The organism is Flavobacterium sp. FG19, assembly GCF_057809475.1.
In genome coordinates this window covers 57,672-173,014 of the sequence record NZ_JBMDKA010000012.1, presented here as the reverse complement: position 1 = coordinate 173,014, position 115,343 = coordinate 57,672, and the positions used below count along the sequence as shown (strand labels likewise).

Annotated in this window: 101 protein-coding genes and 1 pseudogene (2 of these 102 cut by a window edge); 68 read left to right on the top strand and 34 right to left on the bottom strand. The window is 36.6% G+C overall.

What is annotated here, in order from left to right:
* From ACODST_RS13745 to ACODST_RS13705, 9 genes are all read left to right on the top strand, one after another.
* Positions 1-1,149, top strand: partial view of a glutamate-5-semialdehyde dehydrogenase gene (locus ACODST_RS13745; protein ID WP_488932684.1) — the 3' portion only. The gene continues 45 nt to the left of window position 1, outside the view; only the last 1,149 of its 1,194 coding nucleotides appear in the window; its start codon lies off the left edge, out of view; it ends in the stop codon at positions 1,147-1,149.
* 100 nt (positions 1,150-1,249) lie between these two features.
* Positions 1,250-2,011, top strand: a complete 762-nt coding sequence (gene proB / locus ACODST_RS13740) for a glutamate 5-kinase (RefSeq protein ID WP_488932683.1) — start codon at positions 1,250-1,252, stop codon at positions 2,009-2,011.
* 107 nt (positions 2,012-2,118) lie between these two features.
* Positions 2,119-2,508 carry a GxxExxY protein gene (locus tag ACODST_RS13735; RefSeq protein WP_488932682.1) on the top strand — a complete coding sequence of 130 codons (390 nt, stop codon included), beginning with the start codon at positions 2,119-2,121 and terminating at the stop codon, positions 2,506-2,508.
* 90 nt (positions 2,509-2,598) lie between these two features.
* Positions 2,599-3,552, top strand: a complete 954-nt coding sequence (locus tag ACODST_RS13730) for an N-acetylornithine carbamoyltransferase (protein ID WP_488932681.1) — start codon at positions 2,599-2,601, stop codon at positions 3,550-3,552.
* Between the two features lie 101 nt (positions 3,553-3,653).
* On the top strand, positions 3,654-4,427 hold the full coding sequence (gene argB / locus ACODST_RS13725; protein ID WP_488932680.1) for an acetylglutamate kinase: 774 nt from the start codon (positions 3,654-3,656) through the stop codon (positions 4,425-4,427).
* 276 nt (positions 4,428-4,703) lie between these two features.
* Entirely contained in the window at positions 4,704-5,774 is a 1,071-nt protein-coding gene (locus tag ACODST_RS13720) for a M20 family metallo-hydrolase (RefSeq protein ID WP_488932679.1), read from the top strand.
* Positions 5,775-5,913: 139 nt separating this feature from the next.
* A complete protein-coding gene (gene argH, locus ACODST_RS13715; protein ID WP_488932678.1) occupies positions 5,914-7,194 on the top strand; it encodes an argininosuccinate lyase in 1,281 nt (426 codons plus the stop codon).
* Positions 7,195-7,338: 144 nt separating this feature from the next.
* Positions 7,339-8,337 (top strand): DUF2157 domain-containing protein, encoded by a 999-nt coding sequence (locus ACODST_RS13710; RefSeq protein ID WP_488932677.1) that lies wholly within the window; start codon positions 7,339-7,341, stop codon positions 8,335-8,337.
* A complete protein-coding gene (locus ACODST_RS13705; protein ID WP_488932676.1) occupies positions 8,334-9,509 on the top strand; it encodes a hypothetical protein in 1,176 nt (391 codons plus the stop codon). The genes ACODST_RS13710 and ACODST_RS13705 overlap by 4 nt, the downstream gene beginning before the upstream one ends.
* 157 nt (positions 9,510-9,666) lie before the next feature.
* Here ACODST_RS13705 and ytxJ read toward each other — a convergent pair whose 3' ends face one another.
* The gene (gene ytxJ, locus ACODST_RS13700) at positions 9,667-10,056 is read right to left on the bottom strand and encodes a bacillithiol system redox-active protein YtxJ (protein ID WP_488932675.1); all 390 of its coding nucleotides are present in this window, start codon (positions 10,054-10,056) and stop codon (positions 9,667-9,669) included.
* Between the two features lie 205 nt (positions 10,057-10,261).
* Here ytxJ and clpB point away from each other — a divergent pair, with 205 nt between their 5' ends.
* The 6 genes from clpB to ACODST_RS13670 all read left to right on the top strand — a co-directional run bounded on the left by clpB (position 10,262) and on the right by ACODST_RS13670 (position 16,541).
* On the top strand, positions 10,262-12,865 hold the full coding sequence (gene clpB, locus ACODST_RS13695; protein WP_488932674.1) for an ATP-dependent chaperone ClpB: 2,604 nt from the start codon (positions 10,262-10,264) through the stop codon (positions 12,863-12,865).
* A gap of 355 nt (positions 12,866-13,220) precedes the next feature.
* Positions 13,221-14,105: a DUF808 domain-containing protein gene (locus ACODST_RS13690; protein ID WP_488932673.1), complete on the top strand. Its 885-nt coding sequence runs from the start codon at positions 13,221-13,223 to the stop codon at positions 14,103-14,105.
* Between the two features lie 353 nt (positions 14,106-14,458).
* Positions 14,459-14,875, top strand: coding sequence for a hypothetical protein (locus tag ACODST_RS13685; protein WP_488932672.1), 417 nt, complete (start codon positions 14,459-14,461; stop codon positions 14,873-14,875).
* Between the two features lie 138 nt (positions 14,876-15,013).
* Positions 15,014-15,259 carry a hypothetical protein gene (locus ACODST_RS13680; RefSeq protein WP_488932671.1) on the top strand — a complete coding sequence of 82 codons (246 nt, stop codon included), beginning with the start codon at positions 15,014-15,016 and terminating at the stop codon, positions 15,257-15,259.
* Positions 15,259-15,549: a type II toxin-antitoxin system RelE/ParE family toxin gene (locus ACODST_RS13675; protein ID WP_488932670.1), complete on the top strand. Its 291-nt coding sequence runs from the start codon at positions 15,259-15,261 to the stop codon at positions 15,547-15,549. The genes ACODST_RS13680 and ACODST_RS13675 overlap by 1 nt, the downstream gene beginning before the upstream one ends.
* Positions 15,550-15,650: 101 nt before the next feature.
* The gene (locus ACODST_RS13670) at positions 15,651-16,541 is read left to right on the top strand and encodes a carbon-nitrogen hydrolase (protein ID WP_026729496.1); all 891 of its coding nucleotides are present in this window, start codon (positions 15,651-15,653) and stop codon (positions 16,539-16,541) included.
* A gap of 246 nt (positions 16,542-16,787) precedes the next feature.
* Here the strand turns inward: ACODST_RS13670 and ACODST_RS13665 are convergent, their stop codons facing one another.
* Positions 16,788-18,047 (bottom strand): OmpA family protein, encoded by a 1,260-nt coding sequence (locus tag ACODST_RS13665; RefSeq protein ID WP_488932669.1) that lies wholly within the window; start codon positions 18,045-18,047, stop codon positions 16,788-16,790.
* Between the two features lie 200 nt (positions 18,048-18,247).
* Positions 18,248-19,768 (bottom strand): choice-of-anchor I family protein, encoded by a 1,521-nt coding sequence (locus ACODST_RS13660; RefSeq protein WP_488932668.1) that lies wholly within the window; start codon positions 19,766-19,768, stop codon positions 18,248-18,250.
* Between the two features lie 189 nt (positions 19,769-19,957).
* Between ACODST_RS13660 and ACODST_RS13655 the strand changes: the two genes are divergently transcribed.
* A complete protein-coding gene (locus ACODST_RS13655; protein WP_488932667.1) occupies positions 19,958-20,998 on the top strand; it encodes an agmatine deiminase family protein in 1,041 nt (346 codons plus the stop codon).
* Positions 20,999-21,400: 402 nt separating this feature from the next.
* Here ACODST_RS13655 and fahA read toward each other — a convergent pair whose 3' ends face one another.
* Complete coding sequence (gene fahA / locus ACODST_RS13650; protein WP_488932666.1) at positions 21,401-22,684, bottom strand: fumarylacetoacetase; 1,284 nt, start codon at positions 22,682-22,684, stop codon at positions 21,401-21,403.
* A gap of 109 nt (positions 22,685-22,793) precedes the next feature.
* On the opposite strand from fahA, the gene glyA reads away from it, so the two are divergent.
* The 4 genes from glyA to ACODST_RS13630 all read left to right on the top strand — a co-directional run bounded on the left by glyA (position 22,794) and on the right by ACODST_RS13630 (position 26,565).
* On the top strand, positions 22,794-24,068 hold the full coding sequence (gene glyA / locus ACODST_RS13645; protein ID WP_109192916.1) for a serine hydroxymethyltransferase: 1,275 nt from the start codon (positions 22,794-22,796) through the stop codon (positions 24,066-24,068).
* A gap of 137 nt (positions 24,069-24,205) precedes the next feature.
* Positions 24,206-24,799, top strand: coding sequence for a MiaE family protein (locus ACODST_RS13640; protein ID WP_488932665.1), 594 nt, complete (start codon positions 24,206-24,208; stop codon positions 24,797-24,799).
* A 225-nt stretch (positions 24,800-25,024) separates the two neighbouring features.
* The gene (locus ACODST_RS13635) at positions 25,025-26,065 is read left to right on the top strand and encodes a GMP reductase (protein WP_488932664.1); all 1,041 of its coding nucleotides are present in this window, start codon (positions 25,025-25,027) and stop codon (positions 26,063-26,065) included.
* Between the two features lie 2 nt (positions 26,066-26,067).
* On the top strand, positions 26,068-26,565 hold the full coding sequence (locus ACODST_RS13630) for a GNAT family N-acetyltransferase (protein ID WP_488932663.1): 498 nt from the start codon (positions 26,068-26,070) through the stop codon (positions 26,563-26,565).
* Between the two features lies 1 nt (position 26,566).
* Here ACODST_RS13630 and ACODST_RS13625 read toward each other — a convergent pair whose 3' ends face one another.
* Positions 26,567-27,040, bottom strand: coding sequence for a hypothetical protein (locus ACODST_RS13625; RefSeq protein WP_488932662.1), 474 nt, complete (start codon positions 27,038-27,040; stop codon positions 26,567-26,569).
* Positions 27,041-27,077: 37 nt separating this feature from the next.
* Positions 27,078-27,656, bottom strand: coding sequence for a pentapeptide repeat-containing protein (locus ACODST_RS13620; protein ID WP_488932707.1), 579 nt, complete (start codon positions 27,654-27,656; stop codon positions 27,078-27,080).
* Positions 27,657-27,811: 155 nt separating this feature from the next.
* On the opposite strand from ACODST_RS13620, the gene aspA reads away from it, so the two are divergent.
* The 7 genes from aspA (at position 27,812) to ACODST_RS13585 (ending at position 35,686) form a co-directional block, all read left to right on the top strand.
* Positions 27,812-29,221, top strand: coding sequence for an aspartate ammonia-lyase (aspA, locus tag ACODST_RS13615; protein ID WP_488932661.1), 1,410 nt, complete (start codon positions 27,812-27,814; stop codon positions 29,219-29,221).
* A gap of 152 nt (positions 29,222-29,373) precedes the next feature.
* Positions 29,374-30,642, top strand: a complete 1,269-nt coding sequence (locus tag ACODST_RS13610) for a BamA/TamA family outer membrane protein (RefSeq protein ID WP_488932660.1) — start codon at positions 29,374-29,376, stop codon at positions 30,640-30,642.
* A gap of 115 nt (positions 30,643-30,757) precedes the next feature.
* Entirely contained in the window at positions 30,758-31,375 is a 618-nt protein-coding gene (locus ACODST_RS13605) for an outer membrane beta-barrel protein (protein ID WP_488932659.1), read from the top strand.
* Between the two features lie 152 nt (positions 31,376-31,527).
* Entirely contained in the window at positions 31,528-32,202 is a 675-nt protein-coding gene (locus ACODST_RS13600) for a response regulator transcription factor (protein WP_488932658.1), read from the top strand.
* A 1-nt stretch (position 32,203) separates the two neighbouring features.
* Positions 32,204-33,607 (top strand): ATP-binding protein, encoded by a 1,404-nt coding sequence (locus ACODST_RS13595; protein WP_488932657.1) that lies wholly within the window; start codon positions 32,204-32,206, stop codon positions 33,605-33,607.
* A gap of 77 nt (positions 33,608-33,684) precedes the next feature.
* The gene (locus ACODST_RS13590) at positions 33,685-34,407 is read left to right on the top strand and encodes an adenine nucleotide alpha hydrolase family protein (RefSeq protein ID WP_488932656.1); all 723 of its coding nucleotides are present in this window, start codon (positions 33,685-33,687) and stop codon (positions 34,405-34,407) included.
* A 331-nt stretch (positions 34,408-34,738) separates the two neighbouring features.
* Positions 34,739-35,686 carry a bestrophin family protein gene (locus ACODST_RS13585; protein WP_488932655.1) on the top strand — a complete coding sequence of 316 codons (948 nt, stop codon included), beginning with the start codon at positions 34,739-34,741 and terminating at the stop codon, positions 35,684-35,686.
* Between the two features lie 264 nt (positions 35,687-35,950).
* On the opposite strand, the gene ACODST_RS13580 is transcribed toward ACODST_RS13585, so the two are convergent.
* On the bottom strand, positions 35,951-37,372 hold the full coding sequence (locus tag ACODST_RS13580; protein WP_488932654.1) for an aminotransferase-like domain-containing protein: 1,422 nt from the start codon (positions 37,370-37,372) through the stop codon (positions 35,951-35,953).
* Positions 37,373-37,475: 103 nt separating this feature from the next.
* Between ACODST_RS13580 and ACODST_RS13575 the strand changes: the two genes are divergently transcribed.
* The 6 genes from ACODST_RS13575 (at position 37,476) to ACODST_RS13550 (ending at position 47,360) form a co-directional block, all read left to right on the top strand.
* Positions 37,476-38,393, top strand: a complete 918-nt coding sequence (locus tag ACODST_RS13575; protein ID WP_488932653.1) for an EamA family transporter — start codon at positions 37,476-37,478, stop codon at positions 38,391-38,393.
* 247 nt (positions 38,394-38,640) lie between these two features.
* Complete coding sequence (locus ACODST_RS13570; RefSeq protein WP_488932652.1) at positions 38,641-40,899, top strand: acyl-CoA dehydrogenase family protein; 2,259 nt, start codon at positions 38,641-38,643, stop codon at positions 40,897-40,899.
* A gap of 345 nt (positions 40,900-41,244) precedes the next feature.
* Complete coding sequence (gene susR, locus ACODST_RS13565; protein ID WP_488932651.1) at positions 41,245-42,873, top strand: SusR family glycan utilization regulator; 1,629 nt, start codon at positions 41,245-41,247, stop codon at positions 42,871-42,873.
* Positions 42,874-43,078: 205 nt separating this feature from the next.
* The gene (locus tag ACODST_RS13560; protein ID WP_488932650.1) at positions 43,079-45,295 is read left to right on the top strand and encodes a glycoside hydrolase family 3 C-terminal domain-containing protein; all 2,217 of its coding nucleotides are present in this window, start codon (positions 43,079-43,081) and stop codon (positions 45,293-45,295) included.
* A gap of 135 nt (positions 45,296-45,430) precedes the next feature.
* Entirely contained in the window at positions 45,431-46,078 is a 648-nt protein-coding gene (locus tag ACODST_RS13555) for a DUF1349 domain-containing protein (protein ID WP_488932649.1), read from the top strand.
* A gap of 139 nt (positions 46,079-46,217) precedes the next feature.
* Positions 46,218-47,360: an acyltransferase family protein gene (locus tag ACODST_RS13550; protein WP_488932648.1), complete on the top strand. Its 1,143-nt coding sequence runs from the start codon at positions 46,218-46,220 to the stop codon at positions 47,358-47,360.
* 238 nt (positions 47,361-47,598) lie between these two features.
* Here ACODST_RS13550 and ACODST_RS13545 read toward each other — a convergent pair whose 3' ends face one another.
* The gene (locus tag ACODST_RS13545) at positions 47,599-48,705 is read right to left on the bottom strand and encodes an NADH:flavin oxidoreductase (protein ID WP_488932647.1); all 1,107 of its coding nucleotides are present in this window, start codon (positions 48,703-48,705) and stop codon (positions 47,599-47,601) included.
* A gap of 6 nt (positions 48,706-48,711) precedes the next feature.
* A complete protein-coding gene (locus tag ACODST_RS13540; protein ID WP_012025367.1) occupies positions 48,712-49,014 on the bottom strand; it encodes an ArsR/SmtB family transcription factor in 303 nt (100 codons plus the stop codon).
* A gap of 301 nt (positions 49,015-49,315) precedes the next feature.
* Here ACODST_RS13540 and ACODST_RS13535 point away from each other — a divergent pair, with 301 nt between their 5' ends.
* Genes ACODST_RS13535 through ACODST_RS13525 form a run of 3 tightly spaced genes read left to right on the top strand, consistent with a single transcriptional unit; the run spans position 49,316 to position 50,717 of the window.
* A complete protein-coding gene (locus ACODST_RS13535; protein ID WP_488932646.1) occupies positions 49,316-49,810 on the top strand; it encodes a TlpA family protein disulfide reductase in 495 nt (164 codons plus the stop codon).
* A gap of 25 nt (positions 49,811-49,835) precedes the next feature.
* A complete protein-coding gene (locus tag ACODST_RS13530; protein WP_488932645.1) occupies positions 49,836-50,240 on the top strand; it encodes a lysozyme inhibitor LprI family protein in 405 nt (134 codons plus the stop codon).
* 6 nt (positions 50,241-50,246) lie between these two features.
* Positions 50,247-50,717: a hypothetical protein gene (locus tag ACODST_RS13525; RefSeq protein WP_488932644.1), complete on the top strand. Its 471-nt coding sequence runs from the start codon at positions 50,247-50,249 to the stop codon at positions 50,715-50,717.
* Positions 50,718-50,760: 43 nt separating this feature from the next.
* Here ACODST_RS13525 and ACODST_RS13520 read toward each other — a convergent pair whose 3' ends face one another.
* Positions 50,761-51,144 (bottom strand): hypothetical protein, encoded by a 384-nt coding sequence (locus ACODST_RS13520; RefSeq protein ID WP_488932643.1) that lies wholly within the window; start codon positions 51,142-51,144, stop codon positions 50,761-50,763.
* Between the two features lie 222 nt (positions 51,145-51,366).
* On the opposite strand from ACODST_RS13520, the gene galA reads away from it, so the two are divergent.
* Positions 51,367-54,186, top strand: a complete 2,820-nt coding sequence (gene galA / locus ACODST_RS13515) for a beta-galactosidase GalA (RefSeq protein ID WP_488932642.1) — start codon at positions 51,367-51,369, stop codon at positions 54,184-54,186.
* Positions 54,187-54,310: 124 nt separating this feature from the next.
* Here the strand turns inward: galA and ACODST_RS13510 are convergent, their stop codons facing one another.
* Genes ACODST_RS13510 through ACODST_RS13500 form a run of 3 tightly spaced genes read right to left on the bottom strand, consistent with a single transcriptional unit; the run spans position 54,311 to position 57,012 of the window.
* Positions 54,311-55,861, bottom strand: coding sequence for a DHA2 family efflux MFS transporter permease subunit (locus ACODST_RS13510; protein ID WP_488932641.1), 1,551 nt, complete (start codon positions 55,859-55,861; stop codon positions 54,311-54,313).
* Between the two features lie 50 nt (positions 55,862-55,911).
* Positions 55,912-56,364: a PaaI family thioesterase gene (locus ACODST_RS13505; RefSeq protein WP_488932640.1), complete on the bottom strand. Its 453-nt coding sequence runs from the start codon at positions 56,362-56,364 to the stop codon at positions 55,912-55,914.
* Between the two features lie 57 nt (positions 56,365-56,421).
* Positions 56,422-57,012 carry a TetR/AcrR family transcriptional regulator gene (locus tag ACODST_RS13500; RefSeq protein ID WP_488932639.1) on the bottom strand — a complete coding sequence of 197 codons (591 nt, stop codon included), beginning with the start codon at positions 57,010-57,012 and terminating at the stop codon, positions 56,422-56,424.
* A 249-nt stretch (positions 57,013-57,261) separates the two neighbouring features.
* Here ACODST_RS13500 and ACODST_RS13495 point away from each other — a divergent pair, with 249 nt between their 5' ends.
* The 4 genes from ACODST_RS13495 (at position 57,262) to ACODST_RS13480 (ending at position 60,405) form a co-directional block, all read left to right on the top strand.
* A complete protein-coding gene (locus ACODST_RS13495) occupies positions 57,262-58,134 on the top strand; it encodes a helix-turn-helix domain-containing protein (protein WP_488932638.1) in 873 nt (290 codons plus the stop codon).
* 189 nt (positions 58,135-58,323) lie between these two features.
* Positions 58,324-58,740: a (R)-mandelonitrile lyase gene (locus ACODST_RS13490; protein WP_488932637.1), complete on the top strand. Its 417-nt coding sequence runs from the start codon at positions 58,324-58,326 to the stop codon at positions 58,738-58,740.
* 26 nt (positions 58,741-58,766) lie between these two features.
* The gene (locus ACODST_RS13485; RefSeq protein WP_488932636.1) at positions 58,767-59,171 is read left to right on the top strand and encodes a cupin domain-containing protein; all 405 of its coding nucleotides are present in this window, start codon (positions 58,767-58,769) and stop codon (positions 59,169-59,171) included.
* 181 nt (positions 59,172-59,352) lie between these two features.
* Positions 59,353-60,405, top strand: coding sequence for an NAD(P)-dependent alcohol dehydrogenase (locus ACODST_RS13480; RefSeq protein ID WP_488932635.1), 1,053 nt, complete (start codon positions 59,353-59,355; stop codon positions 60,403-60,405).
* Between the two features lie 173 nt (positions 60,406-60,578).
* Here ACODST_RS13480 and ACODST_RS13475 read toward each other — a convergent pair whose 3' ends face one another.
* Entirely contained in the window at positions 60,579-61,166 is a 588-nt protein-coding gene (locus ACODST_RS13475; RefSeq protein WP_488932634.1) for a DUF4142 domain-containing protein, read from the bottom strand.
* A 153-nt stretch (positions 61,167-61,319) separates the two neighbouring features.
* Here ACODST_RS13475 and ACODST_RS13470 point away from each other — a divergent pair, with 153 nt between their 5' ends.
* From ACODST_RS13470 to ACODST_RS13420, 11 genes are all read left to right on the top strand, one after another.
* On the top strand, positions 61,320-61,982 hold the full coding sequence (locus ACODST_RS13470; RefSeq protein ID WP_488932633.1) for a hypothetical protein: 663 nt from the start codon (positions 61,320-61,322) through the stop codon (positions 61,980-61,982).
* A gap of 40 nt (positions 61,983-62,022) precedes the next feature.
* Positions 62,023-62,895, top strand: a complete 873-nt coding sequence (locus ACODST_RS13465) for an XAC2610-related protein (protein WP_488932632.1) — start codon at positions 62,023-62,025, stop codon at positions 62,893-62,895.
* A gap of 7 nt (positions 62,896-62,902) precedes the next feature.
* Positions 62,903-63,295, top strand: a complete 393-nt coding sequence (locus ACODST_RS13460; RefSeq protein WP_488932631.1) for a hypothetical protein — start codon at positions 62,903-62,905, stop codon at positions 63,293-63,295.
* Between the two features lie 63 nt (positions 63,296-63,358).
* On the top strand, positions 63,359-63,517 hold the full coding sequence (locus tag ACODST_RS13455) for a hypothetical protein (RefSeq protein ID WP_488932630.1): 159 nt from the start codon (positions 63,359-63,361) through the stop codon (positions 63,515-63,517).
* Positions 63,518-63,539: 22 nt separating this feature from the next.
* Positions 63,540-65,009 (top strand): FAD-binding oxidoreductase, encoded by a 1,470-nt coding sequence (locus ACODST_RS13450; protein WP_488932629.1) that lies wholly within the window; start codon positions 63,540-63,542, stop codon positions 65,007-65,009.
* On the top strand, positions 64,993-65,418 hold the full coding sequence (locus tag ACODST_RS13445; RefSeq protein WP_488932628.1) for a hypothetical protein: 426 nt from the start codon (positions 64,993-64,995) through the stop codon (positions 65,416-65,418). Before ACODST_RS13450 ends, ACODST_RS13445 begins: the two co-directional genes overlap by 17 nt.
* Entirely contained in the window at positions 65,415-66,095 is a 681-nt protein-coding gene (locus ACODST_RS13440) for a hypothetical protein (protein WP_488932627.1), read from the top strand. Before ACODST_RS13445 ends, ACODST_RS13440 begins: the two co-directional genes overlap by 4 nt.
* A 264-nt stretch (positions 66,096-66,359) precedes the next feature.
* Positions 66,360-66,599: a DUF7218 family protein gene (locus ACODST_RS13435; protein WP_488932626.1), complete on the top strand. Its 240-nt coding sequence runs from the start codon at positions 66,360-66,362 to the stop codon at positions 66,597-66,599.
* Positions 66,600-66,707: 108 nt separating this feature from the next.
* Complete coding sequence (locus ACODST_RS13430; RefSeq protein ID WP_488932625.1) at positions 66,708-67,790, top strand: DNA topoisomerase IB; 1,083 nt, start codon at positions 66,708-66,710, stop codon at positions 67,788-67,790.
* Between the two features lie 83 nt (positions 67,791-67,873).
* Positions 67,874-68,035, top strand: a complete 162-nt coding sequence (locus ACODST_RS13425) for a DUF1328 family protein (RefSeq protein ID WP_488932624.1) — start codon at positions 67,874-67,876, stop codon at positions 68,033-68,035.
* 97 nt (positions 68,036-68,132) lie between these two features.
* On the top strand, positions 68,133-68,780 hold the full coding sequence (locus tag ACODST_RS13420) for a DUF5661 family protein (RefSeq protein ID WP_488932623.1): 648 nt from the start codon (positions 68,133-68,135) through the stop codon (positions 68,778-68,780).
* Positions 68,781-69,091: 311 nt separating this feature from the next.
* On the opposite strand, the gene ACODST_RS13415 is transcribed toward ACODST_RS13420, so the two are convergent.
* From ACODST_RS13415 to ACODST_RS13405, 3 genes are all read right to left on the bottom strand, one after another.
* Complete coding sequence (locus tag ACODST_RS13415; RefSeq protein ID WP_488932622.1) at positions 69,092-69,337, bottom strand: hypothetical protein; 246 nt, start codon at positions 69,335-69,337, stop codon at positions 69,092-69,094.
* Between the two features lie 5 nt (positions 69,338-69,342).
* Complete coding sequence (locus ACODST_RS13410) at positions 69,343-69,792, bottom strand: hypothetical protein (RefSeq protein WP_488932621.1); 450 nt, start codon at positions 69,790-69,792, stop codon at positions 69,343-69,345.
* A 147-nt stretch (positions 69,793-69,939) separates the two neighbouring features.
* Positions 69,940-70,440, bottom strand: coding sequence for a hypothetical protein (locus tag ACODST_RS13405; RefSeq protein ID WP_488932620.1), 501 nt, complete (start codon positions 70,438-70,440; stop codon positions 69,940-69,942).
* 191 nt (positions 70,441-70,631) lie between these two features.
* On the opposite strand from ACODST_RS13405, the gene ACODST_RS13400 reads away from it, so the two are divergent.
* Positions 70,632-71,363, top strand: coding sequence for a DNA-formamidopyrimidine glycosylase family protein (locus ACODST_RS13400; protein WP_488932619.1), 732 nt, complete (start codon positions 70,632-70,634; stop codon positions 71,361-71,363).
* A gap of 738 nt (positions 71,364-72,101) precedes the next feature.
* Here the strand turns inward: ACODST_RS13400 and ACODST_RS13395 are convergent.
* A complete protein-coding gene (locus ACODST_RS13395; RefSeq protein ID WP_488932618.1) occupies positions 72,102-72,602 on the bottom strand; it encodes a pyridoxamine 5'-phosphate oxidase family protein in 501 nt (166 codons plus the stop codon).
* Positions 72,603-72,822: 220 nt separating this feature from the next.
* On the opposite strand from ACODST_RS13395, the gene ACODST_RS13390 reads away from it, so the two are divergent.
* Positions 72,823-73,254: a response regulator gene (locus ACODST_RS13390; RefSeq protein WP_488932617.1), complete on the top strand. Its 432-nt coding sequence runs from the start codon at positions 72,823-72,825 to the stop codon at positions 73,252-73,254.
* Between the two features lie 58 nt (positions 73,255-73,312).
* Here the strand turns inward: ACODST_RS13390 and ACODST_RS13385 are convergent, their stop codons facing one another.
* Positions 73,313-76,519: a PAS domain S-box protein gene (locus ACODST_RS13385; RefSeq protein WP_488932616.1), complete on the bottom strand. Its 3,207-nt coding sequence runs from the start codon at positions 76,517-76,519 to the stop codon at positions 73,313-73,315.
* Positions 76,520-76,747: 228 nt separating this feature from the next.
* On the opposite strand from ACODST_RS13385, the gene ACODST_RS13380 reads away from it, so the two are divergent.
* Positions 76,748-77,086, top strand: coding sequence for a hypothetical protein (locus tag ACODST_RS13380; protein WP_488932615.1), 339 nt, complete (start codon positions 76,748-76,750; stop codon positions 77,084-77,086).
* Positions 77,087-77,572: 486 nt separating this feature from the next.
* The gene (locus tag ACODST_RS13375; protein ID WP_488932614.1) at positions 77,573-78,394 is read left to right on the top strand and encodes a hypothetical protein; all 822 of its coding nucleotides are present in this window, start codon (positions 77,573-77,575) and stop codon (positions 78,392-78,394) included.
* 163 nt (positions 78,395-78,557) lie between these two features.
* Here ACODST_RS13375 and ACODST_RS13370 read toward each other — a convergent pair whose 3' ends face one another.
* Both ACODST_RS13370 and ACODST_RS13365 read right to left on the bottom strand, forming a co-directional pair.
* On the bottom strand, positions 78,558-78,818 hold the full coding sequence (locus tag ACODST_RS13370; RefSeq protein WP_488932613.1) for a SemiSWEET family sugar transporter: 261 nt from the start codon (positions 78,816-78,818) through the stop codon (positions 78,558-78,560).
* Between the two features lie 242 nt (positions 78,819-79,060).
* Positions 79,061-79,909, bottom strand: coding sequence for an SDR family oxidoreductase (locus ACODST_RS13365; RefSeq protein WP_488932612.1), 849 nt, complete (start codon positions 79,907-79,909; stop codon positions 79,061-79,063).
* 369 nt (positions 79,910-80,278) lie between these two features.
* On the opposite strand from ACODST_RS13365, the gene ACODST_RS13360 reads away from it, so the two are divergent.
* From ACODST_RS13360 to ACODST_RS13340, 5 genes are all read left to right on the top strand, one after another.
* Positions 80,279-81,499, top strand: a complete 1,221-nt coding sequence (locus tag ACODST_RS13360; RefSeq protein ID WP_488932611.1) for a hybrid sensor histidine kinase/response regulator — start codon at positions 80,279-80,281, stop codon at positions 81,497-81,499.
* An 11-nt stretch (positions 81,500-81,510) separates the two neighbouring features.
* Positions 81,511-85,080 (top strand): response regulator, encoded by a 3,570-nt coding sequence (locus ACODST_RS13355; protein ID WP_488932610.1) that lies wholly within the window; start codon positions 81,511-81,513, stop codon positions 85,078-85,080.
* 65 nt (positions 85,081-85,145) lie between these two features.
* Positions 85,146-85,511, top strand: a complete 366-nt coding sequence (locus ACODST_RS13350; RefSeq protein ID WP_488932609.1) for a response regulator — start codon at positions 85,146-85,148, stop codon at positions 85,509-85,511.
* 7 nt (positions 85,512-85,518) lie between these two features.
* Positions 85,519-86,328, top strand: a complete 810-nt coding sequence (locus ACODST_RS13345) for a CheR family methyltransferase (RefSeq protein WP_488932608.1) — start codon at positions 85,519-85,521, stop codon at positions 86,326-86,328.
* Entirely contained in the window at positions 86,310-86,894 is a 585-nt protein-coding gene (locus ACODST_RS13340; protein WP_488932607.1) for a chemotaxis protein CheB, read from the top strand. Before ACODST_RS13345 ends, ACODST_RS13340 begins: the two co-directional genes overlap by 19 nt.
* Here the strand turns inward: ACODST_RS13340 and ACODST_RS13335 are convergent.
* On the bottom strand, positions 86,880-87,668 hold the full coding sequence (locus tag ACODST_RS13335) for a porin family protein (RefSeq protein ID WP_488932606.1): 789 nt from the start codon (positions 87,666-87,668) through the stop codon (positions 86,880-86,882). The genes ACODST_RS13340 and ACODST_RS13335 overlap by 15 nt on opposite strands.
* A gap of 10 nt (positions 87,669-87,678) precedes the next feature.
* Positions 87,679-88,800, bottom strand: coding sequence for a hypothetical protein (locus ACODST_RS13330; protein ID WP_488932605.1), 1,122 nt, complete (start codon positions 88,798-88,800; stop codon positions 87,679-87,681).
* Between the two features lie 263 nt (positions 88,801-89,063).
* Here ACODST_RS13330 and ACODST_RS13325 point away from each other — a divergent pair, with 263 nt between their 5' ends.
* From ACODST_RS13325 to ACODST_RS13305, 5 genes and pseudogenes are all read left to right on the top strand, one after another.
* Entirely contained in the window at positions 89,064-89,387 is a 324-nt protein-coding gene (locus tag ACODST_RS13325) for a DUF6660 family protein (RefSeq protein ID WP_488932604.1), read from the top strand.
* 116 nt (positions 89,388-89,503) lie between these two features.
* Positions 89,504-92,623 (top strand): annotated as a pseudogene (locus tag ACODST_RS13320) (efflux RND transporter permease subunit); the annotation flags it as partial.
* Between the two features lie 42 nt (positions 92,624-92,665).
* A complete protein-coding gene (locus tag ACODST_RS13315; RefSeq protein WP_488932603.1) occupies positions 92,666-93,913 on the top strand; it encodes a TolC family protein in 1,248 nt (415 codons plus the stop codon).
* 2 nt (positions 93,914-93,915) lie between these two features.
* On the top strand, positions 93,916-95,178 hold the full coding sequence (locus ACODST_RS13310) for an efflux RND transporter periplasmic adaptor subunit (protein WP_488932602.1): 1,263 nt from the start codon (positions 93,916-93,918) through the stop codon (positions 95,176-95,178).
* A 298-nt stretch (positions 95,179-95,476) separates the two neighbouring features.
* Positions 95,477-97,474: a heavy metal translocating P-type ATPase gene (locus tag ACODST_RS13305; protein ID WP_488932601.1), complete on the top strand. Its 1,998-nt coding sequence runs from the start codon at positions 95,477-95,479 to the stop codon at positions 97,472-97,474.
* Between the two features lie 27 nt (positions 97,475-97,501).
* On the opposite strand, the gene ACODST_RS13300 is transcribed toward ACODST_RS13305, so the two are convergent.
* The 11 genes from ACODST_RS13300 to ACODST_RS13250 all read right to left on the bottom strand — a co-directional run bounded on the left by ACODST_RS13300 (position 97,502) and on the right by ACODST_RS13250 (position 111,478).
* Positions 97,502-99,100, bottom strand: a complete 1,599-nt coding sequence (locus ACODST_RS13300; RefSeq protein ID WP_488932600.1) for a hypothetical protein — start codon at positions 99,098-99,100, stop codon at positions 97,502-97,504.
* Between the two features lie 81 nt (positions 99,101-99,181).
* Positions 99,182-100,453: a DUF6624 domain-containing protein gene (locus ACODST_RS13295; RefSeq protein ID WP_488932599.1), complete on the bottom strand. Its 1,272-nt coding sequence runs from the start codon at positions 100,451-100,453 to the stop codon at positions 99,182-99,184.
* Positions 100,454-100,550: 97 nt separating this feature from the next.
* The gene (locus ACODST_RS13290; protein WP_488932598.1) at positions 100,551-101,201 is read right to left on the bottom strand and encodes a VOC family protein; all 651 of its coding nucleotides are present in this window, start codon (positions 101,199-101,201) and stop codon (positions 100,551-100,553) included.
* Between the two features lie 249 nt (positions 101,202-101,450).
* Positions 101,451-102,053 (bottom strand): hypothetical protein, encoded by a 603-nt coding sequence (locus tag ACODST_RS13285; protein WP_488932597.1) that lies wholly within the window; start codon positions 102,051-102,053, stop codon positions 101,451-101,453.
* 20 nt (positions 102,054-102,073) lie between these two features.
* Positions 102,074-103,216: a cytochrome-c peroxidase gene (locus ACODST_RS13280; protein ID WP_488932596.1), complete on the bottom strand. Its 1,143-nt coding sequence runs from the start codon at positions 103,214-103,216 to the stop codon at positions 102,074-102,076.
* Positions 103,217-103,401: 185 nt separating this feature from the next.
* Entirely contained in the window at positions 103,402-104,868 is a 1,467-nt protein-coding gene (locus ACODST_RS13275) for a hypothetical protein (protein WP_488932595.1), read from the bottom strand.
* On the bottom strand, positions 104,855-106,333 hold the full coding sequence (locus ACODST_RS13270) for a RagB/SusD family nutrient uptake outer membrane protein (protein WP_488932594.1): 1,479 nt from the start codon (positions 106,331-106,333) through the stop codon (positions 104,855-104,857). Before ACODST_RS13270 ends, ACODST_RS13275 begins: the two co-directional genes overlap by 14 nt.
* Positions 106,334-106,337: 4 nt before the next feature.
* The gene (locus tag ACODST_RS13265) at positions 106,338-109,697 is read right to left on the bottom strand and encodes a SusC/RagA family TonB-linked outer membrane protein (protein WP_488932593.1); all 3,360 of its coding nucleotides are present in this window, start codon (positions 109,695-109,697) and stop codon (positions 106,338-106,340) included.
* Between the two features lie 11 nt (positions 109,698-109,708).
* Positions 109,709-110,626, bottom strand: a complete 918-nt coding sequence (locus ACODST_RS13260) for a FecR family protein (RefSeq protein ID WP_488932592.1) — start codon at positions 110,624-110,626, stop codon at positions 109,709-109,711.
* Positions 110,627-110,631: 5 nt separating this feature from the next.
* Entirely contained in the window at positions 110,632-110,811 is a 180-nt protein-coding gene (locus tag ACODST_RS13255) for a hypothetical protein (protein ID WP_488932591.1), read from the bottom strand.
* Positions 110,812-110,878: 67 nt separating this feature from the next.
* Positions 110,879-111,478 (bottom strand): RNA polymerase sigma-70 factor, encoded by a 600-nt coding sequence (locus ACODST_RS13250; protein ID WP_488932590.1) that lies wholly within the window; start codon positions 111,476-111,478, stop codon positions 110,879-110,881.
* A gap of 422 nt (positions 111,479-111,900) precedes the next feature.
* Between ACODST_RS13250 and ACODST_RS13245 the strand changes: the two genes are divergently transcribed.
* Complete coding sequence (locus tag ACODST_RS13245) at positions 111,901-113,856, top strand: alpha-galactosidase (RefSeq protein ID WP_488932589.1); 1,956 nt, start codon at positions 111,901-111,903, stop codon at positions 113,854-113,856.
* Positions 113,857-113,861: 5 nt separating this feature from the next.
* Positions 113,862-115,343, top strand: the 5' portion of a protein-coding gene (locus tag ACODST_RS13240; protein ID WP_488932588.1) for a sialate O-acetylesterase. It continues 489 nt past the right edge of the window; the window shows 1,482 of its 1,971 coding nt (coding positions 1-1,482); it begins with the start codon at positions 113,862-113,864; its stop codon lies beyond the right edge, outside the window.

The following is a 115,343-nucleotide window of genomic DNA, read 5'->3' as shown; positions in this document are numbered from 1 at the left end:
ATGGCAAAGCTGGTCGAACAGGAGCGGAATCAGATTATCTTAACCAATCAGGAAGATCTTGCTGATTACGATGGCTCAGATTTAGCGATGGAAGAACGCTTAAAAGTCGATGATAAAAAAGTCGACGAAATGATTTTATCATTAAACCAGTTAGCATCTCAGGAAGATCCCGTTGGCGTTGAGCGTTTTCATTTTACTCATGATAATGGAATAAAAGTGGTGAATAAAACAGCCGCTTTTGGAACGATTTTAATTATTTATGAATCTCGTCCTGATGTTACCATCGAAGCGGGCGGAATTGCTTTTAAATCCGGAAATAAGATTTTATTAAAAGGTGGAAAAGAGTCTTTAAAATCAAATTTGAAAATCGTAAGTCTTTGGCACAAAGCTTTAGAAGAAAACGGAGTTTCAAAAGACTGGGTAGAGTATTTGAATTATAACAGAACAGAAACTCAGGCTTTTTTAGAAAAACCAACTCAAAAAGTCGATTTAATAGTTCCGAGAGGCGGAGAAAAACTAATTGAATTTGTAAAAGCGCATGCGACTTGTCCCGTTATTGTAAGCGGACGAGGGAATAATTTTGTTTACGTTCATGAAAAAGCAGATACTGATTTGGCTTTGAAAGTGATTCTAAACGCTAAAACAGCAAAAATATCGGCTTGTAATTCTTTGGATAAAGTGCTAATCGATTCTAAACTGCCTAATTTTGAAGGTTTCACAGCCATGCTGATAGAAGCTTTAATTGAAGCTAAAGTTGAAGTTATTGTCGATAAATCATTGGAGAATTTCGAAAATACCAAAACAATCGAGAACGATGATATTTGGTATGAAGAGTTCCTGGATTATAAAATCGTAATCGGAACAATCGATTCTCAGCAAAATGCTATCGAAAAAATCAACAAATATTGCGGTGGTCATTCAGCAGCAATTATTTCAAGAGATAATGAAAATGCACAGCAGTTTATGGAAGCAATAGATGCAGCGGCGGTTTACCAAAATGCATCAACCCGTTTCACAGACGGCGGACAATTTGGGCTAGGTGGAGAATTAGCCATAAGCACTGATAAATTGCATCAAAGAGGTCCAATTGGTTTACAGCATTTAGTAACCAATAAATGGTACGTGTACGGAGAAGGACAAATTAGGTAATTGAGATAATGTGAAAATTGAGGTAATTAGATAATTAGAAAATTCTAAGAAGAAAAACTTAGAATCTCAGCATCTTAGAACCTTAGCACCTTTTAAAGAAATGGGTAAGAAACGGATTTTATTAAAAATAGGAAGTAATACTTTAACCAAAGAAACCAATCATATTTCGCGGGGAAAGATTGAAGATCTTGGAATACAGATTGCAGCTTTAAACGACGAATATGAGTTTATCATCGTAAGCTCAGGAGCAATTGCGGCAGCAAAACAATTTGTAAAGCTGGACAATCAGGATAAAGATGTTTTTGTAAAACAGGCTTTAGCTTCAATCGGACAGCCACATTTAATGCGAATTTACAATGAAAACTTTAAGGATTTAGGATTAAATACGTCACAGTGTTTACTTTCTTATTCTGATTTTGAAAAAGAACAGACCAAAAAGAACATCGTAAATACCATTAATGTATTAGTTAAAAACAATTACATTCCGATTATCAATGAAAATGATACCGTTGCGACAGATGAGATTCGGTTTGGAGATAATGACAAATTAGCGGCTTTAACAGCAGTTTTGCTAAATGTTGACATTCTGATAATTGCAACCAATACAAACGGAATTTACACGAAAGAATCCATTTACGATGAAGTTCCGGAAACGATCAAATTAGTAAATGATTTAAAAACGCTCGAAAAAGAAATCGGCGATTCAAAATCATCACATGGAACAGGAGGGATGCAGTCTAAAATAGAAGCAGCGGCAATTTCAAAAGCAGCAAATATAGAAACCTGGATTGTCAACGGACTGAATGATAATTTTATTCTGCGGGCATTGAAAGATGAAATCCCATTTACTAAGATTGTGTGATATAGAACGCAGATGAAACGGATTCGCTATTGCGAAAACGCGGATTTAAACTGATTTTTTATATTTATTTTAATTTTATGTAGTATATTTCATTCAAATTTGTTTTTATGAAATTATTACATCAAGAGCTGACTGACATTATTATAAAAACTTTTTATGAAGTTTATAATGAATTAGGATATGGATTTTTAGAGCGAGTTTATCAGAACTCTTTATATTTAGAATTAAAGAATAAAGGTCTTCATGTTGAAGCTCAGAAGAAAATTAATGTTTACTATAAAGGATTCAAAGTTGGTGAGTATTATGCAGATTTGATAGTAGAAGATTTAATTATTTTAGAATTAAAAGCAGCTGATTGTATAGTAGTAGAATTTGAAAATCAAATTTTAAACTATTTGAGAGGCACAGATTGTGAAGTAGGTTTGCTTCTAAATTTTGGAACAAAACCAGAATTTCGAAGAAAAATTTTTGAGAATAGTAAAAAAGTAAGAATATAAAAATCCGTCTAAATCCGCGTCTTTGCGATAGCAAATCAGTAAAATCCGCGTCTAATTTTAGGCATTATAAATAAAAAACAAAAAAAACAAATGAACTATATTTCAATAAAAGATATTGACTCATTATCAAAATGGGTGAAAAGTGCGATCAAAATCAAAAAGAATCCTCTTAAAAATAAAAAGTTAGGGAAAAACAAAACCTTAGGAATGTTATTCTTCAATCCAAGTTTAAGAACCCGTTTGAGTACTCAAAAAGCGGCTTTAAACTTAGGAATGAACGTAATGGTAATGAATTTTACCAACGAGGGATGGACGTTAGAATTCGAAGACGGAGCAATTATGAATTCTGGCGCATCAGAACATATCAAAGAAGCGGCTGAAGTAGTTTCGCAATATTGTGATATTATCGCCATTCGTGCTTTTGCAGGTTTGGTTGACAAAGAAAAAGATTATCAGGAAACTGTAATTTCAGGATTTTTGAAATACGCTACAGTGCCAATCGTAAATATGGAAAGTGCTATCCGTCACCCATTACAGTCGTTGGCAGATGCAATTACAATGGAAGAATTCAAACCTAGACACAAAAACAAACCAAAAGTAGTGCTTTCATGGGCGCCACACCCAAAAGCGTTGCCGCAGGCTGTAGCCAATTCATTTGTAGAAATGATGCAGATGCAGAAAGATATGGATTTCGTAATTACACATCCAGAAGGATATGAATTGAGTCCAGAAATTACAAAAGACTGCAAAATCGAATACGATCAAGATAAAGCTTTCGAAAATGCTGATTTCGTTTACGTAAAAAACTGGAGCAACTTCAACGATTACGGAAAAGTAACCAACAGCGATCCAAATTGGACCGTTACTGCTGAAAAAATGGCTTTAACCAACAACGGAAAATTCATGCACTGTCTTCCAGTTCGTAGAAATGTTATTGTAAGCGATGAAGTTTTAGACGGAGAAAATTCAATCGTAATCGAACAGGCAAACAACAGAACGTATTCAGCACAATTAGTTTTACAAAAGATTCTTAAAAAAATATAACTTACAGGTACAAAGGTTCAAAGTTGCAAAGGTTCAGAGGTTTTACTAACTGAATTTAAACTTTGTCCCTTTGTCCCTCTGAGCCTCTGAACCTTAAACAAATGAACGTATCAGTAATCAAAATAGGTGGAAACATCATCGATAATCCAGCAGAATTAGAACAATTTTTAACTGATTTTTCTAAAATTGAAGGCTATAAAGTTTTAGTTCACGGCGGTGGAAAATCGGCTACCAAAATGGCGCAGAGTATTGGTTTGGTTCCGCAAATGATTGACGGGCGCCGGATTACAGATGCTCCAATGCTTGACGTTGTCGTGATGATTTATGCAGGACAAATCAACAAACATATTGTAGCGCAATTGCAGGCAAAAGACAATAATGCTATTGGTTTTTCCGGAGCAGATGGAAATTTAATCCAGTCCACAAAAAGAAACCACCCAACAATCGATTACGGATTTGTAGGCGATGTTAAACAAGTCAACACAAAATTACTGGCAACTTTACTGGAAGCTGGAGTTGTTCCTGTTTTCTGTGCCATCACACACGATAAAAACGGACAATTGTTAAACACCAACGCCGATACAATCGCAAGTGAATTATCAATTGCATTATCTGAAGTTTTTGATGTTACGCTGACGTATTGTTTTGAAAAACAAGGTGTTTTACAAGATTCAGAAGACGATTCGTCTGTAATAACCCAAATCAACGAAGCCTTATACCATAAACTAAAAGAAGAAAAAGTAATCCATTCCGGAATGATTCCGAAACTGGATAACTGTTTCAACAGTTTATCAAGAGGCGTTCAGAAAATCAAAATTGGTCATCACAGAATGCTTCAAAATTCAGATATTCCGCATACGACGATTACGCTATAAAAAATGCTGCCGTAAATTGACACTAATTTTTGCTGTTCAAAGAGAAAATAATTTTAAACATACACTAAAAAGTGCATTTTGATTTTAAATCTTTTACAAAAAAATAATTTGCGAAAATTCGTGTAATTAGTGGCAAAAAAACAGAGCTGCGCAGTACTTTTAAATATTAATTTTAGAAATTTGCGCCAATAAAATTTAGGTTAAGATTTAGCATAGTAATTTAAGTTAAGAAAAACTTAGACCCTTAGAATCTTAGCATCTCAGTACCTAACAAAAATGAAAAATATAGATACGCTTACCCAGGAAGCAATTAGTTTATTAAAAGGCCTAATCGAAACCCCTTCATTTTCAAGTGAAGAAGATCAGACGGCTCTTTTAATCGAAAATTGGTTCAATCAGAATGAAATTCCATTCAAGAGAGAAAACAACAATGTGTGGGCTTTCAACAAATATTTCGACGAAAACAAACCAACACTTTTACTAAACTCACATCACGATACCGTACGCCCAAATCAGGCATATACCAACGATCCGTTCAAAGCAATTGAAAAAGACGGAAAACTATTTGGTTTAGGAAGTAATGATGCAGGTGGTTGTTTAGTTTCTTTACTGGCAACTTTTGTACATTTCTACGAAAACCAAAACCTTTCTCACAATATTGTAATGGTAGCTTCTGCTGAAGAAGAAAGCAGTGGGAAAAACGGTTTAAACAGTGTTTTAAAGCATTTGCCAGAATTAGATTGTGCCATTGTTGGAGAACCAACTTTAATGCAATTGGCAGTTGCAGAAAAAGGATTGTTAGTTTTAGATGTAAAAGTAAAAGGAACAGCCAGCCACGCCGCGCACCAAAACGATGATAATGCTTTATATAAATCAATTCCGGTAATGGAATGGTTTAAAAACTATAAATTCGACAAAATCTCAGATGTTTTAGGTCCCGTAAAAATGACCGTAACCCAGATTAACGCCGGGAAACAGCATAATGTAGTGCCATCAGAATGTGATTTAGTTGTTGACATTCGTGTAACAGATCGTTATACAAACGCTGAAATCCTGGAAGTGGTTAAAGCAAACGTAAATGCCGAAGTAACACCAAGATCAATGCACTTAAACGCTTCGTCTATTCCAATCGCACACGGTTTGGTTCAGGCAGGAATTGCATTAGGAAGAACAACTTATGGTTCGCCGACACTTTCAGATCAGTCGGTTTTAAGCTGTCAGTCTTTGAAGTTAGGGCCAGGAGAAACATTGCGTTCGCATTCAGCAGACGAATTTATTTTTGTAAATGAAATTGTAGAAGGAGTCGATTTGTATATCAAAATACTAACCGATTTCTTTAAATTATAAGAAAAGAAAAACCGCCACGAATTCACGAATTAATTTTTTACTATCTAAATCAGATATTAATTCGAATTAATTCAAAAAAAATAATCGCAAAGATTTGAAAAAATAATTCGTGAATTCGTGGCGAAAAAAAACATGACCTATGAAACTTTGGGAAAAAGGAATACCAACAGATAAACAAATCGAACAATTCACAGTAGGAAACGACCGTGAACTGGATTTGGTTTTAGCAAAATACGATGCTTTAGGTTCAATTGCTCACGCTAAAATGTTAGGGCAGATTGGTTTATTAACTTCAGAAGAAACAACTTCTTTGGTTGATGCTTTAAACGAAATTATCGCCGATATTGTAGTAGGTAATTTCGAAATCGAAGACAGTTTCGAAGACGTACATTCTAAAATTGAATATCTGTTAACGGTAAAACTGGGCGATGCTGGAAAGAAAATCCACACCGCGCGTTCTCGTAACGATCAGGTTTTAGTAGATGTTCATTTGTATTTAAAAGACGAATTAAAAACAATAAAAGAACAGGTAAAAATATTGTTTGATTTGCTGATGGAATCGGCAGAAAAACATCAAAATGTATTATTGCCAGGTTATACGCATTTGCAAATCGCTATGCCATCGTCATTTGGAATGTGGTTTTCAGCTTACGCCGAAAGTTTGATTGATGATATTACAATGCTGAACGCCGCTTCAAAAATTGTAGATCAGAATCCATTAGGATCTGCTGCAGGTTACGGAAGTTCTTTCCCAATCAACAGGACTTTTACAACACAGGAATTAGGTTTCGAAACCTTAAAATACAATGCCGTTGCAGCACAAATGAGCCGCGGAAAAGCAGAAAAAACAGTTGCTTTTGCGATGACCAGCGTTGCAGGAACATTGTCAAAATTTGCGATGGATGTTTGTCTGTATATGAGCCAGAATTTCGATTTTATTGGTCTTCCGGCACATCTTACAACAGGTTCAAGCATTATGCCTCATAAAAAGAATCCGGATGTTTTTGAGTTAATCAGAGGAAAATGCAACAAGATTCAGGCGCTTCCTTATGAAATCACTTTAATCACTAATAACTTACCAAGCGGTTATCACAGAGATTTACAGCTTTTAAAAGAAGGTTTGTTTCCTGCGATTCAGACTTTAAAATCTTGTTTGGATATTGCGATATTTTCGATAAAAGACATTACGGTTAAAGATCATATTTTAGAAGATAAAAAATACGATTATTTGTTTACTGTAGATACTTTAAACGAAATGGTAGTGGCTGGAATGCCGTTTAGAGATGCATACAAAGCTGTTGCTGAGCAATTAGAAGCAGGAACGTACCAATCTCCTAAAGAAACTAAACATACGCACGAAGGAAGTATCAACAATTTATGCCTTGATGCAATTAAAGATAAAATGAAAGCTGCTTTTTAAATTTTTACGCTTTTAAATAAAGTAAACCGGTTTGTAAATAATACAGGCCGGTTTTTTTATACTTAAAAATATGTTACTGAAAGGTTAAGAAATTTCGACCTAATTTACTTAAATTTGAGAATCGTTTATTTTTAAACTATCAGTATGACGCAATTTGACGAACAGGCAGCTCAGGAACTTTTTGAGAAAAATCTAATTACTGAAAATCAGTTTCGGGAGATTATAAACTATCGGAGTCTGAATATTTTTTCACTTAATGTAGAATTAAAACTACTCCTTTCTATTGCTGTTTTAATGTTTACATCAGGAATTGGAATCCTGATTTATGATAATATTGACAGTATAGGCCATATTGCTTTATTAGCTATACTATTTGCGGCTATTTGTGGTTGTTTTTACTATTGTTTTAAAAATTCGGTTGGTTTTCAAAAAACAGAAACCAAATCTGAAAGCCCGTTTTTAGAATATTTGGTTTTAACAGCCAATGTACTGACCTGTATTTTTATAGGATATCTTCAGGTACAGTACGAAGCTTTCGGGACCCATTATGGTCTTGCGACTTTAGTACCTACTATTGTTAGTTTTACCTGTGCCTATTATTTTGATAATAAAAGCGTTTTAACTATTGCGGTTACAGGTCTGGCGGCTTATGTGGGACTTTCGGTAACACCTCAGGATCTTTTTAATGGTACCAATGATTTTTATGCAAATCAGAGTTTGTGTTATTCGGCAGTGGCACTTGGGGTTTTGTTAATTCTCTGGACGGTGTACAGTTTTAAAATAAATCTAAAAACGAATTTTACCCTGGTTTATCTCACTTTTGCTCTGCATATAATAAGTGCAGCTTCTGTAAGCAGTATGATTAAAGATGACATTACCTGGATTTTATTTGCTTTAATTCTGGCTGGTTCCTCTTTTTATTTCTACAAGACAAGTTATAATTTAAAAGCAGTTTCCCTTTATGTTTTTATGATCGTTTACGCTTTTATTGGGTTTAACATTTTTCTTTTCAGGGTTTTTGATAATCTTGATTTAAGGGATATCTGGGAGATTATCATTTTGGGGCTTCCAGTTTATTTTATCGGCTCCATTGTATTGTTTATAAAACTGATTAAAAACTTTAATAAAGAAATTGCAAAATGATCATACATGATAAAAAATTGCTGAACAACTTATTTTTGAGTCAGGAAGCAGATACTTTAGAAAGTGCCGGATTTATAAGTAAAGAACAGAAAAAAATAATCAGGAAAGAATTGTCTTCCTTTAAAGTTCAAAATAATATTTTAGTTCGTGTAGCCTTCTTTTTGCTGGGAGCATTTTTGTATTTGTCAATTTGCGGTGTTGTTTCACTGATTGGATTGTCCGGCGGTTCAGACAATTCGTTTTTTAAAATCTGCTGTTTTCTTTTTGCCGGAATAGGAATTGCGGGGGCGGAATTCCTGACAGGGAATAAGTACTACCGACATGGACTCGATGACGCTTTTATTTTGGGAATACTACTGAATGCTGGCTGTGCAGCTGCGATTCTTACGGAAGATTATAATACAGGGCTTCCAACGGCTATTGTAGTCGCCATAGTTTCTTTTCTGGCTTACAGAAGGTATTTACATCTGCTTTCCGTACTTGTTTTCTGTCTTGCTGTTTCTGCTGTTTTGTTTCTTACGATGCTTGAAACAGGAGATATTGGAAAAGCTGTTTTACCATTTACGGTTATGTTAATTGCTGCCGGATTTTATTTTTTTACAAGAAAACAAGTAAAGAAGCTCAAAGAGGTTTACTATTATAACGGACTCGTATTAGTGAATAGTTTCTGTCTGATTCTGTTTTACCTTTCGTGTAATTATCTGGTGGTAAGAGAACTTTCGGCTGAGCTTTTGGGTATAGATGTTAAGCCGGGAGAAGATATTCCTTTCTCGTATTTCTTTTATGCTTTTACTTTTATAGTACCCGTTTTATATCTTGTCCAGTCTTTAAAAACAAAAGACAGGATTATGCTTTGGATCAGCTTTTTGGCAATTGCATTTTCAATCTATACTATTCGATTTTATTACGCAGTTCTGCCAATAGAAGTAGCATTAACTTTAGGCGGACTTATTTTATTCGCAATAGCGTATTTCTCAATCCGAAAACTAAAAGAAAAAGAAAGCGGTTTAACATTCAGACCAGACAGAATTAGTCATTCAGATGCAATTTTAAGTGCAGAAACTTTAATAGCTGCTTCAGCTCTGGGATTAAAACCGGAAGTTAAAACAGATTCTCCTATGGAATTTGGAGGCGGTGGATTTAGCGGCGGCGGGTCTGGAGAAAGTTTTTAAAAATATTTCGCTACAGATTATATAAGATTAAAAGGATTTTATAATCTTGTTCAAGTCGCCACGAATTTCACGAATTTCCACGAATTGATTGGTGTAAATTTGAGAAATTCGTGGCGAAAAAATCTTTTTAATCTTATATAATCTGTGGCAAAAAAAATTACACTTTACTTTTCAATGCCTCAGCATCGATATCGCTGTGCGAAACATCATAAACTGCTTTTCCATTTTTGATTAAGATCAATTGTGGTGATTCGTGATAAACCCCAAATCGGCTGGCAATTTCATTAGAAATATCACGATGGGCGATCAAATCCAGAAAGTAAGCATCCACTATTCCTTCGAGATCAAATTCTTTTTCAAATTGTTTCAGCGCCATACGACTGATACTGCATCTTGTACTGTGTTTAAAAATGACAACCGGTTTTTCATTAGAGATCGCTTCGATTTCCATTAACTGCAGCATATCGGTTAATTCGGTCCATTTTACTTTGCTTTTAGAAGCTTCTGAATTATCTGAACTTCCGAAGATTGAATTAAAAAAACTCATATTTGGCTTGTTTTGTGACTTTTTGACATTTGAAAATGATAAAAATCAGCTTTTTGATGTCATTTTGTCTTTATTTTTACTATGGAATATAATTTGAATATTCGAGAACAAAGTTAAATCTTTTGAGTTAAGAATGTGTCTCAATAAAGGTTAACTTTAATCTTAATGAATATTTAAAACAACAAATCAATCAAAACATAAAAATATGAACATAAATAAATTTACTATTAAATCGCAGGAAGCCATTCAGTTGTCGCAGCAGTTAGCACAGCGAAATGGCCAGCAGCAAATTGAAAATGAACACATTTTCAAAGCCATTTTTGAAGTGGACGAAAACGTAGCACCATTTATTCTGAAAAAATTAAATGTAAATGTTCCGTTATTTCTTCAAATTTTAGACAGTACGATTCAGAGTTTTCCAAAGGTATCCGGAGGAGATGTAATGCTTTCCAGAGATGCCAATAAAGCTTTGAACGAAGCTGAAATTATTGCACAAAAAATGAACGACGAATACGTTTCGATCGAACATTTGATTTTAGCCATTTTTGACTCAAAAAGTAAAGTTTCTCAAATCTTAAAAGATCAGGGAGTTACCGGAAAAGGTCTTAAAGCTGCAATCGAAGAATTACGTAAAGGAGAAAGAGTAACATCGGCTTCAGCTGAAGAAACGTATAATTCGCTAAACAAATTCGCTAAAAACCTAAACGAATTAGCACGTACAGGAAAACTAGATCCTGTAATTGGTCGTGACGAAGAAATTCGTCGTGTATTGCAGATTCTGACTCGTAGAACAAAAAACAATCCAATGCTTATTGGAGAACCCGGAGTTGGTAAAACGGCAATTGCAGAAGGTCTGGCGCATAGAATTGTGGATGGAGACGTTCCCGAAAACTTAAAAGATAAAATAGTTTTCTCTTTAGATATGGGAGCTTTGATTGCCGGAGCGAAATACAAAGGAGAATTTGAAGAACGTTTGAAATCGGTTGTAAAAGAAGTTACGGCTGCAGACGGAGATATTGTTTTGTTTATTGACGAGATTCACACGCTTGTTGGAGCGGGTGGAGGAGAAGGCGCAATGGATGCGGCAAATATCTTAAAACCAGCTTTGGCTCGTGGAGAATTGAGAGCAATTGGTGCCACGACTTTAGATGAATACCAAAAATATTTCGAAAAAGATAAAGCGCTTGAAAGACGTTTCCAAAAAGTATTAATTGATGAACCGGACACCGAAAGTGCGATTTCGATTTTACGTGGAATCAAAGAGAAATATGAAACACACCATAAAGTTCAGATTAAAGACGAAGCAATTATTGCAGCGGTAGAACTTTCACAAAGATATATTACGAATCGTTTCCTGCCAGATAAAGCAATCGACTTGATGGACGAAGCGGCTTCTAAACTGCGTATGGAAATCAATTCAAAACCAGAAGAATTAGACGTTTTGGATCGTAAAATCATGCAGTTGGAAATCGAAATCGAAGCCATCAAACGTGAAAAAGAAGAAAGCAAGCTGAAAATTTTAGGTATGGAATTGGCCAACCTGAAAGAAGAACGAAACGAAATCTATGCAAAATGGAAACAGGAAAAAGATATCGTTGACGGAATTCAGGCTGTAAAACACGAAATAGAAGACTTTAAATACGAAGCAGAACGTGCAGAACGTGAAGGCGATTACGGAAAAGTAGCTGAAATTCGTTACGGAAAAATAAAAGAAGCACAGGAACGTCAGGAAACTTTACAAAAACAATTGTTAGAATTCCAATCTGGAAATTCTTTAATAAAAGAAGAAGTTACCAGAGAAGATATTGCAGAAGTTGTAGCAAAATGGACAGGAATTCCGGTTACCAAAATGCTTCAGACAGAAAGAGAAAAACTATTGCATCTGGAAGATGAATTGCACAAACGTGTAGTGGGGCAGGAAGAAGCGATAGAAGCGGTGAGTGATGCTGTTCGCAGAAGCCGTGCCGGTTTACAGGATATGAAAAAACCTGTTGGATCCTTCTTATTCTTAGGAACAACCGGAGTAGGTAAAACAGAGCTGGCAAAAGCTTTAGCAGAATATCTTTTTGATGACGAGAATGCGATGACACGTATTGATATGAGTGAATACCAGGAGCGTCACAGTGTGAGCCGTTTGGTTGGAGCGCCTCCGGGATATGTAGGTTATGATGAAGGAGGTCAGTTGACGGAAGCCGTTCGTAGAAAACCTTATTCTGTTGTATTGTTAGACGAAATCGAAAAAGCGCATCCTGACACTTTCAATATTCTGCTGCAGGTTCTGGACGAAGGTCGTTTAACAGACAACAAAGGTCGTCTGGCTGATTTCCGAAATACGATTATTATTATGACCTCAAATATGGGAAGTAATATAATTCAGGAGAAATTTGAAAATCTAAAAGGAAGCGTTGAGGCTGCTACAGAAGCTGCTAAAAATGAAGTTTTAGGATTGTTGAAACAAACTGTTCGTCCTGAGTTTATTAACCGTATTGATGAAATTGTAATGTTTACACCGCTTACGGTAGAGAATATCTCAAGAATTGTAAATTTACAGTTAAAGAGCGTGACCAAAATGCTGGCCTTACAGGGTATTACAATGGATGCCACTCCGGAAGCTGTCGCTTATCTGGCAGAAAAAGGTTATGATCCGCATTTTGGAGCAAGACCAGTTAAACGTGTGGTTCAAAGAGAAGTATTGAATCAGTTGTCAAAAGAAATTTTAGCTGGCAATATCACTACCGACAGTATCATTTTATTGGATGCTTTTGATGGTAATCTGGTCTTTAGAAACCAGACCCAGGCTGTAGAATAAAATACAAAGTTTTTTTCATGTTTCTTAAAGCGCCGGCAGTATTGCCGGCGTTTTTTGTTTTAAGCCGTAAATAATGCAATTTATTTTAAAAGTCCTGTAAATAAAATATTGGTTTTAATTCTCAACTTTGAGATATAAAACTATAAAATCATGAACAATATATTTAGAGGATTAATAGCAGGTTACGGCGCCAAAAAATTAGGAGGAGGCTGTTTTGGAACAATATTGGTTTTCATAATTATCTGGCTTTTGTTAGGTCAGTGCAGTTAAAAATTAAATCCGATTTTGTTCAATAGATTACGTTAAAAAGTAGTAGATTCGCACCCATCTAAACATTAACAAATACCAAAAAATAATGGCATCAGGTTTCTTCGTACTATTAGACGATATAGCAGCAATTATGGACGATGTTGCAGTAATGAGTAAAGTGGCAGCAAAAAAAACAGCAGGAATTTTAGGCGATGATTTAGCCGTAAACGCTGAGAAAGCCTCTGGCTTTGCATCTTCAAGAGAACTTCCGGTTTTATGGGCAATAAGCAAAGGATCATTACTTAACAAAATTATTATTCTTCCTATAGCTTTTGTATTAAGTGCCTTTCTGCCGGTGGCCATTATTGTAATTCTGGTGCTTGGAGGATTATTTCTGGCTTATGAAGGAGCAGAAAAAATATATGAGTTTATTTTTCCGCACGATCATGAAGAATCTGAAGGTATAACAGATGAGGTTCTGACAGAAGAAGAAATTTTAGTAATAGAAAAAGCAAAAGTAAAGTCTGCTATTGTAACTGATTTTATCCTTTCGGTCGAAATCGTAATTATAGCTTTGGGAACCGTAATTGGAAAACCATTATTGTCCCAGATTATTACAGTATCTATTATTGCTGTTATTGCGACAGTAGGGGTTTATGGAATCGTGGCGCTGATTGTGCGTATGGATGAAGTAGGTTTTAAAATGATTCAGCACAGCAAAAAAGAAAAGAGCGCATTGAAGTTTGTTGGAAATATTTTAGTTCAGGCACTTCCAAAAGTTATCAAAGCTTTAACCGTAATTGGAACTATTGCTTTGATTCTGGTTGCCGGAGGATTGTTCGTACATTATATTCCGTTTATTCATCATATCGCTGAAGAGATTAAAATCCCCTCAATTATTAAAGAATTTGTGGTTGGGCTTGTATTAGGTTTCATTGTATTAGCAGTAGTAAACCTGTTTAAAAAGATATTTAAAAAGAAAACAGCATAGTAAAATCTCAAATATATACTAGAAAAACATCAGTCAGCGCTGGTGTTTTTTTGTTTTTAGGAGCATCAGGTCAGTTTATTTTCAAAAGAATGTTCTGTCTTTTCTATAGCAATCGGGACTATATCTTTTTCCTGTTAGAGGGCTGGAAAGGAATGTTGCTGCTATTGGGACTAACTCTGTGTTTTTTTTATTTTCGTAGGAAATAACGGTGTTTTTTCACTATTTTTTCCTGCAATAAGATTTTGATTTGCAATTGATTAATAAGAAAGTGAAAACTTTTAACATTTTCAGATAAGCAACCTTTGTAATTCGACAGCGTCTTCATAGTAATTAACAATTAATTATTATTTTATATGAAAAGTTTTAAATTAAAATCAGTTTTGGTAGTATTATTTTTATCAATTTCTTTTGTTTCGTGCAGCAGCGACGATGATGAAAAAACGGATACTGATACACTGACTTCAAAAACAGCTTTGGTAACAGAAATTAAAGGACCGGCCGCAGGAAAAGTAAACGATGAACTGAGTTATGAAGTGACTTATGTTGTAGATAATGCCTGCGGGGAATTTGATAAAATTTCAGAAGCAGCAATAGGAACAGTAAAAGGATTACAGGTTATCGCAAAATACCCGACAGGAGTTTGTACACAGCAAGTTCCAGATCCAAAAAAGACAGTTTACAAATTTAAATCTGCAGCAAAAGGAACTTTTGAAATAAAGTTTAAAAAATCAGAAACAGAATTCCTGACTCAGAAAGTGGTTATTGAATAAGGGGTTCTTAGTTTATTATTCTTAGGTGAAAAGCCATTTTGCAGAGATTTAGTTTTTAAATCGATGTAAGATGGTTTTTTTCAAATACAAATATTGAATCAAAATACTTATCTTTGAAAGATTAAAAAAGGAATAATTATGGGAGCTTTAGAGTTAAGAGATAGCGTTTTAGAATATATTAATGCTGCAGATGAACGTCTTTTAAAAGTTGTAAAAGCAGTTATCGAAAGTTATCAGGAAGAGGAAATAGTTGCATTTTCAGTAGAGGGAAAACCAATTAGCAGAAGTGAATATAAAGCTCAATTGGCTAATACTAAATTAGAAATTGAAAGAGGAGAGTATACTTCTCAGGAAGATGTAGAGAAAGAATCTGAAAACTGGTGATGGATAAGTTTTTAAAAGTTGTTTGGACTAATACGGCCAAAAATCAGCTGAAAACAATTTACAATTACTACAAAGAGAAATCTGTTCAAGGTGCAGATAATATTAAAAATGAAATTTTGGATGCCGCTAAAAAAATACGTTTTAGTGAACAATATCAAAAAGATGAGATTGAACCTGAATATCGAAGAATTATAATACGAGATTATAAAGTTTTGTATCTTGAAGAGAATAATGTGATTTATATTTCTAAAATATTTTCTACAAAAAGAGATAGTATAAAACAATTATAAGAAGAGCTTTAAAGCTCTTTTTTCATTTATAAGTTAAGTAAATTAAACTCACTTTGCCATTCCTTTAAAAAGTATTATTTTTGCACTCTAAATTTTATGTCATGCCGAAAAGAAAGTATAAAATATCAGTAATTCAGTTAAATCTGAATGATGTTGCTGAAAATAATCTTAAGAAATGTATCAGCTGGGTAAGAGATGCTGCCAGTCAGGGAGCCGAAGTAATCTTACTTCCGGAACTATACAGCAGTCATTATTTCTGCCAAAGCGAAGATGTAGATAATTTTGCCTTAGCAGAACCATTATATAGTACTTCATTTATTGCTTTCAGTGAATTGGCAAAAGAATTAGGAGTCGTAATTATTGTTCCTTTTTTCGAAAAAAGAATGGCTGGAATCTACCACAACAGTGCTTATATTATTGATACGGACGGTACAGAAGCTGGTTTATACCGTAAAATGCACATTCCGGACGATCCGCATTTCTATGAAAAATTCTATTTCACTCCGGGTGATTTAGGTTTTCAGGCAATCGAAACTAAAAAAGGAACGGTAGGAACTTTAATCTGCTGGGATCAATGGTACCCGGAAGCAGCGAGAATTACGGCTTTAAAAGGTGCTGAGGTTTTATTCTATCCAACCGCTATCGGATGGCATCCAAAAGAAAAAGAACAATACGGAGAAAACCAGTATGGTGCCTGGATGAATGTGATGAAAGGACATGCTGTAGCCAATGGTGTTTTCGTAGCAGCGGCCAATAGAATTGGTTTAGAAAAATATATTGAAGGAACTGAAGGAATTCAGTTTTGGGGAGCATCTTTTATTGCCGGACCACAAGGAGAGATTTTAGCTCAGGCTTCTCATGATAAAGAAGAAATCTTAATTGCTGAAGTTGATTTGGACTTACAGGAAAATGTTCGTCAAAACTGGCCGTTTTTCAGAGACAGAAGAATTGATGCTTTTGGAGATATTACAAAAAGAGCAATTGATAAATAATCTGATAAAATGATATAGAAAGAGCTGTCTGAAAAGACAGCTTTTTTTTTGTAAGTTTCGGAGGAGCTTTATATTGCAAATGTATTTTCCTTTGCTGTAAATATTTTGCTTCTTCGAAGCTTTATTTAAATTGTGTGTTGATCTGCAATTACTTCATATAAAGATCCTTCAATAATTCTATCTAATATCAAAAAGGAGCTGTTCATTTTGAAACAGCTCCTTTTCTTGTTTTTAGCTTTATAGGGATTACTTTATCTGGAAAGTAACTCTTCTCACGATTTGACGTGCCTCCTTAGAATTTTTGTTTACCGAAGTATCCTCTCCGTTAGCAATTACATTCAGTCTCGACGCCTCAATTCCGGCATTTATTGCTACTTTTTTCACAGCTTCCGCTCTTTTTCTTGATATCTCTGTATTGTAGTCTGTTTTTCCAATTTCATCTGCATATCCAATAATATCAGCCGATTTTCCAGGATTGTTTTTCAGGTATTTTACTAAGAAATCAACCCCGGATAAAGAAGCGTTTGTAGGCTTAGACGAATTAAAGTCAAAATATACATTCACATAACCCCCGTTAATTAATTGTTCAACAGAGTTGGCTGCAGTACCACTGCCTTTCTTTTCATATGTTTTGTCTAAGTAACTTTCCAGTTCATCCGGCACTCCGTTCTGGTTGGTATCAATAGATTGTCCTTTAGTATTAACAGCAACTCCGGCAATGCTGTTAGGCTCTAAGTCGTATAAATCGGCTACACCATCTTTATCGCTGTCAATAAGTCCTGTTTCTATAGTAGTGACTCTGTCTTCCAGTTTGTTTAATCTTTCATTTTCTTCAGAATACCAGTCAGCATGTTTTTCATTTTTACCTAAGTAAAATGTAAGACCAACAGAAGCATTTAATAAAATACCGTCAAAAGAACCCGCAGTAGTCGTGCCCATTCCGTCAAAATTCCAGTTTTGTCTGCCATTGATAATTCCGGTAAGGTCACCTGTTAAAGCCACACGTTTGCTTAATTTAACCTGACCTGTTAATCCCGCAATTCCGTGAGCCATATAGTCCTGTCCGCCAAAACCGGTTTCAGTACTAATCTGCGACACTCCAAAACCTCCATGTGCCAAAATACCAATAGTATTCGTCCAGCTCTCAAAGTTTAAAGCACGGCCTACATTAATAACCCCTTGTAAACTGGCTCGTACATAACGGCTTTCAAAATCGGGAGTGTTCTTTTTTTCTTTAAACTGATCGTATCCAACATCCAGTTTCACCCCGAATTTTGGATTAAACATATATCGTACTCCTAAATCACCGTGAAAGAGATTTAATGATTCGGTAGCATAACCGGGAGTCATAGCTTCTGTAGGTTTGTTTACACCTCCGTTTAATTCAATAGACCATCTGTTGTATTCAGGCTGGTCAACAGCAGGTTTTACATTGGTGGTCGTCATTTGTGCATTGGCTGCTAAGGCTAATAGTAAAAAGGATACGGATACTAATTTCTTTTTCATGATATCAAAAATTTAATTGGCTTTTATTTAAACTCCTGACAAAAGTAGACCCCGTATTTTTCAAATGTGTTGTATTGCGTCTTACATAATTTCCACTAATTGGGCTATAAAACTGAAAACCTGTTAATTAAATTTTTGATTTTAACATAAAAAAAGGGTAAAATTTAATTTTACCCTTTTCTGATTCTGTAAAAAATCGGTTATTTCAAATCTGGCTGATAAATTTTAATACTGCCGTCGCCCTCGCTGCTTACTACCAGCAAGCTTCTTTTAGTCGGACTTTTAGAAGCCGGAATAAATAAAACTCCTTCCGGTGCATCTCCGGTTTTAACGGTTTGCAAATATTGTGGTGCATTAGGATTCGTTACGTCATATGTCATAATAGCATCAGATCTTTCAAGACCTACAAATAAAATATTCTGAGTTCCCATTTTGGCTGCAACTACAGCTTCCGGTTCAGAACCTTTATCATCGCTTCGTTTATCATCGTATGTGCCCAGTTCATTAGTTTTTTTATCCACATCGTTTTTGCTGTCGTAGACAATTTTTCCTGTATTTCCGTTCCAGATAGAGAAGGATCTTGCACCAAAACTTACCATTTCATCCAGATCTCCGTCACCATCAGTATCTCCCATATCGGCAACAAGGTTTAGTCTTCCTAAATTAGCGTCTAATTTCAAAGTAGCGGCATCTGGGAAAACAGCATCATCAAGTTTCATGTTTTTCATACGTTTAACATCGCTGTATGCCTCATATTCTCTGGCATCACCTTCGTTTGCCGTAACAAAATACGGAACATTATTAGCAGAAAAATGACTGATAGCGTCCGGCATGTACAATCCTTTTACTTTCCATGGGTTAAAAGCAATTTTATCATCGCTGTCGCTTACATCAATCGCGTTTTCGGCTGTGTTGTAATCTTTTAAACCAAGAGGATAAATGGCTGTAATTGTTTTAGAAGTAAGGTCAACTTTGGCAACCCCGTTATTTTCCTGTAAAGTTACCCAGGCTGTTTTAGAATCATCAGAAATAGTAATGTATTCCGGTTCAATATCCTGAGCAAAACTTTTAGCAAATTTAGAAATTCTGAATCCGTCTTTTTTCAAAGTTTCCGCCTGACTGGCAAATGAACTAAAGTCAAGTGTAGTAACGGTATAACCAGTGGTTTCGATAATAGAAATCGTTCCGTTTGGATCCTGCGAATAATCGGTGTTTGGTTCTCCTTCATTGGCAGTCATAATATATTTTCCGTCAGGAGAATAGGTAATCATATCCGGTAAAGCACCAACTGTTACTTGTTTTATTAAACTGTAATCACTTGTATTAAAAACGACAACCTTTCCGTTAGCCTGTTTGTTTACAGTTGATTCTAAAGCAACCGCCAGTTTTCCGTCAAAAACAGAAACACTGTTTGCAGCACCCGCATAAGCAGCTAAATCAATTTTACCAATTTTTGTTGGTTTTGAAGGATCTGTAATGTCAATAATATCAATTTGGTTTACACCGCTGTTGTTTACTGTAAATAATCTTTTTGTTTTTTCGCAATAAGCAGAAATTTCAGCAGCAGCTTCTCCGCCAATGGTTATGGAACCAATTTCTTTAAAAGTGGCCGGGTTTTCATTTACTACAACTTCCTGTTCTTCGTTGTTAGAGTTTTCATCGTTATTACAGCCTGCCATTAAAAATAAAGCTGTTAATAATGAGATACTTAATTTTTTCATTTGATAGTTTTTTAGTTTTGCCAAAATTAACTACCAGATTCGGGCTTAATATTAAGACTTTATTATATAATCTTTAACTTAATTTTTGCAGGATATTATTCGTGAAATTAGAGATGATTTTGACTCAGGTGTTTTATAATCCTGTCGAATGCTTATCTTTGTACACTTTCAAAAATTAGAACAATCTATATGTCAACAAATAATAGAAGATTTCCGGCAGAATGGGAAAAACAACAGGGAATTGTGTTATGTTTTCCGCATAATGGCAACGACTGGCCGGGAAAATACGAAGCTGTTCAGTGGGCTTTTGTAGAATTTATTAAAAAAGTGGCTGCTTTTGAAACTGTTTTTCTGGTTGTAGCCGATGAAAAGCTAAAAGAAAAAGCTGCCGATATGCTTGAAAGAGCTCGTGTAAATCTTGAAAATGTTTCCTATATCATTCATAAAACCAACAGAAGCTGGATGCGTGATTCAGGACCGATTATTGTGAAAAACGGTTCAAAAAGGGAAGCTTTAAATTTCAATTTTAACGGCTGGGCCAAGTACAAAAACTATCAATTAGATAAATTTGTTCCGGGAAAAGTGGCTGATTTTATTAATGTTCCGCTTACACAGGTTATGTACAAAGGAAAACCGGTAATTGTAGAAGGCGGTGCTATCGATGTAAACGGAAAAGGAACTTTACTTACATCCGAAGAATGTCTGATGCACCCAACAATTCAGGTTCGTAATGCAGGATTTACCAAAGAAGATTACGAAGCGGTTTTTAAAGAATACCTGGGTGTAACCAATGTAATCTGGCTTGGAGACGGAATAGAAGGAGACGATACTCATGGTCATATCGACGATTTATGCCGCTTTGTAAATGAAGATACCATTGTAACTATTGTAGAAACTGATAAAAACGATTCGAATTATAAACCTTTGCAGGATAATTTGAAACGTCTGCAGAATGCAAAACTGGAAAACGGAAAATCTCCTGTTATTGTAGCATTACCAATGCCAAAGCGTGTCGATTTTGAAGATTTAAGATTGCCGGCTAGTTATGCCAATTTCTTAATTTTAAATAATTGTGTTTTAGTACCGACATTTAACGACAGTAACGATCGTGTTGCTTTAAATATCTTAGCAGAGTGTTTTCCGGATCGAGAAGTAATTGGTATTAGTTGTATTGATTTCATCTGGGGATTCGGAACCTTGCATTGCTTAAGCCAGCAGATTCCGGCTTAATTTTTTTGCCACTAAGGTGCAAAGACGCAAAGTTTTTTTTAAGTTTTGTGTTGAGTTTAATCTCGCAAAGACGCAGAGTCGCAAAGTTTTTTAAATTTATTAGATAGCTTTCAGTTTTAATTGGAGGGAGAAATAAAGTCACTTTATAGGGCTTTAGCCAAACTTGTTGTTTTGGCTAAAGCCTTTTTTATAAAACGAATAACAACTTTGGTCAAAACCAGAGGCAATGCAAAAGAACTTCGCTACTCTGCGTCTTTGGGAGATTCAAAAAAACATATTATAAAATGAGAAAAAATCATTTTAATTCCTTTAATCTGTGGCAAAATAAAAACATATAAAAAAAACCTTGGCGTTAACCAAGGTTTTTTATTTCTATATCTCTTCAGAATCTTTATCTGCTCTTCATTGTCTGATAAATGGAGGTAAAAGCTGACTGGCAACTTCACCAAACCCAATTCGCACTTCATTATTTTCGCAGAAACCTCTGATGATAACGGTATCATTATCTTCAATAAATTTACGTTCACTGCCGTCTTTTAAAATAAGCGGATTTTTTCCTCCCCAGGTTAATTCCAGCATAGAACCAAAACTATCAGGAGTTGGTCCCGAAATAGTTCCCGAGCCCATCATATCACCAGAGTTTACGCGGCATCCGTTTGAGGTATGATGTGTTAACTGCTGGGTCATGGACCAGTATAAGTATTTAAAATTAGATCTTGAAATTACAGTTTCTTCCTGATCTTCCGGTTTCAAGGAAACTTCAAGATGAATATCAAAAGCTTTTTTTCCTTTCGTCTGTAAATAAGGAAGTGGTGACGGATCCTGTTTAGGCCCTTTTGTTCTAAAAGGTTCTAAAGCATCCATAGTCACAATCCATGGTGAAATAGAAGTAGCAAAGTTTTTGGCTAAAAATGGTCCAAGCGGCACGTATTCCCATTTCTGAATATCACGGGCACTCCAGTCATTTAATAAAACCATTCCGAAAATATAATCCTCAGCTTCAAAAGTAGAAATGTTTTCGCCCATTACATTTACATCAGTAGTAATAAAAGCGGTTTCCAGTTCGAAGTCTACTAAACGGGACGGACCAAAAACAGGGTAATCTCCGCCGGCTGGCAATGTTTGTCCCATAGGTCTGTGAACCGGAATTCCGGACGGAACGATTGTAGAACTTCTTCCGTGGTATCCTACCGGAATATGAAGCCAGTTAGGAAGAAGGGCATTTTCAGGATCACGGAACATTTTACCTACGTTTGTAGCGTGTTCCCTGCTTGAATAAAAATCGGTATAATCTCCAATTAAAACCGGAAGCTGCATTTCTACATCTTCAATATTAAAAATAACAATATCACGGTCTTTTGTTGAATCTCTGAGCTGCGGGTTGCTTTCGTCGAAAATATCTGCAATGCGGTTTCGCACTAAACGCCATGTTTTTTTTCCGTCAGAAATAAAATCATTCAGCGTGTCCTGCATAAACATATCATCGGTCAAATCTATTCCTTCAAAATAGTTTAATTGCTGTAAAGCCCCTAAATCTATGGCATAATCGCCAATTCTTGTTCCTACGGTAACGACATTTTCTTTGGTAAGAAATACACCGAAAGGAATATTTTGAATAGGGAAGTCACTATTTTCTGGTACTTCTAACCATGATTTTCTTTTAGTATCGTTGGCGGTTATGGGCATGTTAGATGTTAATTATTTGTTGAAAAATTACATGTCAAATATATCATAATCTAACAGTATCACAAACGTTTTTTTGTATTTTTGCAGGAAATTAACGAAAAACGAAAAAATGCAACGCGACGAACAAATTTTTGATCTTATACAAGAGGAAAAAGAGAGACAAATTCACGGATTAGAGCTTATTGCTTCAGAAAACTTTGTAAGTGATGAGGTAATGCAGGCGGCTGGTTCTGTTTTAACTAATAAATATGCTGAGGGATATCCTGGCAAAAGATATTACGGAGGCTGCGAAGTAGTTGACGTTATTGAACAGATCGCTATTGACCGTGCAAAAGAGTTATTTGGAGCTGAATATGCAAACGTACAGCCACACTCAGGATCTCAGGCAAACACTGCTGTTTATCATGCTTGTTTAAATCCTGGGGATACTATTTTAGGTTTCGATTTATCTCACGGAGGCCACTTAACACATGGTTCGCCAGTAAACTTTTCAGGACGTTTATACCGTCCGGTTTTCTACGGTGTAGATGCTGAAACTGGTCGTTTAGATTATGATAAAATTCAGGAAATTGCAACTAAAGAACAGCCAAAATTAATCATCGCAGGGGCTTCGGCTTATTCACGTGATATGGATTTTGCCCGTTTCAGACAAATTGCCGACAGTGTAGGAGCGATCTTATTTGCAGATATCTCTCACCCGGCAGGTCTTATTGCAAAAGGATTATTAAGCGATCCAATCCCGCATTGCCATATTGTTTCTACAACAACGCACAAAACCTTAAGAGGACCACGTGGAGGTCTGATTTTAATGGGGAAAGATTTCCCAAATCCACAAGGATTAACAACTCCAAAAGGAGAAATCAGAATGATGTCTTCTTTATTGGATTTAGCTGTTTTCCCTGGAAATCAGGGCGGGCCTTTAATGCACATTATCGCTGCTAAAGCAGTTGCTTTTGGTGAAGCATTAAAAGATGAGTTCTTTACTTATGCAATGCAGTTACAGAAAAATGCAAATGCAATGGCGGATGCTTTCGTAAAAAGAGGTTACAACATTATCTCTGGCGGAACTGATAACCACATGATGCTTATCGATTTAAGAAATAAAAACATTTCCGGAAAAGAAGCTGAAAATGCCTTAGTAAAAGCTGAAATTACAGTAAACAAAAACATGGTTCCTTTTGACGATAAATCACCTTTTATCACTTCTGGAATCCGTGTTGGAACAGCTGCAATCACAACTCGTGGTTTAGTTGAAAAAGATATGGAAACTATCGTAGCTTTAATCGATAAAGTTCTTACTGATCATACAAATGAAGATCTTATCGAAGAAGTTGCTGAAGAAGTAAACGAATTAATGAGCGAAAGACCAATTTTTGCATATTAATTAGTTTAAAGTTTCAGGTTTCAAGTTTAAAGTTTTGTAATGCGGAAATAAACGTGTTACAAGACTTTAAACTTTTTTAGCTTTAAGAGTAACTTGAAACAAAATAAACCTGAAACAAAACAAACAAAATTTAAGACATGGGCGTATTAAGATTACAACTGCCAACCGACCCAAGATGGGTAAATATTGTTGAGAAAAACATAGAAGAAATCTTAACAGATCATGCCTGGTGCGAGCAGAAAGCGGCAACCAATGCTATTACTATTATTACCAACAATCCGGAACATCAGGATTTGGTTCAGGATTTACTGGCTCTGGTTAAAGAAGAAATAGACCATTTTGAGCAGGTACATAATATTATCATCAAAAGAGGATTGAAATTAGGTCGTGAGCGTAAAGACGAATACGTAAACGAATTGTATCAATACATGAAAAGAAGCGGAGACGGAAGCCGTGTTTCCGGCCTTGTAGAAAGACTTCTGTTTTCTGCCATGATCGAAGCCAGAAGCTGCGAACGTTTTAAAGTCCTTTCTGAAAATATTCAGGACGAAGAATTGTCTGTTTTTTACAGAGAATTAATGGAAAGCGAAGCCGGACATTACACTACTTTCATTACTTACGCACGTAAATACGGAGTTGGAATTGACGTTGAAAAACGCTGGAGAGAATGGCTGGCTTTTGAAGAATCAATTATTACCAATTACGGGAAAAACGAAACGATTCACGGGTAGTTTTTTTTAGTTTTCAGTCTCAGTTTTCAGTCTCAGTTTTCAGTCTCAGTGACAGTTTTCAGTTTTTACTTTGTGAAGCTTTGAGAGAAACTTTGTGTATCTCTGTGGAATTCTAAAAAAAATCCGTTTAATCTGCGTTCAATTTTTAAAGTTTTTATAATCCAAAATCTAAAGTCCGGAATCTAAAATTCCTTATATTTGAGAGTAACCCAAAAACTCAAAATTATGAGAATAGAAATGGACCTGAAATTAGGCTTTAAAGACGTAATGTTCCGACCTAAACGATCCACACTGAAAAGCCGGTCGGAAGTTTCTTTAGAACAAAATTTCAAGTTTTTGCATAGTACATCAAATTGGGCGGGAATTCCAATTATGGCTGCGAATATGGATACAGTCGGGACTTTTGAAATGGCAGAAGTTTTAGCCAAAGAGAAACTTTTTACTGCGATTCATAAACATTACACTTTAGAAGAATGGAACAAATTTCTTCAAAATGCAACTCCGGATATTTACGATTATATTGCCGTAAGTACCGGAACTGGAAAAGAAGATTTTGATAAAATTGGAAAAATAATAACTGCAGATCCGTTACTGAAATTTATCTGTATTGATGTTGCCAATGGTTATTCAGAACATTTTGTTCAGTTTTTAAAGAAAACCAGAAAACAATATCCAGACAAAATCATTATTGCCGGAAATGTAGTTACGGGTGAAATGACCGAAGAACTATTACTGGCTGGTGCTGATATTGTAAAAGTCGGAATTGGCCCGGGATCTGTTTGTACCACACGAGTAAAAACGGGCGTTGGTTATCCACAGTTATCTGCCATTATAGAATGTGCTGATGCCGCTCACGGTTTGGGCGGACATATTATAAGCGACGGAGGCTGTACGACTCCAGGCGACGTTGCGAAAGCTTTTGGAGCCGGAGCCGATTTTGTGATGTTAGGCGGAATGCTGGCCGGACATACCGAAAGCGGAGGAGAGCTGATAGAAGTAAAAGGCGAAAAATTCAAACAATTTTACGGAATGAGTTCAAAAACGGCTATGGACAAACATGCAGGAGGAGTTGCAGAATACAGAGCCAGTGAAGGAAAAACAGTTCAGGTTCCGTTTAAAGGAGATGTGATTCATACGGTTTTGGATATATTAGGAGGCATTAGAAGTACTTGTACTTATGTAGGAGCTTCAAGATTAAAAGAATTAACAAAACGAACGACTTTCATTCGTGTAAGCGAACAGGAAAATCAGGTTTTTACTAAATAAATATGATTAAAATTACCGAAGCATCAACTGAAGATATTGCTAAAATTCAGGAGATCGCAAATATAACCTGGCCCATAACTTATGGCGAAATTTTGACAGCAGCACAATTAGAATATATGTTAGACCTTATTTATTCTGATGAAGCACTTTCAAAACAAATTCAGAATAAAGAACAGCTGTTTTATTTAATTTCCGATTCAGAATCTGTAATTGGTTTTATAGGAATTGAACATCATTATAAAAACGAAGCGATTACCAAAATCCATAAAATTTATCTTCTTCCGGAAACACAGGGGAAAGGGTATGGAAAAACGGTTTTTGAAGAAATCGGAAGAATGGCTTTAGCAAATAATTCAAAGGAACTTTTATTGAACGTAAACCGTTTTAATACCGCTTTAAATTTCTATAAAAAACTAGGTTTCGAAATCAAAGAAACGGTTGATATAGAAATTGGAAATGGGTATTTGATGGAAGATTATGTGATGGGGAAGAAGCTTTAATTTAACCAAGGGTATTTACGTGGAAATCAAAGAAAGTTTTGTTGGTTAGATTATATTTTATATTCCAATAATGACTGCCGCCATCTGCTACGTCATACCATTCAGTTTTCCATTTATCTTCTTTACCCTTATTAAAATAAGGCTGATTTTCATTTTCTCTCCAAAGAAAATTTATGTAGATAATTCTTTCGCCTTTCTCGTTAAGAAAGCCAATATATTGTCTATTGTAATTATTTAGGTTTTTGTGTATTAGTGGATTGAATTTGTTAGTATTAATAACTTCTATGTTCTTATTTAGTAAAATTTCTAATTCTTTGATTTCGTTCGAAGCAGGGGTAAAACGTTTTGGACTATCCAAAAGATAGCAATCATAATCTTTTGAAAAAATTACTCCTATATTTTTATATGAAGTTGTTTTTTGAGAGTATGTTAACAGATGAAAGAATAAAAAAAGAAGAATAGATAGCTTTTTCATTTATTTTATTTTGTTAAAAATTGTTATTAATGATTTTTCAACTCACTATTACATCATGCTTAAACAATAGTCCTTTTACTTCATTCAAAGAAAAAACAGCTTTCTTCAGTTTCGTTTTAGACGGATCAATGGTATAATTATAACTCGTTTTAAAATCAGCTTTATTGGCAATGGCTTTGCTGAATTCTGAGCGGTACAAATCGCAATTGTCAAAAAGAGCACTCGTTAAGTCTGCGGCCATAAAATCTACGGCAATTAAACTGCAATTGGTAAACGGAGTTCCTTTTAATTTTAAAGTATAAAACTTCGAAAAATCGAGAATACAATCGTTAAAATGGACTTCAAAAATGAGTTTGTCGCACATGGCAAAATTCACCTCTTTAATTTCGCATCGATTAAAGGTAACCGTTCTCAAAGCGACGTAATTAATCTTCGCTTCGTTGAAAATACAGTCATTAAAAACACAGTCGATAAAAGTGACAGCTAAAAAAGTGCAGGCAGAAAAGCTGCAGTCATTAAAAACACAGCCCTCAAAATCTTTAAAATTAAGATCATCTTTGGCGTAAATAATCGCATTGTATTCTTTATCCAGAAAATATTCGCTTTCTTTTTTCAACTCTAAAAGGTAATTATTTGAGGGCGAAAAGGTAATCATTTACAATAAAATATTTTGCTTAAATACAAAATCATTTTGATTTCGTTTACATTTTGAATGCCTAAAATACTGTAGCTTTACGCTTATTTTTTAAGTTAAACACAGTATTTTAGTATATGGAATCAACAAGAAAGGAACATGATTTTTTAGGGGAATTAGAAATTCCGAATCATCTGTATTACGGAATCCAAACGTTTAGAGCGGTAGAAAATTTTAACATTACCGGGATTCCCATTTCAAAGGAACCGTTATTTATTAAAGCGCTCGGCTATGTTAAAAAAGCGGCCGCTCTGGCCAATAAAGACTGTGGAGCCCTTGATTCTAAACTTGCCGAAGCCATTTGCTACGGAAGCGATCAGGTGATTGCCGGAAAGTTTAACGATGAATTTGTGAGCGATTTAATTCAGGGCGGGGCAGGAACTTCTGTAAATATGAATGCTAACGAAGTTATTGCCAATATAGGTCTTGAATATCTGGGACATAAAAAAGGCGAATATAATTTCCTGCATCCTAATAATCATGTCAACTGTTCTCAGTCTACTAACGATGCTTATCCATCAGCCTTTAGAATTGCATTGTATTTAAAGATGGAAAGTTTTATTAAAACTTTTGCAGGTCTTGAAGTCGCTTTCGCTAAAAAAGGAGAAGAATTCAAAGAAGTGCTAAAAATGGGAAGAACCCAGCTTCAGGATGCGGTGCCTATGACTTTAGGACAGGAATTTAAAGCTTATGCCACCACAATTGGCGAAGATATTCAACGTTTAAAAAATGCTCAGGAATTACTGCTGGAAATTAATATGGGGGCAACGGCGATTGGAACCAAAGTCAATGCGCCGGAAGGATATCCTGAAATCTGTGTAAAATACCTGGCAGATGAGGTTGGAATTCCATTGACACTTTCTCCCGATTTAATTGAAGCAACAGTAGATACAGGAGCTTATGTGCAGATTATGGGAACTTTAAAACGTTCGGCTGTTAAAATTTCCAAAATATGTAATGATTTACGATTATTAAGCTCAGGACCAAGAACCGGTTTAAACGAAATTAATCTTCCGGCACGTCAGCCAGGATCTTCTATTATGCCCGGAAAAGTAAATCCCGTAATTCCTGAAGTGGTTAACCAGACTTGTTTTTATGTAATTGGACAGGATTTAACCGTTACCATGGCAGCCGAAGCAGGGCAGTTGCAGCTTAATGTGATGGAGCCTGTTATTGCCTTTGCCATGTTTACCTCTTTGGATTATCTTTCCAATGCCATTCAGACTTTAATTGATAAATGTATTAACGGAATCACGGCCAATGTAGACCACTGTTATAATATGGTCATGAACAGTATAGGAATCGTAACACAGTTGAACCCGATTATTGGTTATGAAGAAAGCGCCAGTATTGCAGGAGAAGCTTTAAAAACAAATAAAAGTGTACATCAGATTGCGGTAGTGGAAAGGAAGCTGATTACACAGGAAAAATGGGATGAAATTTATTCTTTAGAAAATCTAATCCACCCAAAATTTATCACAAAATAAATATGACATAAAATATATGATAACAAGCCGTTGTTTTACCGACGGCTTTTTTTGTTCTTTATTTTTTAAATTATTTATGTAAAGTGTTGAAAATGAATTATATTTATAAGTATTTTGAATCTGGTTCTAATAAAAATTAAAATTATGTCAGAGTGAAATTCTTAAAAAATCCCCATTTTCATTATTTATTTTTATTGACAGTCCTGCTTGGTCTGTTTCCTGTATTTCTCACCGCTCAGACAGAACTTCAGGAGCCGTCTTTATGTCCTCCCAAAACTATTTTTGAAGCCTTTAAAAAGAAAGATTCCGTTTTAACGGCTAAACCTGCCAGAAACAATTTTTTTCTGGTAATTCCGGCTATTGGTTCACAGCCCGCTACCGGATTCTTTTTTGGTGCTATTGCTCAGTATACTTTCAAAGGAAAACAGGAAAATGATAAATACTCTGTTGCTAATCTGGGGATTATTTACACTTTAAAAAAACAGTGGATGATTAATGTAAAGAACAATATCCTGCTAAAGAATAACCGTATATTTTTAAGTGGTGACTATCGTCTTTATATTTTTTCGCAGCCCAATTACGGACTCGGGACCACTATTATTCCGCCCCGCCGTGACAGACCACCCGGTTTTAGTATTGATTCACTTGCTCAGGCTATGGATTATAATTATTTTAAGTTTCATCAGACGGCTTCTTTTGAAGTAAGAAAAAACTTTTATGCCGGAGGCGGCATTAATATTGACTGGTATGCCAATATTGATGATAAAGAACTGGATGTAGAAAATGGAAACCTGACCTATCATTATACCTACAGTCAGGAACATGGGTTTAATGATTTAGAATATTTCTTAACCGGATTAAGTTTAAATCTGGTATATGATTCAAGGGATAATCAGGTTAATTCTTCCCGCGGCTGGTTTGCCAATATTAATTATCGTTTTAATCCTGTTTTATTTCATAATCAGAAATACAGCAATGTTTTGTATACAGAATACCGTCATTTTATTCCGTTATCCCAAAAAAATGACCGATATATCCTCGGGATCTGGGCCTATGGTCAGTTTATAACCAGAGGCGAAGTTCCGTATTTAAACCTTCCCGCCATTGGATGGGACCAACGCAGCAGGAGCGGAGAAGGTTATACGCAGGGTTTGTTCAGAGGAAACGGACTGGTTTACCTGTCAACAGAATTTCGTTTTCCGTTAACTTGTAACCAGATGCTGAGCGGCACTGTTTTTACCAATTTTGTAACCGCTAGTAATGCTGATACTAACACATCCCTTTTTCATAGTATTCAGCCGGCTGCGGGGGTGGGTTTACGAATACTGATAGATAAAAAAACAAGAACCAATTTTGTGGCAGATTATGCCTGGGGAAATAAATCTTCAGGATTTTATCTGAATGCCGGAGAGGTTTTTTGATAATAAATTTTGGTTAACTTATTGATTGTGTGAAAATTATGTTTTTAAAAAGTTAAAAATTTAGAAGAAAAAACTTAACTTTACTTCACCATTTAACTTTCAAACACATAATTTTATGAAACAGTACAGTTTATTAGTAGCTGCGTTTCTGTCGGTGATAGGAATGCAGGCTCAGGATGCCAGGTCTTTTTCGCTTAATTTGTATGGTAGTTATAACTTTTCAGATGAGTTGGATTATGACGGTTACAGGGCAACAATTGAAGATGGATTCCAATATGGAGCAGGATTTGAGTATTTCTTTTCAACCAACAACTCGGTCGAGTTAAAGTATTTAAGAGCAGATGTGAAAATACCGTATTATGGTCCGGCTGGAACTCAATTAAATGCTGGTGACGATAAGGGTGCATTCAATTTTATTTTAGCAGATTTTACACACTATTTTGATACAGGCTCTAATTTGCTTCCTTATCTGGGTGCTGGTGCCGGAATTGGAATTGTTGAAACTCCCCGAAGCGGCAGCGATACTTATTTTGCCTGGGATGTAAAAGGCGGGGTAAAGATTAAAACGGCTTCAATAGTTTCTGTAAACATTAATGCTTACTTACAATCAATGTCGGCTGCAGTTGGAAGTAGTTATTACTGGACCTATTGGGGACCAGTAGGTGTAGAAGATTATGTTTCTACATTCCAGTTTGGGCTCGGGGCAACGCTGAGTTTTAATTTTAAAAATTAGGAAAACTTTCTTTATCCAACTAAAATAAGCAGCTTTTCGGGCTGCTTTTTTTATGCGCTGGTTTAATTGTTCATAATTAAATCATAATTTCTATCCGTAATGAGTACTATTTTTGAACTCAATCCTTATTTTTGTTGTATATACAAATTACTATGAAGTTACTAATAGTCGAAGACGAGCCAAATCTTTTATCCATTCTGCGAAAAGGGTTTGCCGAAAATAACAACGAAGTAAGTGTGGCCCTTGACGGGAAAACAGCCCTTGAGATGATCCATAATTATAATTTTGATGTTGTAGTCTTAGACGTTATGCTGCCGGATATCAACGGAATTGAAATCTGCAGAAGACTTCGTGCCAGTAAAAACTTTGTACCCATCCTGCTGTTAACCGCTTTGGGAACTTCAGAAAATATAGTAACCGGCCTTAATTCCGGTGCCGATGATTATCTGGTAAAGCCTTTTAAATTTGGGGAATTAGATGCCAGGGTAAACGCCCTGCACAGAAGAGCGCATCAGGAAACCGATAAAATTGATGTTATTACCATTGGTGATTTAGAAATAAACGGACGTGCCAAAACGGTAAAAAGAGACGGTGAAGGGATTGTTTTAACGGCCAAAGAATTTAAATTACTATACTATCTTGGTAAAAATGCCGGCAGAATTGTATCCCGGGATCAGATTTTAGACAACGTCTGGGATATTAATTTTGATATGAATACCAACGTGGTAGATGTTTATATTACCTATTTAAGAAAAAAAATAGACAAACCTTATACAACCAAACTCATTCATACCATGAAAGGTTTGGGTTATGTGATAAAGCCATAAAATGGATATTAGAAAAAAAATTACTTTTACTTATGTAGCACTTTCTACCTTTAGTACTTTGCTATTGAGTATTATAGTATTCGTTTTATTCAGAGAAAATAACCGTTACCATTTTTTAAAAAGACTGGAAGACAGGGCCAAAATTGTGGCTTCTATTCATTTTCAGAACGATCCCGAAAAAATAAAGTATTACAGCAATCTGAAAAAAAACGGGCTGGAAGAACTGATTGAAGAAGAAGAATATGTTCTTAAAATCAACAGTGCCAATAGCTTTGACTACAATACCAAACTAAATCTCCCGAATAAGTTTTACGCCAATATACTGGCTACCGGAGAAGATTATTTTGAAATCAACAGCAAGTATTATTTGGGGCAGATTTTTAAAGAAAACGATCACAAATACATTGTAATTGTTGGGGCACGGGACCGCCGTGGAAAAACCACAACAGTTTATATTGTTAAAATATTGGTTTTTGGTGGTATCGGTTTTATACTGCTGGCGTTCTTTCTGGGCCGCTTTCTGGCCAAAAGGGTTATCAATCCCGTGGCAAGAATTACCAAAGAAGTGAACCGAATCAGTGCTTCAAACCTGCACAACCGTCTTCCTGCGGTTAAAAACTCTGATGAAATTTCAGATTTAACAGAGACCTTCAACGATATGCTGGACAGGCTTGAAACGTCATTTGAAATTCAGGCCAATTTTATCAATAACGCATCACACGAACTAAAAACGCCCATTACTACGATTATTGCCGAATCTGAAATTATGCTTTTAAAAGAGCGTGAAGTGGCAGAATATGTAGAATCGCTTCAGAACATTTACAGCCAGGCTTCAAGATTAGGCAACCTGACCGAAAGTTTGCTTAAACTGACGCAAACGGGCTATGACGGTAATAAACAGGTTTTAGATATTGCTCGTATAGATGAGCTGCTGCTGGATGTAAAATCAGATCTGGATAAAATTTTCCCGGACAACCGTGTAAGTATCAAACTCAATTTTGCGCCAAAAGATTCTAATCTGCTTTTAATTCCGTGCAATAAACCGCTTCTGGAACTCGCCATCAATAATATTATTACCAATGGTGTTAAGTATTCGGATAATAATGAAGTATTTGTAACGCTTTCAGCCAATCAGGATGCGATTAAAATTTCAATTAATGATATCGGAATCGGTATTCCGCCCGAAGATATTCCGCATTTATACGAACCTTTCTTTAGAGGAAAAATCGCGGCCAAATATATTGGCTACGGTTTAGGACTTCCGCTGGCTTCCAAAATTATCCGTATGCACGACGGGGAAATACAGGTACAGTCAGAACAGAATAAAGGAACTATAGTAACCATTATCTTTAAAAAGACAAATCCTAAAAAACACAACATTAAAATTTCTAATGTTGAATCTTAGAAAAATCTAATTTAGGATTAAGACCCTTCTAATTTTCAGGAAGTTATTTTGTATGTATAAACTAAAAGATTATGCATATGAAAAATTTTCTAATACCTACTACTTTAAAAGATGATACCATTTCAGCTGTAAAATCAGCGATTAGTCAGGCGAAAGATTCAGACTGCGAAATTGTTTTAATGATGGTTTCTGAAACACCGGATGCCTTTTCATCGTCGAACTTTTTACGTGAAATGCGCACGGGACTGACCAAAAGTCAGGAAGAAGTTCTCGAAACCTGCCGTTATATGATTGATCATACTAAAAACTGTAAGATCAGAATTCACAATCAATACGGACTTTCATCTCCTATATTCAGAGGAATTATCGAGCATTTCTCGGTAAAACTGGTTGTTCTGACTCATTCTTATAAACAGGAAACCAAACGTATTCACCAATATCTGGTTCAGCTGGCCGGAAACCAGAAATGTCCGATTTTACATTTAGGCAGCGAGCAGTTCAAGGAAGATTTTACAAAAGCACTTTATATTGAAAACAGCAGTACCAATATTCATGTAAAAGATGTACAGCAGTTTTTAAACGAAAACTTCTCCTATGAGATTGTGAGCCAGGCTTCTAAAGTTGATGATAATTATGAGGAAGCAGCCCCTTTCTTAACTGAGGCGATCTCTAAATATGAAATCGATCTGCTGGTAGAAACCCGTAAAGGCGAAAAAATCAAATTCAAAAAAGTAAAGAAACAGGCAATTAATGAAAAACTGGGACTTCCGGTACTTTCATTGTATGAAGAGCTGGCTTAGTTAGTTTTTTAGTCCCTGGTCCCTAGTCCTTAGTAATTAGTCCTTAGTGATTAGTCCCTAGTCTCTAATGAATAGTCCTTAGTTCTTAATGAATGGTGATTAGTTTTTAGTCAGGTAATTAGTCCATAGTTCTTACTCTTAACTCTGTTGTCCCGCTTTTAGCCTTTATCCGTTTTTTCAAATGGAAGACTAGAAGTGTACTATTAGTAGTAATGCTAATCACTAAGGACTAATTACTAAGGACTAATTACTAAGGACTAATTACTAAGGACTAATTACTATTCACGAAGTACAAAGAACTGTAATATTAATTTAATTTAAAACCGAAAATATGTTATTAAGAAAAAGAATACCAATGAAGTACGTTCTCGGGAAAATTAAAGTAGAAATTGCTCTGGTACTGGCATATACCGTACTGTTTGAAATATTTCATCATTATTTTGTAACACTTCCTGTAGATATTCCAATTGCCATTCCTACGATGATTGGAACCATTATTTCCCTGCTGCTGGCCTTTAAGTCCAATCAGGCGTATGACCGCTGGTGGGAAGCCCGAATTGTATGGGGAGCTGTTGTAAACGATTCCAGGACCCTGATTCGTCAGGTACTGACCTTTTATAAAGACCCGGATTTTTCTGTTGAAGCAAGCGAATTCAAAGAGAATTTTGCCAAAAGACAGATTGCCTGGTGTTACAGCCTGGGAGAAGCTCTTAGAAACCGTGATGCCGTGGAACCTTTAAAAGGTTTAATGAGCGACGAAGAGATTAAATATATCGAAAACCATCAAAATGTGCCCAATGCCATTTTAATGCTTCATGCCCGTGATCTTAAAAATGCTAAGATTGAGAAAAAAATCAATATGTACCAGCAGGTGGAAATTGATAACACCCTGTCCAGATTATGTGACGAAATGGGGAAATGTGAACGTATTAAAAACACAATTTTCCCAACGACTTACAGCATGTATATTCGTCTAACACTGTGCTTGTTTATTTTACTGCTGCCGTTTGGACTGACCAGTGTATTAAGCTGGTTTGCCATTCCGCTTATTACCGCTATCGGGGCTGCTTTCTTTTTGATCGAAAGAATGGCAATTCATTTACAGGATCCGTTTGAAAACCGTCCAACCGATACACCGGTTACTACTATTGCTAATACAATTGAAAAAAATATCAAACAAATGCTCAACGAGTATCAAAGCGAATTTGATATTATAAAAGAATTTGATTTGAAAGACGAAGCTAAGAAAGTCGAAAAAGACGCTTACTTCGTATTGTAAAACTTTAATTTTGGTCTTCTTTAATTAATTGTTGGGCGGACAGTGAGTAGTTGCACTGTCCGGTTTTTTCTTTGAAGCTGTCAGGAATCTAATTTTTTGTTTTGTAAAACTTAGCTTTTAACACTTAGAAACATGAGATTACAATATGGAAAAGTTTTCTAAAAAAATCTGGATTTTTGAATGCAGTTCTATGAGTGTTTAAAGTAATGAAATGTCTTTTTACTGATAAAGAAAAACCATGTTTTAAAATATTTAGGAAATTTTCTAAATGCTTTTAGCCAGTCTGCCCAAAGTTCGGATAGATTCACGTAATTCATTCGTCCATGGAAGTCCAAAACTCAGACGCATACAATTGGAAAACTGATCCTGAAAAGAAAAAATCCTTCCCGGTGCAATACTGATATTGTATTTGAGAGCCAGATGATAAAAGGCAGCCGTATCTATTTTTTTGTCCATTTCGACCCAAAGAAAAAATCCACCCTGAGGCTGACTTACTTTAGTACCCGTTGGAAAAGATTCCAAAACTGTATTAATATAATTGTTACAGTTATGGTTCAGGATCTGACGTATTTTACGAAGATGGTTTTCATAGCGGCCGTTTTTCAAAAAGTCGCCTACCACTTCATGTGTAATAGTGGGAGAGGAGATGGTATGATACAATTTGGCCCTGAGGATTTCTTTTTTAAATTTTCCCGGAGAAACCCAGCCCACACGATAACCCGGTGCCAGCGTTTTAGAAACCGAACTGCAGCAGAGCACAATACCACTTTCGTCATATGTTTTACAGTTTGTAGGGCGGCTTGTGCCAAAGTACAAATCGCCGTGAATATCGTCTTCAATCAGCGGAATATTATAAAACTCCATCAGGCGTACGATTTCTTTTTTATGCTCATTCGGCATCATACTTCCCGAAGGATTACTGAAATTACTCATCAAAACACAGGCTTTTACCTTGTTGCTTTCCAGTGTTTTTTTTACTGCTTCCAGTTCAATTCCCGTAGTCATATTGGTAGGAAGTTCCATTACATACAAGCCTAATGACCTTGCGAGCTGCAGGATTCCAAAATACACCGGACTTTCGGTAATAATCGTATCTCCCGGTTTTGTCAGGGCGAGCAAGCAGTCCGAAATTGCAGAAATACAGCCGGGAGTAGTAATAATATCATCTTCGGTAAGAGAACCGCCCCAGGTAAAAGACCAGCGTGCAATTTCTTTTCGTAAATTACTGTTGCCCTGAATTTCCTCATAACTTGTACCGCTGTTGGGCAGCTGACGCATCGCCTGAACCATGCCTTTGTTCAGTTTGGCAATAGGCAGCAGTTCATTTGAAGGAAAACCAAGCGAAAGCATGGTAAGATCCTTTTTGCGCATATCGCCGTATACAAGATCTACCAAATCCTCACGTTCAATATTTTCGACACTCAAAACCGGGCTGCTCGCAGAAGGTTCCGGAATAATTCGTGCCGAAATATTACTCACATAATACCCGGACTGAGGGCGCGATTCAATCAGGGAGCGGCTTTCTACTTCATAATAGGCCTTGCTTACGGTACTCATGCTGTAACCTGTTTCGGCACAGACTTCCCTGATCGAAGGCAGTTTATCGCCCACGTTTAAAAGACCGGACTTAATCTGTTTTTCGATGACATCAGCAAACTGCAGGTACAAATAGTTCGAATTTCTCATAAAAATAAAACTGTTATGCTGCAATTTACAAAAACTGTATCTGTATTGCTGTTTTATTTTTTAGAAATTTGCTTCATCAAAAAAAATCAAAAGAAAAACTGTCGTGAAAACCACAAAATACTACATAGCTGCTATTTCCGCCTACACCATTTGGGGATTCTTCAGTCTGGTTTTAAAGCCGATTCACGAATATGCCTCGCTTGATATTTTGTTCTACAGAGTTTTCAGCTGCAGTATTTTAATGCTTTTAATTACCTTTTTGTTCAAAAGAAAAACGCTGCAGGAAAGCATAAATACTTTTAAAGCCTTATCAGCCCCTGAAAAGAAAAAAGCCATATTGTTAAACATAGGAGGAAGTTTCTTTTTAATGGCCAACTGGTTCACTTTTATTTATGTAATGAACCACATTAGTGTAAAAGCAACTTCGCTGGCCTATCTTGTATGCCCGATTCTGACTACGCTGCTGGCCTTTTTTATATTAAAAGAAAAACTGGCTAAAACACAATGGCTGGCCGTTGGTTTAAGTATTTCAGGCTGTTTATTATTATCCTACGCCGATATCATGGATATGTTTTTCAGTATTATTATTGGTTTCACCTATGCCTGTTATCTGGTAAGCCAGCGTGTCAATAAAGGCTTTGATAAATTTATAGTGCTTACATTTCATATCACTTTGGCAGCCGTATTTTTATTTCCTTTTTATCCGGAATACAGCGGGTCGATTCCAACTGAGTTTAAATTTTATTTCTGTATAGAAACCATTGCCATTGTATTTACGATCATTCCATTGTTCCTAAACTTGTACGCCCTTTCAGGAATTAACTCATCTACTGTTGGAATGTTATTAAATATAAATCCAATGATTGCTTTTTTATTGGCAAACTTTGTCTATCACGAAAAAATCAGTGCTTTGCAGATCGCAGCTTACGGCATTATTTTTATTGCAGTGTTAGTTTTTAATTCACATCATATTTTTGCTATAAAACAGAAATATATCCTGTCGTCTAAAGATTCTCACTAAGTTAATCTTGTATTTTTTATTGGTTTAAGGTATAAAATTACGAGAATCTTAACAGGGTTTTTAAACAGGAATGAGTATTTTTCATTCCTGTTTTTTTATGCAGTAAAATGATTTTTTAGCCGCGAATTCACGAATTTTTATTTATTTGATACTTTGTGAATTCGCGGCTGATCTTCCATACAAAGAAAATAATCATATTAATCTGTGTAATGTGCGGCAGAAAAAATTAAAAACCGAATCTTTATATATGAAACCAGCCAAGCTTCAAGCCTTTACTCCGTTGTTTTATTTAGTATGGTCCGATGATCTTTTGACTCAAAAGGAATTCACCACATTAAAAGAATTTATAAAATCCCAAAAAGCCCTGTCGGCTGAAGAACAGGAATACCTGCTGTCTAAAGTCGATATTTCAAGTCCGCCATCAAGAAATGAACTGGCACAATGGAAACAGGACATCGAAAAAAGTATTCAGGATAAATCTTCCATAAAATCTATTTTTGATATAGCCGTAGCACTTTCAGATAAAGATCTTGATATTTCGTCTTTAGAATCTGATTTTGTAAAATTAGAAAACGACCTTGGGATTTTAGGAGAAGAAGCTTTACAGAATTTTAAAACCAAAGCCGATTCTTTTACCGTAAACTCGCAGGCAGTAAGCAGTTTTGATATCCAAAAGATAACAGCATTACTCGACGGAAAAGAAGCCCCGATTATAAAAAAAGTAAAATCTATAATTTCACGGCCTGAATTTGCCTACGAAACTTCTACCGATATCAATGTTTTCCGCCAGACAGTTTACAACTGGTGTAAAATTTTAGCCGATGAAAACTTAGGAAATATGGCCTATCCGAAGGAATACGGAGGAGGAGGCAATGTAGAAGATTATTTTGCGATTATGGAAACGCTGAGTTACCATGATTTAAGCCTTGTGATCAAATTTGGTGTTCAGTTTGGGTTGTGGGGAATGAGTGTGCAGTCACTCGGGACTGAAAAGCATTATGCTAAATACCTCAAAGATATTGGTTCTTTAAAACTTCCCGGCTGTTTTGCCATGACCGAAACTCATCACGGATCTAATGTAAAAGGTCTGGAAACGACGGCAGTTTATAATCATAATGACAAAACTTTTACCATTCATACCCCCAATAAAAATGCCCAGAAAGAATATATTGGAAATGCTGCAGTTCACGGTCAGATGGCAACCGTTTTTGCAAAACTGATTATCGACGAACATGATTACGGTGTTAATGCTTTTGTGGTTCCCTTACGTGATACAGACGGAAACACGGTAAAAGGCGTGACCATTGGTGACTGCGGACATAAAATGGGATTAAACGGTGTTGATAACGGAACCATCAGTTTTGATAATGTGGTGATTCCAAAAGAAAATATGCTCGATCGTTTTGCTTCTGTTAATGAAAACGGCGAATTCGAAAGTCCGATCCCGAGTGATAACCGCAGGTTTTTTACTATGCTGGGAACTCTGGTAGGAGGCCGGATTGGTATTCCAAGATCGGCTTTGGCAGCAGCCAAATCAGGACTGACGATTGCTATTCGTTACAGCGATCAGCGCAGACAGTTTGGTCCTGAAGGCGGATCAGAAGTTCCGATTTTAAATTACCGCATGCATCAGCGAAGATTACTGCCGCATCTGGCCAAAACCTATGCCGTTCATTTTGCCCTGCAGTATCTGACCAGCCGTTTTTTAAACCGGACTGAAGCTGAAATGCAGGAAATAGAAGCCCTCGCTGCCGGAATGAAATCGTATTCGACCTGGAGTACCAGAGATATTTTACAGGAATGCCGTGAAGCCTGCGGCGGAAAAGGCTATTTGTCTGAAAACCGAATCGACGCTTTAAAAAATGATACGGAAATCTACACCACTTTTGAAGGTGATAATACGGTTTTGATGCAGCTGGTGGCCAAAAACCGTTTGTCTGAGTTCCGAAAAGCCTTTGGTGAAATGGGGTCCTTAGGTATCATCAACTATGTATACGAAAATGCCAAGACCGCACTGGCAGAGAAAAACCCAATTGCAACCAGAAGAACTGAAGATGAGCATCTGCTGGACGATCAATTTCATCTGCAGGCTTTTACTCACAGAGAAAAAACAATACTGGCATCAGCGGCAAGACGTATTAAAAAACTCGTTGACGGCGGACTGGAAGCCTACGATGCTTTTAATGTGGTTCAGCATCAGATGATTGACGTTGCACAGGCCTATCTGGAACGTGTCGTTTTAGAACAGTTTCAGGAAGCCGTTAAAACCGTTGAGGATGAAAAATCAAAAGCGATATTAACAAAATTATACCAATTGTATGCACTTTCTCAGATTGAAAAAAATAAGGCCTGGTACCTGGAGGACGGTTATATGGAGGCTGTAAAAACAAAAGCCATTCGTAAAATGGTAAACCAGTTATGCTGGGATATCCGCCCGGATGCTGTAGCACTCGTAAATGCTTTCGCTATTCCCGAAAGCTGTCTTTCGGCTCCTATTGCGGTTTAATTTTTTAAACCATATATAAGTGAAGGTTTATAAGTTTTTTTAAAAGCTTTGTCAAAGTTTAAAATTTTGACAAAGCTTTACTTTTAAAACTAATCTAAAATGAACTTACATTATTTATAGGATTAGAAAATAGGCAGAGCGTATTTTGGAGAAAGGTTTTAGGAGTTTGGTAAGGCTTAGATGTATGTGAAATTATTATTTTTATGACAAATTGTGTTTTTGATTATTTTACTTATGATAAAGGGTTTTTGATGTGGCCAAATAGAGGTCTAAAATATATTTTTATAGTATCACTTTGTTATATTTGTAATTCCCTTATATAAGATCAGCTTGAAAAAATATTTTTTGTTTTTAGTATTTGCTTTAGCCAGCTTTCCGTCTCAGGCTCAGGAAAGCACCGATGATATTGTAGCTAAACTAAATCTTGCCTTAAAAAATAAAGAACATTATGTTCATTTAAAGGAAGAACGGATTTTAAACTTTAAAAAAATCAAATCCGATGGTTTAACCAAAGAACAGGAATACAATTACAACAAAACCTTATATACAGAATATCAGAAATTCAATTCTGATTCGGCTATCTTTTATGTAAAGAAAAATTTAAAGATAGCAGAAGAACTTCAGAACAAAGAATTAGCCGATCTGGCTAGTCTGCAGCTCGTTACCCTGTATTCGTCTTCAGGGAAATACCGTGAATCTGAAGCCATTATAAAAAGCATCGATAAGAACAAATTATCAAAATCCCTGCTTCCGGTTTATTATATTTCCTACAGGGAATTTTTTGAGCATTATGCGGCCAACAGTTACAATGAAGAATACCGACAGCAGATCATAAAATACCGGGATTCTCTTTTAATGGTACTGAACCCAAAAACACTGGATTATAAAATCAACAGGATCCAGCAGGATATTTTTCATAAAAAGTTCGACAACACCCAAAAACAGCTGCTTGCTTTACTAAAAACAACCAGAGAAGACAATCCGCAATATGCGATGATTACCTATCTTTTGGGAAAAATTAATGAAGCCACTCATAATATCGATCTCAGAAAAAGATATTATGCCCTTTCTGCTGCAGCAGATATTAAAAATGCTAACAAAGACAATGCTTCGCTTCAGGAACTGGCACTGGTTTTTTATGAAATTGAAGATGTTGATATGGCGTATAAACTTACCCAGTCCGCTATTGAAGACGCTTTGTACTGCAATGTACAGTTCCGTACCCTTTTGATGTCAGAAGTATATTCGATCATCAATACCGTTTATTTAGAAAAAGAAGCCAAACGAAAAACAGAACTGCAGCTGTATTTAATCTGTATCAGTCTTCTTTCAGTATTTTTAATTCTGGCAGTGATTTATGTATACAAACAAATGAAAAAAGTTTCCCGAATCAGGGGAGAATTATATGAAACCAGTCAGAAACTGGCTAAACTGAATGAAGATATTACCGAAACCAACAGCCAGCTTCAGGAACGTAACGCCCAGTTATCAGAATCCAATCATATTAAAGAAGAATATATTGCCCATTTTTTCAGTCTTTGTTCAACTTATATCAATAAACTGGAGAATTACCGCATTATTTTAAACAAAAAAGCAACAGCTAAACAGTTTGACGAAATTTACAAAATACTAAAGTCAACAACTTTGGTGGACAATGAACTCGAGGAGCTGTACAAAAACTTCGATATTATTTTCCTGAACCTGTATCCTACTTTTGTAAAAGATTTCAATGCGCTTTTAATTAAAGAAGAACAGGTGGTTTTAAAACAGGGAGAGCTGCTCAATACGGAGCTTCGTATTTTTGCTTTGATCCGTTTAGGAATTAATGACAGTGTTAAGATTGCAGCCTTTTTGCGTTACTCTTTAAGCACAATTTACAACTACCGGACGAGAGCCCGAAATAAAGCAGCAGTTTCGAGAAATGATTTCGAAGAAATGGTCATGAAAATTGGTTTAATTACATTGAAAATCTAAAGATTTGTTTTAAAATCACTACTTTTTTTGATATTTATTTTTTATTAAAATTTTGATTATCAATATTTTATTTTTTTAATTCACTACTTTTTTTCGTTTAAAAATTCAAAACGTACTATAACGTTTTAGCTTTACAATATTATTAAAAGGTACTTATGACCACTAGTATCTTTAGTTATATTGAATGCTTAAATAAATAATAGTTATGTTTAAAAACGTTAAAACAATCGTTGTTTTAGTTTTATTGAGTTCATTCGGACTGAATGCACAAAATAAAGTTCCGGTTTATCTTGATGATAAAAAGCCAATAAGTGAGCGTGTAGAAGATGCGCTTTCAAGAATGACTACCGAGGAAAAAATTGCCATAATCCATGCGCAGTCAAAATTTAGTTCGCCAGGTGTAAAACGTTTGGGAATTCCTGAAAACTGGATGACCGACGGGCCTCACGGAATTCGTACCGAAGTGAAATGGGACGAGTGGGACCAGGCAGGATGGACTAATGATTCCTGTATTGCATTCCCGGCTTTAACGGCACTTTCTTCTACCTGGAATAAAGAATTAGCTTCTTTATACGGAAAATCAATTGGAGAAGAAGCCCGTTACCGTAACAAAAACGTACTATTAGGACCCGGAGTAAACATTTACAGAAGCCCGCTTAACGGCCGTAACTTCGAATATATGGGAGAAGATCCGTTTTTGACTTCCAAAATGGTAGTGCCTTATATTAAAGGAGTACAGTCTAATGGTGTTGCTGCCTGTGTAAAACACTTCGCCCTGAACAATCAGGAAACCAATCGTAATTCAGTAAACGTAGTAGTAAACGACCGTGCCCTTTACGAAATTTACCTGCCGGCTTTTAAAGCTGCCGTTCAGGAAGGTGACGTATGGTCTATTATGGGAGCTTACAATAAATACAAAGGCCAGCAGTGCTGCCACAACGAATATTTATTAAATGATATTCTGAGAGGCGAGTGGGGCTTTAAAGGTGTTGTAGTTTCAGACTGGGGAGGAGTAAACGATACCAAGCAGGCTATTCACAATGGTCTGGATATGGAATTTGGTTCCTGGACCAATGGTTTGTCATGGGGAACAAGCAATGCTTATGATAACTACTATCTGGCAAAACCTTATTCTGAAATGATCAGAAAAGGAGAAGTAGGAACTAAAGAACTGGACGAAAAAGTACGTCGTGTTCTTCGTCTGGCTTTCTTAACTACTATGGACAGAAACCGTCCTTTTGGATCTTTCGGAACACAGGAACATGCTGATGCCGGTCGTAAAATTGCAGAAGAAGGAATTGTTTTATTGCAAAACAACAACAATATTCTGCCAATCAATCTTTCTAAAACTAAGAAAATTGCCGTGATTGGTGAAAATGCTATTAAAATGATGACCGTAGGAGGAGGAAGTTCTTCTCTGAAAGCAAGATATGAAATAACACCTCTTGAAGGTTTAAAGAAAAGAATTGGAAATCAGGCCGAAATCGTATACGCACGTGGTTATGTAGGAGATCCGACAAGCAATTATAATGGAGTAGTAGCCAAAGTAAGTTTAGAGGAAAAACGTCCTCAGGCCGAATTAACTGCTGAAGCTTTAAAAGTGGCTAAAGATGCTGATATTGTATTGTTTATTGGAGGTTTAAACAAAAGTGAAAACCAGGATGATGAAGGGCACGATCGTAAAGAATTAGGATTGCCTTATGGTCAGGACAAACTAATCAGTGAATTGGCAAAAGTGAACAAAAACATTGTTTTCGTAAATATTTCAGGAAATGCAGTGGCAATGCCATGGATTAAAGAAGTTCCGGGAGTTGTTCAGGGATGGTTTTTAGGTACAGAAGCCGGAAATGCTTTAGCGAATGTTTTAGTTGGTGATGTAAACCCATCCGGAAAATTGTCGTTTACTTTCCCGGTTAAATTATCAGATAACGGAGCTCATGCTTTAGGAGAATTCCCTGGAGGAGATGAGGTAAAATATAACGAAGGAATTTTTGTGGGGTACCGCTGGGCAGACAAACAAAAAGTGAAACCATTGTTCTCTTTCGGACATGGATTAAGCTATACGACTTTTGCTTACGGAAAAGTAACAGCTGATAAAAAACAACTGTCTCAGGGGGATAAGATAACTTTTACTGTTACGGTAAAAAATACCGGAAACAGAGAAGGTTCTGAAGTGGTTCAGCTTTATATCAGCGATTTAAAATCTTCATTACCCCGTCCGGTAAAAGAATTAAAAGGTTTTGAAAAAGTAGCTTTAAAAGCAGGTGAAGAGAAAACAGTAAGTTTTACAATCGATAAAACTGCTTTAAGTTTCTTCGATGATAAAAAGCATGACTGGGTTGCTGAACCGGGAGCTTTTGAAGCGATCGTCGGAGCTTCTTCAACAGATATAAAATCTAAAGTGGGCTTCTCACTTCAATAATTTCATTTATTTCTAAATTGGTTGGTTGTAAAGCTGCAAGTGTAAAAAGTTGCAGCTTTGCTTTATTAAAAAGTTAGAAGTAAATTGTCGAAGTTTTTCTTTTACAATACTAAAAATCAATCTCACAAATCTATCATGAAACGAATACTACTATTAGCCGGTGTTTTTATTTTATTTCAAAACCTTTCGGCGCAAAGCCTTAATAAAATGCAGTGGTTTAATGAACCTGAAAAATGGGAAATTAAAAACAATGCCCTGATCATGAATGTAACAGCCAATAGTGATTACTGGAGAATTTCACACTATGGCTTTACAGTAGATGATGCCCCATTTTATTATACAACCTATGGAGGCGAATTTGAAGCCAAAGTAAAACTAACCGGAAATTATATCGCCCGTTTTGACCAGATGGGACTTATGATCAGAATTGACGAAAAGAATTATATCAAAACCGGAGTAGAATTTGTAGACGGTAAATTTAATGTGAGTACGGTAGTTACACATGATAAAAGCGACTGGAGTGTCACCACGCTGGATAAAGCACCGCCGTTTATCTGGATCAAAGCCGTAAGAAGATTAGATGCTGTTGAGGTATTTTATTCTTTTGATGACAAAAACTATATCATGACCCGTAATGCTCCTTTGCAGGACAATACCCCGGTTATGGTAGGGCTGATGGCCGCTTCACCAGACGGAAAAGGTTTTGAAGCCAAATTCGAAAACTTCTCAGTAAAACACTTACCGGATCAAAGAAGACTCGAATGGCTTAAAAATCATCAATAAAGGAATAAAAATTCCAAATTAAAAAATTCCAAATTCCAAAAATGATGATTTTTTGATTCAAAACTTGTAATCTACAATCTAAAATCTACAATCTACAATCTACAATAAATTAACCTAACCATTATAACCACAATATTTTATGAGTTCAGTTACTTATACCGATATAAAACCTAAAAAACACTATGAAATTCTGGATGGTTTAAGGGGAGTTGCCGCTCTTTTAGTAGTGACTTTTCATATTTTCGAAACTTTCAGCGGAGGAAACCGTTTTGTTCAGATCATCAATCATGGTTATCTGGCTGTTGACTTTTTCTTTCTTTTGTCAGGGTTTGTTGTAGCTTATGCTTACGATGACCGCTGGGAGAAAATGACGCAATGGGAATTTTACAAACGCCGTTTAATTCGTTTACAGCCTATGGTAGTTATGGGAATGGTTATAGGGGCCATTTTTTACTATTTTCAGGCTTCTGATATATTGTTTCCGCAGATTGCCGGAATGGCGGTCTGGAAACTGATTCTGACAATGCTTATTGGTTTTACATTACTGCCAGTCCCGCCCTCTATGGAAATCAGAGGCTGGGGAGAGATGCATCCTTTAAATGGTCCGGCATGGTCACTTTTTTTCGAATACATTGCAAACCTCTTGTACGCCCTATTTTTTCGCAGATTTTCGAACAAAGTACTATCAGTTTTTGTACTGATATTTGCCGGACTGTTAATTAATTACACTGTTTTTGGCCCAAAAGGAGATGTCATTGGCGGATGGTCATTAAATCTGGAGCAGATGAATGTAGGTTTTACCCGTTTGTTATATCCGTTTTTTGCCGGGATTTTATTGTCCCGTTTAGGGAAATTAATTCATATAAAAGGCGCTTTCTGGGTTTGCAGTATTTTAATCACCATAGTTTTGGCAATACCAAGACTGGGTGATGAAAATACTGTATGGATGAACGGTTTGTATGAATCTTTCTGTATTATCCTGGTTTTTCCAATTATCGTGGCAATAGGGGCAGGCGGACAGATAAAAGGTGCTGTTTCTGCCAAAGTATGCAAATGGCTGGGTGATATTTCGTACCCAATTTACATCACGCATTACCCTTTGATTTACTGGTATACCGCCTGGGTAGTAAACAACAAAGTAACTCTTGAAGAAGGGTATCCGTTAGGAATTGGCGTGCTGATAGCAAGTATTGTGCTGGCATACCTATGTTTAAAACTATATGATGAACCGGTTCGTAACTGGCTTCAGAATAAATTTCAGAGAAGAAAACCGGTGGTTTAGACAGATGCAAAGTTGCAAAGGAACAAAAGTTTAGAGCGGTTACTTTATCTTCCGATATTTTGAAAACCCGAACTTTACTAAAAATATTGAATTTCTAATTTTGTTAGTTATAGATATTCAAAAAAGGGATAAACAATTTTTGTTTATCCCTTTTGTATTTAAGTGTAATCTAAGATACAGAACTCAAAGCAGGACCTTAGTCACTTTGAACCTCTGCATCTTTGTCCTTCCATACAAATTACTCTAAAACCAGCTGTCCTAAAGCTTCTTTGCTAAATCCTTTTAACTGATCTGTTTTTCCGGCTTTGATTTTAGCCACCCAGTTTGGATCTGATAAAAGAGGTCTTCCAACGGCAACCAGATCAAAATCACCTCTGTCGAAACGTCTGTTTAATTCTTCCAGAGAAGTAGGCTGTGAACTTTCACCGGCAAATGCACCGAAGAAATCTCCCGAAAGACCAACAGAACCCACTGTAATAGTAGGTGCTCCGGTTACTTTTTTAGCCCATCCGGCAAAGTTTAAATCAGAATCTTCGAATTCAGGTTCCCAGAATCTTCGTTGCGAACAGTGTAAAATATCAACTCCGGCCTCTACAAGAGGAGTAAGCCAGGCTTCTAATTCCTGAGGGTTTTTAGCCAGTTTATAATTATAATCAGAAGGTTTAAACTGAGAAAATCTCATGATAACCGCAAAATCGTTACCAACCTGTTTTCTGATTTCTTTGATGACTTCAATAGCAAAACGGTTACGTTCCGGTAATGTTTTTCCGCCATAGATATCGTCGCGTAAGTTGGTTTCAGCTCTAAAAAACTGATCAATTAAATAACCGTGTGCACCGTGGATTTCGATAGTATCAAAACCTAATTGTTTGGCATCAGCGGCAGCTTTACCAAAAGCAAGAATAGTGTCTTCAATATCTTTTTCAGTCATAGCGACACCATTTCTGAAATCAGGACGGTTTAATCCTGAAGGTCCTTCAAAAGGAACTGGTGGTACCCATCCGGAATGATGGTTGTCCATGATTCCCATATGCCAGATCTGCGGCCCCATTTTTCCGCCGGCAGCATGAACGCCGTCAATCACTTTTTTCCAGCCTTGTAAAGCTGAATCCCCATAAAAATGAGGTACATTGGCATCATTAGAAGATGATTTTCTGTCAATAACAGTTCCTTCGGATAAAATTAAACCTACTTCACCTTCGGCTCTTTTTTGGTAGTAAGCGGCTACATCATCAGTCGGAACTCCGTTTGGAGAGAAAGAGCGTGTCATAGGCGCCATTACGATTCGGTTTTTCAGGTTTAACGTTTTTAGGTTAAACGGAGAAAACAGGTTGTTTGTGCTCATAGTAATTTACAAATTAGATTGAATTAATTTACTGAGTGCTTCAAAGGCACCTTCGTTACGTTTATAATAAGTCCATTGTCCCACACGTTTGGCTTCAATAAAGCCGGCACGCTGTAAAATAGACAGGTATTCGGATACGGTTGATTGTGTGAGACCTGCTTTGGCCTGAATTTGTCCCACGCACACACCGTGTTCAAATCCGCCATGTTCCAGCTGGCCGGGAAAGTTAATTTCGGGTTCCTTCAGCCATTCCAGCATCTGCAGTCTGGATTTGTTAGAGAGTGCCTTAAAAATTTCTATATTTTCCATGCAGCAAATATATCGACTTTTCCCGATATACCAATTTAAAGAAAAATATTTAGGATTTTTTTATGACGGAAAGAGGAGGTAGAAGCCGAATAAACAGTTGAAGTTTTAATAAAGAAAATTTATATTTGTTCCTGTATTCACACAAAGGTGTAAAACGCTAAGCTATACCTGTATTGTTATTGACATTGATATTGTTATTGATATTGACAACTATTCAAACTCAACAGTATAAAAAACTTTGCGACTCTGCGTCTTAGTGTGAAATAAAAAAAGCCCCATTTTTATCAAATAAACTTAATTTATGAAAAAAACTTTACTTGTTTTAGGATTCTTATGCTGTGTGATCACAGGTTCAAAAGCACAGGTAGTAGGTGTTGATGTTGGCGATATTGCACCCGAAATAGACCTTCCGGATACGAAAGGAAATACGGTTTCTCTCTCTTCTTTAAGAGGATCTCTGGTTCTGATTGATTTTTGGGCTTCCTGGTGCGGGCCGTGTATCAAAGAACAGCCTTTATTGACAAAACTGCATAATGCTTATCCTGAAAAATTATCTATTTATGGTGTTTCAATGGATACTAAGAAGCCGCTCTGGACAGGAGCGATCACAAAAGGAAAATTACCATGGATCAATGTAAGCGATTTAAAATACTGGAGTTCTCCGGTGGTAAGCGATTATATGCTGCAGTCTGTTCCGTTGAATTTTCTGGTCGATAAAAACGGAATTATTTTAGCCAAAAACGTTCATGGAAAAGCTTTGGAAGATATGGTAAACAGCTTGTTAAATACTAAGTGATTCTGTTCTTAAATTTTAAAGATTTATGGCTCTAAAATCAATATTTTTATTTGTCGTTTTACTTTCTTTTAGCTGCAAAGCTCAAACCTTAAAAACGGTAAGTAAATTAGAATCAGCACATCAAAGCTGTTTAGATACGGGAATTGCAATGAGAAATTGTTCCATTGAATTTTACTATCAATCAGATAGTCTGCTTAATGTTGTATACAAAAAGTTAAGATTAAAATTGAGTAAAGACCAGCAGTCTAAATTGAAAAAAGAACAATTAGATTGGCTGAAGAAAAGAGATCAGTATTTTAAAAAAGCATATTCTGATACTAAAAAAGAAGGTTATTTTGAACCAGGAAGCCAGGATTTTGATATGGTTGTTTATGATTTAAAAGCTGACTATGTTTTTGTAAGAGTAAAAGAACTTATTAAACGAATTTAATTTTTAATGGATTCAAATCTTTCTCTGTCAGATTTCCGTATCAGATTGCAAAATAATATCGAAATTGGTTCTTTAAAAGTCAACTTAAGTCACTTTAGACTATTTCCCATATTTGGAGGAGCAAAACCCTTTTATGGATTTTTTGATGATAAAAGTTTTAGGTTAACTATAAATTCAGCAGCATCTCCTACAGTTTTTATTGTAAGAGGAAATTATAAAAACATTGATAACAGGGTTAACGTGAATTATGTTGTTGAAGAAAATAGTAAGTTTCAGTTGCTTTGGATAAAATTCTCTCCAGTAGTTTTTCTATTATTTATTAATATATTTTTTCTTTTTTTTGGAAGAGGACTTAGACGGGCCGCTACAATTGTGAGTTTGTTTCTACTGATTGTCATTTTCTATTCAAGATGGAAAGAAGAAAGGAAGAGGAAAAAATTAGAACAAAAATTTATCAGAATTTTTGAAATTAAATAACAAAGCCTAAATCAGTAGAAATAGGCTTTGTTTTGTTTTAGAATTACTCGTTTGCTGCATTTGGTTTTCGGACACCGCCAAAGTTCGTTTTCATCATTTCCCTGATCTGAAACTGTGTTTTATTTTGAGTAACACTTTTCCATTCGTTAAAATCATAAATATGAATCTTATCCGCATATGGATTGGTTACAAAGAAAAGTCTTGATATAGAGAATTTGTAATACTTTAATTCATGCGAAATGTGGCGGTCAGGTACGACTATAAGAATCGTATCCCAATCCAGAAAATTTTTGGGCACATCCTCTCTTTCTGTTAATCCAAGAGATTCAAAAAAGGCAACTATCTTTTGATCATTATTCTTATCGATTTTTTCATCGATACGTTTAATGGTGCTAAGAAGCTTTTTTTCATCTTTAATAACACTCATAATAATCTCTGTTTTTTAAATTTTTATATAAAATTACATCAAATCAGATTTATTTTGGGAAGGATAACCCAATAGAATGATTCTAAATTTTTGATAGTCATTTTATGCTTACAAATCAAAGGTTATTGTTTATGTTTTTGATAAAATACTATTAAGTAAAATCGTTTTTAAAGTATAATTTTATCGTTTAACCAAAACTAACCTTCCCTTAACCGCATTTTTATGAAAATAATTTCCCTGAAAAGAGCCCTTTTGTGTTTTAGTTTTTTGATTTCTTACGGGACTTTTGCCCAGAATACATCAGACAGAGAACTGATTTTAATCGATAAAGGCTGGCGTTTTTCGTTTGGTCATTTATATGATACGGCTAAGGATTTCGGACATGCAGAAGGTTATTTTTCGTATCTGACCAAAACAGGATTCGGAGACGGTCCGGCAGCCCGGGATTTTGATGACCGTGCCTGGCGGAAACTGGATTTACCACATGACTGGGCGGTAGAAGAGCCGTTTAGCGAAAAAGGAAGTTTCAGCCACGGATTTAAAGCAGCCGGAAAAGGTTTTCCTGAAAAGAGTATCGGCTGGTACCGAAAAAAAATCAGTATTCCGGAAACCGATCATGGAAAAATCATCAGTTTAAAGTTTGACGGGGTTTTTAGAAACTCAAAAGTATTTTTTAACGGCTATTATCTCGGAACAGAACAAAGCGGTTATAACGGATTTGAATATGATGTAACGGCCTATGTTAATTATGGTGCAGAAAATACGATAGTCGTGCGTGCCGATGCTTCGATGGAAGAAGGCTGGTTTTATGAAGGTGCGGGAATCTACAGACATGTATATCTGCAGAAAACCAATCCGGTTCATGTAAAAAGGAACGGGACTTATGTCACTTCAGAACTTAAAGATAAAGAAGCAGAGATTACGGCGAAAGTCAATCTTGAAAATAAAGGGAAGTATGCTGGTACAGTTGAGTTAGTACAGACTATTCAGGATACAGCGGGCAGAGAAGCTGTTGCTGTTTCTGAAAGTGTAAAGGTTCCGGGATTTTATGAAACGGCTGAATATACTGCTAAACTAAAGGTAAAAAATCCACTTTTATGGGATATAGATTCACCTAATTTGTATCGTCTGATTACTCAGATAAAGCAAAACGGAAAAGTAATCGATCAGTATGAAACCACTTTTGGAATCAGAACGATTAAGTTTGATCCGGAAAACGGCTTTTTCCTGAACGGAAAACCCTTAAAACTGAAAGGAACCAATAATCATCAGGATCATGCCGGAATTGGAACCGCTCTGCCGGATGAAATTCAGTATTACCGAATAAAAAAGCTAAAAGGAATGGGCTCCAATGCCTATCGCTGCTCACATCATCCGCCGACACCTGAATTACTGAAAGCCTGTGATGAATTGGGAATGCTGGTTATCGACGAAACCCGTTTGATGGGAATCAATGAGTATCATCTGAATGATTTGAAACGAATGATGGAGCGTGACCGAAACCATCCGAGTATTTTCTGCTGGTCTGTTGGAAATGAAGAATGGAATATTGAAGGCAATATTGTGGGCGAACGTGTGACGAATGTGATGCAGGATTTTGCTAAAAGTATTGATCCGACAAGACCTGTAACAGTCGGAATCAGCAGCGGATTTAAAAGTGGTATTTCTTCTGTAGCAGAAATTATGGGGTATAATTATCTCGGAAATGGAGATATCGATGCTCACAGAAACCAGTTTAAAAGCCAGCCCGGAATGGGAACAGAGGAAGGTTCTACTTTTGCGACAAGGGGAATTTATTTTACAGATGATGCTAAACATTACCAAAGCGCTTATGATAAGAAACCTCGCCCGAGTTTTTACAGTATAGAAGAAGGCTGGAAGTTTTATGCTGAAAGGCCATATCTGGCCGGAATGTTTATCTGGACCGGTTTTGACTATCGCGGTGAACCAACGCCTTATGGCTGGCCTTCGGTAACGTCTTATTTTGGAATGATGGATGTATGTGGTTTCCCGAAAGACAATGTGTTTTATTTAAAATCATGGTGGGGAAAAGAACCTGTTTTACATCTACTGCCACATTGGAACTGGAATGGAATGGAAGGTAAAGAAATGGATGTCCGGGCTTATTCTAATTGTGATGAAGTTGAGCTTTTCTTAAATAAAAAGAGTCTCGGAAGAAAGAAAATGCAGCAAAACGGCCACCTGGAATGGAAAGTGGGTTATGTACCGGGGACTTTGGAAGCTATTGGCTATAAAAATGGCAAAAAAGTATTGACCGAAACCAGAAAAACAACCGGAAAAGGAGAAACAATACAATTATCAGCCGACAGAGAAAATCCTTCCAATTCAAAAGTAACGGTGGTTACGGTTGAAGTTATGGATAAAAACGGACTTCATGTTCCCACAGCCAATGATGAAATTACTTTTTCTGTAAAAGGAGGGAAGATTTTGGGAGTAGGAAACGGAGATCCTACTTCGTTAGAGAAAGACCAGTTTCTGGATGAAATAGCGTTGGTTCCAATTGTTAATTTTAAAGAGCAGAAAGTTGAAACAGCCGTTTTGCCTCAGCAATTGCCGGATTATAAGGAAACAGAATGGACTGAAGCGTTTAAGGATCGCGATTATAAAAAACAGGCACCGTCTTATATTTACAAAGGAGAATTTGATTTACAGCAAAAGTCAGCTGCAGATAAAGTTAGTTTCTTCTATAAAAAAATAGGAACAGAAGCTGTCGTTTTTGTCAATGGAATTAAAGTTGAGCCAGATACTGGTGATGCTCAAAAATACATGCTGAATCCGGCCGTATTAAAACAAGGAAAAAATACGATTCATATAGCCGTAACTCCTTTACAAAAGATAAAAGACTGGGATGTAATGAATACAGATCCGGGAATTATCCAGATAATTACACCAGCTGAAACCTGGAAAAGAAAACTTTTTAACGGATATGCCCAGATTATTATTCAAAAAGAAGATACTGAAACCGAAATCGTACTGTCAGCCTCTTCAAAAGGATTAAAAACAGGGATTTTAAAGAAATAGTTCCTGCTTGCGATACTAATAATAACCCGACAGGTTTTTAAAACCTGTCGGGTTTATTTATAAATACAAATACCTGCTAAATACCAGATACCTAAGTGGTAATTTTGTTTTAGTTAAAAACAATTTAATGATCAGAAAGGATCATATCTGTTTTAGGCTTTTTGGATTTGTTCATGACCAGTAAGAGAAGGGGTAATGTGGCAGCAAAAAACAATCCAACGAAAAAGAAAGCATCCCGGTAGCTTAATAAAGAAGATTGTTTCATAACTACGTTTTCCATAAGTTTTAATGCTTTTAAACGGGCTTCATTATAAGCAAAACCTTTGTACTGAAAGTACTTTATATAAGCATTTATACGGTCCATAGCAAGGGTATTATAAGGTGTAATGTCCGCAATCAGCTCTTTTCGGTGTGCCGCAAACCGGTGTGAGATATAGGTGTTGATAATCGAAACTCCAAAAGAACCTCCCAACTGCCGCATCATATTGTTAAGCGCTGCGCCTTGTCCCACATCTTTATCGTCAAGTGAAGAAACAGCCAGCATCGTAAGCGGAACCGTGAGCAGGGCCATTCCTAATGCACGAAAAATAAGCGATGATGAAATTTCAAAAGCGCTGGTGTTTAAAGTCATTCCGGACATTCGCCAGTTAAAATATATAAAAAGTATAAAACCCGCTGCAATTATAATAACCGGAGAGACTCCTTTTTGAAGCAGTGTTCCGCATATTTTTAAGGCAAAGAGCGCAAATAAAGCTCCGGGAAGTAAAAGTAAACCTGTCTGATAAGGAGAGAAACTCAAAAGCCTTTGTGCTACAACCGGACTAATGTATATGGAAATAAACATACCAAATCCTGTTACAAAAGTAAGTATGGCCGCAATACTCAGGGATTTACTTTTAAGTACCCGAAGGTTTACAACCGGTTTTTCTATCGTTAATTCCCAGTAAATAAAGAGTAAAAGGGCAGAAGCAGCAATAAAAGTCAATACTATTATATATCTTGTTTCAAACCAGTCTTCGACTTCGCCTCTTTCCAGTACGGTTTGTAAAGCCCCGACACCTATAGCGAGAAGTCCGATGCCGGTCCAGTCAACTTTGGCTTTTTCTGGTTTTACGGGTGGTTCCTGTAAAAGAAAATAACAGGAGATCGTAACTAATATTCCGATAGGGATATTGATTAAAAAAATCCACGGCCAGTCATAATTTTCCGTGATATATCCGCCCAGTGTAGGTCCGATAGTAGGTCCTATGAAAATCCCTGCACCAAATAAAGCACCGGCTGTTGACTGCTGGTCTTTGGGGAAAAGCTCAAATACCACCACTTGCGAAATAGACAGTAAAGCACCGCCTCCGATTCCCTGAAAAAACCTGAAGAATACCAGCATCCAGATATTGGAAGAATGACCGCACATAAAAGAACAGAAAGTAAACAGAATTACAGAGCCGATATAGTAATTACGCCGACCGAGATTAGCACTTAAAAAGCTGGTGATGGGAATGATAATCACATTGGCAATCGCATAAGCCGTAATGACCCAGGAAGTGTCTTCGAGCGTAGCGCCAAGGTTTCCGCTCATATGCGAAAGGGCAACATTTACAATAGAAATGTCTATAAGTTCCATAATGGCAGCCAGAATGACTGTAAAAATCAGCAGTTTTCGGTTTAGTGAAGTCATATTTTTTATACCAATCGGTATATTTTATTTTAAAAAAAAGGTTAAAAAGGTTAAGAAAGAACCTTTTTAACCACATTAGTTTTGAACAGATTGGAAGTTGCCCTGGCTATAAGTCTTGTTTCGTTAGCATTCCAGATTTCACATTGTGCGTTTACCATTTGTCTTCCCTTTTTTATAATGGACGTTTTGGCTATTATGGTATCGCCAACATGTGCCGGGGCAAAATAATCAACAACCAGATTTATGGTGGTATAAAAACTTTCTTCGTTCAGAGAAAACATAGTAGCGCCAATACAGTCATCAGCAATAGCAGCCGTTACACCTCCGTGTAAACTTTTAATGGGATTAGACATTTCTTCCCTGATTAAATACTGAAACGTTACCGTACCTTCTTCAGCAGCAAGCACTATGGGTCTCATCCAGAGCATAAAAGGCGATGGTGAAGCAGTAAATTCCCCGTTGATGTGATCCTGCAATACTTGTAATCTTGTTTTTGTTCCCATTTTTGTTTAGTGTTAGAATTTTTTTATACCAATCGGTATTATTTTTGTTAAAAAAAATTACTCCAGGTCTTCGATGATTTTGGTCAGCGTAAGCATAATGTCAGACAGGCTGGATAAGTTTCCTGTAATTTTAGCAATCATAACAGCGCCTTCAATAAGGGCAATCATGGTTAGTGCTGTTTTCTCAGGATCTATAGAAGCAGCTTTAAATTCACCATTTTTGATTCCCTCTTCAATAAAAAAGACCAACTGCTGTTTCCAGGATAAAATCACACGTTCTACTCTTTTTCTAAGAACCGGATGTGTATCATCTGCTTCAACGGCGGTATTCAAAATTGGGCAGCCGCCCTGAGTAAGTCTTAAATCGTAATATTCTGAATAGAGACGCGGATAAACCAATAGTTTTCCTTTAAAAGTGTTTTCCTTTTCAATTTCTTTAATAAAAGTATCGTGAAGTTTTTTGACATTAAACTTAAAAGCAGCCATGGCCAGTTCATCTTTATTTTCAAAATTGCCGTAAATACTTCCTTTTGTTAAGCTGGTTGCCTCAGTGATATCGCTTATAGACGTACCGCTGTAACCCTTCATATTAAAAATATGAGCCGTCTTTTCGATTATAAACTGTTTGGTTCTCTGTGCTTTACTCATGGTTGAATGAAAATAACAATGCAAATATATACCGATTGGTATAATAATGCAATGTTTTTTGATGTTTTTTTATTTTACCGTTATAGGCTTCACCAAAACCAAACCTGACAGGTTTCTAAAAACGGTCGGTTTTACTTATGAAAATCTATAATTCCGAGAGGCTTTCGTTTTTCATGTTTAATTTTCAACCTGAACCGGGAAACAAAAAACATTTTCTTAATTTTTGTTTGATTTTCATAACTTTGCAGCATGGAAAATCAAATCGATACACAGTCTTGTGATTTTAATACTTCTGATTTAAAGCTGAAAGGCTTTAAAGTATATGAAGTAAATGGTGATGTAAGCAAAATTCCGACCTATAACCGCAGGGATTTTTACAAAATATGTATCAATACCAGCAAAAGCTATATTCATTATGCCGATCGTGGTATTGAAACAGACGGCACTATTTTGTTTTTTGGAAATCCGGTCATTCCTTATTCCTGGGAAATAGTTTCTCCTGAATATGAAGGATATGCCTGTGTGTTTACAGAAGAATTTTTAAGGGTAAAAGACCGTTCCGAAACCCTTCACGAATCACCGTTGTTTAAAATTGGCGGTACACCGATATTTTCTTTAACTCCGGAACAAAAGGTATTTATTGATTCTCTGTTCAAAAAAATGATTGAAGAGCAGGAGACGGATTATGTTTTTAAAGATGATTTAATGCGTAATTATATCAATTTGATTATTCATGAATCAATGAAGATGCAGCCGTCAGAAAATTTCTTTAAACACAGGAATGCTTCCGCCAGAATAACCTCTTTATTTTTAGAATTACTGGAAAGACAGTTTCCAATAGAAACCAAAAATGAACCGCTGGCTTTAAAAACACCGCAGGATTATGCACAGAATCTGGCGGTACATGTTAACCACTTAAACCGCTCGGTAAAAGAGATTACGGGAAGACCAACTACCGCTCATATTACAGATAGAATCATAAACGAAGCAAAAGCCTTACTGCAGCATACAGACTGGAGTATTTCGGATATTGGGTACTCTTTAGGTTTTGAATATCCAAGTTATTTTAATAATTACTTTAAAAGACTTACCGGAACCGTTCCAAAATCACTCCGAATGTAAAATTGTTTCATTTTCATAATTTTTTGTTTGATTATTGTTATTTCCGGCAGCTGTTTCTGTTCTACTTTTGCCTTGAAATAATTCATTAATCATTTTATCAGTTCTCAACAGACTAAATGCATACTTCATAAAGCGCATTCTGGCTTTCAGTTTAGTTTTCTGTTTCTGATAATTCCTAAATAAAAAAATATGAAAACTCTGGATAGTCAATATATTGACACCATTTTTCCTAAAGGAGATTCAGCTCCTTCAGACTATTTTACCGGAAAGGCCTGGGTTAAGATGCTCGTTCCTAATGATGAGGTTTTAAATACCGCTGTTGGGAATGTTGTTTTTGAAGCTGGTGCCCGTAATTACTGGCATACCCATCCGGGCGGACAAATTTTAATAGTAACCAAAGGAACCGGATATTATCAGGAAGCCGGAAAACCCATTCAGATGCTTCAGCCCGGAGATGTTGTTATCATTCAGCCCGAAGTCAGACACTGGCATGGTGCCTCTCCGGATACCGAATTTACCCATATCGCCATCAGTACCCGTACCGAAAAAGGAATTGTAGACTGGCTCGAACCTGTCACTGATGAAGAGTATAACAGTTTTAAGTAAAATCAATCTCAAAAATAAGTAAATTTATGTCGACAAATTATTCAGCCGTTATCGAAGAAGGAAAAGTCTCCAATACCTATATGACGGGTGACGTTTCCTATAAAAAGCAAACCAGTAGTATTCATCCTGAAAACACGGTGACCAAGGAAGTGACTTTTGAGCCCTGCGCAAGAAGTAACTGGCATATAAATGCAGGTCTGCAAATGTTGATTGCCAGAGATGGAATTGGCTATTATCAGGAAAGAGGAAGCGCCATCAGAATGCTTCATAAAGATGAAGTAGTGACCATTTTACCGGGTATCGAGCATTGGTATGGTGCCACCCCGTTTAGTAAATTTTCATACATTACCATTATAACCGATATAGACAAAGGCCACGGAATCTGGCTGGAAAGCGTAAGCGATGAGGACTATTTTGGGATAAATGGTTAAAATCAATTTTTTTAAATCCCAAATTCCAAATCCCAAATTCCAAATTCCAAATCCTCAATTTTACAGGATCACTACTAAATATGAAATTACAAAATGGACTTTAGAAAACCCGACAGGTTTAGAAACCTGTCGGGTTTAACTAATGAAATCTGAAACCTGAAACAAAACTTAAAAAAACATTATGGAAGCAAAGAGTATAAAAGCCTTTGGTACAGAAGCGGCCGAAGCACCATTAAAAACATTAGATATTAAAAGAAGAGCCGTACAGGCACACGATGTGGAAATCGAAATTTTATACTGCGGAATCTGTCACTCTGATCTGCATTCTGCCAGAAACGAATGGCATGGTACGATTTACCCGATTGTTCCCGGACATGAAATCGTGGGAAGAGTAATAAAAGTAGGAGAGCACGTTAAAAATTTTAAAGTAGGTGAACTGGCAGGAGTAGGCTGTATGGTAGATTCCTGCAGAGAATGCGAGCAGTGCAAAGAAGGTTTGGAGCAATACTGTGACGAAGGAAATATTTTAACCTTCAACTCTCCGGATAAACATTTAGGCGGACAGACTTTTGGAGGATATTCTCAGAGTATTGTCGTAGATGAAAGTTTTGTACTTCATATCTCAGATAAATTAGATCTTGCAGGAGTAGCGCCTTTATTGTGTGCCGGAATTACAACGTACTCTCCGTTAAGACACTGGAAAGTAGGACCTGGCCAAAAAGTAGGTATCGTTGGTATTGGAGGTCTGGGCCATATGGGAATCAAATTAGCAAAAGCTATGGGAGCTCATGTAGTGGTTTTTACGACCAATTTATCTAAAACCGAAGATGCAAAACGTTTGGGAGCCGATGAGGTGGTTTTATCTACAGACTCAGAACAAATGGCAAAACATGCCAAAAGCCTGAATTTTATATTAGACTGCGTATCAGCAGAACATAATATTGATTCCTATTTAAGCCTTTTAAAAGTAGACGGAACTTTAGCTTTGGTAGGGGCTCCAATGGATCCGCTGCCGGTAACCTCATTCAGTCTGATTTTAGGCAGAAGAAGTTTTGCGGGTTCTGCTATTGGCGGAATTGCCGAAACTCAGGAAATGCTTGATTTTTGTGCAGAACACAACATCACAGCCGATATTGAATTAATTGGAGTAAACGATGTAAACGACGCTTACGAAAGATTATTAAAAGGGGATATCAAATACCGTTTTGTAATTGATATGGCTTCATTACAGTAGACAGGCTTAGAGTAACAAAGGTACAGAGGTACAGAGGTACAAAGTTCAACAGCCTCTACACCTTTGTGCCTTTGCTACTTTGTACCTTTGTCCCTAAAAAAAAACAAAACCCCTTAAGCAATTCAACTCTTAAGGGGTTTCCTAAAAATAAATAATAACCAATTAAATTTATTTTATTTTTTGTCAAGATTTTGTTTCAGCAGTTTAGCATGTTCCAGATGTGCTGTTAAACCTGCGATATTGTTGGCTGCCCAGAGTTTTACATCTTCATCAGAGGCATCTTTTGCTGCTTCCTGAAGCTTTTTAATAGCTTTCTCATGTCCTTCAATCATCATATCAGCAAATTTCTTATCAAAATCGTGACCCGATTTCTCGTTTAATTTTTTAAACTCTTCCTGTCCTTCTTCGGTGAGTGAAGTGGGAAGCGTATAGTTTTTAGATTTAGCCAGGGCACTCACTTCAGATGCCGATTTGGTATGTTCATCAACGAGCATTTTTCCAAATTTTTTCACTTCGGCATTGGTTCCTTTCTGCTGTGCCAGTTTCCCGATTTCAATTTCGGCCAGATTAATTTCGGCCTGATCTACCAAAAATTCTGAATCATCTTCTTTATTATCAATAGAATCAAATTTAGCCTCATTGGCATCTTCTGCAACTTCTTTCGGGTCTTCCTGTTTGGTTTCATTTTTACATGAATTCAGGAATATAATAATAAGTCCTGCTCCTAAAATGGCTTTACCGGCTAATAGTATCTTTTTCATGATTATATGGGTTAAATGTTATAATGTAAAGTTAATGAGGGAGTTGTAAGAATGTCTTACAGGATTCTAAACGATTGTTATATGATTTGGACATTATAATTTTCATTCTGGATTAGAAATAGTTTTTATATTAGCTTAAAAAAGCGAAATATCATGACCGAAAAATTCACCCTCACCGGAGGAGCCAGAATTGGAAACGCCAATGCGAGTTATCCTTTTGCAGATTTGTATGTTGATAAAGATGTTTTAAAGATCAATGCTTCCGTAGTGGGGAATTTGGTTTTTCGGACTGAGGATATTATTGAATTAAAACCCTATTATTCGCTCCCTTTAATAGGGAATGGTATTAAAGTAAGACACAGAATAGAAAACTATAAATCCGAAGTAATATTCTGGACCTTTAAAGATCCCAAAACAGTTTTACAGGAAATTGAAAAAACCGGTTTTCTCAACAATATAAACAATACTCTTACTGAGAAAGATATTGAAATCATAAGAAGGCAGGAGCAGGGAGGATTTCCAATAAAAAAGTCAGTGGTTGTTTTGTTTTTTATAATTTGGAACATCTTAATCTTATCCGCTTTTGTTCCGGTTTTTATGAACCCTGATGCTCAAAATTTTCATTTCGGAATTGGAATAAACATTGCGCTGGGGTTAGTTTTTATTACTTCTGTTTTAATGGCAGTTTCTAAAAGCTTCTCCGGACTAATTTTAAAGGAAGGAAGAAGTTTTGAAGATATCAGGAAGTTTGTCTATTTTCTGATTTTTTTGAGCGGAATTTTGTTTCTTTCATTTGGTACAGCTTATCTTAGATGATTTAAACACCGCAGTAGATTTTTAAACTTAAGATAACGGTATGAAACAAAAAATTACGGGATTGTTCTTTCTGATGTATGCTTTTGCATCAGCTCAAATCAGTTATACCGGATTTATCGATAAATATCCGATAGAACTGGTAAGCGACGTTTATTCTGATGGCGTTGGTTCGGCAGTTTATGCGTATACTAATTTTGATACTCCCATTGTTTTAAGTGCTAAACTTACCAATGGCACCATGGTTTTTACCGAGAAAGATAAAAACGATAAAGCTAGTGCTGTACTTACATTCCCTGATTATAATGCTAAAAACAGTCAGTTAAAAGGAACATGGAAAGACCTGAATTCAGGTAAAGAACTTACAGTTACTTTGTCTAAAACATTTGAAATTGGGTACGGAGAAAAATTAGAGTGGAAGGAAAGAGAAATTCTGCAGCCCGTTTCTTTTAAAGACAAATACTTTAAACTTATTATATCAAAGGATAAAGGAAGTTTTTATGCCAGAGTATCGGGAGTAAAAATCATGGAAAAGAGAACTGATAAGTTGCTTCAGAAATTAGATATTGATTGTCAGCTTATGAGTGTTAACAATATTAGTATCGACGATTATAATTTTGACGGAATACCTGATTTTTCTGTTTTTGAAGCCAGTGCTGCAGGACCCAATACGACCAGTTTATATTTTTTGTACAATCCCAAAACAGGAAAGTATTTTGAAAGCAGTTTCAGTGGTACTTCTTTAGATTTTGACAGTAAAACCAAAAGAATTCACGAGCATAATCAGTGCTGCGCCGGTACCAGTATTATAAAGGCCGAATATAAAGTAGTCAATAATAAAATGGTTCTTATAAAACAGGTTTGTTATAAATACGATGAAAAATTACAGGATTTGAAAAAAGTAAAATGCGATTAATTGCGTAATGAGAAAAATTAAGATCGTTTTTGGGATATTGTTTTTAGGAGTATTTTGTCTTTACATCAATTTCTTTTCTTCGTTTGTTATGCCCTGGCAGAAAGACGAAGCCATTGCAGCAGCCCTGTATTGGGGAGCATTGGACAAATTACCGGACGATGCCCATGTTATCCATATGGAAAAACGGGGCAGTATGTTTACAAGACAGTTTATTATTGAATTTACCAGCTCTGAAACCGAAATAAGAAAATGGATCGCAAAGAGCAAAGGATTTCAGAACAGTAAAATAACAGTAAAAAACGGAACCCTTACCTATGAAATTCATGGAGAAAATGGCGCTTACGGCGGAAGGGTCAGGATTACGGGGAATATGGTACATATTAATATGAGCTGGAGCTGATAATTTAAATAAATATGAAACAGCTGGTATTTTTAATAGTTTTGAAATACCAGTTTCTCAAAATTGACAGGAAATGGTTATATAGATAATTTAAGTCCTAAGGAAGATTCTGAAAACAAAACCGGAATGTCATTTTATGGCAGAAATTTAAAAGAGAAAACCGGGGAAGAGTTTACAAAAGTACTTACGACTATTAAGTTTAAAGAATATTACAGTTTATAATAAAGTAAATAATCTTACTGGTATGAAAAAAAAGCAAATAGTGTTTCTGGTAATTTTTATAATTATAGTGATGGCCGCTATACCAGTAATTCATGTTTTAAAAATCAAAATTAACGAAACAGATCAAAAACAAGAGACTCCTAAAGGCTATTCAAATGATGCCAGTGAATCGAATCTGACTAAAGTTGATACTATTATTAAGGTCCCAAAAGAAAAAACAGAAATAGAAAAACAGCTTCAGGTTATTCTAAAACGGGCGCAGGAAAAAGGACTAAAAATCTCTATTGCGGGTGCACAGCATAGTATGGGCGGACATACGATTTATCCTAATGGAATTGTATTAAACATGCTTCCCTACAATCATATGGAACTGGACACAGTAAATAATACTTTAACTATTGGTTCCGGTGCACTCTGGGAGGATGCTCTGGAATATTTGGATGAGCATGGAAAATCAATTAGCGTCATGCAGGCTTTTAGTTCTTTTTCGGTAGGTGGTTCAATCAGTGTCAACGGTCATGGCTGGCAGAAAAATTCCCCTCCGGTTTCATCCTCAGTTATTTCTTTTACACTAATGAATTACAAAGGTGAAATTGTAAATTGCAGCCGGACTGAAAATCCCGAATTATTCAAAATTGTATTGGGAGGTTACGGCCTTTTTGGGATTATTTTGGATGTAAAGCTCAAAGTTACAGATAACAAAGCTTTACAATATAAATACTTTCGTTTAAGTCCGGAAAATTATGTTCCTTATTATAAAAAATTAATATCTGATAATCCTAAGGTAAATCTGGTTTTTGGCAGGTTGAAAATTGCTAATCAGGAATTTTTGGAAGAAGCCACGATCAACTTTTTTGAAGAAGTTGACGAAAAACCGCTGCCAATAAAAAAGCAGAATGAAAAGAATGAAGAAATAAAGCGTCTGGTTTTTAGAAGTTCAGTAAGAAGTGAATATGGAAAGAGACTTCGCTGGGATTTAGAATACGGCATGAACAAAGTAACCAGACATGATATTTTTTCACGAAATGAATTGTTGAACGACCATGTTTCTTTAATTGAAAATAAAGACCCAAATTCGACCGATCTGCTGCAGGAATATTTCATACCGGAAAAGTATTTTAATCAGTATCTAAAGGATATAAAAATTATTTTACTAGAGTCAAAGCTGGACCTGCTAAACATTACGATCCGCGCCGTAAATAAAGATGAGGATACCTATATGAACTATGCCAGGGAGAATGTATTTGGTTTTGTGTTTCTTTTTAATCAGAAGAAAACAGAAAAAGAAGAAAGCGAAATGAAGCTTCTGACGAATAAATTGGCTGATGCGGCGATTAAAAACAAAGGAACATTTTATCTGCCGTATCGACTGCATATCGACAGGGAAAAAATGCGAAAAGTATATCCGCAGACTGATTCTTTTTTTGAATTGAAAAAGAAATATGATCCCAATGAAATATTTAGAAATCAATTTTATGAATATTATAAATAACATGAAAAGTCTTTTAAAGCTGCTGCCATTGGCATTTTTAATTTTTACTTTGACCAGCTGTGATCCGGGACAAGAACTAAACTTTGTTAATAAAACTGATTCAGAGGCTGTGGTGAAAATTATTTTAAAACCCAGTCATAAAAATTACAGGCTTGAGCGTGCTGCGATTAAAGATTCTGTAATTTTTAATATAAAGAAGGATTCTGCTGCCAATATTGGCTTTGGAATAGGAGTGTGGTCAGGAAAAGACATTTATGAATTTGCAAATGCTGTTAAAAGAGTTGAATTTGAAACTAAAGATGTTAAGACTGTTTATAAATCTGAAAAAGCAATTCAGGATATCTTAACGAGCAATATAAAAGGTTTTTTTGTTAAAAATGTAATAGAAATAGAGATAAAGCAAAAATGAAAAAACTTCTTGTTTCCTTTGTTCTTCTTTTAAATTTTACCGTTTCTGCGCAAATAGTGTATCATCCCGGATTTACAAGTTTGTTTTTGAACGATCCTGATGAATCGTTTTTTAGTCCTGAACTTGATTATTTCAGAAAAGAACTAAAAGTAGTCAGCGAAACGCTTTACGTAAAGAATGTACAAACTTCTATAGGTAATCGGGCATCATTTTATAGTTTTAATATTGTACCCACTTCTGTACGGGAATATAATTTTTTAAAATCGGGAGTTTTTTTAAGGTTCAATGTTGGTTTGAGAGAGAAATTTGCCTCGTTTCCGGTTACTTTTGATGAATTTATTGATAAAGAAAACGCAGCAGGAAAGGGAAGAATAGACCTTAATCAGTTAGGATTCTCTCTCGGATTCGATCAAAAATGGATTAAAATAGTCAATCCCGCATCGGTCAGAAATAAAGCCGATTTCACAATTACCAAAATAGAGTATAAAATCGATAAGATAAATTTAGTACTGGAGTTAGAAGGGTATTTTGGCAGTGATATACTTATTAAAGGAAAGAAAATTAAAAAAGAAGATATTTCACGACTTACCGTAAATGCAGACAAAAGTGGTTTTGATGTTTTCTGCATTCATCGGATAACGAAGGAAAAAATAGATATTGTAAAGACAAAAAAATGAAGTAATCAGATGATTATGCCTGTAAAATCCCATTCGTACGCGAATGGGATTTTTGGTTTATAAGAAACTCCAAACTCCAAACTCCAAATTTCAAATCCCAAATTCCAGGTTTCAAGTTCCAAAACTCACAACTCCCAACTCGTAATTACTAACACCAATCTTAATTATGAAAGTTATAACCAAAATTCTATAACAGAAAAATCTTTCTTTTTGAGGAATTTTGGTATACAAGATTTCGGAATGTAAAATTTAAATTTTAAAGTCATGCCAAATCCACGAATTAAAAACGAAGAACAGTATGAGGCCTTAGTAAAAAAAGGCTACAGTAAAGAGAAATCGGCACGTATTGCCAATACGCCCGATGCAGGAGTGAAAGGCGGAAAAGCAAAACCTTATGAAGAATGGACGAAGGAAGAATTGCTTAAACAAGCCAGCAGAGTAGGAATCAAAGGCCGTTCGTACATGAACAAAAGTAGTTTGATTCATTCATTAAGAAACAATTAAAAATACCGCAGTCTGCACAGGTTCATCAGATTTGAGTTGATGAATGAATGTTTGAGAATAATCTTTTTGGATCTGTGCAAACTGCAGTTAAAATAGTATATCGCGACCATGAATACCGCCAGAACTCATAAACTAATGACACAATTGATCCAGTCGCCTCATAAGGTACTGGAAAAACTGGAGCTTGTTTATGTAAACCATCAAAATCTGCCGATTGAAAGATGTGAAGGAGAAGACGGATTTATCTATAAAAAAAACGGCCGTTGTATTAAACAGAAAAGCGAATTAAAACGTTTCAGCAGTCTCGTGCTGCCTCCGGCCTGGGTCGATGTTAAAATCTCCGATTTGTCAAACGGGCATCTGCAGGCGGTAGGTCTGGATGTTAAAAACAGAAAGCAATACCGCTATCATCCTAAATGGAACCAGATTCGCAATCAGACCAAGTTTTATAAAATTGCAGAATTCGGGCAAAAACTTCCCGCGATACGCAAACAGGTAGATAAAGATTTAGAACAGAAAGAGTGGTCTAAAAACAAGGTCATTGCCCTGGTAATCCGTTTAATGGAAGAAACCCACATCCGGATTGGAAATGAGAAATATGCCAAAGACAACAAGTCATACGGACTTTCGACTTTGCGCAAAAGACATATCAACATCAATAAAAATTCCCTTCGTTTTGAGTTTATCGGAAAAAAAGGGAAACAACATACGATTACAACAAGAAACAAACAACTTATAAAACTGGTAAGCCGCTGTGAAGAAATTCCGGGCTGGGAAGTTTTTAAGTATTACGATAAAAACGGCGAAAAAAAGGTACTCGACAGCCATATGGTCAACGAATACCTGCATGCGGTCTCGGGTGAATATTTCAGCGCCAAAGACTTCAGAACCTGGGCAGCTTCGGTTATCTTTTTTGAAAACCTCATGGAACTTGGCGTTACAACAGACGAAAAGGAAATCAAAAAGAACATCGTTTTGGCTTATGATGCCACAGCCGATGCTCTGGGAAATACCAGAAACGTCTGCAAAAACTATTACGTTCATCCGCTGCTGGTCACTACTTATGAAAACGGATCCATTCAGGTCTATTTTGATAAAGTAAAAAAGAACCGGAGTACAAAAAAGTATTTTTCGCCTACCGAAAACGCTTTTTCGGAACTAATCGAAAACTATCAGGTTAGTTTAGTGTAAAAAAAAACAGAGTTCGTGCTTCTCTTTTAAAAAGCATAAAAAAGAGTAACAAACAAATCGTTATTAACTAAAACTCAATTATTATGTTACGTTGGACAGTCATATTTATTATTCTGGCAATTATTGCGGGAATATTTGGTTTTGGCGGAATTGCTGCCGGAGCCGCTAGTATAGCAAAAATTTTATTTTTTATATTCTTAGTATTATTTGTGATTTCGCTGATCAGCGGAAGAAGAAGTGTTTAGCACAGGAATATCGGTGAAATAAACAGCAAAATTAGAACGGCACATCTATCATGATATATGTGTCGTTTATCTTTTTAAAAATACAATTCTGAATATTATGGAAACTAAAAGTGGTGCCTATCAGGACGTTTACATCAAAAGACAAGACGAAATGGTAAGCCTGAAGAATGATGTAACCGATTTTTGTGAAAAATACATTAAACCGGTACATCCCAAAAACTGGGACTGGTCGAAACGTGATTTCGAAAATCCCCAAAACGATCCAACCATTGCCGAAGCCAGAGCTATTGCCAATGTGGTATACAAAGATTTACTCAACAGTAAAAAAACGGATGTTGATCTTTCCACTATGGACAATGTCGAAGCCATAAAAGCTTATCTGAATCCCAAAAGCAAACATGCCGATTTTAATATGGAAGAATTTGCCTTTGCTTTAAAAGTAGAGCTCGAACATGGAAAAGTCCGTGATGTAAATGTAACCAACAATCATCCGTTTTTAACCGCAATGATTGCCCTGGCGCATATGACGGAAAGCCTCACGTATTACAAACGCTTAAAAGTAATGGAAGCCGAAGGCGAGATTTATGAGATTATGCGAAAAATTGAAAGCTCAAAAACCGGAAAAGAGGAGTGGTACAAAGAATTAGGCAAAGCCGAAATAGAATTAACCGAAGCACGAAACGGATTAGTAGAACGTTTACAAAGAATGGATGACATTCCGGCTTTGGAGAAAATAGGGGATTAGAGAAAAACAAGGCTGTCCAATACTTTTCAGACAGTTTTTTTTAATCAGCTTCTGAGAAATGGTATATTTAAATAAATCATATTTTGTTACTGACAGAAAAGCTTTGGCGTAGTGAACCGTTTTTAAGGTTAGCTTCAGAGAAGCTGAATATTTATAGAAATCATATTTGTGACCAATACAAAAGCTCCGGCGGAGCGGCATATATTTTTCATGATGCTATTAAATTTCGCTCCTCCGGAGCTCTTTATTTCTGTGTTAATTGCTTTCTGTAAATATTTTGCCCCTCCGGGGCTTGCAGGCTTTTCAAATAACTAGCGGTATCGGTTATTGATTTTTTTTCTGGCGTTTCGTATAATTTCATTGTATTGGTTTTCAAATGCCTCATTAATCAGGGGTTCCAAAGAAGCTTCAATATCCCATAAAATCTTTTGTTCAGCTTCATCTTCAAATTTAGAATCGGTATTGTTGTTAAATTTTCCCAGCCAGTCAAAAAATACAAGATATTCTTCAGGAGTAAATTCAATGGTTATATTTTCGTTGGTTTTTATGGCTTTCATAGGTGTTATATAATTTCATTAAAAAGAATTCCACCGCCGCCAATTTTTCGTTTAATGTTTTCCAAAACTTTATCATCAGAACTGATAATTTCCCAGTAGGAAGAATCAATTAGTTCAATTACGCATTTACAATTTCTATACATGTCAATGTCGTTTCCGTACCTGATCAGGTTTTCGGTTTTTGGGTCTGCTATTAAAGTCAATTCTATAATTTGAGTCATAGAGTCTGATAATTTAAGTAATTCAGTATAGTCAAACTCTACACCTTCAGCAGATTTATTAATCCTGTCCTCAAATGCCAAAAGGGAATCTTCGTAATTTCCAATTCCATCTATCCATAACAATTTCCATTGATAAGAAGCTGCATCATCAATAAATTGCAATAGGTCTTTTAGCGTAACAGATAATACAGTTTCATCTGGTTTTCCGGTAATTCGAATTCCTTTTACGGCCATTGTATTTTTAGTTTAGAAAAAAAAGTGTTTGTTTTTATGGAACAAATATAACAATGAAAATATTTACGCTTTACACCTGTTAGGTATCAATAAAAAACCGCCTACATTAAATAATCCGGGCGGTTTCCTGATAAATTTTAGTAATTTTTACTTTCTTTTATCTTCTTCAGTATAATCGTCGTCTTCCTGAACATCATCTTCGATATAGTCGTTGTCTTCTTCTTCGAAATCCTCTTCGTCATCTATATCTTCGAGATCTTCTTCGGTTTCGGTAAAATCGTTTTCAAAAGTATCCAACGGATTGTCAAATTCGTCGTTATCTAAATCTTTGTCGATTTCCTCTTCATTTTCGAGTTCTACAATGTAAATATCGTCATCGTCTTCCAGATCACGGTCTTTGTGAAAATCATCGCTTAAATCGTCCAGATCGTCATCGTAAAAACCAGCTTCCTGAGCCGGATTGGGTTTGTTAGGGTTGTAGCCGTTTCGAACCGTATAACCCCTTTCGGCATCTTCGGCATGACTGGCCTGTGTTTCTCTGGTGTTTAAATCATACAATTCCTCGTTCATGACTTTATTTCGGTCTGAGGTATCCGGGTTGTGCGGATCTCTTGGAAATGTTCTGTTTTTTTTATCTGTAGTATCCATGATGTTGATTTTTAGTGATTTATAACTACAAAGCTAGTGTCAAATACAGGATTCTGTCTTATACGATTTTCAGCTGCAATTGTATAATTGACAGCTGTTTAGAATATAATTTAAAGGCATAATAGTATAACTGTCTCCCATACCGGCCGGTGTAATTTTACATCAGAAATAATTTAAAAAAAACAGCAGTTATGCCCGAAGGTCCGTCCATATTAATTCTAAAAGAAGATTTACTGCGTTTTACGGGCAGAAAAATCACCGAAGCATCAGGAAGTTCAAAAATTGATTTCGATCGCTTAAACGGTGAAAAAATAATGTTATTTAAGACATGGGGGAAACATCTGCTGATTTGTTTGAATGGTTTTACGGTTAAAATTCATTTGTTGATGTTTGGAACTTACCGGATTAATGATAAAAAAGACAGCGCACCAAGGTTGCATTTAGGTTTTTCAGACGGAGAAATTAACTTTTATACCTGCTCGGTAAAGATTCTCGAAGACGATGTAAATCAGTATTACGACTGGAGTGTTGATGTTTTAAACGAAAACTGGAATTCTAAGAAAGCCAAAATCAGTCTGGATAAAATTCCTCAGGAAATGGTCTGTGATGCTGTTTTAGACCAGAATATATTTTCGGGAGTAGGGAATATTATTAAAAATGAAGTTTTATACCGCTGCTTTATTCATCCTGAATCTTTGTTAGGAAAAATTCCGCCCGAAAAAATCGATGAACTCATAACCGAATGTTCGATTTTCAGCTTTGAGTTTTTGTACTGGAAGAAAAAATCCGAACTCAAAAAACACTGGCTCGCTTACTCCCAAAAAGAATGCGGAAGATGTCATTTACCCTTTATCAAAAAACCGACAGGAAATAAAAACCGACGCAGTTTTTTCTGTCCCGGCTGCCAGCAGCTTTACATCTGAAAAAATCGAATTTCAGAGGAGAGATAATAGGGTGAAAATGGAAATAAAACACGATTTTTATATACTGACAGGATGACATGTTTGGGTATTGTGTTTGTTTATTACCAGTTGTTTATGTGTATTTATATTAATTAAAACTTTTATATGCTTTTTAGACAGTCAGATTTTAAAAATCTTCTTTTTAAAATGTTTTAAATCTTTTTGTTTTAGATAAAAATGAGCCAAAAAAAATACCAGTCAGGATAATTTAAAAGCTTTGAAAATCATAAAAAAAGATTGGGTATGTTTTTCTCTGTATTATATTTAAAGTATTTATGCTGTTTATATTGTGTAATTTATTTTAAAACAGGTTTTTATGTTTTTTTATTAGTTCTAAAATGAAAGAAAAAACAAAGTATTTTGAGGAATCAGTGTTTTAACCGCAGATACCGCTGAGATTTTAGTAAAATACGTTACAAAAAACAATTTTGTCCTTCGTATTTCTCATTTCTAAAATGAGAAACATCAAAATACTGCCCTTGATTTCATCCACGAAAAAGGATGGAAAAACAACACTATTGTTCCTTGTTTTTAACTGCTGATGATATTGATTTTGGCTTTGTCATTTCAGTCGAAAGGAGAAATCACATACCGTTTTTACGCACTGTATTTTATATAAACTGTGCATGGCTTGTAATTTCTCCTTTCGGTTGAAATGATAAAAAATGTATTTAGCGGCGTTTATTCAGTTCAGAAAAACTACAATCGCAGGTTTCCTTCAATTCCGTCATCCATTACTTTACCCGTTACAAAAGCAGCCGTCATTTTGGCTATAGCAACCATTTTACCGTGTTTGTTGTTCCAGTAATAACCATCTTCGGGGGTAAATGTGATTACGCTTAAGTTAGGATCGTCTTCTCCGCCGGGCATCCATACTTTTACAATAGGGTCGTAAAGTTCTTTAATGGTTTCCCTGTCGTAAGAGATGGTCGCTGTACCGTGCAGGGTCAGGAACTTATCGTGCGGTTCAGAAAAGAAAAGCTCTACTTGCGGATTTAAAGTAATTTCGGCATTCTGGCTGCTGTTGCGGTCAGATAAGAACCAGATTCGGCCCAGATCGTCTACTTTCTGGACAGACATTGGTCTTGACTGCAGCCTGTCGCTGTTGTAAGTGCAGAACATACAGGTTTTGATGTTTTCTGCCAGGTCTTTTATTTTGTTAACAGCCAATTCTTCTATAAGGTCTTTATGATCTCCCATGATTTCTGAATTTTAAAAATTATAAGTTATAAATGCTTGATTTATATTGGTTTAAAATGTTGAATAACAAAGTTGGGATTTTTGATTTTTTTGCGCTTATAGAATTCTGTTTTTAAATTATCAGATTCCAATTTCTTAAAATTTGTCAGAAATTTTAAACAAATAAAGGTTTTTCATTTTATTTAGTCTATCTTTGAGAAATAACATTTTGTGAAATACCATGACAGATTTAACAATTTTTTACACAGATGATGATGAAGACGATTTGAATATCTTTACAGATGCAGTAGAATCATTATCGCAGGATATTACCCTGAAGACCTATTCGGGCGGGCAAAAGTTGTTAAATGCTATTTACGGGGACCCGCCAAAACCCAATATCGTTTTTCTGGATTTAAATATGCCAGGCAAAAATGGTTTTGATGTTTTAAATGAATTAAAAGGTTCTGAAGAGAACAGTGCTATTCCGGTAATTATATTTTCGACCTCTAATGAACCCGGGATTATCGCCAAATGCCTTCATTTGGGAGCCAATTACTTTATTACCAAACCGGTTTTAATGAAAGACATTATAAAATCTATAGAACATTCCCTCAGTATCAACTGGGAAGAGTTTGTTCCGGACAGTAAAACATTTGTATACAAAGTTTAATTAACAGTACGGTATACAGAAAAACACCAGCCTTATCGATCATAAGGCTGGTGTTTTTTTATAGTTCAGGCAGATAAATTTTAAAAGCAGCTCCCAGACCTTTTTCGCTGTGGGCTTTAATTACCCCTTTATGGTTCTCTACGATCTTTTTAACGATTGCTAAGCCAATTCCGGTACCAATGTACTCACTTTCGGTATTTAATCGCTGAAACACTTCGAAAATACGTTCTTTGTATTCGTCGTCAAATCCGATACCGTTATCAGAAATTCTAAGGCAGAAATAAATTTTGTCCGGATAATCTACTTTAAAGTTCAGTTTGCGTCCGGCAACCCTTCTGGCTTTTATCTGTATTTTAGGCGGTACATCCTTATGGGAAAATTTCAGGGCATTGCCTATGAGATTGTGCAGCAGCTGGCGGAACTGAAAAGGCATCACAGTTCCCTGACCCAGCGGATGAAGGTCGATTTCCGCATTTTTTTCTTCAATACGTTCCGAAAAATCCATGATTACTTCTTCGACAATCTCGTCGAGGTTTGTTTTTACAAAAATTCTTTCGGCAGAATTGGTTCTTGAATAAGTCAGTAAGTCTTGTATCAGAGCCTGCATTCTTTTGGCTGAAAACTCAATTCGTTCCAGATAGGTTTTGGCTTTTGCCGAAATATTCTGTTCGTCCAGCTCGGCCAGACGGCTGGCAAAAGTCTGGATTTTTCGAAGCGGTTCCTGTAAATCATGACTTGAAATATAGGCAAATGACTGCAGTTCAATATTCATATTGATGAGGTCACGGTTTTTGAGTTCCAGTTCTTCGGTACGATCGTGAACCTGTTTTTCGAGCTGACTTGTAAAATCCTTTTGATCCTGAATATCCGTGCTGGTTCCTACCCACATCTGGATTTTTCCTTCAGAATCTTTTTGCGGCAGTGCCCGGCTGAACTGCCATCTGTATTTACCGTCGTGGCGTTTAAAGCGATGTTCGAATAAAAACTCAGATCCGGTTTTTACAGACTCCATCCAGCGGTTCACATTTTCCTCGCGATCGTCAGGATGAACCACCTGAAGCCAGCCGTTTTTGCCAACTTCGGCTTTGCTTAAACCGGTATAATCAAAAAGAGACTGATTAAAATAATTAAGATTTCCTTTTACATCACTTGTCCAGACAAACTGCGGCATAGAATCGGCAAGGACCCTGAATTTTTCCTCACTTTTCATGAGGATTTCCTGTCGGTTCTTTTCCTCGGTAACATCCATTACCGTTCCCAGCATTTTAACGGGATTTTTTAATTCGTCGAAAAATATTTTTCCGTGCACACGGATCCAGGCCGTTGTATTATCCGGTTTCAGGACACGTGCCTCGTATTTGTAAATATTGTTCTGTAAAGCCTTTTCGTAGGCCTTTTCGAGGACTGGCCAGTCTTCAATGTAAATACGTTCCAGAACCTGCGGACGGGTTATTTTAATATTCTTTTTAAGGCCGAACAATTCCGGAAGGTTATCCGAATAAATCAGTTCCTGCGTTTGTACATTCAGGTCCCAGGTCACAATTTCGGCAATTTCAGAAGCTAAACGGGCTCTTTCTTCGGCATCTTCCACTTTTTTGCGGGCTTCCACTTTATCCGTTACATTGTTTACTGTAATCATAATCCCGGATATTTCGCCGTTTTTTTCAAACAAAGGTGTATACTGGTAATCCAGATAAAACTTTTCCAGTTTTCCCTGAATATCAATATAGGCCACAGATTCGTTTTCCCGGATCGTTTTTCCATTGTACAATACTTCATTTAGTAATTCAGGATATTTTTGATCAAGTAGTTCGGGAAATACTTCAAGGGCAGGTCTGCCAATAGTTTCATGCGGCTGCTTCTGCCAGATATCATGCTGCATGGCGGTATTGGCCAGTTCGATAATATGGTCTTTTCCTTTAAAAATGGTCATGGCAATAGGCGACTGCATAACCAGATTTCTAAACGCTTTTTCACTTTCGCTGAGAAAGTACCTTGCCTTAACTGCTTCGGTAACTTCATAACCTACCACAATAACGCCGGTTACCGTATTATTTTCTTCCCTCAGCGGATGAAAAACAAGGTTAAAATAACAGTCTTCCTCTTTGCCGTAGCGGTTTAAAGTAACCCGTAATTCATTTGTAAAATAAGGAATTCCGTTTTCGTAAACCTGAGAAAGCAGTGGATGAACGGTTTCTTCGGCCTCGGGCACCGATTCAAAAACAGACTTATGGAGTGTCTGTTCTTCGGTTTTATCTATGATCTGCAGATAGGTTTCGTTAACCATTTCGACGACGAGGTTTTCTCCTTTAAGAATGGCAATACCCAGTGGTACCTGTTTCACTATATTTTTAAAACGTTTTTCACTTTCTTCAATAGCATTGCGGGCTGTTACCTGCATTGTAACATCGTTTGCACTGGCTATAATGCCCGAAATGGTGCCGTCCGGCTCTTTTCGCGGTTCGTATACCACGTTGATAAACGTATCTACTACTTTTCCGTTTCGCGTCAGTTTTACAGGCAGCTCGTTTGCGGTAAATCTTTCCCCGGTAAGATAAACCTGCATTAGAATATCTTCTAAACCACGGCCGGCCGCTTCGGGTAATGATTCAAAAACTGGTTTATGGAGTACTTCATGTTCTTTTCTTTCCCAGATTTCGAGCATGGGGGTATTAACAATTTCAACCACAAAATCCTTTCCCCTGAAAATACACATGGCATTGGGAGCCTGCATAATAGTTTCCCGGAAACGTTTATTGCTTTCTTCCAGGTTTTTCCGGATAGTCACTTTATCGGTAGTTTCGTTACAGATTACCAGAACACCGCCGGGTTTACCTTCATCATTAATGACCGGGCTGTAGCTGAAAGTCCAGTACACTTCTTCTATTTTACCATTACGGTAAATAGGCAGAAGATGGTCTTCATGCCAGGTCGCTTCACCTTCCAGCAATACATTATCGATGAGCGGACTGATAAAATTCCAGATTTCGGGCCAGCAGTCAGCGCCCTTTTTTCCTAATATATCCGGGTGTTTCCCGTCGTTCCCAAGACTTGGACGATAGGCATCGTTATAAAAACAGATGTGTTCCGGACCCCAGAATAAAAACATGGGGAATTTTGAGTTCAGCAGAATTCCTAAAGTAGTACGAAGGCTCTGCGGCCACGTTTCGACAGCGCCGACAGAAGTTTTGCTCCAGTCTTTACTGCGTGTCAGTACGCCCATTTCGCCGCCTTTGGCAAGGAAATCATAGTTAGTGCCGCTCATTAAAATTTGTTTTATCGGGGTTAAAACAATCCGTTTTATGTACTAAATATAGTACTTTCCGAATCATATTGGAAATGAATTTTAAAATTAATAAAAAATAAATTTTCAATTCTTCCGGATTTCTGAATGAGCTAATATTAAAATCTATAGAGTTAATTTTCATTGTTTTTAATGAAGAACTTTGAATTCAACTAAGATTCCAAGCGGGAATCTTCAATGCCATTTGTTATGAAGAAAGAACAAAAACACGAAACCGATTATATAAAAAAATACCAGGATGAAGGCTATACGGCGAATTATATATTCGAAAAAGGCTGTCTGAAAGATTCTGAAACAAAATACGCTTATCAGCCCGATGAAATTTATATTGTGGCCCATCACCGCTATGAAGGAATGAGCGATCCGGATGATATGTCGATTTTATATGTTATTGAAACCAAAGACCATCAAAAAGGCACTCATTTAATAGCATACGGCCCGACAGCCGATCTGGAAGAAGCAGAATTCTTTAAAGATATTCCGAAAAAGAATTATTCAAAAAATGCCGACATCAATGAACTTACTTAAAATAAAATAGATAAGTATTTTTATTTTGCTGAGGAGCAGCTGTTCTGGATTTATTTCAGGGCAGCTGTTTTTTCTTTAAAGACGCTAAGGTACTGAGGAACTGAGGTACTAAGTTTTTAGTCTAAGCCGGATTCTCTGATTCTGACTTGTTTTAGTTTTATGCTTTTCTGTTAGCAGATTAGCATCTGAGAAATTTAGTCTTTTTTGTTAAAATCCTAAGATGTTAAGCTGTGGAGTTGTTAGTATCAGCCGGATTCTTTGATTCAGAGTTTTTAGTTTTATTCTTTAGAATGTTATTCTTAGAAACTCAGAATCTCAGCGTCTCAGAACCTTAGTATAAAAATTATGAAATTTCTGATTGAAATTGTATAAGGTATTCAGCTTTAAGAAATACGAACTTTGGATTATAGAAAATGAGAAAAGAACTTTAAAGTTGTTTTTGTAATTCAGGAAACGCAGGGACAGCTTTTTTAAAACCAGTTTAAAATGAAAAAACTTTACATAAATACCGGCGGATTTGATTCTGTTTTTAATGATCTGAAAGAAAGTTTCAACGGTCAGCTGACAGCCAGAAACAATGAATACAATTTAGATATACAATCAAAATGGACGAAAGGTTCGATAAAAGGAACCCGTTTTGATGATAAAGTGCTGTTTATGCATTTTGACCTTGAGTTTCATCAGGAAGTTAGTTTAAGTATTGAATCTCATCACACAGCACCGGTATTTTTTGTGTATTGTGAAAACGGAACCGTAAGTCATAGTTTTGGAGCCAACGGAGAAAAGAAAGTTCTGGGCAGAAACCAGTCGGGTGTTTTAAATAATTCTTCCGTGATCAACAGTGTTTTATATTTTGAAAGCCACAAGCGTATACAGTTTACCTTGCTGGGAATACCAACGATGGACAGTAAAAAGGCGGAGCTGATTTCGCAGGTAAAAGAGCATTTTACAAACGATTCAGGAAATTACATTTATATAGGCAGAGGAAATCCGAAAATTTCAGAAAAACTTCTGGAATATCAGGCCGTTCCGAAGAAAGGGGCAGCGGGAGCGAAGCTGAAGAAAAGCATTATAGAAAGTATTGTCGAAATGGAGGTAGAACAGCATAGTTTTCAGTATCTGCGAACTTTTGATCCTGTGGTTAATCTGGCCAGAAAACAGATTAAGGAAATCAGAAGAATCTCGACCCTGAATTTCTCTGAGGTAATTGCAGCTGCAGGCCATGCCGGACGCCAGAATTTTCAAAAATTGTTCAAAGCCAGATACCATCTGCCATTAAAATCGTATAACCAAAAATTAGCTAGCTAAAAAGCACATTATATATAACTACTATTACGAAAAAAACAGCTTTTGTTTAAAGGGCTGTTTTTTTTTTGAAGATTCTAAGATGCTGAGATTCTAAGTTTCTTGTTTTTTTAATTTTCTAAATAAAAAGTCATTAAAATAAAGGATTAAAGCAGCATCTCTCCAATTATTCTTTCTCATACGTAATAATAAAATAAATCATCAGCAGGTTAAGGCACAACGAAATACTGTTGGTAATAATAATGGGAAAGTCATTTTTGAGAATGCCATAGATAATCCATACCACAATACCAAAAGTCAGGATTCCGAAAGTTTTTAATGAAATATCTTTTACTTTCTTTGTTTTCCAGACTTTTAGAATCTGCGGAATAGTCGAAACCGTAATACAGGCTCCTGCAAATAAACCTATGGCATCAGTAAAGTTCATTTTTTAAGTTTCTAAGATGATGAGATGCTGAAGTTTCAGGCTTCCTTTAGATTAAGTTCTTATGAAATAAAATTCAAAGTAGTAATTTGGGGGGATCTAATAAAGATTTCAGTCTCTAAAAAAGATCATATCCAGACAAACAAGCTAAGGTGTGAAAGTACAATGTATTGGTTATCTCTGTTTTTATGATTCAAAACAACTTAGTATCTCAGTACCTTAGCCGCTTAGTATCTAAAAAAAGATCATCCTCCAACCAGCTCACCTCCGTTAATATGGATAAACTGCCCGGTAATATAACTGCTGTCTTCGCACGCCAGAAATACATAAGCAGGTCCCACCTCAGAAGGCTGTCCGGCGCGTTCCATTGGATTGCTTTTTCCAAAATCAGAAAGTTTGTCAAAACTAGCCACAATCAGAGGTGTCCAGATGGGGCCGGGTGCAACGCCGTTTACCCGTATTTTTCTTTTGACGAGCATAGCCGACAATGATCTTGTAAAACTTACTATAGCGCCTTTTGTACTCGCATAATCGGCCAGATGTTCACTGCCCCGAAAGGCCGTTACCGAACTGGTGTTGATAATACTGTCGCCTTCATTTAAATACGAAAGTGCTGCTTTGGTAATATAGAAATAGGGATAAATATTGGTTTCAAAAGTTTTATGCAGTTGTGCCGCTGTTATTTTTTCAAGTTCGTTCTGCGGAAATTGTACGGCCGCATTATTAACCAGCACATTTATAGTTTTAAAGGCGGCAATGCATTTTTTTACAGCTTCTTTGCAGAATTTTTCATCCTTAAGATCACCGCTTATCAGTAAACACTGCTGTCCCTCTTTTTCAATCAGGGCTTTGGTTTCCCTGGCATCTTTGTCCTCTTTTAAGTAAACAATGGCAATATTGGCTCCTTCACGGGCAAAGTGAACGGCTGCGCTTCGGCCAATACCGCTGTCTCCGCCGGTAATAAATGCCGTTTTGCCCAGCAGTTTTCCGCTCCCGGTATAGTTCTCTCTTATAATTTCGGGTTCAGGATTCATTTTATACTCGTTTCCCGGCAGTTCCTGTTTTTGTTCCGGGAATTTTTCAGGCTTTTTCATAACATTCGTTTTAAACATGGTTAACGTATTAAAGTTACGCCGGCACCAGCATAAAAAACGGCTGTAATAAATTTTAGATTACCTCAATAAAATGAAAAAGAAAGAAAAAAGCCATGGTTTTTATGAGAAGAATAAAAAAAAGGTTTTTATAATGAGCTGACTTTCATAAATTCAATCAAAACTGATAGTCGTACATGGGAATTATGTAACGATTTTAATTTTGAATACAATACCATTGTACTTCAATTGTCTAAATTTGGAAGTTTGACCACCCTTATTTAAAATAGGATCAGATGTTTTAAATAAGCCGATTTCACAAACCATGAATCACTCTTTTTTAATTAATAACGCTTTATCCCCCATAACAGCATGGTATTAATTGTTGATGATATTAAGGCAAATATTATTGCCTTAAAGAAAACACTGGAGCTGCACGATATCGAAGTTGATACAGCAGAATCCGGTGAAGAGGCACTGAAAAAAATCCTGAAGACTACCTATTGTCTTATTATCATGGATGTTCAGATGCCCGGACTCGATGGCTTTGAAGTCGTCAAAATCCTTTCGGGAAACAAACGGACCAAAGACATTCCTGTTATTTTTCTTTCTGCCTTAAATATTGAAAAGAAATATATTTTTAAAGGATATGAAACCGGAGCAGTAGAATATATTACCAAACCGGTAGATACTGATCTGCTGATGCTCAAAGTAAAAACCTTCCTGAAAATTTACGAACAGCAGAACGAATTAAAATTAACCAAAGAGCTTCTTTCCAAAGAAATCGCCATCCGAAAAGAAGCACAGGACAATCTCGAAATTAAAATTGCCGAAAGAACGAAAGAACTCGTTTTGAAAAATGAAGAACTGGAAATGAAAAACCACGAACTGCAGCAGTTTGCCTGGGTGGTTTCGCACGATTTAAATGAACCGATACGGAAAATCCAGATTTTCATTAAAATAATCAAGGAGCTTTATTTAAAAGAAGATGAAAAAGGAATAGATTATGTCGACAGAACCATCAAATCGGCAGAACGCATGCAGACCCTGATTACAGATCTGCTGGCGTATTCCCGTTTATCGGCGCAGGTAAAACCCGAAATCACGGACCTGAATGTGGTTTTACAGGAAGTTCTTTCAGATTTTGACTACCTTATAGAAAGAAAAAATGCCACAGTAAAAGCAACAGAACTCCCCACAATTGACAGTATTCCGAGTCAGCTGCGGCAGGTTTTTCAGAATCTGATTGGAAATGCTCTTAAGTTTTCGGGCGGAAATGAACCGCCTTTAATAGAAATAACGGCTGAATTAATAGCCGATAAATCTTTTGACAGCCCGACAGCTCCTGAAGGAAAGTACTGCCGCATTATGGTTAAGGACAACGGAATTGGTTTCGATGAGATTTATCTGGACCGGATTTTTATCATTTTCCAGAGTTTAAACGACAGGCAGACTTATGAAGGAACCGGAATTGGTCTGGCAATCGCCAAAAAAATTATCGAAAAACACAACGGATTAATAACAGCAAGAAGCGAAGTAGGCAAGGGAGCAAGCTTTATTATAGTACTTCCTTTAAAATACGAATCAAAATAATTTAGAAATATATGAATGGTAACTTTAAAAGAAATCTGCTAATAAGTTCATTAGTTTCACTATTTGTACTGACCATTAGTTCTGTTGCTTCGTTTATTAGTATTAAAAGTTTATTAAACAGTAATTTTTGGGTCAATCATACCCAGGATGTTATTTACAACTTAAACGAAGGCTCCTCCATTATAACCGAGGCCCAGACCAGTATGCGCGGTTACCTGCTTACAGGCGATGAACAGTTTGTGGATCGTTTTAATGATTCTGAAGCCAAATCGAATACGTATTTTGAAAAACTGGATGAACTCACAGCCGATAATCCGCCGCAGCAAAAGCTATTAGGGGAATTAAGGGATAAACGTTCCGGTTTCTTTAAATACCTGAACAATCAGATTGTTAAAAAGAGACTGAGCAAAGAAACGCTCATCTTTGATTTAAATGAAGGCCGTAATATGATGAATGAAATCAGGGCGATCATTAAAAAAGTTGAAAATACCGAGCAGAAATTGCTGGAAGAACGAAACTCTAATTCAGAACGTTATGGGTCATACAGTCTGATTTTAATTGTAACGGCTTTTTTCATTGCTTTTATTATTACTATTGTTTTCCTGATCCGTATTTTAAAAGATTATAACGAACGTACTTTACTACAGCGGGAACTTGAACAAAAAGATATAGAAACGGCACAGCGAATTGAAGCTATCAGTATGATTGCCAGTAATATTTCCAGAGGAAATTATGATATCAGGGTAGACGATACCAAGTCAGATGCTTTAGGCAGTGTGGGCGAGTCACTGAATACTATGGGGGTTTCACTTAAAAATTCTTTCGAACTGTTATCCCAGAAAGAATGGCTGCAGACTGGAATTGCCGAATTAAACAATGTAATGCTGGGCGATAAAACACAGCAGAAATTGTCTAAAGATATTATTGAGTTTTTATGCCAGTATACCAATAGCAGCGCCGGGATTTTATATGTTCTGGAAGAAAATGAACTGGTGTCTTCAGGCGGTTACAGTTATATACCGAATAAAAACCGGGAACGAATCCAAAAAGGCGAAGGTCTGATAGGACAGGCTATTGCTTCGGGAAAACTTCTCGAATTAAAAACACTATCACCAGATGACATTCAGATTAATTATGCTTTAGGACAGGTTAAACCTACTCATATTATAGCTTTTCCTTTAATCGACAATAAAATTGAAGGCGCAATTGAGCTGGCCAGTATTTATGGTTTTTCTGAACTGCATCTCGAATTCCTGAAATCAGTTGGCAATAATATCGGAATTGCGGTAAGATCGACCCAAAACCGAAGAAGGGTTCTGGAATTGCTGGAAGAAACCAAATCGCAGTCAGAAGAACTGCAGATGCAGCACAGCGAACTGGAAGCAATTAATGCGGAACTGGAAGCCCAAACGGAAAAACTACAGGCTTCAGAAGAAGAATTAAGGGTACAGCAGGAAGAACTGGAACAAACGAATGAAGAACTGTCGGAAAGAAGTGTGCTCCTGGAAGAAAAAAATAACGAAATTCAGAAAAAATCCGAAGCTCTGGAGTTAACAACACGTTACAAATCAGAGTTTCTGGCCAATATGTCACACGAATTAAGAACTCCTTTAAATTCTATCCTGCTTTTAAGCCGACTTTTATCGGAAAACAACAATCAAAGCATGAACAATGAAGAGGTAGAGTTTGCGAAGGTAATTCAGAGTTCAGGAAACAGTTTATTAGGTTTGATTGACGAAATCCTGGATTTATCTAAAATTGAAGCCGGTAAAATGGAACTGGAATTTCTCGATATTTCAACCAAAGAAATCACAGATACGCTTTGGAATTTATTTAATCTGGTTGCCAAAGAAAAGGGAATTGAATTTGAAATTATCTCGAAAGAAGCACCGCTGGTTATCAAAACCGATAAAATGCGTTTAGAGCAAATTCTGAAAAACCTGATTTCAAATGCCATCAAATTTACAGAAAAAGGAAAAGTAAGCCTGGAAATAAAAGTGGATACAGACGATGATAAAATTATCTGTTTTATTGTAAAAGATACCGGAATCGGAATTCCGTTAGACAAACAGCCGCTTGTATTCGAAGCATTCCAGCAGGCCGACGGTTCTACAAAACGTAAATACGGCGGTACCGGTTTAGGATTATCGATCAGCAGGGAACTGGCTAAATTGTTAAGAGGCGAAATTGTACTGCACAGTAAAGTTAACGAGGGCAGTACCTTTACATTATGTCTTCCGGTATTTGGATCGGCGCTGAATAAAATAAATGTTGAAAAAATACCACCGACAGACTTTTCAGAAGTTACCGAAGAGGAAGGACCTGTAGTATCTAAAAAATACATAAGCCCTGTAATTCCGGATGAAATAGACGATGACAGGGATTTTATCAAACAAGGCGATAAAGTGATCCTGATTATAGAGGACGATATCAATTTTGCTAAATCACTTTTGAGTTTTACCCGCCAGAAAGGATATAAAGGAATTGTAGCGGTTCGCGGCGACCATGCGTTAAATTTTGCTCTTTTGTACAGACCGCTTGGGGTTTTACTGGATATTGAACTTCCGGTAAAAAGCGGCTGGGAAGTATTGGAAGAACTAAAAAATCACAGCGAAACCAAACATATTCCGGTGCATATTATGTCATCACATAAATTAAAACAGGAAAGTTTATTAAAAGGTGCCGTTGATTTCTTAGACAAACCGGTAGCGTTTGATAAGATTCCGGATGTGTTTTTACGAATTGAGCATATTATCAATAAAGAAGCCCAAAAGGTTTTGATTATTGAAGATAATCCAAAACATGCCAAGGCACTGGCTTTTTTTCTGGAAACCTACAATATCAATTCAGAAATAAAAAGCGAAGTTTCTGCAGGAATTCAGGCATTAAACAAAAGCGAAGTCGACTGTGTTATTCTGGATATGGGAATTCCGGACAAACAGGCTTATGAGATTCTGGACGGCGTAAAGAAAAATCCTGGACTGGAAAAACTTCCGGTCATTGTTTTTACAGGAAAAAGCCTTTCGCTGAAAGAAGAAGTAAAAATCAGGAAATACGCAGATTCTATAATTGTAAAAACGGCACATTCGTACCAGAGAATGTTAGATGAAGTTTCCTTGTTCCTGCACTTGGTAGAAGATAAAAAAGAAGGAAAAGACAAAAAAGACGGACATAAAAAGCTAAATTTACTAAACAATATCCTGCACGATAAAAAAGTGCTTATTGTAGACGATGATGTTCGTAATATTTATTCGCTTACCAAAGCACTGGAAGCCTTTAAAATGACCATTATTACGGCTTTTGACGGAAACGAGGCAATTAAGGTTTTAGGTGAAAACCCGGATACCGATATTGTTTTGCTGGATATGATGATGCCTAATATGGACGGTTACGAAACGGCGGAAAAAATCAGGGCCAATCCAAAATTCCTGAACCTGCCTTTAATTGCCGTAACCGCAAAAGCCATGACCGGAGACCGGGAAAAATGCATCAAAGCCGGAGCTTCTGATTATATTACCAAACCCGTAGACGTTGATCAGCTCTTATCACTTTTGAGAGTCTGGCTGTACGATAAGGTTTAAAAGTACTAATTTAAAGAAACCTGACGGTTGGTAAAAAAACGTCAGGTTGGATAAAATATAACTGCATGAGTAAAAAACGACTTTTAATAGTAGACGACGATTCCAGAAATATATTCGCGTTAGAACATACCCTGCGTGTCAGATCCTACGAATGCCTTTCCAGTACCAGTGCAGAGGAGGCTTTGAAACTCCTGAAATCTGACGAACAGATCGATGCTGTTTTACTGGATATGATGATGCCGGAAATGGATGGTTATGAGGCAATTCCGTTAATAAAAGCGATTCCGTCCAGAGAATCCGTTTTGGTTATTGCGCTCACTGCGCAGGCTATGGCGGGCGATAAAGAAAAATGTCTGGAAGCCGGAGCCGATGAGTATATCTCGAAACCTGTAGACGTTGATAAATTACTCTCAATTCTGAGCAAAATCTGATTGCATTATGATTGAAGATATTGAACTGGAAACACTCATCAATGAGGTGTATGAGTACTATGGTTTTGATTTCGGCAGTTATTCAAGGGCTTCCTTAAAAAGAAGGGTTTACCGGGTATACCAGCTCGATGGTTTTACCCATTTTCATGAATTCCTTTCAAGAGTCCGTACAGATCCCGAATATTACAAACGAATGGTTGACGAAATTACGGTAAATGTTACCGAGATGTTTCGCGACCCGGCCTTTTACAGTGTACTCAGAAAAGAAATTTTACCGCAGTTAGGCACAAAACCTTTTATCAGGTTATGGCATGCCGGCTGTTCCACTGGCGAAGAAGTATATTCTATGGCCATTATGCTCAAAGAAGCCGGTTTACTGCACAAATCTTTAATTTATGCTACCGATATTAATGCCACGGTACTCGATACGGCCAAAAAAGGAATTTTCCCGCTGCGAATGATGAAGGAATATTCACAAAATTATCGTGATGCAGGCGGACAGGAAGACTTTTCGAGCTATTATACAGCCAATTACGGTATTGCCAAGTTTAATGAAGAATTGTCGCAGAAAATGGTTTATTCCCAGCATAATCTGGTTTCGGACACTTCGTTTAATGAATTTGATATGATATTGTGCCGTAATGTTTTGATCTATTTTGATAATGAACTTCAAAAGAGGGTCGTTAATTTATTTGATGAAAGTTTAGCCGTTTTAGGGTTTCTTGCTTTAGGTACAAAAGAAACCATAAAATATTCTGTTTCTCCCGGAAAATACAGGCAGTTTGAAAAGGAAAAAATATGGAGGAAAATAAGATAATATCCAATTGTAAACTAACTATAATAGGAGGATCGGCAGGGAGCTTAAATGCTTTGATGCAGATTTTACCCGGATTAAAAACACTGCATAATTTTGCGGTTGTGATTGTACTGCACCGTAAAAGTACAGACGATCAGACACTAGAAGAGTTAATTACTTTAAAATCCAGTGTGCCCGTAAAAGCTATTGAAGATAAAACCACCCTGAAATCCGGTTTTGTATATGTGGCACCGTCAAATTATCATTTATTGTTTGAAAAAGATCATACGCTGGCGCTGGATACTTCTGAGAAAATCAATTACAGCCGTCCGAGTATAGACGTCTCTTTTGAGTCGGCGGCAGAAATCTTTGGAGATTCCGTGGTAGGAATTCTGCTGTCGGGATCCAATTCAGACGGAACAGCGGGTTTAAAAGCCATTCAGGCTGCGGGCGGGAAAATTGTAGTTCAGAACCCGCTTTCGGCCGATATGCCTTTTATGCCCAATAACGCCATTTTATTTACAATACCGGATTATGTGCTGAACAATCAGGAAATACTCGAACTGTTAAACTCAATCAATACCTGATTTATCTTTAGGTTTAGGCATTTCATCTTCAGGCAGGATCACTTTATTCAGTTCGGCCTCTTTTTCAGCACGGCGCTGCGCTGCTTTTCCTTTACCAATAGGTATTCCGGCTGTAAGATACAAAGATCTGTTGTACACATCAGGACCGTCGCCTTTCATAACCGGAACCAGTCCGTAATAATACTGGATCGTGATATTTAATCCGTTGCCCACATTCATATGATAACCCGTTCCAAAAGCAACTCCGGCATCAATAACCCGGATCTGGTCCCTGATTTTTTTCTTATATACCACATCATTGTCATTGATTTTGTTTTGGAACTCATCAAAAGCAGAAGCGAGAAGTCCAAACTGCGGTCCCGCTTTCACATAGATCCGGCTTTTAAACTGATGTTTGATTAAAATAGGCACATTAAAATAACGAATTTCCCGGTTAACCGTTCCACCCGCAAAAGTGTTGTCCAGATTTACATCTTCAAGCGAATACACCGGAATATGCCGTGTACCCATTGGCGACTTAACAATTACTCCCGTATTGATCATCCAGGCCGGATTTTGTTTTGACCGGATATCAAAGTAAAAACCCAGATTAAAACCCGGGTTGAGTCCAGAGCTTTCCAGATCAGGGATATCAGATAAATTAAGACCGCCTTCCAGACCAAATTCCAGAAAAGGAGAATTAAGTTTATCACCAAAAATCAGGGAAATTAAAACCTGGGATTTTGCCTGCTGTATAAAAAACAAAGCCAGAAATATGAGTAAACCTTTTTTCATAAAACAGGTTTTAAAGTCCAAATCGGTACTGCAGGCCTCCTAAAACCTGCGTTCGGCTTCCCAGAAAACCTGCTTCGGCCCTGAACATAATATGTTTGTTATATTGAAACTGTGTTCCTACAATAAAATTCCACATGTCTCTGGGGGCCTTTTGAAGCGAATACTGTACTGTCGAAGCATCGGCAGTACTTAAAGCACCGTCTAAATGCGTTAAAAAAGTTCCGGCTCTTTCCAGAGCACGGTTAGCTGTATTGTGTTTGGCTGCGTTTACCGGATTTGCCTGCTGGGCGGGTGTCAAACTGTTCCACCAGTCGTCGACCTTGGTTTGATTTTCATTCACTTTAGTAAGTCCGCTGTCTACCTTTTGCTGGGCATTACTAAGATCAAAAATATCAGATAAAGCAATATTTCCATTGGTATCTCCTGAAATATGAACTCTGAAACCTCCTACCCAGAGTGCTATATTCTGGTCTTTTTTATGAAATTTAAACGTTTTGCCCAGTCTCGGACCAAAAACATATGAAAAAGCAGGTTTGTCCAGCGAGCTGATATCCGTCCAGGCCATATTCATATCCAGTGCGAGCCAGCCGCCGCCAATTCCAATCGTTGGAGTCATTCCCAGACCAAATGTAGTCGCATTAAAATTGGCTTTTGTACTAAAAGAAGCGACCTGCGACCAGTTATTATCAGCATCCGGAACCCAGATTCCGGCGTTGATTTTGGTCGCGGTATTGGCTTTGCCAAAAATTCCGTAGATATTTAAAAAAGGAAGAAGCCAGATATCAGGTCTGATGGTCAGGGCACCCGCCTCTACAGATGATTTGTCAAAACGAACAATTTCATCCAGATTAAACATAGGGCCGTTATTGAAGCCCACTTCGAGATCGTTAATTACGATTTCGGAGTCCTGCCAGAAATAATTAATCGAAAGCCCCGCTGAATAAGGAAGCTGATAGCCTTTTTGGGCAACTTTCTCACCCCAGATAGGAAGTGCGTAGGGATATTCGACTACTTTAAGACTGTCTTTTAACTGCTGGTTTTTTTCTCCTACGATTTTATCGGTATAAACCTGACCAAAGAACGGTACACTAAATAATAAGAAAAGGGCAGATAGTAGTTTTTTACATTTCATTGATTAGAGTATTAATTGATTAGAATAAAACTGCCTGAAATAAAATTGTACTAATGTATTCGGAAAGAATGTCGGCTTATCTTTTGTTTATGGGTGTATAGAAAGGTTTTAAAAGAACTTTGTGTTTGAAATAGGGGATAATTAGTGTTAAAGTTAACTAAAATTTCTTTTGTTTGTTCTTATTTTTAAAATAAATATACTTATTATCAGTTAGTTATGATATTTTTTTTAAGCGAATTGAATAATATAGTACATTTACAGTCATGAAATGGATCACTGTTTTATTATCAATTTGTTTGATGGCACTTTCTAATATGCCCTGTGCAGATATGGAGGTGAACAGTGCTATGCATACAACAGCTCAGTTTGCGTCCGAAGACAACCATTCTCATGATAAAGACAATGATTTGTGTTCGCCATTTTGTGCCTGCAACTGCTGCGGTGCACAGATTTTAACCTATCAGCCATCCGTAAATTACGAATTTCCTGTAGTGTATTCAATCATTACAAGTCCTTTACCTAATTATAATTCTGTCTTTATTTCCAGTTTTTACGGAAGTATCTGGCAGCCCCCTCAGATAGTATAATGACACCGGTTTCGTCCCGATAATATCAGGATTACAAACCGGATTAAGAAGCTGTGCTCTGCCGCAGGTATCAGACAATATTCTTGTCTTATTTTTCATGTCATTATATATTTCAAATGCTAGATAAAATCATTCAGTTTAGTATACGAAACAAATTCGTTATACTCTTATTTACCCTCGTTTTAATAGCGTGGGGAAGCTATTCGCTTAAACAGCTGCCGTTGGATGCCCTGCCGGATGTTACCAACAATCAGGTGCAGATTATTACCACAGCACCTACACTGGCCAGTCAGGAAGTCGAGCAGTTAATTACTTATCCGCTCGAACAGGCCGTAAAAACAGTTCCGGATATTATAGAACTCCGCAGTATTTCCCGTTTTGGGTTATCTGTAGTAACCGTCGTTTTTGAAGACGATGTTGATATTTACTGGGCCCGTGAACAAATATTCCAACGCTTAAAACAAGCCGAAGAAAATATCCCGCCTTATGCCGGATCCCCGGAATTAGCTCCTATTACAACAGGATTAGGAGAAATTTACCAATATGATGTGTATGCCAAAAAAGGGTACGAAAACCAGTACGATGCCGTAAAACTCAGAACCATTCAGGACTGGATTATTATTCCGCAGCTGCAGGGGGTAAGAGGTGTGGCCGAAGTGAGTACCTGGGGCGGAAAATTAAAACAATACGAAATTGCTGTTAATCCCAATATATTAAACAGTCTTGGTGTAACCATTACCGAAATTTTTGATGCTTTAGAAAAGAATAATCAGAATACAGGAGGTGCTTATATCGAAAAAGATCAGTATGCCTATTTTATCCGGGGAGTGGGAATGGCAAAAGGTATAAAAGACCTTGGTAATGTGGTCGTTAAAAACCGAAACGGCTCGCCTGTTCTGGTGCGCGATGTAGCACAGGTGCGGGAAGGAATCGCCCTGCGTTACGGAGCTTCAACCAAAGACGGAAAAGGAGAAATCGTTTCGGGTATGGTCCTGATGCTCAAAGGAGAAAACTCCAGTGCCGTGGTTCACAGAGTAAAAGAACGTATGGAGCAGATTAACAAAAGCCTGCCCGAAGGAGTTGTTGCTGAAGCTTTTATTGATCGGGGAAAACTGGTAGATAATGCCGTAGGTACCGTTACTAAAAACTTATTAGAAGGAGCTTTAATCGTAATTTTTGTCCTTATTCTGTTTTTAGGAAATCTTCGTGCCGGACTAATTGTAGCTTCGGTTATTCCGCTGGCGATGTTATTTGCCATTATTTTAATGAATGCCTTTGGCGTAAGCGGAAACCTTATGAGCCTTGGTGCCATAGATTTCGGAATTATAGTCGACGGAGCTGTTATTATTGTAGAAGCCACGATGCACCATCTGCAGAAATTCAAAACTAAAAAAGAGCTCAATCAGCAGGAAATGGATGATGAAGTATACAATTCGGCTTCCAAAATCAGAAACAGTGCGGCTTTTGGAGAAATCATTATTTTAATAGTCTATCTGCCCATTCTGGCTTTAATTGGAACCGAAGGGAAAATGTTTAAACCTATGGCAATGACTGTAGGTTTTGCCATTATTGGAGCTTTTATTCTTTCTCTGACGTATATTCCTATGATGAGTGCCTTGTTTTTGTCAAAGAAAACAGAACATAAAGTCAATTTCAGCGACCGAATGATTGTCTGGCTGGAAAACCGTTATACACCTTTGTTACAGAAAGCTTTAGAATTCAAAAAAATCGTTCTTTCTGCTGCAATCGGATTATTTGCTTTGGCCTTTATTGTTTTTCAGAATATGGGAGGAGAGTTTATTCCCACCATCAAAGAAGGCGATTTAGCTATAAATGCTACTATTATGACCGGAAGTTCGCTTACGCAGATGGTGGAAACAACCACGAAATACGAACAGATCCTGAAAGCTAAGTTTCCCGAAATCAAAACGATTGTGACTAAAATAGGAAGCGGTGAAATTCCGACTGACCCGATGCCGATAGAAAGCGGGGATTTGATCATTGTTTTAAAAGATAAAAAAGAATGGAAAGGCCAATACCATAACTGGGAGGAGCTGGCCAATGCTATGAAAGAAGAAATGGAAGTAATCCCGGGTGCTAATATTGAAATTTCGCAGCCTATTCAAATGCGTTTTAACGAATTGATGACAGGAAGCCGGTCAGATATTGCCATTAAAATTTTTGGTGACGATCTGGAAATCCTGGACTCAAAAGCAAATGAACTGATTTCAAAAATAAAAGGCATAGAAGGCATTGGTGATTTAAAAGCCGATAAAGTAACGGGTTTACCTCAGATTACCGTAAAATACGATTATAACAAAATTGCCCTGTACGGACTAAATATATCCGATATCAACCAAATCATTCGTTCGTCGTTTGCCGGAGAAAGCGCCGGAAAAATATACGACGAAAGCAAACGATTTGATGTCGTGGTCCGAATGAACGAAGACAGCCGTACCGATATAACCGATGTCAGTAATTTGTTTATTCCGCTTCCCAACGGGCAGCAGGTACCGCTTTCGCAGGTTGCATCAGTCGATTATGAACAGGGTCCCGTACAAGTGGTTCGTGAAGACGGAAAACGAAGAATAACTATTGGTTTAAACGTCCGCGGACGTGATATTAAAACTGTCGTAGAGGAAATTCAGCAGAAGCTGGACCAAAACTTTAAACTTCCGGCCGGTTATTATGTGACCTATGGCGGACAGTTTGAGAACTTAATCGAAGCGACCAAACGACTTTCGGTGGCACTGCCTATTGCGTTAGGTTTAATTTTAATACTGCTGTATTTTACGTTCAAGAGTTATAAACAGGCACTTTTAATCTTTACAGCCATTCCGTTATCTGCCATTGGAGGTGTATTTGCGCTTTCGCTGAGAGGAATGCCGTTTAGTATTTCGGCCGGAATTGGATTTATTGCCTTATTCGGAATTGCGGTTTTAAACGGAATCGTATTGATTTCGTATTTCAATCAGTTAAAAACAGAAGGTATCACCGATGCACTGCAGCGGGTAATTACGGGCACCAGAACGAGATTGCGTCCGGTTCTAATGACTGCGGCTGTAGCTTCACTTGGATTTCTGCCTATGGCCTTATCAACCAGCGGCGGGGCAGAAGTACAAAAACCTTTAGCAACTGTGGTAATCGGCGGTTTAGTCTCAGCCACTTTATTAACGCTGATTGTTTTACCGATTTTGTATTTAATGTTAGAGAGATTTAACCGCAAAGAGCGCAAAGATTTACGCGAAGAACGCTAATAAATTTTAAAAGAGAGAAAAATGAATTCTATATATAAAGCACAGTATGTAACCTTTGCGAACTTTGCGAAAAAAACCTTGCGAACTTTGCGGTTAAGTACATTACTATTAACAAGCGCAGCAACATTTGCACAGCAATCTATCAGCCTGGAAAAAGCTATAGAACTTGCCAAGTCAAACAACATCGACTTAAAAATAGCCGATAAAGAAATTGAACGGCAAAACGTTTTAAAGAAAACGGCTTTTCAGCCTGATCCTTTGCAGGTACAGTATCAGGGCGGACAGTTTAATAGTGCTGATTTTGACCATAATGTTTCGGTACAGCAGTTTTTCCCGTTAGGAAATGTCACAAAAGCCAATAGACAGTTACAGGAAGAACTCGCCAAACTAGCTGAAAAACGAAAAGCCTTATCATCTTATGAATTGGAAAAGGCTGTGACTTTGGCGTATTACCAATATTTGTACGGAATCTCAATTCAAAAGTTAAACTCAGAATTGAATGACATTTACACCAAATTCCTAAAAAATGCCGAACTCCGATTCAAAACAGGAGAAAGCGGGAACATAGAAGTAATCAGCGCAAAAGCCAAAGTAAAAGAGATCGAAACACAAAAGGAACAATTAAATTACGATTTGGCGATCTACCAAAAGCAGCTGCAGTTTTTTGTTCAGACGAATGAAAATATTGTTCCCGATCAAAATACGGATTTGCAATATGTTTTTGTAGAAAATCAGCAAAACTCAAAAGCCGAAAATTTGATGACCGATTTTTATCAGCAGCAGATTTCAGTTTACCAGAAAGAAGCCGGAACCTTTAAAGCCAATCGAACACCAAAGTTAGGTTTAGGGTATTTTGCCCAAACGATTAATACCGAATCTTTATTTCAGGGATTTACGGCTGGATTGCAGATTCCGTTGTTTGGAGGTGTAAATACCACCAAAGCAAAAGCCGCTGAGATTAACGTTTCGCAGTCACAACTGGCATTGGATAAAAATAAAATGATTTTAAACCTGCAAAAAGAAGAGTTAGAAAACAACTTCAAAAAACAGCAGAAGAATCTAAATTATTACCAAAATGAAGGTTTGCAATATGCGAATCAAATTATAGAAACAGCACAGAAAAGTTATGCTAATGGCGATTTGAGCTATTGGTCGTATATCAGTTTTTTAAATCAGGCTATTGATATTAAAAAACAATTGGCAGAAGCTACACACAGCTTTAATCAAAGTGCTATCGAACTCCAATTCCCAACCATCAAAAACAATTAAAAATGAAAAATATATCTGAAAATAATTTAACCGCAAAGCACGCAAAGACAAAACGCAAAGTACGCAAGGGAATAAAACTTGGCGTCTTTTGCGGGATCTTTGCGCTCTTTGCGGTTAATCTAAGCTGTAATGAAAAGAAAACGCAAGAGGCTCACGAAGAAGAAAAATCAACTACAGAAGTTGCTTTAACAGAATCGCAATACAAAACAGTTGGCATTGAAACCGGGTTTGTTGAAGACCGGAATCTTAATAAAGTTATAAAAGCCAATGGTTATACAACGGTTCCGCCTCAGAACTCAGCTGAGGTTTCGACTTTAATTGGCGGAACGGTGAAGGATATTTTTGTTCTGGAAGGTACTTATGTAAACAAAGGAAAAGTGCTGGCGACCATTCAGAATCTGGAAGTAATCGAAATGCAGGAAGAATATCAGTCGGCAATTGCCAATGTCGAGTATCTGCAGCTAGAATACAACCGTCAGAAAACACTAAGTGATGAAAATGTAAATCCAAGAAAGACATTTCAGGAAGTAAAAGCAAAACTGGCGGCCGAAAAGGCCCGTGCACAAGCAGCAAAGAATAAATTGGAAGCGCTTCATGTTCCCATAAAAGGAAGTTCGTCTTTAGTACCTATAGTGTCACCAATAAATGGTTATGTTGGGAAAATTAATATTGCCAAAGGCGCTTTTGCTAATACCGGAGTTTCTTTGTTTGAAGTAACCGATAACAGTCAGATGCACTTAGATTTAAATGTTTATGAAAAGGATCTGGGGTCTATTTCTATAGATCAGGTAATTGATTTTGTATTGACCAATCAGTCTAATAAATCTATTAAAGGAAAGATTTTCGGAATCAATAAATCATTTTCTAACGAAAGTAAAACGGTTGCCGTACATGCCAAAATCGATCCGGCAGATGCCAAAGGATTAATTCCGGGGATGTATGTTTCTGCGAATATTAATATTACCAATGCTACAGTTCCGGCGCTTCCTAAAGACGCGGTGGTTAAAAATGCCGATAAGTATTTTGTTTTTGTACAGGAAGAAGGGCACGAAGAGGAAGAACACGAGCATAAAGAAGGTGAAAAAGAAGAAGCTCACGAAAAGGAAATTCATTTTAAAGCGATTGAGGTAGTTCCCGGTACAACAGATTTAGGTTTTACCGAAGTGAAATTTGTTGATACACTAGATTCAGGAGCCAAAATCGTGACGAAAGGTGCTTTTTATTTATTGTCTGCAATGAAAGGCGGAGGGGAGCATACACATTAAGAAAGCTGTTTTGCCACGAAGGCACGAAGGCACAAAGTTTTTATTAAAGGAATCTCGCAAAGTCGCAGAGACGCAAAGTTTTTCAAATTAAAGAATAAACGAACTAGAGAAATGACAAAAAATGAGAAAAACTTAGCGACTTTGTGACTCCGCGAGATTAATTCGCAGCAGCTTTAAAAAAAAACTTAGCGTCTTAGTGCCTTAGCGGCAATAAACTTCCCTGCAAAATGCTTAAATTTAGAGCATTATTTAAACAATAACTTCAGGCATCAAAAACCTGAAACCTGAAATAAAAAAGATGATACATCAAGATAAAGAAGTAAAAAATATAAAAAGTAAACCCAAAACTTCCTGCTGCTGTTCGCATGATGAACCCGTACATTCAGAAAATGTCGGACAGGATCACGGACATGATCATGACCATGGTGCTTCGGGAAACTGGTTTCAAATGTTTCTTCCCGCCATTATATCGTTTATTTTACTACTTATTGCCATAGGTTTTGACAACTATTTTCCACAAAACTGGTTTGCGGGTTATGTGAGGATTGTATGGTATGTAATTGCATACCTTCCGGTTGGATTTCCAGTCCTGCGTGAGGCTTATGAAAGTATTATAAAAGGCGATGTTTTCTCAGAGTTTTTCCTAATGTGTATTGCTACAATCGGGGCTTTTGCGATTGGAGAATATCCCGAAGGTGTTGCCGTTATGTTATTTTATACCATAGGAGAGACTTTTCAGGGAATGGCAGTGAGCCGGGCAAAATCGAGTATAAAAGGACTATTAGACCAGCGTCCTGATGAGGTCAGTATTTTGGAGAATAACAGGACTGTAAAAGTTAAAGCAAAAGAGGTTCAGATAGGAGCGATTGTAAGACTTAAAGCCGGTGAAAAACTAGCTTTGGATGGCGAATTAGTTTCAGACTCAGCTTCGTTTAATACCGCAGCTTTAACTGGAGAGAGCAGACCCGATACAAAGAAGAAAGGTGAAAACGTTTTAGCGGGAATGATAAACGGAAGTACAATTGCAGATGTAAAAATTACTACCGCCTATAACGACAGTAAATTATCTAAAATCCTCGAACTGGTTCAGAATGCTACAGCCAAAAAAGCGCCTGCAGAATTATTCATTCGAAAATTTGCTAAAATTTATACACCAATTGTAGTATATCTGGCCATTGCGATTTGTGTACTGCCTATGTTGTTTGTCGATAATTATGTTTTTAGTGACTGGCTGTACAGGGCTTTGGTTTTTCTGGTTATTTCCTGTCCGTGTGCTTTAGTGATCAGTATTCCGTTAGGGTATTTTGGCGGTATTGGCGCAGCGAGTAAAAACGGGATATTGTTTAAAGGAAGTAATTATCTGGACAGTATTTCAACGATTCAGAATGTGGTAATGGATAAAACCGGAACCATGACCGAAGGTGTTTTTAAAGTGCAGGAAGCAATTATAAAACCGGAATTTGATAAAGATGAAATTTTAAAACTGGTAAATGTACTCGAAAATCACAGTACACATCCCGTAGCAACGGCCATTCATAATTATGCCGGGGCAATTGATTCCGCTATTGTATTACAAAACACGGAAGAAATTTCAGGATATGGATTAAAAGCAGAAAGTAACGCAAAAGAACTTCTGGTTGGAAATTTCAGACTTCTGGACAAATTTAGTATTCCGTATGATATGGATCCTTCGGCCATTGTTTATACGACTATTGCTATTGCTTACGATAAAAAATTTGCAGGTTATTTAACGATTGCCGACGAAATTAAAACAGATGCTCCTGAAACGGTTTCAAGACTAAAAGCATTAGGTGTAAAAGTAACGATGTTGAGCGGTGATAAAACCAATGTGGTTCAGTTTGTGGCTGATAAACTGGGGATCAGCAATGCTTTTGGGGATTTACTGCCGGAAGATAAAGTCAATAAAGTAAACGAAATTAAAGCTAAAAATGAAACGGTTGCTTTTGTGGGCGACGGGGTCAATGATGCTCCCGTTATTGCATTAAGTACAGTTGGAATGGCCATGGGAGGTTTAGGAAGCGATGCCGCCATTGAAACCGCCGATGTGGTGATTCAGGATGATAAACCAGGTAAAATTGCGATGGCGATTAACATAGGAAAACAAACCAAAAAGATCGTTTGGCAGAATATTATTCTGGCCTTTGTTGTAAAAGCTTTTGTACTGATTCTGGGTGCTGGCGGACTGGCGACCATGTGGGAAGCTGTTTTTGCCGATGTTGGTGTGGCTTTATTGGCGATTTTGAATGCGGTCAGGATTCAGAGGATGAGGTTTTGATTAATTTTTGAACTGGAAAAAGAATTATTATTCTTGCCATTCTTGATCTGCAAATAAAAGAAGTTTTTTTGCTTTGATATAATCGTATTGTGTTTTAGTTAAATAAACGATTTTAGCTAGCTGATCGCCAGTATACAATGAATAGAATTGTCCTTTATAATTATTTTCTTTTACGACAGATTGAATAAAATCAAAGAAATTGATATCAATCCAATCGCGATCTATTTTTAATTTCTTAGAATAGGATTTATTTTCGAGTTTGAAATTTAAAGTTGTTTTCCTTTTTTGCCATGCAAATTTGTTAGAAATAGCTGTAGGATTGAATTCATTATGAGAAATTTTTGAAAACTCTTTCATTAATTCGGCATAAGGATCTTTAAGATTTCCCAGTTCTGTATCAAATGAATAAATCATGTTTGGAAAAGAAGAAAGTACATCATTATAGTCCATAATTTCTAATTCAGTAACCAATTCTCTTCCCTTATTGATTTCATCAGCTGTTAAATTTGAAAATAAACCAATTTTAGAATATTCCTCAATAGCATTTTCAATTTCCTGACTCGTTGGCTTGTCTTTAAAATTTTCAGAAGATACAGAAAGATAGGTCACAAATTTGTTTAGTTTTTTCTGCTGTTCTTCGGTTAAGACCATTATTCCAATCTGATTTACAGATGAATTTTCACCATAAACAGGAACGGCATGAATTCGATATGAAGCGTGAAGATCTACTAGAATTTTATTAAAGATCTGATAATAATTTTGAATATCGATTTCACCTGCTGAATAATCATTTTTAGATGATGGATAAAATCCGCTTATTTGCTTATAGACTTTTCCATTTGATTTTAAAGAAACGATGCAGTTGTAATAATTATCGCCATAAGCAGACAATTCAGGATTAGGCACTATTTTATATTCAAAATCAGTAAAGGCCAATTCAAGGAGTAATGAGGCCGTTTTTTTATGAATGGCTTCCAAAAAAACTTCTGCTTTGTTTGAATAATTCTTCGGGTTTACAACTGTAGATTTTTCACAATACAAAAGAAAATCGATAGGTTCTTGTATTTTTTCTTCGTCTATTGCAGTAATTAGATTTTGATAATTTGTATCGAGTATTTTATAGTCTTTTAATTTATCTGCAAATTCCTTTAGCTTTTCTGAAGCCATGTAATCTACTTTTAAAGCTTTAAATGTAATATCTTGTATAAACTGTAATTTAAAATCGTATGAATTATTATTTATTTGTTGTTGAAAATATTGTTTTTGTTTTTCATTTACAATTTCACAGTTTTTGAGTTTAGAAAGATAATTATTAAGTTCCTGGTTTTCTTTTTTCTGTTCCTCTTCGCTAAGCTTTTCGCCTTCAAAAGAAGTCATATGAGCTGTAAAAGTAGCATAAAAGTGTCCCGTTATTCTTTTATATTCACATTGAAATAAAGCATATAAGTACGAAGTTGTATTTTTACCAGTATAATCTTTTTGATTTTTTATAAAATCTTTTACCTCTTTCTGTTCAATAAGTTTTTGGTCAATTAATTTTTGTAAAGTTGAATCTTGTGATTGAGCATTTATAGATGGCGAGAACATAACAGTTAACAAAATTAGAATTGAAATTATACTCTTCATATTAATTGCCAGGTGTTTAAAAAAAAAGTTTGATTGTATTTTTCTTCAAACAAATATAGGCAAATAGTGTACAAGCTTTATTTATATGATCTGGAGAATATCTTTCCATCTTTTTTCGGAATAGAAGCTTTTAAATTCTTTGCTGGTTAATACTTCTTTTTTGTTTAAATCACCTCTAAGCGCATTCAGGCTTAAAAAATCCAGTGCGATACTTCTGTATTGTTCTTCCTTAGTCTGGTTGTAAATTTTAGCAAAAAGAACAGCGGCTTCAAAGTTTTGCCGGCTTGACATACCGTCCGGAAATGTCGAGGCTGTATTGTAAGTATCATAAACTTTTTGAAATTCTTTGGTATCATAGGATTTTTGGGCCTGCTGAATAAGATCTAAGACTTCTGAAGCTTCTTTTTGGTCTTTTTTCAAAGCTTCTTCTGTATTGGGAACTGTATACATAAATCCGTAATTAAGGGCATAAATGGCCAGGGGAAGAAGCTTGATCTCGGCGCGTCTCTGATCGGCTGTATTTTCGTTTAAAATGGACCTGAACCCCGATGCTTCACCATTTTGAGTCCAGTTGACCTGCGTTCCGTACAGCTGTTTGTAATTAAGATTGCATTGCACCCGGTCGTATAAAAAAGCATAGTTTTCGGAATTCAGTTCATTAGTTCCAAGGCGTTTTTTCATTGCTGCCAAAGCTGTTTTCTGAAACAAAATATCCTGATCAGCATGCTGTACCAAAAGCCAGAAATTATTGGTCCCGTCTTTCCCGATTTGGGATATTTTGGGCCAGCCGTATTTTTGAAGAATCTCTTTTGCTTTTGAAAGGTTTTTTAGGTCCAGTTCGTTGATTTCGTTTTGCAGTTTCTCCAGCTGACCAGGATCTGAAGTCTGGGCTTTTAAAAAGCGGATTCTCTGGTCCTGAATCGTCATGCCATTAATTTGTCTGCGAAGCTCCGGCAGTTGTAAGGTTTTTTCGAATTGGAGTTCGTTTATGCGGGCTTTTTCGGTAATAGAATCCCATTGTTCGTTGTAGTCGTTTTTCAGGTAATCAAAATAAGGATCAATAAGCAGGGCATCTGTTTCTGTCCAGCCTTTATCAAGCGCCGTATTCAGGTATTTAAAAGCTTCCTCTTCATTCTGGTCTAAAGCATAAACTCCTGCTGCTTTATAAGCATTTAGAGCATCGGGCTGCTGTAGTGCAAATGCTTTTTGAAAAAGAGGAATGGCATTTTTAAAGTTTTTTTGAAGATGGAAAAGCGAAGCCTGAGCCACTAAAGATTCATACGTATAATTTGTCTGGGCTTTCGAAACAGGAAAGTAAAAAAGAAACACTAAGGCTAAGAAATATTGTTTCATCAACTTTTAGATTAAGATTGGTTATCCGGATAGTTGGTTTTGAGCCTTACTAAAATACAAATTAAATTTTTATTTGTTTTATTTATAGATTGTTAGTTTACAATTTTAACTCTACAATTGTTTCGTTATTTTCTAAAGTAATTTCGGTTGGATTGCTTTCTGATGGTGTTTGGGTTGGATACCAGTTTCGGTTAGGCTGTACCAGAATTAACAGGCCTTCGTGGTCACCAATGGCAGAGAATTTTTCAGTATTGGTATTTTTAGAAAAGAAATGCAGTCCGTGTTTTTCCATTAATTGATTTCCGAATTCCAGAGGGTTTTCAGTTACGATGCCTATTTCACTTATGTTTAAAACAGAAGCCGCTGTAAATTCACCCAGCTGTTCATTGTTAAGATCATGTCTGGCAATGAATTCCAGTAAATTTCCATTGTGGTCGTAAAAATAAAGGGAGTGTGCATTCCAGTTTTCAAAATGCGTAACGACACTTTTATCATCAAGAACTATTAAATCGACTTTGTCCTGACACCACTGAATGGCTTTTTCAAGCTGGTTTTCAGGAATATTAAAGGCGAAATGATACATTGAACGGAATTGCGGATCTTCTACAAACTTCAAAACAGAACTGCCTGCCTGAAAGGTGATCCAGTTTTGATCGTTTTCGAGAATAAAAAGGCCCAGCACATTTTGATAAAAGTCTTTTGTTTTTTGAATATCGTTGGTTTTAATTTGAATCTGATCTATTTTCATAATGGTATTTTTATAAAGAAAAAAACTTCTTCAGGTTACGTACAAATTTAACGAATGACAGTAATGCTCTGGTTTCAGCTTCATTTTATGCTTCGATGAAAGTATAATGAATTATGATGGTAAACTGTACAGAAGTTACGCATTTTATTGTAACGATGGTTTTATGCCATAAAAAAAGCCTGTTTCTTAAAGAAACAGGCTTTGGCAGATTTGTACATTTTTTGGGGCAAATTACAAATCACTCTAACTTTACTTTTTATGTCTGTGCGTTTTTTTTCTAAGTTCAATTACTTCCGGATTATTTTTAAATGCAAATCGCAGTAATTTTTCTACAGGCATTGTTTTTAACTCTTCTTCTCCAAACTTTGTAAACAGGGTATTCCTTAAAAAGTCAATTTCGTATGCCGTTTCAGGATCATTATTTAAAAATGATTCCTGAAGCCTGTAGGGATGACTGATATTTAATTTTTTTGCAATTTCAAGTATTTCTTTTTTGCTTTTCCAGATATGAAACCCAACTCTTTCCCATGAATATGTAATTCTTAATTCGGCTATTCTGGCCGCATCGAAATCCTGAAATTCAGCCATTAAAACTACACCTAAGGAATCAGTATGCTTTTTTATTTTTTCGGGAATAAATTTGTAGTCTTTAAATGCTTTTTCGTAAACCTCTTTTGGAATTTTTATTTTAAAATTTTTGTCCAGGTACTTATAATTATAACCTACAAAATCAATTTTGGTCAGCGAATCGATTTTGGCATCCGTTTTCCGCAGCATTTCTGCAGTTATATTTTGTGAAAACATGGGATTATAAGCAAAAAGAAGAATAAACAAAAGGTTTAATGATTTCATAATGTAATAATTAAGGTTTCTTATTGGGGCAGTTCCGGGATTATGATTCTTCGGGTCGGCGTACTTAAAGTTTCAATAAAAGCGAGCAAATCATTTATTTCGTCTTTATTCAGATTGAGTTTTCTAAGCATCGGATCGGTTTTGGGAATTAAAGAATCTCTGGCAGTTCCGAGGTATTTTTTCTGAACCGGAGACGGATTTCCTAAATTGTACAATTCTACAACATCCAACAGACTAGGGAAATGCCCGTGATGCATCCAGGGTTTGGTATTGACCACTTCACGAAGCGTGGGCGTTCTGAATTTACCAATGTCTTTTACGTCTTTGGTTACATTATAACGTCCGAAATCTTCATTTTTGGTTCCAAATAAAGTCTGACCGTCATTATGAAACTGGTTATCACTGAAATAAGGTGTATTATGACAATTAATGCACTGTGCTTTGGTTCTGAATAAATGCAGCCCTTTAACCTGCTGATCGGTATAAAGTTCTGATTTACCGCTTATAAACTGATCAAATTTGCTTTTTGGACTGTTAATGGATCTTTCAAAGGTAGCAATGGCATACTGAATTCGTTCCAGTGTTACTTTTTTGTCTCCAAAAGCCGCAGTAAATAGCGGATTATAGCCTTTGATCTTAGCAATTTTATCAACAGCTATAGTCAGTTTTTCGTTCATTTCCAAAGGATCCTGAACCGGAAATTGTGCCTGATCTTCTAAACTTTTGGCACGTCCGTCCCAAAACAGAGAAGTGGCATAGGCTGAGTTTAAAATGGTCATCGAATTCCGTTTTCCCGTTTGTCTGTCATGACCAAACGAACGGGTCAGGTTGTCTGTCCAGCCCAATTCCGGATTATGACAGGAAGCACAGGCAATCTGTCCGCTTTTGGATAATCTCGGATCAAAAAACAATACTTTTCCTAAACTCTCTTTTTCTTTCGAATACGGATTATAATCGGGATACGGAACGGCAGGAAGTACACCGATGTCCTGAAATTTAGATTTATCGATACTTTCATGTAATTCTGCGGCAGGCCATTTAGAAAAATCGCCGCCGGAATAGCGTTTTCGTAATTCCTGAATATCGATATAATCGGGCTGTTCAACGCTTTTATAAGCCGTTAAACTAACAAGAAACAGGAGTGGAAAGAGTAGTTTTTTCAATTTTTTGTTTTGTTTTTTGATTTGTTCTTTTTGTTTCTGGTTTAAAGTTTCAACAGAATGTTAAACCTGAAGTCTGAAGTCTGAAACTTTTTTTGACTCCAAAAGCTTGTCAAAGTTTTTAAACTTTGACAAGCTTTGCGACTGATCACTAAAATCTGATCACTAAAAACCTGACCACTGAATACTTAAAGCGTAACTTCCTTAGGGCAGTCTATACTTATGGCAGTCGGTTTTGGATATACTCTGTTGTTGTACATTCTATACTGCGTTGAAACAGTACCGCCAAAAAGTTCTTCATTGGTTAGTTTCAGTTCAAACGAAATCTCATATAAACCATCGCTTATTTCTTTATAAGTTCCTTCTCCGGAAATAGCAATAATATGTGTGTTTGTGGCACTGGATCCGATTGTTAAATCCTGCGGAATAACGAGCACGGTTCCTTCTGTTTTACTGTTACCGTTGGCCGGGAAGAACTCTAAAGCTGAGGTAATGTTAAAGCCGGGAGAAATAGCTGCCGAGCCGCTTTCGTTAGAGAACCATCTCTTTAAACCAAAGGAATTAACGGTATTGCTTCCGGTTGCTACATTAAAACCTATTTTAAAAGCATCGTGATAAATGTCGTCGTTAGGGTCTGTTGTACCTCTGTCGCTGTATAAAATCGCATTTTCGTTGTCTTTGGTAACAATAACCGGATAGGTTAAAGCATTAAAAGTCTGCCAGGCACAGGTTCCGTCTTTATCAAACCAGTGTTCACCGTAAGTTAAATAGAAAGTATTGGTAGGATCTGTGAATTTTGATGCCGGATAAGCCTGTACATCACGAGGGGATTTTATAGGTTTTACAATTGTTAAACCGGTATTTCCTGTAGCAATATAATTAGGGATATTGATCAGATTGATTTTGGTTTCATAACGGGCATCGTCATTTTGCAGGTCTTCCAGCAAAGTTAAATGGTAGGTAACAGCGCTTCGGTTATCACCAAACTCATCATGTGTTAACGAATATTCAAAACCGTTGGTGAATTTAAAAATAGAAGCATTTTCAATTTCTGACGGAATGAATCCGTTTGGGAAATTCACCTTAAAATCGATGGTTTCGCCTACCACACCTTTAACAATAAAATCTTTTACAGGAAAAGTATAGGTAGTACTGATGTCTCCCAGATTAATAGTAAAAACGTCGTTGGGTGCATAAGTATTTAGGTTTCCGATATGAACCGCCGGATCTGATGCATTTTCCAGTTTTAGTGTAATCTCTTGTTTGTCGGCCCATCTTTTATCAAAAGAAACATAAATAGTGTCAGTAAGTTTACTGCCTTCAAACAGCAGTTCGCTGGCAGGCTCCAGACTAAAACTTTCGGTATCACCCGAAGTAACGGCGCTGAAATTAACCACAACAGGTGATGTTAAAGGAGCTGAAGTTAAAGCAACAGGAACTTTTAAGGTTTTTACTGATTTATTGTCGTAAGAAGCAGCCGGAAGTATAGTGGTACTTACGGAAGGATATTCGAGCGGAGTTCCCGCACTGTTTGCTAAAAAGTTAAACCTCACAAAAGGCTCCGAAGTTTGAGAATCCAGTCGGTAATCGTCTTTTGAACAGGATACAAGAGCTGCAATAATACTAAACAGGGATATGATTTTAATACGATTCATTTTGTTTCAGGTTTTGGTTAACATTAATATTGCTTCTTGGTATTGGCAATATGTATTTAGGCGACGGGTAGGTAAGGCTGCACACAGTAGAAATACAGCCGTCATTTCTGGAAATATCCCTTTGGTTTCTGCTGATATCAAAAAGCAGGTGTCCTTCAAAACAAAGTTCTTTTTGTCTTTCTAAAAACACGGCTTCTTTCAGGTTTTCGGTATCTTTTACAACACTGGCATTAGCTCTGGTTCTGATGGTATTAAGATCCTGTCTGGCCTGATCGGTATTGTTAAGTTCAAGGGCAGCTTCGGCACGGATTAAATACTGTTCGCTTAATCTGAAGGCAACATAACCCGGATTTCCCTGGAATTTTTTAGTAAAGTAGTAGTTTCGGTCTTCCGGCTGCAGGTTTACTATGGTAGAGATAGGCTGTACCAGAAACAGTTGTTTTCTAATATCGGATGCTTCATATAAATTGATCAGATCCTCGGAGGCACAGTAACCGCCGTAAGATGTTAAGGAAGTATAACCATATATGGCAGAAAGTGATCCGCTGGCGGTTCCTTCATCAGTTCTCGGAATTGAAAGTTCCAGTAGAATTTCAGATACCGGAAGATCAGGCTGTTCCCACTGTGCGATATAGTCCGAAGTGCTAACCAGACTTACGCCTGAATTGCTGATGATATCACTGGCAGTATCGTAGGCATTTTTCCAGTCTTTTTTAGACAGGTATACTCTTGCCAGTAACGCTTTTGCGCTTGTTTTGTTGAAATAGGAGTAAGCAGGTCCGCTTAAAATAACAGTATCGGTATACCAGTTTATAGCGGTGGTAAGATCTTCGATAATATGGGCGTAAGTAGCAGCTACTGTTTCTCTGGCCGGATAGGTGAGTCCCCGATATAGTGAGGCTGTACTGTAAACAATGCCGGGATGTGATGCATCACTTGTAAATCCGTAATTCTGGCTGTATACTTCGCTCAGTAAAAAGTGGGCATAAGCTCTTACACTTAAAGCTTCGGCTTTGATCTGGTTTTTTTCAGCTTCTGTCGCATCCGGCAGGGCATCTGTAAATTCTAATATTAAATTAGTCTGATTGATTACGCTGTAGCTGTTGCTGTAAAACGTAGCCATATTAGAGGTATTGGCCAGGTCATCAAACGAATACATATTTAAGATTAAAGTAGGGGTACTGATTTGTCCTTTTGTACTTTCGGTTCTGGAAGGGGTAAATTTCAGGTTTCCGCCCTGAAGATCAGCATAGATGTCAAAATTACTGCCGCGTAAATTAGATTCAAGTCCTCTGTACATTCCATTAACTGCCTCAAGCATGCCTTCTTTTGTGCTCAGCTGTTCCGTAATGGAAACCTGAGTTCCCGGTTCCTGTTCCAGAAAATCACTACAGTTGCTGCATAAAAACAAGACTACCAGAAGCACTGGAAATTTAAGAAGTATATTATTTTTAAAGTATTTCATCTTTTTAGAATTTTGTATTAAGACCACATGAAATCGTTCTGGCCTGTGGATAATTGTAACTGAATTCTCTGATCCCGTTCATGCCCGCCGGGCTTTTTTCTTTGTACCAGTAAAAGGCATTGGAAACATCGGCAAAAATGGTTAAAGTGTCCAGGAAAGTATTTTTTACGGGAACATTGTAGCTTAAACTGATGTTATTGATTTTGATATACGTTGCATCATATACATATTTACTCATGTTAGAAATCAAAGTGTTATTACTTGGAGCCGGCTGAGAGACAATATCTCCCGGATTTCTCCAGTAGTCATAAGCATTGACAGACATGTTTCGGTTAGAAGTTGTACTGTATTTAGAAACAATCTGATCTGAAATTAATTTATCGCCGCCTAACTGAAACGAACCGTTAAAGGATAAACTAATGTCTTTATAAGTGATTGTGTTAGCAAAACCTCCAAATGCTTTTGGCTGTGAATCTCCAATAGGTTCCCAGTCAGCATTGGTAAATAATTTGGTGTAAGTAGCCGCGTCATACACTTGTCCGTTCTTTTTTATCAGGTCACGTCCTGTTGCCGGATCAACACCTGCCCAGTTTACGCCCCAGATTGTGGTAGTACTGTAGCCTATTTTTTGTGCCAGGGCGATATTAGACAAAGAATAATCACTGCCTAAACCGGTAAGATCCGTTACTTTATTATCGACTGTTGAAATATTAAACATTGTACTCCATTTAAAGTTTCCTTTTTGGAACCATTTGAATCTTGTAGTAAGTTCAAAACCTTTGTTGTACATATCGGCTGCATTTAACTGTACCGTACTGTATCCGGTTTCGGTCGGGATATCACGGGATGTAATTAAATCAGATAAACTGTCATAATAGTATTCTAATGAAAGTTCTACAAAACTGAAAACATTAAAATCAAACCCGGTATTGAATTTCAGGTTTTTTTCCCAGCTCAGTCTTCCGTTAGGAGATAAACTTGGAGATGCACTTATATCTCCGTTATATCCGTTTTGAGATACCGTATAAAGTCCTTTTGAACGGTAACTACCAATTCTGGAATTTCCGGTTGATCCGTAACTGATTTTAAACTTTAAGAAATCAATCCATGAACTGGACTGCAGGAAATCTTCATTGCTGATAAGCCAGGCCAGACCGGCGCCGCTGTTGATGGCTACATTGGTATCATCTCCAAAAACAGAGCTTTCATCACGTCGGATATTGGCTAAAGCATAATATTTCTTTTTGTAGTTGTAGTTTAACTGTCCAAATGCCGAAACTCTTGAATTATAACTTATCTCAGCTCCGCGTACCTGTCTTGATTTCGATTCATCTACATTGGGAGTAGATGTATTGTCGTCCTGTATAGCATCTTCAATGTTGTTTAGTACATTTGGATTTACAAAACCGGAGGCCGATGCGTAATCAAAATTGGCTTTTTCTTCAGAAAGTTCAAAACCTAAAACTCCGTCAATTTTATGGTTTTCAGTAAGCTGTTTGTCAAATAACATCTGTCCCTGCCAGTTCCACTTGGTAGAGTTTCGGTTGTTAAAAAGTCTTCTTCCCCAGTTTGCATAGGTATAACCGTCCAGCACAAAAGTTCCGTTATTTTGTCCGCTTTCATTTTCTCCTGAGAAATAACGGTCCTGTTCTTTATCGACATAATCAATACCAAAAAGCGAGGCAAATTTGATGTTTTTGTTTAGTTCATATCCCACATTTAAACTTCCTAGAATTCCAAAAGTTTCCGTTATGTTTCGGTTTTGTTCAATAGCGGCCAGCGGATTTCCTCCTGTATTTCCTCCCGATACTCCGGTAATAGAATAGGTTCCGTCGGCATTATAAGGCGAGATCGTTGGCAGATAAGCAAAATCATAATAAATGTTTGGCGCATCTTTTTTAATAAAACTTGGATTTAAAGACAGGTTTACATTCCATTTAGAATGGTTGTAGCCAATATTAATTCCCCCGTTCAGCTGTTTGGTACTATTGCCCAGCTGAGGTTCGTCAATATTCATATAGGTGATACTGGTTCGGTAAGAGAACTTTGAATCAGCACCTGAAACACTGAAATTGTATTTGTTATAAATTCCTGTTTTATTTAAAAGGTCAAACCAGTTAGTGTCGACTCCGTTATACGGCAGCAGCGCCGTTCCCGGAGAAGTATTTTTTAAATAGTCGTTTCGCAATTCGGTATACTGTGCACCATTTAAATATTTGATCTGGTTAATAGCAGAAGATACCCCAAGCTGGTTAGAGAACGTAAATTTTGTTTCTCCTTTTTTACCTCTTTTAGTTGTAATTAAGATTACTCCGTTGGCACCATCAGCTCCGTAAATACCTACTGCTGCAGCATCTTTTAAAACGGTAAAGTCTTCAATATTATCAGGAGAAATCATCGCCAGCGGATTGGATAAACCTTCGGCTAATCGTCCTCCGTCAAAATATTCATTGTCAATACCGGTTTGTTCGCTCATAATAACACCGTCTACAATAATTAAAGGCTGTGTTGAAGTACCCAGGATAGAAGAACCGCTTAAAGATTTTAAGGTTCCCTGTCCGCGGACATTGATTTTGACCGGAGTTCCCACACCCGAAGTGTTTTCGATTAAAACCCCGGCAATCTGTCCTTCCAGCATTTTATCAATACTTTCAGAAGCCTGCTGTACCGGAATATCTTTGGCATTAATAGTAGAAATACTTCCCACAATTTCTTCTTTTAATTTGGTTGTACCGTAAGAAGAGGTAATAATAACCGGATTCAGTTCATCTGTAGTTTCTTCCAGATAAAACACAAAATTTTTATGGTCATCTGCCCGCATGGTCTGTGGCTGCATTCCTAAAAACGATACTTCGAGTATCAGGTTTGGAATATTGTTTCCTTTTAACTGATAGGCAAATTTTCCGTTAAAATCAGTTATGGCACCCATTCCGGTTCCTTTTATACGTATAGCAGCGCCCGGAAGCGGTAATTTATCTTTAGCAGCATAAACAGTTCCGGTAATAAAACGCTCCGTTTCTTTACCATCTTCGCCGGAAGTATCTGCGGAAGCAGAGGTTAACAGAACCTGTTTTTTCTGAATATAATAGGAAATGTTTTTGTCTTTTAATAACTGCTTTAAAGCAGTTTCCAGAGTAGCATTTGTTACGTCTAAATCTCCCAATTGATCCGCATCAATTTTTCGGGCATTGTAAATAATCCTAAAATCAGTCTGTTCTTCAATCGATTTGATAATTAGGCTTATAGGTTTGTTTTTTACATGTATGGTTATGAGTTTATTCTGAGAAAATCCTTTAAAACCAGATATGAGTATGGCTAAGAAAAATAGAATTTTTCTTAAAACGTGTGGTATCGAAAATGTCATGTTTATTTTATTTATCGAGGATTGGTGATCGTAATGGTTTTGTTTTTAATGGAATAATGAAAAGGCGTGTCACGTTTTAGAAGGTCTAAAATGTTCTCGACACTGGAATCGCTGATGGAAATAGTTCCGGTAAAATTCTGTCTGGCCAGATCAGAATTTTCATTGATGATCTCAACGTCGTAGGTACGCTGGATAATCTTGGCGATAGTAGAAAACGGGGTGTCTTTAAAGGCTAACTCTCCTTTTGTCCAGGCTGAGTAAAAGGAAACGTCAACATTTTTCAGGGTTATTTTTTTAGTAGGATTCTGCCAGGTTGCCATCTGTCCAGGCTCCAGTAAAATGGCATTCGACGGACTGGCGGCTTCAGACATCCGGATGCTTCCTTCTAGTAAGGTACCATTAACAGTAGGGTTTTCGGGATAAGCACTCACATTAAACTTAGTTCCCAAAACCTTAATATCGGCCTGATTGGCGTGTACTATAAAAGGATGTTCTTTGTCTTTGGCTACTTCAAAAAAAGCTTCACCGCTTAAGTAAACATTTCGGTCTCCGGTAATACCAAATTGTTCGGGATAACGCAAAGTAGTTCCGGAATTTAAACTAACAAGGGTACCGTCTGAAAGTTTAAGTCTGAACCGTTTTCCGTAAGGAACCGTAAGCGTATTGTAAACCACTTCTTCAGTTGTTTTACCGAAATACAAAATCTGGTCAGGGAATTTTCTGGCCACTAAATCCCCTTTATCGTTAAGCAGTGCGGTTTGATTTTTTCCGGAAAAATATTCTATACGGCCGTCGCCCAGTTCCAGAACAATTTCCTTTGATGTTTTTGATTTATTAGTAAATAATAAAACAGAAGTTCCTAAACCCATAAGTACTAAAAATACAGCAGCGTATTTCAAATACGGTCTTATACTGCGTTTTGGTTTCATGGTGATCACAGAGGAACGGCATTACTCAAAATAGGATCAGACAGACCAGAAAGAACCCACGCTTTCTTTACTGCTATAAATTGTTTTTTGTTTTCTTCCGAAGCGTCAATCCATTCAAAAAGTGCCTGTACTTCCTGTTCAGAAGCTTCGTTAGAAAGGTATTTATGTAGTGTTTCTGATGTCATATCTGAGTTTTAAAACTTCTCACTATTGTTAGTACACTTCAGAATTAAAATACCCTACCTTTTATTCTTAATTATTATAAATAAGGATAAAAATAAGGAAAAGATAATCGGATAATTTGGATTTTAAAATCTTCAAAGCCTTTGTCATATGGGCTTCGACCGCTTTTAAGGTAACTTCCATTTCTTCGGCGATTTCTGTATTTTTTTTATTCTCGAAGCGTTTTTTTATAAAAACTTCACGGGTTTTGGGAGGAAGTTCACTAATAGATTCCTGAATAATACGTTCCAGTTCCGTCAGTTCCAGAGTGTCAAACTGAAGGGAATTTAAAACCTCAATATCCATTTCCCTTTCTTTATGATTGAGCACCTCATTTTTAAATTTATCCTTCACCTTATTATGACGGATTAAATTGAGGCATCTGGATTTAGCGTACGTAAACAGGAAAGCCTGTACTCCGTTAAGCGAATCTACATTTTGCCTGTGCTGCCATAAATGCAGTAAAGCTTCCTGTGCCAGGTTTTCGGCTTCATCAGCATCATATATAAACTGAAAACTGAAAGACTGAATGCGTCTGAAATATTTATCGTAGAAAAATGTAAAGGCAGTTTCGTCACCTTCCTTAAAGGATTGGAAAATATCAAATTCAAAACTGCTGTTGTGGTTCATTAAACGCTTGTATTTTGGAAAAGCAATAGTAAGTAAATTTCAAAAATTACCTCAATCTGCCTGAAAAGCGGCAAATATAAAAGTTTATTTATATTAATTCTAAATAAAATTCAAATAAAGACCTTTTCTCTATTTATTATTCAGAATATGCGTATATTTTTTGCCGTAATGATAGTCTGCAGCCTATTTTGTAACCGTAATTTTTACACCAATAAGAGTTGTTTTTTTGCTCCGGAATCAAAAAAATAATTTTTAGTCTTGGTAAATTGATTTTAATTTGTATCATTGTAGTATAGAATAGTATAATAAAAACCAAAAATAATTTAATGAAGCAGTATTCTTTTTCTTGTAAAAAGTTGTTTTGGATACTTTTGCCGGCTGTACTTTTTTGCATTCCTGTAGGAGCACAAAAGAATTTGAAAATGCCTTTTGGCAAAAACGGAATCATTACTTACGATTCAAAACAAAAGACAGTTGCGGTTAGTCAGTCTGGTAAAATTGTATTTAGCGGAGCAAAAGCTTCTGTTGTTGTTAATGGAAAAACTGTATTGGTTGATTCTTATCCTGAAGCGGTTTTTGCAAAAGCAACAATTAAAGATGATTTAGGAAATGGCGTTAAATATACCTTGACTTATAAGGATAAAAATAATCCAACCGTAATTCAAAGTTTTTATACCTATAATGACAAGGCTTATTTTATCACTCAAATTGAAATTGTAGGCAACGGACAAACAATTGCGACTAACTATATTTCGCCTTTAGATTTAGGTAAAGCCAGTTTTGATAAAATTGAAAATCTGCATTCCGTTTTTGTTCCTTATGATAATGATGCTTTTATAAGTTATAATTCCAAAAAACTGGATACGATTAGTCAGAATACAAGTGCTGAGGTTGGAATTATCTTCAATAATACTTCTCGTAACGGTTTAATTATTGGTTCGCTGGAACATACTGTTTGGAAAAGCGCTGTAAAAACAATCAATAAAAATAAAGAGACTCTGTTTTCTGCCTGGGCCGGATTTTCGGAAAAAGAAATAACACGCGACGAAATTCCACACGGAATCGTAAAAGGAGAAAAAGTTTCGTCTCCTAAATTCTTTGTCGGATATTATTCTGATTGGCGCGATGGTATGGAAGAATATGGAAAAACAAACCGAATCATAGAAAAACCTTTTGTTTTTGAATGGGACAAACCAACGCCTGTCGGCTGGAACAGCTGGGGAGTTTTAATGGAAAAAATCAATTTTGAGAATACGACTAAGGTTGCCGACTTTTTTGCAAAATCAGTTCCGCAGTTTAGAGTTGGAAATACAGCTTATATCGATTTGGATTCTTTTTGGGACAATATGGTAAAAGGCGGTTTTACCGGAGATTTCAGCAAGTTGAAAGAATTCGCCGATTATTGCAAAAGCAGAGGCTTAGAGCCCGGAGCTTATTGGGCGCCATTTACAGACTGGGGCTGGAAAGACGGACCCAATCGTAAAGCCGAAGGAAGTGATTATACTTTTGGCGAAATGTGGACGAAAACCGGAGATACTTATTTTGATTTCGACGGTGCACGCGCTATCGATCCAACACATCCGGGAACTTTGAAACGTGTTGATTATGTAATCAATAAACTGAAAGCCTGCGGTTTTAAAATGATTAAAATTGACTTTTTAGGACACGCTGCTGCTGAATCAACTTCTTTTTATGATAAAAATGTTACTACAGGAATGCAGGCGTATAAAGTTGGAATGGAGCATTTGGTAAAAGCATTAGACGGACAAATGTTGATTTACGCTGCCATTTCTCCTAATATGGCTACAGCGCGTTATGCACACGTTCGTCGTATTGCCTGCGATGCCTGGAAAACAATCGAACAGACACAATATACTTTAAACAGCGTAAATTACGGCTGGTGGCAAACGTATTCGTACGATTATATCGATGCAGATCATGTGGTTTTTGCAGATGTTACAGAAGGAGAGAACCGTGCAAGATTAATTTCGTCTGTTATTACAGGAACATTAATTACAGGAGACGATTACAGCAAAGACGGAATCTGGAGTAAGAGGGCTAAAGAATGGCTTCAAAACCAGGAATTGCTTAAAATTGTTTCTAACGGAGTGGCTTTCCGTCCGGTTGAAGGAAATACAGGAAAATTGACCACCGAAGTTTTCGAACAAAAAATAGGAAATGATTGGTACGTAGCGATTTTGAATTACGGATCTTCTCCTAAAAATTATGCGCTTCCGTTAGAACGATTAGGGGTGAAAAATGGTAATTACAAACTGCAAAATCTTTTTACAGCTCAAAATACAAATATTAACAAAAACACGCTGATCGTAAGTTTGGGGTCCAAAGATGCTGGTTTGTTTAAAATAGTAAAACGTTAATAATTATGAGAAAACACTTTTTGAAGAAAACAGTTTTATTATTTGCATTATTTATTCTTTCATCGAATGGAGTAAAGGCTGCAATTTCACTGCCGTCTTTCTTTACCGATAATATGGTGCTGCAGCAAAAAAGTGCTGTTCCGTTTTGGGGTGAAAGTGATGGAAAGGCAATAACCGTTACAACTTCATGGGATAAAAAAACATACAAAACCAATGTTGTAAATGGTAAGTGGAAGGTGATTCTTAAAACGCCAAATTATGGCGGACCTTATACAATTGCTTTAAATGATGGAGAATTAAAAACACTGCAAAATATTCTAATTGGAGAAGTTTGGTTATGTTCTGGACAAAGTAACATGGAAATGCCACTGGAAGGCTGGGGAAAAATCAATAATTATAAAGAAGAAATTGCAAATGCCGATTATCCTCAAATAAGACTATTGCAGGCTGAACATATAGAAAGTACGCTGCCATTAAATACTTTAAAAGTACAGCAAAATGGATGGAATGTCTGCAATCCGGAAAACATAGCCGATTTCAGCGCTACAGCCTATTTTTTCGCCAGAAAGATTTACAAAGAAAAAAAGATTCCGATTGGTTTAATCCATTCTTCCAGGGGAGGAACATTAATTGAAGCCTGGACAAGTTCCGGAGCGTTAAGTACAATTCATGATTTTGATGCTGAAATTGAAGCGATGAAATCGGAAACAAGCAGAGAAGCTTTAGAGAAAAAATACAATGAAGAGCTTGCCGTTTGGGAAAAACATCTTGTCAATGCAGATAAAGGTTTTCAGGATGGAAAAGCAGTTTGGGCAACAGCAGCTTTTATTGATTCATCTTGGAAAACAATGAAAGTGCCTTCGTTTTTTGACAGCAACGGATTAGGAAATTTTGATGGAATAATCTGGTTTCGAAAAACGGTCAACATTTCGGATAATACTAAAGATTTCAAACTGAGTTATTATGCTGACGACGATGATATACTTTGGGTAAACGGAAATTATATTGGAGAAACTAAAGGTTACAATGTAGAACGTCATTATACCATTCCGGCAAAATATTTAAAGAAAGGTGAAAATTTAATTACTGTAAGAGTTTTTGACGGAGCAGGAAATGGCGGGATTTATGGCGATGAGAAAATCAGCTTAAAATCAGAAAAAGAAACCATTTCGTTAGTTGGAGACTGGAAATACAGTATTGGTGCAGACAGTAAAGATCTGCCTGCAAAACCGTATTTGGCTCAGGGCCAAAACAGACCAAGTGCTATTTATAATGCCATGATTGCGCCTTTATTAGATTATAAAATAAAAGGAGTAATCTGGTATCAGGGCGAGAGTAATGCAGAAAGAGCGTATCAGTATCAAAAGTTACTGCCTTTACTGATAAAGGATTGGAGAGCTAAATTTAAAGATAAAGACCTTCCGTTTTTCTTTGTGCAGTTGGCCAATTATAAACAGCAGAAAGAACAGCCCGGAGATTCGGATTGG

Bases quoted from the DNA above. Each gene is read 5' to 3' on its own strand.
- ACODST_RS13625 (WP_488932662.1), bottom strand. From the start codon at position 27,040: ATGAAAAAGCTATCTATTCTTCTTTTTTTATTCTTTCATCTGTTAACA.
- ACODST_RS13440 (WP_488932627.1), top strand. From the start codon at position 65,415: ATGAAAAAACTTCTTGTTTCCTTTGTTCTTCTTTTAAATTTTACCGTT.
- ACODST_RS13390 (WP_488932617.1), top strand. From the start codon at position 72,823: ATGACAGATTTAACAATTTTTTACACAGATGATGATGAAGACGATTTG.
- ACODST_RS13420 (WP_488932623.1), top strand. From the start codon at position 68,133: ATGGAAACTAAAAGTGGTGCCTATCAGGACGTTTACATCAAAAGACAA.
- ACODST_RS13485 (WP_488932636.1), top strand. From the start codon at position 58,767: ATGTCGACAAATTATTCAGCCGTTATCGAAGAAGGAAAAGTCTCCAAT.
- ACODST_RS13470 (WP_488932633.1), top strand. From the start codon at position 61,320: ATGACCGAAAAATTCACCCTCACCGGAGGAGCCAGAATTGGAAACGCC.
- ACODST_RS13325 (WP_488932604.1), top strand. From the start codon at position 89,064: ATGAAATGGATCACTGTTTTATTATCAATTTGTTTGATGGCACTTTCT.
- ACODST_RS13585 (WP_488932655.1), top strand. From the start codon at position 34,739: ATGTTATTAAGAAAAAGAATACCAATGAAGTACGTTCTCGGGAAAATT.
- ACODST_RS13555 (WP_488932649.1), top strand. From the start codon at position 45,431: ATGAAACGAATACTACTATTAGCCGGTGTTTTTATTTTATTTCAAAAC.
- ACODST_RS13690 (WP_488932673.1), top strand. From the start codon at position 13,221: ATGGCATCAGGTTTCTTCGTACTATTAGACGATATAGCAGCAATTATG.
- ACODST_RS13430 (WP_488932625.1), top strand. From the start codon at position 66,708: ATGAATACCGCCAGAACTCATAAACTAATGACACAATTGATCCAGTCG.
- ACODST_RS13590 (WP_488932656.1), top strand. From the start codon at position 33,685: ATGAAAAATTTTCTAATACCTACTACTTTAAAAGATGATACCATTTCA.
- ACODST_RS13330 (WP_488932605.1), bottom strand. From the start codon at position 88,800: ATGAAATGTAAAAAACTACTATCTGCCCTTTTCTTATTATTTAGTGTA.
- ACODST_RS13275 (WP_488932595.1), bottom strand. From the start codon at position 104,868: ATGAATCGTATTAAAATCATATCCCTGTTTAGTATTATTGCAGCTCTT.
- ACODST_RS13660 (WP_488932668.1), bottom strand. From the start codon at position 19,768: ATGAAAAAATTAAGTATCTCATTATTAACAGCTTTATTTTTAATGGCA.
- ACODST_RS13345 (WP_488932608.1), top strand. From the start codon at position 85,519: ATGATTGAAGATATTGAACTGGAAACACTCATCAATGAGGTGTATGAG.
- galA (WP_488932642.1), top strand. From the start codon at position 51,367: ATGAAAATAATTTCCCTGAAAAGAGCCCTTTTGTGTTTTAGTTTTTTG.
- ACODST_RS13595 (WP_488932657.1), top strand. From the start codon at position 32,204: ATGGATATTAGAAAAAAAATTACTTTTACTTATGTAGCACTTTCTACC.
- ACODST_RS13305 (WP_488932601.1), top strand. From the start codon at position 95,477: ATGATACATCAAGATAAAGAAGTAAAAAATATAAAAAGTAAACCCAAA.
- ACODST_RS13520 (WP_488932643.1), bottom strand. From the start codon at position 51,144: ATGAGTGTTATTAAAGATGAAAAAAAGCTTCTTAGCACCATTAAACGT.
- ACODST_RS13335 (WP_488932606.1), bottom strand. From the start codon at position 87,668: ATGAAAAAAGGTTTACTCATATTTCTGGCTTTGTTTTTTATACAGCAG.
- ACODST_RS13510 (WP_488932641.1), bottom strand. From the start codon at position 55,861: ATGACTTCACTAAACCGAAAACTGCTGATTTTTACAGTCATTCTGGCT.
- ACODST_RS13635 (WP_488932664.1), top strand. From the start codon at position 25,025: ATGAGAATAGAAATGGACCTGAAATTAGGCTTTAAAGACGTAATGTTC.
- ytxJ (WP_488932675.1), bottom strand. From the start codon at position 10,056: ATGAGTTTTTTTAATTCAATCTTCGGAAGTTCAGATAATTCAGAAGCT.
- ACODST_RS13295 (WP_488932599.1), bottom strand. From the start codon at position 100,453: ATGAAACAATATTTCTTAGCCTTAGTGTTTCTTTTTTACTTTCCTGTT.
- ACODST_RS13260 (WP_488932592.1), bottom strand. From the start codon at position 110,626: ATGAAACCAAAACGCAGTATAAGACCGTATTTGAAATACGCTGCTGTA.
- ACODST_RS13355 (WP_488932610.1), top strand. From the start codon at position 81,511: ATGAATGGTAACTTTAAAAGAAATCTGCTAATAAGTTCATTAGTTTCA.
- ACODST_RS13315 (WP_488932603.1), top strand. From the start codon at position 92,666: ATGAATTCTATATATAAAGCACAGTATGTAACCTTTGCGAACTTTGCG.
- ACODST_RS13730 (WP_488932681.1), top strand. From the start codon at position 2,599: ATGAACTATATTTCAATAAAAGATATTGACTCATTATCAAAATGGGTG.
- ACODST_RS13255 (WP_488932591.1), bottom strand. From the start codon at position 110,811: ATGACATCAGAAACACTACATAAATACCTTTCTAACGAAGCTTCTGAA.
- aspA (WP_488932661.1), top strand. From the start codon at position 27,812: ATGGAATCAACAAGAAAGGAACATGATTTTTTAGGGGAATTAGAAATT.
- ACODST_RS13605 (WP_488932659.1), top strand. From the start codon at position 30,758: ATGAAACAGTACAGTTTATTAGTAGCTGCGTTTCTGTCGGTGATAGGA.
- ACODST_RS13445 (WP_488932628.1), top strand. From the start codon at position 64,993: ATGAATATTATAAATAACATGAAAAGTCTTTTAAAGCTGCTGCCATTG.
- ACODST_RS13580 (WP_488932654.1), bottom strand. From the start codon at position 37,372: ATGAGAAATTCGAACTATTTGTACCTGCAGTTTGCTGATGTCATCGAA.
- ACODST_RS13490 (WP_488932637.1), top strand. From the start codon at position 58,324: ATGAAAACTCTGGATAGTCAATATATTGACACCATTTTTCCTAAAGGA.
- ACODST_RS13465 (WP_488932632.1), top strand. From the start codon at position 62,023: ATGAAACAAAAAATTACGGGATTGTTCTTTCTGATGTATGCTTTTGCA.
- ACODST_RS13270 (WP_488932594.1), bottom strand. From the start codon at position 106,333: ATGAAATACTTTAAAAATAATATACTTCTTAAATTTCCAGTGCTTCTG.
- ACODST_RS13415 (WP_488932622.1), bottom strand. From the start codon at position 69,337: ATGAAAGCCATAAAAACCAACGAAAATATAACCATTGAATTTACTCCT.
- ACODST_RS13560 (WP_488932650.1), top strand. From the start codon at position 43,079: ATGTTTAAAAACGTTAAAACAATCGTTGTTTTAGTTTTATTGAGTTCA.
- ACODST_RS13290 (WP_488932598.1), bottom strand. From the start codon at position 101,201: ATGAAAATAGATCAGATTCAAATTAAAACCAACGATATTCAAAAAACA.
- ACODST_RS13340 (WP_488932607.1), top strand. From the start codon at position 86,310: ATGGAGGAAAATAAGATAATATCCAATTGTAAACTAACTATAATAGGA.
- ACODST_RS13375 (WP_488932614.1), top strand. From the start codon at position 77,573: ATGAAAAAACTTTACATAAATACCGGCGGATTTGATTCTGTTTTTAAT.
- ACODST_RS13365 (WP_488932612.1), bottom strand. From the start codon at position 79,909: ATGAAAAAGCCTGAAAAATTCCCGGAACAAAAACAGGAACTGCCGGGA.
- argB (WP_488932680.1), top strand. From the start codon at position 3,654: ATGAACGTATCAGTAATCAAAATAGGTGGAAACATCATCGATAATCCA.
- ACODST_RS13310 (WP_488932602.1), top strand. From the start codon at position 93,916: ATGAAAAATATATCTGAAAATAATTTAACCGCAAAGCACGCAAAGACA.
- ACODST_RS13655 (WP_488932667.1), top strand. From the start codon at position 19,958: ATGTCAACAAATAATAGAAGATTTCCGGCAGAATGGGAAAAACAACAG.
- ACODST_RS13640 (WP_488932665.1), top strand. From the start codon at position 24,206: ATGGGCGTATTAAGATTACAACTGCCAACCGACCCAAGATGGGTAAAT.
- ACODST_RS13665 (WP_488932669.1), bottom strand. From the start codon at position 18,047: ATGAAAAAGAAATTAGTATCCGTATCCTTTTTACTATTAGCCTTAGCA.
- ACODST_RS13720 (WP_488932679.1), top strand. From the start codon at position 4,704: ATGAAAAATATAGATACGCTTACCCAGGAAGCAATTAGTTTATTAAAA.
- ACODST_RS13530 (WP_488932645.1), top strand. From the start codon at position 49,836: ATGGCTCTAAAATCAATATTTTTATTTGTCGTTTTACTTTCTTTTAGC.
- ACODST_RS13670 (WP_026729496.1), top strand. From the start codon at position 15,651: ATGCCGAAAAGAAAGTATAAAATATCAGTAATTCAGTTAAATCTGAAT.
- ACODST_RS13395 (WP_488932618.1), bottom strand. From the start codon at position 72,602: ATGGGAGATCATAAAGACCTTATAGAAGAATTGGCTGTTAACAAAATA.
- proB (WP_488932683.1), top strand. From the start codon at position 1,250: ATGGGTAAGAAACGGATTTTATTAAAAATAGGAAGTAATACTTTAACC.
- ACODST_RS13630 (WP_488932663.1), top strand. From the start codon at position 26,068: ATGATTAAAATTACCGAAGCATCAACTGAAGATATTGCTAAAATTCAG.
- ACODST_RS13500 (WP_488932639.1), bottom strand. From the start codon at position 57,012: ATGAGTAAAGCACAGAGAACCAAACAGTTTATAATCGAAAAGACGGCT.
- ACODST_RS13545 (WP_488932647.1), bottom strand. From the start codon at position 48,705: ATGAGCACAAACAACCTGTTTTCTCCGTTTAACCTAAAAACGTTAAAC.
- ACODST_RS13505 (WP_488932640.1), bottom strand. From the start codon at position 56,364: ATGGGAACAAAAACAAGATTACAAGTATTGCAGGATCACATCAACGGG.
- ACODST_RS13535 (WP_488932646.1), top strand. From the start codon at position 49,316: ATGAAAAAAACTTTACTTGTTTTAGGATTCTTATGCTGTGTGATCACA.
- fahA (WP_488932666.1), bottom strand. From the start codon at position 22,684: ATGCCCATAACCGCCAACGATACTAAAAGAAAATCATGGTTAGAAGTA.
- ACODST_RS13360 (WP_488932611.1), top strand. From the start codon at position 80,279: ATGGTATTAATTGTTGATGATATTAAGGCAAATATTATTGCCTTAAAG.
- ACODST_RS13245 (WP_488932589.1), top strand. From the start codon at position 111,901: ATGCCTTTTGGCAAAAACGGAATCATTACTTACGATTCAAAACAAAAG.
- ACODST_RS13405 (WP_488932620.1), bottom strand. From the start codon at position 70,440: ATGGATACTACAGATAAAAAAAACAGAACATTTCCAAGAGATCCGCAC.
- ACODST_RS13435 (WP_488932626.1), top strand. From the start codon at position 66,360: ATGCCAAATCCACGAATTAAAAACGAAGAACAGTATGAGGCCTTAGTA.
- ACODST_RS13460 (WP_488932631.1), top strand. From the start codon at position 62,903: ATGAGAAAAATTAAGATCGTTTTTGGGATATTGTTTTTAGGAGTATTT.
- ACODST_RS13540 (WP_012025367.1), bottom strand. From the start codon at position 49,014: ATGGAAAATATAGAAATTTTTAAGGCACTCTCTAACAAATCCAGACTG.
- ACODST_RS13680 (WP_488932671.1), top strand. From the start codon at position 15,014: ATGGGAGCTTTAGAGTTAAGAGATAGCGTTTTAGAATATATTAATGCT.
- ACODST_RS13425 (WP_488932624.1), top strand. From the start codon at position 67,874: ATGTTACGTTGGACAGTCATATTTATTATTCTGGCAATTATTGCGGGA.
- ACODST_RS13380 (WP_488932615.1), top strand. From the start codon at position 76,748: ATGAAGAAAGAACAAAAACACGAAACCGATTATATAAAAAAATACCAG.
- ACODST_RS13410 (WP_488932621.1), bottom strand. From the start codon at position 69,792: ATGGCCGTAAAAGGAATTCGAATTACCGGAAAACCAGATGAAACTGTA.
- ACODST_RS13495 (WP_488932638.1), top strand. From the start codon at position 57,262: ATGGAAAATCAAATCGATACACAGTCTTGTGATTTTAATACTTCTGAT.
- ACODST_RS13685 (WP_488932672.1), top strand. From the start codon at position 14,459: ATGAAAAGTTTTAAATTAAAATCAGTTTTGGTAGTATTATTTTTATCA.
- ACODST_RS13710 (WP_488932677.1), top strand. From the start codon at position 7,339: ATGACGCAATTTGACGAACAGGCAGCTCAGGAACTTTTTGAGAAAAAT.
- ACODST_RS13705 (WP_488932676.1), top strand. From the start codon at position 8,334: ATGATCATACATGATAAAAAATTGCTGAACAACTTATTTTTGAGTCAG.
- ACODST_RS13675 (WP_488932670.1), top strand. From the start codon at position 15,259: ATGGATAAGTTTTTAAAAGTTGTTTGGACTAATACGGCCAAAAATCAG.
- ACODST_RS13525 (WP_488932644.1), top strand. From the start codon at position 50,247: ATGGATTCAAATCTTTCTCTGTCAGATTTCCGTATCAGATTGCAAAAT.
- ACODST_RS13285 (WP_488932597.1), bottom strand. From the start codon at position 102,053: ATGAAATCATTAAACCTTTTGTTTATTCTTCTTTTTGCTTATAATCCC.
- ACODST_RS13570 (WP_488932652.1), top strand. From the start codon at position 38,641: ATGAAACCAGCCAAGCTTCAAGCCTTTACTCCGTTGTTTTATTTAGTA.
- ACODST_RS13265 (WP_488932593.1), bottom strand. From the start codon at position 109,697: ATGACATTTTCGATACCACACGTTTTAAGAAAAATTCTATTTTTCTTA.
- ACODST_RS13475 (WP_488932634.1), bottom strand. From the start codon at position 61,166: ATGAAAAAGATACTATTAGCCGGTAAAGCCATTTTAGGAGCAGGACTT.
- ACODST_RS13735 (WP_488932682.1), top strand. From the start codon at position 2,119: ATGAAATTATTACATCAAGAGCTGACTGACATTATTATAAAAACTTTT.
- ACODST_RS13300 (WP_488932600.1), bottom strand. From the start codon at position 99,100: ATGAAGAGTATAATTTCAATTCTAATTTTGTTAACTGTTATGTTCTCG.
- ACODST_RS13550 (WP_488932648.1), top strand. From the start codon at position 46,218: ATGAGTTCAGTTACTTATACCGATATAAAACCTAAAAAACACTATGAA.
- ACODST_RS13250 (WP_488932590.1), bottom strand. From the start codon at position 111,478: ATGAACCACAACAGCAGTTTTGAATTTGATATTTTCCAATCCTTTAAG.
- ACODST_RS13385 (WP_488932616.1), bottom strand. From the start codon at position 76,519: ATGAGCGGCACTAACTATGATTTCCTTGCCAAAGGCGGCGAAATGGGC.
- ACODST_RS13480 (WP_488932635.1), top strand. From the start codon at position 59,353: ATGGAAGCAAAGAGTATAAAAGCCTTTGGTACAGAAGCGGCCGAAGCA.
- clpB (WP_488932674.1), top strand. From the start codon at position 10,262: ATGAACATAAATAAATTTACTATTAAATCGCAGGAAGCCATTCAGTTG.
- glyA (WP_109192916.1), top strand. From the start codon at position 22,794: ATGCAACGCGACGAACAAATTTTTGATCTTATACAAGAGGAAAAAGAG.
- ACODST_RS13450 (WP_488932629.1), top strand. From the start codon at position 63,540: ATGAAAAAAAAGCAAATAGTGTTTCTGGTAATTTTTATAATTATAGTG.
- ACODST_RS13350 (WP_488932609.1), top strand. From the start codon at position 85,146: ATGAGTAAAAAACGACTTTTAATAGTAGACGACGATTCCAGAAATATA.
- argH (WP_488932678.1), top strand. From the start codon at position 5,914: ATGAAACTTTGGGAAAAAGGAATACCAACAGATAAACAAATCGAACAA.
- ACODST_RS13370 (WP_488932613.1), bottom strand. From the start codon at position 78,818: ATGAACTTTACTGATGCCATAGGTTTATTTGCAGGAGCCTGTATTACG.
- ACODST_RS13400 (WP_488932619.1), top strand. From the start codon at position 70,632: ATGCCCGAAGGTCCGTCCATATTAATTCTAAAAGAAGATTTACTGCGT.
- ACODST_RS13600 (WP_488932658.1), top strand. From the start codon at position 31,528: ATGAAGTTACTAATAGTCGAAGACGAGCCAAATCTTTTATCCATTCTG.